Raw genomic sequence first — 114,622 nt, 5'->3', positions numbered from 1 at the left:
AGGGCACGCTCTCTCACAGGTCCCTCGATCGTGTGATGCGAAGGGACGGGTCGGGATGTAAATCGGGTGGTGGAGGGTCAAGGGAACGAATCGGAGTCCAGTCACGGTAGTCAGCGCGACCGGTGCGGTTCAAGTTGTTGTCCCCAGCCTGTGGACAAGTGTCTCCCGGCGAGCGCCGGTTTGACCGAATGGCGCAGCCGCGCGTACCGTGACCAGGTCGAGTTGTCGATGGCTGCTGCCGCCTGCCTCCGATGGGCACAGATCGCAAGTTGATCGGTCAGCGGTGCACTCGGGCGTAACGCGAGCTACTCGTGGGCGCACGGTGACAGCCAGGACGGCACCCCGCAAACACCGAATCTTTCTGGAGCCCCCGAGTGAGCAAGCGCACCTTCCAGCCGAACAACCGTCGTCGCGCCAAGACCCACGGCTTCCGGCTGCGTATGCGCACCCGTGCCGGCCGCGCGATTCTCGCGTCCCGCCGCAGCAAGGGTCGCGCCCGTCTGTCCGCCTGATCCCGATCAGGTCATGACGTCGTGCTGCCCACCGAGAACCGGCTGAGGCGGCGAGAGGACTTCGCGACCGCGGTACGACGAGGACGCCGGGCCGGGCGCCAGCACCTCGTCGTCCACCTTCGTAGCGGTGCAACGGACCCGCATGCGCCTGGGGAGAGCGCTCCCCCGACGCGTGCGGGTTTCGTCGTGAGCAAGGCCGTGGGCGGTGCGGTGGTGCGCAACAAGGTGAAGCGGAGGCTTCGCCATCTGATGCGCGAGCGAGTCGACCAGCTGCCCCCCGGTAGCCTGGTAGTGGTACGAGCGCTGCCCGCCGCGGGTGACGCCGACCATGCACAGCTGGCCCGAGACCTGGACGCCGCTCTGCAGCGGCTGCTGGGAGGGGGCGCGCGATGAAGTACCCGCTGCTGGCCCTGATCAAGCTCTACCAGTGGACGATCAGTCCACTGCTGGGCCCGGTGTGCAAGTACTACCCGTCGTGTTCCCACTACGGCTACACGGCCATTGACCGGCACGGTGCCATCAAGGGCACAGCACTCACGGCCTGGCGCATCCTGCGGTGCAATCCGTGGTCGCTCGGCGGTGTGGACCATGTCCCACCGCGCAAGCGTCCGCGGTGGCACGAAATGCTGCGTAACGCCTGGCGTGCACGCAAGGGCGGGACCTCCGCCGCCGAACCGGCCACCGAGGGACAAGCTTCTCCCACGAGTCCTACGAGTCCGTCGAGCCCGGCCGCAGAGACCTCGTCCCATGCCCAAGGAGCATGATTAGTGGACACGATTGCCAGCCTCTTCAGCTTCATCACGACACCTGTCTCCTGGGTCATCGTCCAGTTCCACAGCGTGTACGGCTCCATTTTCGGCCCGGACACGGGATGGGCCTGGGGCCTGTCCATCGTGTCCCTGGTGATTCTGATCCGCATCTGCCTGATCCCGCTCTTCGTGAAGCAGATCAAGGCGACGCGCGCGATGCAGACGCTCCAGCCGGAGATGAAGAAGATCCAGGAGCGCTACAAGAACGACAAGCAGCGCCAGTCCGAAGAGATGATGAAGCTCTACAAGGAGACGGGCACCAACCCGCTCTCCTCGTGCCTTCCCATCCTGGCGCAGTCGCCGTTCTTCTTCGCGCTGTACCACGTGCTCAACAGCATCGCCTCGAACGACACCATCGGCGTGATCAACGAGCGTCTGCTGGAGAGCGCCCAGAAGGCCCACATCTTCGGTGCCCCGCTCGCCGCGAAGTTCACGGACAGCCCGGACAAGGTCGAGGCCCTGAACTCGACCCTGCTCGACGTCCGCGTCGTCACGGCGATCATGATCGTCCTGATGTCGCTGTCGCAGTTCTACACACAGCGCCAGCTGATGACGAAGAACGTCGACACCACGGTGAAGACGCCGTTCATGCAGCAGCAGAAGATGCTGATGTACGTCTTCCCCGTCATTTTCGCCGTCTTCGGCATCAACTTCCCGGTCGGTGTCCTCGTCTACTGGCTGACCACCAACGTGTGGACCATGGGCCAGCAGATGTACGTCATCCACAACAACCCCACGCCGGGATCCAAGGCCCAGGCCGCCTACCTGGAGCGTCTCTCCAAGCACGTCGCCAAGCACGGCAAGACCCGCAACCGCCGGGAGCGGGCCATCGTCAAGGCCATCGTCGCCAAGGGCCGGGACCGCAACGAGTACGAGCGCAAGTTCATCAACGGCCTGAACAAGGCCGGTCTCGCCGCCCAGACCGACGGCAACGTCATCCGCAGCGAGAGCAGCGCCGCCGTCCAGGCCGAGGACGGTACGTCGACCGCCACCGCCACCGTTCCCAAGCGGCAGCAGCCCAAGCGGCAGTCCAAGTCCCAGCGCCAGTCCGGCACGGCTAAGGCGGCGGGTGAGCCCACCTCGCTGACGAAGGACGACGCACCCGAGGACGCCAAGCCCGCGGCCAAGAAGGGCGACGCCAAGCCCGCCGGCAACGGCAGCACCCGCAGCAAGGCCCAGTCCGGACAGCGCAAGGGCCCGCAGCGGCCCAAGTCCCCGTCCAAGAAGTAAGAAGGAGTCCATCCCGTGACGGAAGGCACCACCGCGGCCGCTGCCGAGGGCGCAGACACCCTGACCCGCCTGGAGCAGGAGGGCGACATCGCGGCGGACTACCTGGAGGGTCTGCTCGACATCGCCGATCTCGACGGCGACATCGACATGGACGTCGAGGCCGACCGCGCCTCTGTCTCGATCATCAGCGACACCGGCAGCCGTGACCTGCAGAAGCTGGTGGGCCGTGACGGCGAGGTGCTGGAGGCTCTCCAGGAGCTGACACGCCTGGCTGTCCACCGGGAGACCGGTGACCGCAGCCGCCTGATGCTCGACATCGCCGGCTACCGCGCCCGCAGGCGCACGGAGCTGGCCGACCTGGGGGCCAAGGCCGCCGCCGAGGCCAAGAGCAGCGGGCAGCCGGTGCGGCTCGACCCGATGACCCCGTTCGAGCGCAAGGTCGTGCACGACGCGATCAAGGCGGCGGGCCTGCGCAGCGAGTCCGAGGGCGAGGAGCCGCAGCGCTTCGTCGTCGTGCTTCCCGCCTGATCGGTTCCACGTTCCACCGGCCCCGTCTGTTGCGCAGGCGGGGCCGCACTCTTGTCAGCCTGATAGTTCTGGTTCTGGTGTCGGCATGTGTGCCGGCACGGTACGGAAGGACGGTCCCCCCGTGACGGAGGCAGCGGAGCTTCCCCCCGCGCCCGAGCAGGCCCGCGAGGTGTTCGGTGAGCGCTTCGCGGACGCAGTCCGGTACGCCGAGCTGCTCGCCGAGGCTGGCGTTCAGCGCGGCCTCATCGGCCCGCGTGAGGTGCCCCGCCTCTGGGAGCGGCACCTGCTGAACTGCGCGGTGCTCTCGGAGGTCGTGCCCGAAGGGGTCACCGTGTGCGATGTCGGCTCGGGGGCCGGCCTGCCGGGCATTCCCCTGGCCCTGGTCCGGGAGGACCTGAAAATTACCCTGCTGGAGCCGCTGCTCCGCCGTACCAACTTCCTGACCGAGGTCGTGGAGCTGCTCGGGCTGGACCATGTGACGGTCGTACGGGGGCGTGCCGAAGAGGTCATGGGCAAGCTGCCCCCGGTGCATGTGGTCACCGCGCGTGCCGTGGCTCCGCTGGACCGGCTGGCCACCTGGGGCATTCCCCTGCTGCGGCCGTACGGAGAGATGCTCGCACTCAAGGGCGACACCGCCGAGGAAGAGCTGAAGAGCGCGTCCACAGCACTGAGCAAGCTCGGCGCCGTGACCACCTCGGTCGTGCATGTGGGAGAGGGCGTCGTCGACCCGATGTCCACGGTGGTGAGAGTCGAGGTCGGGGAGAGTCCTGGCGGCGTGCGTTTCGCGGCCAAGCGCGCCAAGGCCGCCCGAACGGGACGCGCCCGCCGGCGACGGGGATAGGCGAGTCCAGGTCCCTCGGTGTGGAGGCCGAGAGGCCCGGCGCGATGCGACGCGCACCGGGACGACGCGCCCGGCTTGTAGGGCCGGGCGTACTCCACACAAGGTGCCATACCTGCGCATGCCGGAGTGTCGCGGCATGGCCGCCACGACCGCTGTGCATCGTGTTTCACGTGAAACGTCGCTCACTGCTGCACGGCATCATCAGTCGGGGCCGCGCTGCGGCCGAACCCCGTGACCGGAAGCCCCTCGGTGCCCTCGGAGAGAGCCCTGCCTCCGACGAGCAACCCGCCCCCTCCCGGGGTACGGAGTTGTCCACAGAGGTGGATTTCTCCACAGAACGTCAGGCCTCACTGGTTCGCGACCCCGTAGGCATGGGAGGCTCTGTTCATTGCGAGCCTGAAGTCGAGGAGAGTGAATCCTTGCGGTCCGACGCCAACATCGCGGGACCGATGACCGACCCGGTCCCCGGTCCCCGTACCGAATCGATGGGGGCGGATGTTTCACGTGAAACACCGCCTCCGATGGACGACACTCCCATCGGTCGTGCTGCCCAACTGGCGGTTGAGGCTCTGGGCCGTGCCGGTGAGGGGCTTCCGCGGCCTGAGCAGACCCGTGTCATCGTGGTCGCCAACCAGAAGGGCGGCGTCGGCAAGACGACGACCACCGTCAATCTCGCGGCCTCGCTCGCACTGCACGGATCCCGTGTCCTGGTGATCGACCTCGACCCTCAGGGCAACGCGTCCACCGCCCTGGGCATCGACCACCACGCCGAGGTGCCCTCCATCTACGACGTGCTGGTGGAGAGCAAGCCGCTGGCGCAGGTCGTCCAGCCCGTGCCGGACGTCGAGGGACTCTTCTGTGCCCCCGCCACCATTGATCTCGCCGGTGCGGAGATCGAGCTGGTGTCACTGGTGGCGCGTGAGAGCCGACTGCAGCGGGCGATCCAGGCCTATGAGCAGCCGCTGGACTACATCCTCATCGACTGCCCGCCGTCGCTCGGCCTGCTCACGGTCAACGCCCTCGTGGCGGGCCAGGAGGTGCTGATCCCGATCCAGTGCGAGTACTACGCGTTGGAAGGGCTCGGGCAGCTGCTGCGCAACGTCGACCTGGTCCGGGGGCACCTGAACCCCACCCTGCACGTCTCGACCATCCTGCTCACCATGTACGACGGCCGGACGCGGCTCGCCTCCCAGGTCGCGGAGGAGGTACGCACCCACTTCGGCGACGAAGTCCTGCGGACCAGCATCCCCCGCTCCGTCCGTATCTCCGAGGCGCCGAGCTACGGCCAGACGGTGCTGACTTACGATCCTGGATCGAGCGGTGCTCTCTCGTACTTCGAGGCGGCGCGTGAGATCGCGCTCAGGGGCGTCGGCGTCAGCTATGACGCATCGCAGGCGCACATCGGCGCACAGCAGACTGATCCGAACATGGTGGAGGGCGTGCAGTGAGTGAGCGACGGAGGGGGCTGGGTCGTGGTCTCGGAGCACTGATCCCCGCTGCCCCGGTAGAGAAGACGGTGCCACCGGCCGCAATGGGCGGGACGGCTTCCCTGTCACCCACAGCCGTTCCCATCCTGCCGAACGAGCGTGGGGTGGCGGCCGCGAAGGTGGCCGCACTGACGTCTGTTTCACGTGAAACCGAGGACACGACCGCGGCGACCCCTGCTGCCGCGCCGGCTCCGCCGGTGGGCGCTCACTTCGCCGAGATCCCCCTCGACGCCATCACGCCCAACCCCCGGCAGCCCCGTGAGGTGTTCGACGAGGACGCCCTGGCCGAGCTCATCACCTCCATCCAGGAGGTGGGCCTCCTCCAGCCCGTGGTCGTGCGGCAGGTGGGCGGCGGTCGCTACGAGCTGATCATGGGCGAGCGGCGATGGCGTGCCTGCCGCGAGGCCGGCCTGGACGCCATCCCGGCGATCGTGCGAGCCACGGACGATGAGAAGCTCCTCCTCGACGCCCTGCTGGAGAACCTGCACCGCGCCCAGCTGAACCCGCTGGAAGAGGCTGCCGCCTACGACCAGCTCCTGAAGGACTTCAACTGCACGCATGATCAGCTGGCCGACCGCATCGGCCGGTCCCGTCCACAGGTGTCCAACACCCTGCGTCTGCTGAAGCTCTCGCCGACCGTTCAGCGCCGGGTGGCCGCAGGCGTGCTGTCCGCCGGACACGCCCGCGCGTTGCTGTCCGTCGAGGACTCCGAGGAGCAGGACCGTCTCGCCCACCGCATTGTGGCCGAGGGCCTCTCCGTGCGGGCCGTCGAGGAGATCGTGACTCTCATGGGCTCCCGGCCTCAGAAGGCTCAACGGGCCAAGGGACCGCGTGCGGGCGCGCGCGTGTCGCCGGCCCTGTCCGAACTGGCGACGCGTCTCTCGGACCGCTTCGAGACGCGGGTGAAGGTCGACCTGGGGCAGAAGAAGGGCAAGATCACCGTCGAGTTCGCCTCGATGGAAGACCTGGAGCGCATCCTCGGCACCCTCGCTCCCGGGGAGGGCCCGGTGCTGCAGAACAGTCTCGGGGACGAGGACGACGCCGAGGAGATCGACGCCTGAGGAGTCGCTCGTCCCGGTCTCATGGCCGGTTAGGGCGGGTCGTGTCCGGTCGTGCCGGAACACGGTCCGCCCTTTGCCTTTTGTCGGTATCGGGGGAACTGCTTCGTGGATACGATGCGACTGGACAGGGCGCATCCACCCGGCAACACCTCTGGAAGCTAGGCAGGGGCCATGCGAATGACGAGCCGCACCGGACTCATGAGCGCGGGGTTGGGGGTGGGCGTCGTCAGCGGCTTCATCGGCAGCCTGCTCAGAGAACGGAGTGCTCTGACAGCCGCCCGTATGGCAGCGGGCGAAGGAAGCGAGGAACAGGCTTCATGGGCCGTCGGCTCGTACCGCTCACGCTGGACAACCTTCCCGACCTCCCCCAGCGCTGTCGCTCGTGCGTCTTCTGGGAGCTCGACCCCGTCAGCGGCGAGGCAGCGGTAAAGGCGGGAACGTCCACCTTGGAGAAGGAGTCCTGGATCTCGGCGGTCCTTCTCGACTGGGGCTCCTGCGGACGGGTCGTCTACGTCGACGACGTCCCCGTGGGCTACGTCCTCTACGCGCCCCCGGCCTATGTTCCGCGCTCCACCGCGTTCCCCACCAGCCCGGTGTCACCCGACGCGGTGCAGCTGATGACCGCGTTCATCCTGCCGGAGTACCAGGGGCAGGGACTCGGCAGGGTGATGGTGCAGACGGTGGCGAAGGATCTGCTGCGCCGGGACTTCAAGGCGATCGAGGCGTTCGCCGACGCGCGGTGGACGGAGCCCTCCTGTGTGCTGCCTGCGGACCATCTGCTGGCAGTCGGCTTCAAGACGGTCCGCCAGCACCCGACCTACCCGCGGCTGCGACTGGAGCTGAGGTCGACGCTCTCCTGGAAGGAAGACGTCGAGATGGCGCTCGACCGGTTGCTCGGAGCCGTGCAGAAGGAACCGGCCCTGCGGCCCCTCTGACACCATTCACACGAATGGGCCGACCCGGTCGGGTCGGCCCATTCGTGTTTCACGTGAAACATGCGCTGCCGGGGAGGCGGTCGCTCACTACTCGGCGATGAAGTCCTCGAGGTCGCGCACGATGGCGGCCTTGGGCTTGGCACCGACGATGGTCTTGGCGACCTCGCCGCCCTGGTAGACGTTCAGGGTCGGGATGGACATCACGCCGTACTTGGCGGCCGTGCCCGGGTTCTCGTCGATGTTCAGCTTGACGACCTCGATCTTGTCGCCGTACTCCGCGGCGATGGCTTCGAGGGACGGAGCGATCTGACGGCACGGACCGCACCAGGCGGCCCAGAAGTCCACCAGGACAGGCTTGTCGTTCTTGAGGACGTCCTGCTCGAAGGAGTCGTCGGTCACGTTCTTCAGGGTGCCGGCCACAGCGGGCTCCTTAACTAGTGGTGCGTGGGGCGGGTGGGTCAGACAGTGGTCTTCTCGGGCTCGGCCTTCTCCTCGTCGGCCAGAGCGGCGAGGTAGCGCTCGGCGTCAAGGGCGGCCGAGCAGCCGGTGCCGGCCGCGGTGATCGCCTGGCGGTAGGTGTGGTCCACCACGTCGCCGGCTCCGAAGACCCCCGTGACGTTGGTGCGCGTCGAGGGTGCGTCGACCTTGAGGTAGCCCTCGTCGTCCAGCTCGAGCTGGCCCTTGAAGAGCTCGGTGCGCGGGTCGTGGCCGATCGCGATGAACAGGCCCGTCACCGCCAGGTCGGAGAGTTCACCCGTCTTGACGTTGCGCAGCTTCAGGCCCGAGAGCTTCTGGTCGCCCAGAACCTCGGCGACCTCGCTGTCCCAGACGAACGAGATCTTCGGGTCGGCGAAGGCACGGTCCTGCATGGCCTTGGAGGCGCGCAGGGTGTCACGGCGGTGGACGATCGTCACCGACTTGGCGAAGCGCGAGAGGAAGGTCGCCTCCTCCATGGCGGTGTCACCGCCACCGATGACGGCGATGTCCTGGTCCTTGAAGAAGAAGCCGTCACAGGTGGCACACCACGAGACGCCGCGGCCCGAGAGGGCGTCCTCGTTCGGCAGCCCGAGCTTGCGGTGCTGCGAACCGGTGGTCACGATGACGGCCTTCGCCTTGTGGACCGTGCCGGCGGTGTCCGTGACGGTCTTGATCTCACCGGTCAGGTCGACGGCGACGACGTCGTCCGGAACCAGCTCGGCGCCGAAGCGCTCGGCCTGGGCCCGCATGTTGTCCATGAGCTCAGGGCCCATGATGCCGTCCTGGAAGCCGGGGAAGTTCTCCACGTCGGTGGTGTTCATCAGCGCACCGCCGGCGGTGACAGCGCCCTCGAACACCAGGGGCTTCAGCGACGCACGGGCGGTGTAGAGCGCCGCCGTGTAGCCGGCGGGCCCTGAGCCGATGATGATCACGTTACGGACGTCGCTCACGGCTAGATTCCTCGTCTCTGGTCTGCGTCGTTCGACCGGTGGGAGCTTCTTTCGGAACTCTCACCCCACCCAACGGATCCTAAGGGGCCCGCATTCCCGCCGTGCCCGGGCACGCGCAGACGGCGCTCCGGCGGCAGGCCGGGGCCACACACCGTACGGGATACCACGCCGAGCGCGGCTCACGCGCCCGGCCGTCAGCGGGAGTAGGAGTGCTCCAGCAGCACCTGCGCGGTGGAGGACGGAGAGGCGTTCCGCACACACGTTGCTTCGACGATGTAGGCCGTCACCCGGGTGGCGTCCGACGCGTCGGGGAGGACAACGAGCAGGGCGTCCTTGCCCTGGTAGACACCTTGCTCGGTGGCCAGCGCGGCATTGTTGCGGCCGATGCCGTCCTGGATGCATGCGGGAACCGCGGGCTTCGTCAGCACCCGGGGGTTGGCGGCACCGGAATCCGATTCCAGTCCGAAGGTGTGGGGGGAGCGAGCTCCCTCGTCCTCCTCCGGGGTGCGCGCAAGAAGGTCGGCGACCTGCTTCTCCAGCTTCCCCTCGGAGAAGGTGTCCGCAGCGGTCGTCCGCTGTCCTTCCGGCGAGCTGCCGCTGTCGTTCATCGACGACAGCACGACGGAGCCGAAACCGAGGGCGGCGACGGCGAACACCGTCCCCCATACGGCGACCCGCCGGTTCCTCCCCCGCAAACGCGGCTTGCGGCCAGGACCCGTCGTCGACGAGCGGGGGCGGCCCGAGGGCCGCTCGGAAGGCGTCGGTGTTTCACGTGAAACATGCCGCTGATCGTCGCCGCTCACGACCGGAGCTGCGGGCATGGTCTGCTCTTCGCTGTCGGGCGCGGGCGCCGTGGCCTGCAGCAGGGCCTCGGCCGCCAGCGCCGCGTCGATGCGGCCCGCAACATCGGCCGGCATGCGCGGGGGGCCAGGAAGGGTGCCGAGGAGGCCCCTGATCTCTTCGAGAGAGGCATGGACGTCGGCGCAGAGGGCGCACTGGTCCAGATGCCTGCGTACGTCGTCCCGGCGAGCCGCGGGGAGCAGCCCTTCGGTGAGGTCGGAGATCTCCGCGACGTCCGGGTGCTCCGCCTTGTCGTTCGTCGACGTCACGCTCGCCCACCTCCGCCCTTCAGTGCAGCCGGGTCGTTCGATCCTGGGTCCGGCGGGTCCGGTCGTTGTGGACCCGCTGCGGGTGGGACGGACGCGCCCCTGGTCCGGTTCCGTGACCCTCCTCTCTGCTTGCCCTCGCTGGCGCCCTCCGGACGCAGGTGGGTGAGCAAGGGCAGGAGTCTCGCCCTGCCGCGGGCGCATCGGCTTTTGATGGTGCCGGTCGGCACGTCGAGGATGCGGGCCGCCTCGGCGACCGGGTAGCCCTGCATGTCGACCAGGACGAGTGCGGCCCGTTGGTCGGGCGGAAGGGTGCCCATCGCTTCGATGAGCTGGCGGTGCAGATCGTTGCGCTCCGCTGGAGCCGAGGCGGACTCGTGCGGCTCCAGCAGCTGTTCCAGGCGCTCGGCGTCGTCGACCGGTGCGGTCTTCCGTGAGGCGGCCTTGCGTGCGCGGTCCAGGCAGGCGTTCACCGTGATGCGGTGCAGCCACGTCGTGACGGCCGACTGGCCGCGGAAGGTGTGGGCGGCTCGGTAGGCGGAGACGAGGGCGTCCTGGACGGCGTCAGCGGCTTCCTCGCGGTCCCCCAGCGTCCGGAGGGCGACGGCCCACAGCCGGTCGCGGTGCCGCCGCACGATCTCACCGAAGGCTTCGGCGTCGCCGTCGACGTGCCGGGTGAGCAGGTCCTGATCGCTCACTCCGTCGTATGCGGCGCCGTCCGCCATCGGATCCCCTCCCTCGACGCAGCCGGCCTCAGCTGGTCACCTTGGCGTCCGCGATTCGGCCGCGCCACTTCCCGTCGTCTGCCTGCGTGGGCAGCTCGGTCAGCCAGACCAGCAGGTAACGGGTCTTCACCGTCTCCTTGGGCGTGAGGGCGACGGAGGTGCCCGACCCCTCGGCGACCTTGCTGTAGGAGTCGAAGGAGGTCGGTCGCGTCCCGGCGTCGTCGGGTGCGGCACGGAGCTCGACGGACGTGCTGCCGATGAAGGTCACGTCGACCTTGCCGACCTCCTGGCTCTTGCCGAGGTCGAGGATGACACCCACACCGGGCTTCAGCCGGCCGAAGTCGGAGGTCTCGTAGTAGCTCGTCTGCCAGTAGCTGTTCGGGTCACCATCGATGATCTTGGGCACGTTCTCCGGGTACTCGGAGCCGTCCGTGCCGAAGGGGTCGAAGTCGTGCACCTCCGCGACGGTGATGGGCTTGCCACGCACCGGCTTGTCGGCGTTCTTGTCGTCCCCGTCCGTCGTCTGGGTCTTGTTGGTGTCCTCGGACTTGCCGCCCTGCTCCAGCAGGGCGTCCGCGAGCTGCCAACTACCCAGACCCAGGGCGGCGATCAGGAGGGCCGAGACGGCCCACTTCAGCGCCTTGCCCGTGCGGCTCTGCAGCGGCGGGGGCGGGGACGGGGACGGCTGGCTGACGTGGGGCGTGCCGCCGGGCGGCCGTAGGCACCCTGCTGGTACGTGGTGCGCTGATAGTCCGGCGGGGTGGTGAACGCCGGCTCCGGCGGACGGATGCGGGGCATCTCGCCGATCGCCTTCACCAGCTCTTCCGGCGTGGTGCACGGCGACTCGTGACGGGAGGCGGTGGCACCGTCGTTGGCGAGTGCGCGCATGGCCAGTTCGGAGAGGCCGCGGTGGACGCCGGCGCGGACCTGGTCGGGCGGGATGAGGCCGATGTCCTTCGGCAGGCCGGCCATGCCGTAGGCGTCGTTCTCGTACGGCCAGCGCTGCGTCAGCGCCGCGTAGAGCAGCGCGCCGACCGACTCCGTGTCCGTGCGCTGCGGGGTGTCCGAGCTGACGCCGCGCAGGGCGGCGTTGACGGCGAGACCGCGGATGCGCCACTGACCGGTCGACGTGCGCAGGACGGCGTTGGGGTTGAGACGCAGATGGGCGAGGCCCTCGCGGTGGGCCGCCGCCATGGCGCTCGAGACCTGACTGACCATCTGGTAGGCGTCGTACACCTCCAGCGGTCCGGAGGCGAGCAGGGTGGTCAGCTCGGTGGCGTCGGGCAGCCATTCGTGCACGACGTAGACGACGTCGTTCTCCTCGACGGCGTCCAGGACCTGGACGAAACGCGGGTCGCCCAGCAGGGCCGAGGAGCGGGCCGCGGCCAGCACGGACCGGGCACGCGAGTGGTCCGCGGGCAGGATGTGCACGCCGACGGCACGGCGGAGCTTCTCGTCCACGGCACGCCAACTGCTGAACCCGTCCAGGCGGGTGACGCACTCTTCCAGGCGGTAGCGCCTGGCGAGTTTGTGGCCGCTGTGCAGTTCGGGTGGCGAGGTCGTCGCGGAACCCTCGGTCCCGGTGCTCTCCTGTGCCTCGTCGCTGTCCGTGTCCCGCTCCCGGTTCTTGGCCACCCCGTCGGCCGTGGACTGGTCCGCCTCCGCGGTCAGCGACTGCTCGCCGCTGTTGTCTGCCACGTCGACGGCAGCTGTGCTCCGTTCCGCCACCGTCGTTCCCTGCCTCCCCATCCATTGCGCGTCGGCCGACATCCGTCGCGCGCAGTCCGACGCCGAACCCAATTGTGCCCACAGTCCGCCGCTATGCACGACACGCGGGGGCCGATGATGGTTGTGCGCCTACCCCTCGTCTCAGCGTCCCAGGCGTCCGCGGACCATACCGACCAACGAGTTGACCTCCTCGATCCGCATCCGGCGCGCGGCCACGTAGAAGACGCCGAGCAGCACGGCACCGCCGCCCACCAGGGCGGCGAACGATCCCAGGACCTCCTGGCCCAGCACCTTGCTGATGCCGTAGCAGGCCGCGCCGCTGAGCAGGGCGGCCGGCACGGACGCGATGCACAGCCGGGCGTAGGTCCGCAGCACCCGGGCGCCGTCCAGGTCGCCGCCCAGCCGCTTGCGCAGCCGCCGCCAGGCCACGCCGACCCCGAGGGCGTAGGCCACGCCGTACGAGGCGGCCATGCCGACCACGGCCCAGCGGGGCGGGAGCACCAGGAAGCAGATCCCCGCGGCGACCGCGTTCGCGGCGGCCACGATGACCGTGTTGTAGAAGGGGGTCCGGGTGTCCTCGTAGGCGTAGAAGGCGCGCAGGACGACGTACTGCACGGAGTAGGGGATCAGGCCGAGGCCGAAGGCCATCAGCATGAAGCCCATGTTGGTGGCCTCGCTGGTGCCCGAGGAGCCGAAGATCAGGGTGCACATCGGGATGCCGAGCGCGACGAAGCCGAAGGAGATGGGCACGATGGCGACGGCGGTGGTGCGCAGGCCCTGGGAGATGTCGTCGCGGACGGCGCCTCCGTCGTCCTCCGCCGCGGAGCGCGAGATGCGGGGCAGGAGCGCGGCCATGAGGGAGACCGTGATGATGGCCTGCGGCAGACCCCAGATCAGCTGGGCGTTGGCGTAGGCGGCGAAACCGGTGCCCTCGACGTCCGAGTCCAGACCCGCGGCGGTGGACAGCTGGGTGACGACCAGCGCACCCGCCTGGTTGGCGAGGACGAAGAGGATGGTCCACTTGGCGAGCATCGCCGCCTTGCCGAGACCGTGACCCTTCCAGTCGAAGCGCAGGCGGATGCGGAAACCGGTCTCCCGCAGGTACGGGATCATCGCCAGGGCCTGCACGACGAGACCGAGCAGCACGCCGACCCCGAGGAGCCGCATACCCTCCGCCGGGATGGTCGAGACCTGCATCTTCGAGTCCGCGGCGGTGCCGTAGACCCAGATGAACGTGCCGAGCGTGACGATGATGACGATGTTGTTCAGGACCGGGGTCCACATCATCGCGCCGAACCGGCCGCGGGCGTTCAGGATCTGACCCATCACCACATGGACGCCCATGAAGAAGATCGAGGGCAGGAAGTAGCGCGTGAAGGTGACGGCGACATCGTTGGCCGCGGGGTCCGTGGCGACGGGGTTCGACAGGGCCCGCACCAGCAGCGGGGCGCCCAGCCAGGCCAGCGCGGTGAGCAGGGCCAGCGCCACCATCACCAGCGTCAGCAGGCGGTTGGCGTAGGCCTCGCCGCCGTCCTCGTCGTCCTTCATCGACCGCACCAGCTGCGGCACGAAGACCGAGTTGAGACCGCCGCCGACGGTCAGGATGTAGATCATGGTCGGCAGCTGGTAGGCGACCTGGAAGGAGTCACCGAGCAGGCCGAGGCCCAGGGCCGACACGATCAGCGCGGACCGGATGAATCCCGTGAGGCGGGACACCATCGTGCCCGCCGCCATCACGGCACTCGACTTCAGCAGGCCACCGGCGCGGCCGCCCTTCTTCGGCGCGGGCGCGGGTTCCGGGACCGACGGCTCGGCGGCGGGCGGCGGAGTCGCTCCCCCGTAGTGGCCGGGCGTGGGGGACGTGGGTCCGGGCACCGGCGCTGCCGCGTACTGCTGCGGGTCGCCCGCGGGCTGTCCGGGGTGCGCGGCGGCCCCGGGGTACGCACCGGCCTGGGGCCGGGCGTACCCCCCGCCCTGCTGGTCCGGGAAGGCCCCGCTCTGCTGCTGGTCACGGAAGAGATGCGCGAAGGCGTCCGGTTCGTGGCGCTGCTCCCCGGCCTGGCCGACCAGGTCGTCCACGCCGACGTACTGCGTGGTGCGCGGGTCGTCGCCGTAGGGCAGGTACTGGGTCGGACCGTCCGGCTCCGGGGCGGGTGTGCGGGCCCACACCCGAGGGTCGGGCGCGTACGGGGACTGCGGCGGCTGCCCGTACAGGGGCTGCTGCGGGTGCTGGGCCGCGGGCGGGGGCGGCGGGTGCGCCGACCGGTCGTAGAGCGCCTCCGCCACCGGGTCCTGGGCGGCGATGTCCTGCGCCCGGTAAGGGTCCTGGTCGTAGGCGTCCTGGACGTACATGTCGGCGGGTGGCTGTGACGCCTGGTCGTGCCCGGGCGGCGGACCCCCGGCGGGGTCCGACTCGGGATGGCCCGAGTTGGCCGCGGCACTGCCGCGGTCACCGTCGTACGGCGCGTTCATGGTTACCCCACCTCATCGTCCCGGGCCGACCGGCCACGACATCCTCAACGGTCCACTCTCTCACCCGTGCCGGACGGGTCGGCGCTTTCCGGTGCGGTGTCCGGGGCCGGGTCACTCGGCTGCTCCGGGGCGTCCTTCCGAGGGCCCGGACGGGACTCCTGGGTGGGACGCCTCTCGGAGGCTTCGGGGTTCTTCGGGTCGTCGGCGTCCTCGTCCGCCGCCTGGTCCTGTTCCTCGGCCTCGCGGGCCGCGGCGCGCTTGCGCTGGGTGTACATCCGGAACCCGGCCAGGACGAGCAGCAGGACGCCGCCGCCGATGACCAGCATCACGGTCGCGGTGATCTCCGTGACCTTCACGTCGAACGTGACGGGCTGACCGTAGGGCCGTCCGTCCTGCGTGTACAGCTGGGCGACCACGGTGGCCCGGCCGTTGGCGTTGGCAGACGTGGTGAACTTCACCGACTGGCTGTGGCCGCCGGAGACGGTGACGGGCTGCTCCTCGTAGGCGTTGCCGTCGATCTCCAGGCGGGTGGGGTTGGTGGAGGTGAGCCGGAGCACCAGGTGCTCGACCCCCTGCACCAGGTTGTTCTGCACCGTGACGGGGATCGTGGCACTGCGCCCGGAGAGTTTCGTCTCCGACTTGTCGATCAGCCGGACCTGGCCGCTCAGCCCGTCCAGATACGCCTCGACGCCGCTGCGGTAGATGGCGGCCTCTGCGGGCCGGCCGCGCCACGAAGCCGCCATGCCCCGGTTCAGGGCCCGCCCGAACGGCGTCACCACGCGGGACTGGTCGGAGAGGATCACCTTGAACCGGTCGAGCTTGTCCTGCGTCCTGGCGATCTGCTCGAAGGCCGACTTCGGCAGTTCCTGCCTGCGCAGCGACGACGGGTATGAGGAGGCCGAGGGCACCTCGGTGCCGGCGGCCGGGTCCGGCTTGGACTTCGCGGCGGCCGTGAGGTCCTGCGGCTGCGACCAGGTGCTGTCCTGCAGAACGCTGATGGCCTCCGCCATCGTCTGGGCCTGGGCGGCGGACGGGGTGCGCTGCGGTGCGACGACGACGTTGCGCGGACGGTCGGTCTGCAGGGCGAGGGTCAGGCTCTGCGCCAGGAAGCGCTGCACCGCCTGGGTGGAGGCGGAGGCCTTGGTCATGTCGCCCCGGAAGGCGGTGGACAACCGGCCGTCGGCGACCACGGCCGTGGTCCCGCCGCCGATCGGCCGGGGCGCGGTGGGCGTGTAGGTGAGGTCGCGGCCCTCCTCGAAGGTGTCGCTGCGGGCGATCACCTTGTCGGCTCCGGCGGAGGTGGAGACCTTGATGACGGAAGGGTCGACGGCGCCCTCGACGGGCCAGGCGAAGTCCGTGGTGGGCTTCACATGGAGGATCGACTCCACCGTGCCGGCGGCGACGTCGGTGGCTTCCTTGAGGTGGCGGAGCGAACCGGTGACGGACGTGCCGCGGTGGGCGAGGGACGCCAGGTCCGGGTCGCCGAAGGGCAGCGCGACGACCTCCTTGTCCGTGACCGCCTTCTGCACCTCGGTGAGCCAGCGCTTGGCGACTGCCTGATGGCCGCCGACGACGTTGTTGTCGTCCTCGGTCTCGCCGGGGATCTCGTACCGGGTGGTCATGGCCTCGACGGAGGCCAGCAGGTCCGGGTCGATCACCCAGGTGACGTCGAGGTCCTGGCCGAGGGCCACCATCCGGTCCAGCCGGCCGCCAGGGGAGATCTCCGCGGCGAGCTCGTCGTCGTGGAAGACGGGCGTCTGCTCCTCGTCCGAGCCGGTCTCCGCCGTCATGTGGACGGTGGAGATCAGCGGCCACATGAACGTCGTCTTCGTCTTGGTGCCGGCGTCCTGGGGCTGCCACGGCAGGAACGTCCGCCGGACGCCGAGCGTGTGCTCCCAGGGCTCGTCGGAGGTCTCCCCGGCGAGGGAGACCGACAGCTCGTAGACACCGTCGTCACCGAGGTCCAGCGCGTTCGCCGGGACGGAGATGGAGTAGGGCTGGGAGACGCCCGGGGTGAGCTTGGAGAACTTCTCGGAGTACTTGTCGTCGATCTCCGCGCCGAGGGGGCTGTCGACGTCTCCGGCGTTCTTCGCCACCCTGTCGATGCTCGACCGGGTGTCCAGCAGCGGCCCGACCCGCAGGCCGACGGAGGCGTCGGTGACGGCCCGTTTGCCCTTGTTGGTCACCGTCCCGGAGACGGTGACGGTGTCGTCCTCGCTGGGAGCGGAGGGTGTGAGGGAGTCGACGGAGACAGCCACCGATCCGTCGTCGGAGGCGGCCCGCGGCGCGGCCGGTACCGCGGCTTCCGCGGGGGACGCGGCGGGCAGCTGAAGCAGCCCCGCCACGAGGGGCGCCCCGGCGAGCAGGGCACCGGTGCGCCGCAGCCAGCGGCGGGCAGGTGAGGGACTGGTCCCCTGGAAGTCTGCCGCCTCGGCCACGCGCTCGCCCGTCCCTTGTCGTCGTCAGTGGTCGTCGGAATGTGCGTCCAGGCATGGTAACGATGTGCGGGGAGGGGAAGTGCCGCGGACCGGTGTCCAAGATCGAGCGGCGCGAGCCTTGTCCATGATCGCCACAGGTGTCCGTCCCTGCGTCATTTTCGGGGCGCTCCGGGCCGTTCGGGCCACGTACTCTCTTCTGTTGTGCCGAACGCCAACGAAGCAACCAGTGCCCTGAGCCAGGTGCAGGACCGCGCCGTGAGTGAACTGCTGCGGGTCGCCCCTGTCGCCGACGACCTAGCCCGCCGTTTCCAGGAGGCGGGGTTCTCACTCGCCCTGGTCGGCGGCTCGGTGCGGGACGCACTGCTCGGCCGCCTCGGCAACGACCTGGACTTCACGACCGACGCCCGCCCGCAGGACGTCCTGAAGATCATGCGTCCCTGGGCGGACGCCGTCTGGGACGTCGGGATCGCCTTCGGGACGGTCGGAGCGCAGAAGGAGGCGCGCGTCGGGGACACCGACCGGAGCTTCCAGATCGAGGTGACCACCTATCGCTCCGAGGCGTACGACCGCACCTCCCGCAAGCCCGAGGTCTCCTACGGCGACTCCATCGAGGAAGATCTCGTGCGCCGTGACTTCACGGTGAACGCGATGGCCGTCGCCCTCCCGGAAAAGCGGTTCATCGATCCGCACGGGGGCCTCCAGGACCTCGCGGAGCAGGTGCTGCGCACGCCGGGGACGCCTGAGGAGTCCTTCTCGGACGACCCGCTGCGGATGATGCGGGCCGCGCGATTCGCCGCCCAGCTCGACTTCGAGGTGGCCCCCGAGGTCGTCACGGCGATGAAGGAGATGGCCGGGCGCATTGAGATCGTCTCCGCCGAGCGTATCCGGGACGAGCTGAACAAGCTGATCCTCTCCGAGCACCCCCGCAAGGGCCTCACCCTGCTTGTGGACACCGGGATCGCCGAGTACGTGCTGCCCGAACTCCCGGCCCTGCATCTGGAGCGGGACGAGCACCACCGGCACAAGGACGTCTACGAGCACACGCTGATCGTTCTGGAGCAGGCGATGGCCCTGGAGGAGGAAGGTCCCGACCTGACCCTCCGGCTGGCCGCCCTGCTGCACGACATCGGCAAGCCCCGTACCCGCCGCTTCGAGAAGGACGGCCGTGTCTCGTTCCATCACCACGAGGTGGTCGGGGCGAAGATGACCAAGAAGCGCATGACCGCGCTCAAGTACTCCAACGAACTGGTGAAGGACGTCTCCCAGCTCGTCGAGCTGCATCTGCGGTTCCACGGGTACGGCACGGGAGAGTGGACGGACTCCGCCGTCCGCCGCTACGTCCGTGACGCGGGGCCGCTGCTGAGCCGCCTCCACAAGCTGACCCGGTCGGACTGCACCACGCGGAACCGTCGCAAGGCCGCCGCTCTCTCCCGTGCGTACGACGGCCTGGAGGCGCGCATCGCCCAGCTCCAGGAGCAGGAGGAGCTGGACGCCATCCGCCCGGACCTCGACGGCAACCAGATCATGGAGATCCTGGAGATCAAGCCGGGGCCGGCGGTCGGGCAGGCCTACAAGCACCTGTTGGAGCTCCGGCTGGAGAACGGTCCTATGGGCCACGAAACGGCGGTCGCGGCACTCAAGGAGTGGTGGGCCGAGCAGCAGGGATGACGACAGAAACGGGGTCATGTTTCACGTGAAACATGACCCCGTCCATGAGTCGGGGGGCGGTGTTTCACGTGAAACACCGCCCCCCGGATCTCTTTCTACTTGTCCTTCAGGCAGAGCAGGAAGCTCTTGCTGCCGTTGGTCTCCGTGTACACGTACTCGAAGTCCTTGGCCTCGGCCTCGCACTTGCTCTGGGCCGTGATGCCCGAGAAGTTGCCCTCGATCTTGGCCAGCACCTTGTACTGCGCCTTCGTGTCACCGCAGTCCACGACCTCGAGGTCCGGGTCGTTGTCGTCGGTGCTGCCGCGGTGCATGCAGTCGCCCACAGCGGCCGCGCTGGCGTCGTCACGGCTCGCGATCCACCCACCGATGGCTACACCGGCGACGATCAGGACGATGACGATGTTCTTGATCGTCTTGAAGCTGATCTTGCGACCCTGCGGCTGCTGCGGCGGCACCGGCGCCCCGGGCGGGGGGAAGCCAGGCTGGCCGGCCTGCTGCGGGAAGGGGGCCTGGCCCTGGGGCTGGCCGTAGGGCTGCTGCTGGCCCTGTGCGAACGGGTTGCCCTGGGGCGGCGGAGTGGTCACTTGGGGGTCCCCCTAGAACATAGAAACGTGACGCGAAAGGCGCGCTGGTAAGACCCACGTAAGCTACCGGTCCCCACGGACAACTCTGAAGCGAGTTCAGCCACTGTGGCGCTGATGTGACACTTACTGGCGCTCAAACCGGGCCATAGTTACCGCAACCGCCCCGTAGATAACGGCGATTGTTACCACCAGTGGGACCGAGCGGCCGTCCGGAGGGAGCATCAGGGCGGCCACGGCAGCCGCGCCGACGAAGGCCACGTTGAACAGCACGTCGTACACCGAGAAGATCCGGCCGCGGAACTCGTCGTCCACGGAGGCCTGGACGATGCTGTCCGTGGCGATCTTCGCGCCCTGGGTCGTCACGCCGAGCACGAACGCCCCTGCCAGCAGAGGCCCGGAGGCGAAGGGCAGACCGAACGCCGGCTCCAGCACGGCCGCCGCCGCGGCACACGTCACGATCCAGCGGCCCGGGCCCAGCCGCCCCGCGGCCCACGGCGTCAGCACGGCCGCGGCGAAGAAGCCGGCGCCGGACACGCCCAACGCCAGCCCCAGCAGCGCGAGTCCCTCGTCCGTGGTCGACGTCAGGTGGTACCGGCAGAGCATCAGCAGCATCACGAGCATCGCGCCGTAGCAGAATCGCATGAGGAACATCCCCGTGAGCGCCCAGGCGGCGTCCCTGCGTTGAGGGGCCGCCAGGTGACGCACGCCGGCGGCCAGACTGCCGGCGGTGCCGGAGAGAGCCGCGGACAGCCGGGGGTGCACCAGGGCACGGTCCGGTCCGAGGGCTTCTTTGGCGATGCGCAAGGCCGCCAGCGCCGCGCACAGGTACAGCGCGGCACCCACCAGCACCACGGCGGCGTCGGAGTCGGCGACGACCAGCCGGACGACGAAGGCCAGACCGCCGCCCGCTGTGGCGGCGAGCGTCCCGGCCGTCGGCGAGAGGGAGTTGGCGATGACGAGCCGCTCGCCGTCCACCACACGGGGCAGCGCGGCGGACAGCCCGGCGAGGACGAACCGGTTGACGCCGGTGACGCACAGCGCGGCCACGAACAGGAGCCAGTCGGGCACCCGGGCGAGGATGAGGACAGCGGTCACCGAGGCCATCAAGGCACGCAGCAGATTGCCGTGGACGAAGACCTGACGGCGCCGCCAGCGGTCCAGCAGGACGCCTGCGAAGGGGCCGACCACGGAGTACGGCAGGAGCAGGATGGCCATCGCGGAGGCGATCGCCGCGGCCGAGGTCTGCCGCTCCGGTGAGAAGACGACGTAGGCGGCGAGCGCGACCTGGAAGACGCCGTCGGCGCCCTGGGAGAGCAGCCGGACGGCCAGCAGGCGTCGGAAGCCTTGGAAGCGCAGCAGTACGCGCAGGTCACGGACGACGGCCATGGGGCACAGCCTCACATATGAAGAGGGTCTCCGGGACACACGACCCGGAGACCCTCGACTGCCCGCAGCGGGTGAGGCCTTAGCGCTCGACCTCGCCCTTGATGAACTTCTCGACGTTCTCCCGGGCCTGGTCGTCGAAGTACTGCACCGGCGGCGACTTCATGAAGTACGAGGACGCCGAGAGGATCGGGCCGCCGATGCCCCGGTCCTTGGCGATCTTCGCGGCGCGCAGGGCGTCGATGATGACACCGGCGGAGTTCGGGGAGTCCCAGACCTCGAGCTTGTACTCCAGGTTCAGCGGGACGTCACCGAAGGCGCGGCCCTCGAGGCGGACGTAGGCCCACTTGCGGTCGTCCAGCCAGGCGACGTAGTCGGACGGGCCGATGTGGACGTTCTTCTCGCCGAGGTCCCGGTCGGGGATCTGCGAGGTGACGGCCTGCGTCTTGGAGATCTTCTTGGACTCGAGGCGGTCACGCTCGAGCATGTTCTTGAAGTCCATGTTGCCGCCGACGTTCAGCTGCATCGTGCGGTCCAGGATGACGCCCCGGTCCTCGAACAGCTTCGCCATGACGCGGTGCGTGATGGTGGCACCGACCTGCGACTTGATGTCGTCACCGACGATCGGGACGCCCGCCTCGGTGAACTTGTCCGCCCACTCCTTGGTGCCGGCGATGAAGACCGGGAGGGCGTTGACGAAGGCGACCTTGGCGTCGATGGCGCACTGGGCGTAGAACTTCGCCGCGTCCTCGGAGCCCACGGGCAGGTAGCAGACGAGGACGTCGACCTGCTTGTCCTTGAGGACCTGCACGACGTCGACCGGCTCCTCGGCGGACTCCTCGATGGTCTCCCGGTAGTACTTGCCGAGACCGTCGAGCGTGTGGCCGCGCTGGACCGTCACACCGGTGTTGGGGACGTCGCAGATCTTGATGGTGTTGTTCTCGGAGGCGCCGATGGCGTCCGCGAGGTCGAGACCGACCTTCTTGGCGTCCACGTCGAAGGCGGCGACGAACTCGACGTCGCTGACGTGGTAGTCGCCGAACTGGACGTGCATCAGGCCCGGCACCTTGGACCCGGCGTCGGCGTCCTTGTAGTACTCGACTCCCTGCACCAGCGATGCGGCGCAGTTGCCCACGCCGACGATGGCTACGCGAACCGAACCCATTCCGGTTGCTCCCTGTGTGTACGAGTGAGGCCCTTGCGGACTCTCACGTGGCGGTGTCGCCGGGCGTATCCGGCCGGGAGTCGTCCCCCGGCCGGGGCAGGTCGCCCGTCGCTCCAGATGTGGTGTCCTGCTGAGCGGGCCCCCCGGCGGCGGAACCCTTGAGGTCCCGTCCGGCCCGCTCGCTCTCGATGAGCTCGTTCAGCCAGCGCACTTCGCGCTCCACGGACTCCATCCCGTGGCGCTGGAGCTCAAGCGTGTAGTCGTCGAGGCGCTCCCGGGTCCGGACCAGGGAGGCGCGCATCTTCTCGAGGCGCTCCTCCAGCCGGCTGCGGCGGCCCTCGAGCACGCGCATCCGGACGTCGCGCGACGTCTGCCCGAAGAAGGCGAACCGCGCGGCGAACGTCTCGTCCTCGTAGGCGTCCGGTCCCGTCTGGGCGAGCAGCTGTTCGAAGTGCTCCTTGCCCTCGGCCGTCAGCCGGTAGACGATCTTGGCGCGCCGCCCCGCGAGCGGAGCGGCGAGGGCGTCCTCGGTGGTGTGCCCCGGCTCCTCGATCAACCAGCCGTTGGCGACCAGCGTCTTGAGGCAGGGGTAGAGCGTCCCGTAGCTGAACGCGCGGAACACACCCAGTGACGTATTGAGTCGTTTGCGCAGTTCGTACCCGTGCATCGGGGATTCGCGGAGCAGGCCGAGTACGGCGAACTCGAGGATTCCGGAACGCCGGCTCATCGTCGCCTCCCCTCTGCCCCGGTCGTGCCGCGATGGGCTCGTGTGCGGCGCGTGGCCGCCCTTATGTCGCGCTGATGTATCGACTCGATACATCACGACGATAGAACGACCTTCCGGGTGCGACAAGAGGGGGGAGGGTGAACGGGATCACATCACCGTTTCGTTGCGAGCAAGTTGCCTGATTTGAGGTGAACTTCTGGACCCGGTGGGTTTTGGCGGTGCGTAGTCTGTGCGCCATGCAGACCACCGGGAACCGAGTGACGACTGGGGGCGTCCCTGTCCCCGGTGCAGTACGGGTGAATGCGCCGAGCGCGGCATCCGTACTTCGGGGGGACCGGAAACCAGCCGCCGTTTCCAGGCGCGCAGAAGTGCGCCTGCCCGAGGAGTAGTCGTTCGATGAGCGAGCACCGTCGCAAACCGCCGCAGCCGCAGGGAGGCGGACGTGCCGCGGCCCGACGCGGCCAGTCCGGCTCGTCCTCCGGCCGCCGAGCGGCACCGCGAGGCGCCACCGGGTCTCCGTCCGATGCCTATGGGTCGGGTGCCCACGGCGCGGGGGATGAGGCCCGTCCGTACGGCAGCCGCGCCGAGGCGCGGCGCGCGGCACAGCGGGGAGGGGCCCGCCGCGCAGCGGGTCCCGCACGGGGACGAGGCCGCGCGGCCCCGCCCGACAAGAAGCGGATCATCGACTATCCGCGCTACGACAAGGACGGCTGGCGCCGCTGGATGCCGTCCTGGAAGCTCGTGTCCGGTCTGTGCCTCGCCTTCTTCGGCGGTCTCGTCGCCGTGGCGGGCATCGGTTACGCGATGGTGAGCGTCCCCAGTGAGGAGAACGCCGCGGCGCGGTCCGAGAACAACGTCTACTACTGGGAAGACGGCACCCAGATGGTCGCCACCGGCAGCGGCCAGAACCGTCAGAACGTCACCATCGACCGGATCCCCGAAGCCATGCGGTGGGCTGTGATCTCGGCCGAGAACAAGAGCTTCTACACCGACTCCGGCATCGACCCCATGGGTATCGCCCGAGCGCTCGGCAACATGGCGCGCGGTGGCGACACCCAGGGCGGTTCCACAATCACCCAGCAGTTCGTGAAGAACACCTACCTGACCCAGGAGCAGACGCTCTCCCGGAAGTTCAAGGAGATGTTCATCTCGATCAAGGTGGGCACCAAGCTCTCCAAGGACGAGATCCTCCAGGGCTACCTCAACACCTCGTACTACGGCCGCGGCGCCTACGGCATCCAGGCCGCCGCCCAGACCTACTACGGGAAGGACGCGGTCGACCTCACGCCCAGTGAGTGCGCCTTCCTCGCGGCCCTGCTCAAGGGCCCGACCTACTACGACCCGGCCGGCAACCAGAGCATCGACAGCTCGGCCACGCCCGAGGCCAACCGCGAGCGCTCCGAGGAACGCTGGGGCTGGATCCTCGAGCAGATGCACACCGACGAGCGCATCTCGGACGCCGAGTACAAGACAGCGGTCAAGAAGTACCCGGAGCCCCAGGGCCGCAAGGCGACCAAGGGCATGACCGGCCAGATCAGCTACCTGGTCGACACGGCCAAGCGCTACGTTCTGAAGAACTCCGAGATCACGGAGGCGCAGTTCGACCAGGGCGGCTACCAGATCTACACGACCTTCGAGAAGGACAAGGTCGAGGCGCTGGCCAAGGCCGTCAAGAAGGTCGAGAAGGAGAACATCGACCCGAAGCGCGAACTGGACCAGCACGTCCAGTTCGGCGCGGCCACGGTGAAGCCCAACGACGGCGCGATCGTCGCTCTGTACGGCGGTGCCGGATTCGAGAACGGCCACTTCAACAACAACGCGGACACCTCGGGTATCCCGGTCGGATCGACGTGGAAGCCGTTCGTGCTCGCCGCCGCGATGCAGTACGGCACCTACAAGACCGACGGCGTGGGGATCTCGCCGGCCAGTAAGTACAACGGCAACGACCGCCTGAAGATCCGGAACAACGACGGCTCCTTCGTCCTCAACAAGGACCAGTCGCCGTTCCTGCAGAAGAACGAGGGCCCGTTCCCGTGGGGCTTCATCAGCTTGCGGAAGGCGATGGAGCAGTCGGTCAACACCCCGTTCGTGCAGCTCGGCATGGACGTGGGGATGAAGAAGGTGGCGGACGTCGCGCAGAAGTCCGGCATTCTCAAGGACAGCTTCGCCGGACTGAACGCCTCCTTCGCGCTCGGTACGTCGACGCCCAGCGCGATCCGTATGGCGGACGCGTATGCGACGTTCGCGGCCTCCGGCAAGCAGGCGGACCCGTACTCGGTGACCGCTGTCAAGCACCGGGGTTCGGAGCTGCCCGGCTTCGAGAAGCCGCGGATCAAGCAGGCGATGCCCGAGAACGTGGCGAACAACGTGACCGACGTGCTCGAGAACGTCATCGAGAACGGAACCGGCTACCACGCACAGGACCTGGGTCGGCGTGCCGCCGGCAAGACGGGTACCACGGACGAGAACAAGTCGGCCTGGTTCGTCGGCTACACCCAGCAGTTGTCGACCGCGGTCGCGATGTTCCGTGAGGATCCCAAGAGCCACAAGCTGCTCTCCATGAACGGCACGGCGGGCAAGGACTCGATCCACGGTGGTGACATCCCCACCGAGGTGTGGACCGAGTTCATGAAGGCCGCGCTCAAGGGAGAGTCCGACCCAGGATTCCCCAAGGCCGAGAAGATCGGCGAGGTCGCGGACGGCATCGGCGCTCCGTCGCCGTCGCCCTCCGTCACGGAGACCGAAGAGGAGACGCCGTCGGCGCCTCCGACGCCCACCGAGACCGTGACCACCCCGCCGCCGCCCACGGAGACCGAGACCTGCGATCCGTTCGACTTCCGTTGCCGGGACGAGGACGAGGAGACCGGCGGGACCGGCCCAGGTGGCAGCGACAACGGAGGCACCGACGGAGGCGCGAGCTCGTCCCCCGATCCGACGGACTCCGAGGATCCGGGAGGCCCCCGGGGCGGCGGTAACGGCGGCTTCCTCGGAGGCGGCAGCGGCTGAGCCTTTCCTCGCCCGACTTGGGTGTTTCACGTGAAACATGGGCCGGCGTACCCCCGACGGGGTACGCCGGCCCTCGGCGTATCACCGGACTGGTACGGCAGGATGTGCGGCATGCCCAGTGGAAAAACGACGCAAGCGAGCGCCTACGAAACGGACCCGGTGCGGCCGACGGAGGAAGACCGGGTCGCGGCGTCCGGCAGCGAGCTGATCGGGGGACCGATCGGGCGCCGTGCCCTGCTCGGCAGGTCCTGGTGGACCCCGGTGCGGGTGATCGCGCTGGTGGCGATCGGCATGTTCGCCCTGGGGCTGGTGCAGAAGGCGCCCTGCTACAACGGGGCGTGGTTCTTCGGTGCCAGTTCGCAGTACACGCACGCCTGCTACTCGGACATCCCGCACCTCTACCAGGGGCGTGGTTTCGCCGACGGTCTGGTGCCGTACTTCGACCAGCTCCCCGGGGACATGCAGTACCTCGAGTACCCGGTGCTGACGGGCGTGTTCATGGAGGTCGCCTCCTGGCTCACTCCCGGCAGCGGCAGCATCCAGGACCAGGAGCAGTGGTACTGGATGGTCAACGCAGGGATGCTGATGGCCTGCGCCGCCGTCATCGCCGTGTGCGTGACGCGGACGCACGCCCGGCGGCCCTGGGACGGCCTGCTCGTCGCCCTGGCTCCGGCCTTCGCACTCACGGCCACCATCAACTGGGACCTGCTGGCGGTGGCTCTGACGGCCGCGGCGATGCTGATGTGGTCGCGGGGCCGGTCCCTCGCCTTCGGGGTCCTCCTGGGCCTCGCCACGGCCGCCAAGCTGTATCCCGTGCTGCTGCTCGGTCCTCTGCTCATGCTGTGCTGGCGCGCGGGCCGCTGGCGGCAGTTCGGTACGGCGCTCGTCGGGGCCGTCGTCGCCTGGCTCGTCGTGAATGTTCCGGTGATGCTGTTCGCCTTCGAGGGCTGGTCGAAGTTCTACACGTTCAGCCAGGAGCGCGGGGTCGACTTCGGGTCGTTCTGGCTGATCCTGGCGCAGAACTCCGACGATCCGCTCAGCACGGAGACGGTCAACACGTTCGCGACGCTGCTCATGCTGTTGTGCTGTGCGGGAGTGGCCGCTCTGGCGCTCACGGCTCCGCGCCGGCCGCGCTTCGCCCAGCTTGCCTTCCTGATCGTCGCCGCGTTCATCCTCACCAACAAGGTCTACTCGCCGCAGTACGTGCTGTGGCTCGTGCCGCTGGCGGCGCTCGCCCGGCCCAAGTGGCGGGACTTCCTGATCTGGCAGGCCTGCGAGGTGGCGTACTTCCTGGGCATCTGGATGTACCTCGCGTACACGACCAGCGGGGACGCCCACAAGGGCCTGCCCACCGACGGTTACCACTGGGCCATCGGCGTGCACCTGCTGGGGACGCTCTACCTGTGCGTCATGGTCGTCCGCGACATCCTGATGCCGGAGCGCGACCCGGTGCGCAGCTCAGGCGACGACGACCCGTCCGGCGGCGTGCTGGACGGCACCGAGGACGTGTTCGTGCTCGGTCCCGCGGCCCGCCCGGCGCGGCACGCGGCCCACTTCGAGGGCCCTCAGGTCGAGTGGGGCCGGACGGGAGCCACCGGCGGTTCGCTCTGAGCGAACAGACTCCGCGCGGGCACTCCGCCGCGTCCGTCCGGCACCCCCACCGGAACGCACGAAGGGCCGTGCACGGAACTCCGTGCACGGCCCTTCGTGTGTGTCGTCAGCGGTCGACGAGCCGGTCGAACTGCGTGGTGGTGTGCCGCAGATGGGCCACCAGCTCCTCGCCGACCCTGGGCTCCGGCGCGTCGGCCGGCACGAACAGGATGGACACCTGCATGTGCGGCGGCTCGGCGAACCAGCGCTGCTTACCGCCCCACACGAACGGCGACAGGTTCCGGTTGACCGTGGCGAGGCCCGCGCGGGCCACGCCCTTGGCGCGCGGCATGACGCCGTGCAGGGCCTTGGGGGCCTCCAGCCCGACCCCGTGGGACGTTCCGCCCGCCACGACCACCAGGTAGCCGTCGGAGGCGGCCTTCTGCTGGCGGTAACCGAACCGGTCCCCCTTGGTGACGCGCGTGACGTCCAGAACCGCGCCCCGGTACTCGGTGGCCTCGTGGTCCCCCAGCCAGAGCCGGGTACCGATCCGTGCGCGGAAACGGGTCTGCGGGAACTGCTGCTGAAGACGCGCGAGCTCGTCGGCCTTGAGGTGGCTCACGAACATCGTGTGCAGCGGCAGGCGGGCCGCCCGCAGGCGGTCCATCCAGCCGATGACCTCCTCGACGGCGTCGGAGCCGTCGGTGCGGTCCAGCGGGAGGTGGATGGCGAAACCCTCCAGCCGGACGTTCTCTATCGCGGCGTGCAGCTGGGGCAGGTCCTGCTCGCTGATGCCGTGCCGCTTCATCGACGACATGACCTCGATGACGACGCGCGCACCGACCAGGCCGTACACGCCGTCCACCGACGACACCGAGCGGATCACCCGGTCGGGCAGCGGCACCGGCTCCTCGCCGCGGCGGTACGGCGTCAGCACCAGCAGGTCACCGCCGAACCAGTCCTTGATCCGGGCGGCCTCGTACGTCGTGCCGACGGCCAGGACGTCCGAGCCCATCCGAGTGGCCTCCTCGGCGAGCCGCTCGTGGCCGAAGCCGTAGCCGTTGCCCTTGCAGACGGGGACCAGTCCCGGGAACTGCTCCTGCACGTGCTTGTGATGCGCCCGCCAGCGCGCGGTGTCGACGTAGAGCGTGAGCGCCATGGCCGGACCTGGAACCTTTCTCGTGGCTGCGGTGTATCAAAGGTATGGGAGGCGACGAAGCCGTCGGGCTACGAAGACGAAGACCGCGGAGAAGCGCGTGTCAGCGGCGCGACATGTACATGTCGAGTGCCTTGTGGAGCAGTTTGTTCAGCGGGAAGTCCCACTCGCCGAGGTACTCGGCCGCCTGGCCGCCGGTGCCCACCTTGAACTGGATCAGACCGAAGAGGTGGTCCGTCTCGTCCAGCGAGTCGGAGATGCCGCGCAGGTCGTACACGGTGGCGCCGAGCGCGTAGGCGTCGCGCAGCATCCGCCACTGCATCGCGTTCGAGGGCCGGACCTCGCGGCCGATGTTGTCGGAGGCTCCGTAGGAGTACCAGACGTGCCCGCCGACGATCAGCATCGTCGCCGCGGACAGGTTCACGCCGTTGTGCCGGGCGAAGTACAGCCTCATGCGGTTGGGGTCCTCGGTGTTGAGGGCCGTCCACATGCGCTGGAAGTACGACAGGGGGCGCGGCCGGAAGTGGTCGCGCACGGCCGTGATCTCGTACAGCCGCTGCCACTCGGCCAGGTCCTCGTAACCGCCCTGGACGACCTCGACGCCGGCCTTCTCCGCCTTCTTGATGTTGCGGCGCCACAGCTGGTTGAAGTTCTTGTGGACCTCTTCCAGCGAGCGGTTGGCCAGCGGCACCTGGTAGACGTAGCGCGGCTGGACGTCGCCGAAGCCGGCGCCGCCGTCCTCACCCTGCTGCCATCCCATACGGCGCAGCTTGTCCGCGACCTCGAAGGCGCGGGGCTCGATGAAGTCGGCCTCCAGATCACGCAGACGCTTGACGTCCTGGTCCTGGATGCCGCGCTTGATGGTGGCGGCCTCCCAGCGCCGGATGATCACCGGCGGGCCCATCTTCACGGAGAAGGCGCCCTGCTGCTTCAGGTGGGCGAGCATCGGCTCGATCCACTCCTGCAGATTCGGCGCGAACCAGTTGATGACCGGGCCCTCGGGCAGGTAGGCGAGATAGCGCTTGATCTTGGGCAGCTGACGGTAGAGGACCAGACCGGCACCGACCATCTCGCCGGTGCGGTCGTCGAACCAACCGAGGTTCTCAGCGCGCCATTCCGCCTTGACGTCTGCCCAGGCCGGGACCTGCATGTGGCTCGCCGACGGCAGGCTCTGGATGTACGCCAGATGCTGCTCGCGACTGATGGTCCTCAGGGTCAGGCTCATTCGGGGCGCTCCTCGGGCTGGTGTGTCCCCATGGGTTCAGGGGCTCCGGCTCTCGCGCGAAGCCTACTGCGCCGCGGGTGCGGCCCGGTTGGGCGCACGGGACCTTCGCCCCGGCCGGCCCTCGGCCGGGGCGTTCGACGATGTGAGATTCGGGTGGTGCCGGTGTCAGTCCACGATTCCACCGAAGAGACCACCGTGCGCCATGCCCAGGAAGAAGCCGACGCCCGCGGCGCCGAGGCCCACGATGAGCCCGAAGCGCTCACGCGTGGTCACCGAGATCCACTGACCGTACGCACCGGTGAGGATGCCCACCAGGCCGGTCCAGGAACTGAGCAGGTGCAGGTGGTGGAACTGCGCCGTGATGAAGGACGTGAGTCCCAGCACCAGGGTCACCGCGAGCAGCGTGTCCTGGAGAGGGTGGGGCTTTCCGTCCGTGGCGAAGAGTCCGCCTGCGGTGTTGGGTCGCAATGCCTGTGCCATGGGCACCTCCTGCGATGGGCGGCGCATCGTAGCGCCGTACACACCCGATGTGTACAGATTGACGGTCCCCACGGCCGGATTTCAACCGGAAGCCGCTGTGCGGGTACTCTGTACCGTCTGCACCGGTGTCTGTCCGGACAGAGCCAGGCATGAGCAGGACCGGGTCACACCCCGTCCCGTCCGGCCCGGTGACCGCCGCCCGGCTCGATTGTCAGTGGCGGCTGTTCTACTGACAGACATCGTTGCGCAACGCATCACGACCCTCCTGCCACGGAACGACCGTGGCCGCTGAGTCCAAAGGAGGTGGGTTCCACATGCGTCACTACGAGGTGATGGTCATCCTCGACCCCGATCTCGAGGAGCGCTCTGTCTCCCCGCTGATCGAGAACTTCCTCTCTGTCGTCCGTGACGGCGGCGGAAAGGTCGAGAAGGTCGACACCTGGGGCCGTCGTCGTCTCTCGTACGAGATCAAGAAGAAGCCCGAGGGCATCTACTCGGTCATCGACCTGCAGGCCGAGCCTGCGGTCGTCAAGGAGCTCGACCGCCAGATGAACCTGAACGAGTCGGTCCTCCGGACCAAGGTCCTCCGTCCCGAGACCCACTGAGCCTCTCCGCTCAGCTGATTTCGGGATCCGAGTAGCAGCACAAGCAGCCAGCAGCAAACCCGCCGAGAGGTTCCCCCATGGCAGGCGAGACCGTCATCACGGTCGTCGGCAATCTTGTCGACGACCCCGAGCTGCGCTTCACCCCGTCCGGTGCGGCCGTCGCGAAGTTCCGTGTCGCGTCGACCCCCCGCACCTTCGACCGTCAGACGAACGAGTGGAAGGACGGCGAGAGCCTGTTCCTGACCTGCTCCGTCTGGCGTCAGGCGGCGGAGAACGTCGCGGAGTCGCTCCAGCGAGGCATGCGCGTCATCGTGCAGGGCCGGCTGAAGCAGCGGTCCTACGAGGACCGTGAGGGCGTCAAGCGCACGGTCTACGAACTGGACGTCGAGGAAGTCGGCGCCAGCCTGCGTAACGCCACGGCCAAGGTCACCAAGACCACCGGCCGAGGTGGCCAGGGCGGCTACGGCGGCGGTGGCGGCGGCGGCCAGGGTGGTGGCGGCTGGGGCGGCGGCCCCGGTGGCGGCCAGCAGGGCGGCGGCGCGCCCGCCGACGACCCGTGGGCGACCGGCGGTGCTCCCGCCGGCGGCCAGCAGGGCGGTGGCGGCGGCTGGGGCGGTGGCTCCGGCGGCAGCGGCGGTGGCTACTCGGACGAGCCTCCCTTCTAGGGCGGGCCGTACCCACACTTCTTGATCACACAGGAGAAACACCATGGCGAAGCCGCCTGTGCGCAAGCCTAAGAAGAAGGTCTGCGCATTCTGCAAGGACAAGGTCACGTACGTGGACTACAAGGACACGAACATGCTGCGGAAGTTCATTTCCGACCGCGGCAAGATCCGTGCCCGCCGCGTGACCGGCAACTGCACGCAGCACCAGCGTGACGTCGCCACGGCCGTCAAGAACAGCCGTGAGATGGCGCTGCTGCCCTACACGTCCACCGCGCGATAAGGGAAGGGTGACCGACTCATGAAGATCATCCTCACCCACGAGGTCACCGGTCTCGGTGCCGCGGGCGACGTCGTCGACGTCAAGGACGGTTACGCTCGCAACTACCTGGTTCCGCGGAAGCTCGCGATCCGCTGGACCAAGGGTGGCGAGAAGGACGTCGAGCAGATCCGTCGCGCTCGCAAGATCCACGAGATCCAGACCATCGAGCAGGCCAACCAGGTGAAGGCCCAGCTCGAGGGCGTCAAGGTCCGCCTGGCCGTTCGTTCCGGCGACGCCGGTCGTCTCTTCGGTTCCGTCACCCCGGCCGACATCGCCTCGGCGATCAAGGCCGCCGGTGGTCCCGAGGTCGACAAGCGCCGCATCGAGCTCGGCTCGCCGATCAAGACGCTGGGCGCCCACGAGACGTCGGTGCGTCTGCACCCGGAGGTTGCCGCCAAGGTCAGCCTCGAGGTCGTCGCCGCCTGAGTGCAGCGCTCGCTGAAGCAGTGAGCATGGGGGCCGCATCCGTTCGGATGCGGCCCCCATGTCATGGGTGCGCTGTGACGCCGGCGCGGTGTTTCACGTGAAACGTCAGCGTGCGGCGCCGGTGACGACCCAGCGGCCGGAGCGGGAACGCAGCCACAGGGTCAGCATGCGCACGGTCATCATGAGCGTCATCGTGATCCACAGCGCGGTGAGTCCGCCGCCGAGGACGGGGACCAGCAGGGCGGCCGGAATGAACACGGCGAGGGTCACCAACATCGCCCAGGCCAGGTACCGCCCGTCTCCGGCGCCCATGAGGACGCCGTCCAGGACGAAGACGACGCCGCAGATGGGCTGGGTGACCGCCACGATCACCAGGGCGGGCAAGGCCGCGTCCTTCACCAGGGCATCGCTGGTGAACAGCGGCAGGAACAGCGGCCGGGCCAGCACGACCAGCGCACCCAGGACGACACCGACCGCCACACCCCACTCGACCATGCGACGGCAGACGTCCCGCGCGCCCTGGGCGTCACCGGCTCCCAGGTAGCGCCCGATGATGGCCTGTCCGGCGATGGCGATGGCATCCAGAGCGAACGCCAGCAGGCTCCACAGGGAGAGGATGATCTGGTGGGCCGCGATGTCGGTGTCGCCCAGGCGTGCGGCGACGGCCGTCGCGATCAGCAGGATGGCCCGCAGCGAGAGGGTCCGCACCAGGAGCGGAGCACCCGCCTGGGCCGAGGCCCTGATGCCGGCGGCGTCCGGACGCAGGGAGGCGCCGTGCCGACGTGCCCCGCGCAGGACCACGGTCAGATACACCGCGGCCATGCCCCACTGGGCGATGACGGTGCCCCAGGCGGAGCCGGCGATCCCGAGGCCGGCGCCGTAGACCAGGACGACGTTGAGGACACCGTTGGCGACGAAGCCGGCGACGGCCACATACAGCGGGGTCCGGGTGTTCTGCAGTCCGCGGAGTACACCGGTCGCCGCGAGCACGATCAACATGGCCGGGATGCCGAGCGCCGAGATGCGCAGATAGGTGGTGGCGAACGGGGCCGCGGTCTCGGAAGCGCCGAAAAGGGCCACGAGGGCCGGTGCCGTGGGGAGAACGGCGGCCATGACCAGGACGCCGAGCAGCAGGGCGAGCCAGATGCCGTCCATGCCCTGACGGATGGCGGAGGGAAGGTCGCCGGCGCCCACGCGCCGGGCGACGGCCGCCGTGGTGGCGTAGGCCAGGAAGACGAAGACGCTCACGGCGGTCATCAGGAGGGCCGACGCGACACCGAGTCCGGCGAGCTGTGCCGTGCCGAGGTGGCCGACGATGGCGCTGTCGGCCATCACGAACAGCGGCTCGGCGACGAGCGCGCCGAAGGCCGGGACAGCCAGCAGGACGATCTCCCGGTCGTGCTGTCGGCGGGCGGCTTTGGGGCGCGCGGGGGCCTGTGTCATGTGCACCAATCTAATCATCCACAGGTAAGAGATGCAATGGGACGATGACCCTTACGTCGTGGCTGAGGGTGTGGGCTTGCGTACACCTCATGAACGGATCTTGATCCCTGCGAGGAAGTTTTTTGTCTGCACAGCCGGTGGACGGTAAAAGAGCTGGTCAGAACGTTTCTCGGGCGCCCATCGCAGGCTTGTTCACAGGGCTGTCCACCGGCTCGTGCACAGGTTTCGCAGAGTTCTCCACAGCATTGGGCCGGTCGTCCACATGGCCTGTGGATAACCAGATTGGCTGACGGTGCCGACGGGCCTACGGTGGTCCGGCGCCTGCTCCGTCCACCGGTTTCGAAAAAGCCACAAATCCGGCGCGCGACAAGCGGAGTTGGCCCCCTTATTTGTCAGTGCCGTGCCGTAGAACTGAGGTGCACGGCGAGATCCGCTCCGGCGGACGGGAGGAGGTGGCTCGGTGAGCATTTCCGAGCCCTTGGACGACCCGTGGGCCGACAGCGGTCCCAGTGATCGTCTGCCCGCCTCCCGTCGCACGGGTGACCACGGCCGGGGCCGGGACGAGCAGCACGACCGCGGCCCGGACCGAGGGGTCTGGGACGGCGGGGGCTCCGCGTTCGAGAGGGTTCCGCCCCAGGACCTGGAGGCCGAGCAGTCGGTGCTGGGCGGCATGCTGCTGTCCAAGGACGCCATCGCCGACGTCGTGGAGATCCTCAAGGGGCACGACTTCTACAAGCCGGCCCACGAGACCATCTACACGGCCATCCTCGACATCTACGCCAAGGGTGAGCCGGCCGACCCGATCACGATCGCCGCGGAGCTGACCAAGCGCGGCGAGATCAACAAGGTCGGCGGCGCGTCGTACCTGCACACCCTCGTGCAGACGGTGCCCACGGCGGCCAACGCTGCCTACTACGCGGAGATCGTGCACGAGCGCGCGGTCCTGCGGCGCCTGGTAGAGGCGGGCACGCGCATCACGCAGATGGGATACGCGGCCGACGACGACGTCGACGAGATCGTCAACCGCGCGCAGGCGGAGATCTACGCCGTCACCGAGCAGCGCACCAGCGAGGACTACCTGCCGCTCGGGGACATCATGGAGGGCGCCCTCGACGAGATCGAGGCGATCGGGTCGCGCAGCGGCGAGATGACGGGCGTTCCTACCGGCTTCACCGACTTCGACTCGCTCACCAACGGTCTGCATCCCGGTCAGATGATCGTCATCGCCGCGCGTCCCGCGATGGGTAAGTCGACGCTGGCCCTGGACTTCGCGCGGGCCGCGTCCATCAAGAACAATCTGCCGAGCGTCATCTTCTCCCTCGAAATGGGCCGCAACGAGATCGCGATGCGTCTGCTGTCCGCGGAGGCCCGCGTCGCCCTGCACCACATGCGGTCCGGCACGATGACCGACGAGGACTGGACCCGTCTGGCCCGCCGGATGCCCGACGTCTCCGCGGCGCCGCTCTACATCGACGACTCACCCAACCTGTCGATGATGGAGATCCGTGCCAAGTGCCGACGCCTGAAGCAGCGCAACGACCTGAAGCTGGTCGTCATCGACTACCTCCAGCTGATGCAGTCCGGCGGCTCCAAGCGGGCCGAGAGCCGGCAGCAGGAGGTCTCGGACATGTCCCGTAACCTCAAGCTGCTCGCCAAGGAGCTGGAGATCCCGGTCATCGCGCTGTCCCAGCTGAACCGTGGTCCCGAACAGCGCACGGACAAGAAGCCGATGGTCTCCGACCTGCGTGAGTCGGGATCCATCGAGCAGGACGCCGACATGGTCATCCTGCTGCACCGTGAGGACGCCTACGAGAAGGAGTCCCCGCGCGCGGGCGAGGCCGACCTGATCGTGGCCAAGCACCGAAACGGCCCGACGGCGACGATCACGGTCGCCTTCCAGGGCCACTACTCACGCTTCGTCGACATGGCGCAGACCTGACCGGTCACCGCCCACCTCGGTGCGGACCAGGTCCCGGAAGCCCTTTCCCTGGGTTCAGGCCCCGCAGCGATCGAGTGCGGCACGGACGCGGTGGAGTCCCTCGACCCTCCAGTGACCCCGGTCGGGCATGTGGTCGTCCTGGCGCCAGCGCCAGGCCGAGAACATCGCCCAGTTCAAGGCGCGGCACCGCCGGATCAGGTCGTGGTCGGCTCCCGCGTAGTGCTCTCCCACTTCTTCGGGGGCATGGGCGAGATCCCACTCGATCGGCCCACGGCAGCATGTGGCGAGGTCCACGAGGAGCGGCCCCCGCTTCGTGTTGAGGAGGTTGCCCGGATGCGCCTCGCCGTGCAGCAGCTGGTCGCCGGCCTTGTCGCCGCTGATCGTGGAGCTCAGTCCACCGAGTGTGTCGCTGAGGAAGCTCCGGTCGGAGTCGGACAGCTCGGGGGACCGTTCTCTGTCGGTCACCTCTCTCAGCGCCGCGGCCACTCGATCGGTGAAGTGCGGCGCGTCCAGGTCGACCTGGCGCAGGGCGGCGTGGTGCCGTTCCAGCACGTCCGCGTAGGCAGCCGGCGTGATCTCCGGTCCCACAGGCGCGTAGTAGGTCCACAGCGAGACGGCGAAGTCATCACGCACATACACCCGGGGCTCGACCCGGGGATCGAGTTCGGCTACCGGTGCGCCGACGTCGGCCAGACGGCGAGCGACCTCCACTTCGAACTCGGAGTCCGTCAGATGTCCCGGGGGCGCGACCCGGACGAGAACATCACAGGGCACCAGACGCAGTGCGACGCGGTCCGAGTTGTGAATGACGACGGCATCGTCGACCTGAAAGCCCATCTCCGCAGCGGTTGCCCGTCCTGCCGCCACAGCTCGGCGCAGTTCTGCCGGCTCCAATTCGTTCCCCTTCATCCTCTGAGTGCGCCCACACGTCGGGGTCCACCCGGGGCCCCGGGTGTCTTCAGAGCCATCACTCGGAGCCCGGACCCGGTGACAAGCATCCCAAACACCCGCTCCCTGCAGCGCTGTTCGGCCGTCCTGCCTCGCCGAACGTGTGGGGAGGCGCACGTGGCCACGGTTCCTGCTGAACTGGTGGCATGACGTCACCTGAGGAAGAACTGCTGCCCGGTACCCGGCGGGCCCTGCTGCACCGGATCGCCCTCGCGCAGAGCGAAGGGCGGGCGCCGTCGCTCGTCGCGGCGGTGGTGCGGGGCGGGAAGACCGTGTGGAGCGGGGCCCGGACCTCGGTGGAGGGAGAGGTCCCGGACGGCAACGTCCAGTACCGGATCGGTTCGATCACCAAAACCTTTATCGCCGTTCTGGTGCTCCGGCTGCGGGACGAGGGGCTGCTCGACCTCGCCGATCCTCTGGAGAAGCACGTGCCGGGTACGGGTGTGGGCGAAGTGAGCGTCGCCGACCTGCTGGCGCACCGTGCCGGGCTGGCCGCCGAGACACCTGGCCTCTGGTGGGAGCGGACTCCTGGCTCGCTGCGTCCGGAACTCGCGGACATTCTGGGGGACCGTCCCCTGGTGCACCCCGTCGGTCGGCGCTTTCACTACTCGAACCCCGGATACGCCCTCCTGGGCGCGCTGGTCGCCCAGTTGCGTGGTGCGCCGTGGGAGGACGTCCTGCGGCGGGAGGTGCTCGCGCCGTTGGGCCTGCACCGCACGACCGTGCGGCCCGAAGCGCCGCACGCGGGTGGCTGGGCGGTGCACCCCTGGGCGGACGTGATGCAGCCCGAGCCGCTGGAGGACCTGGGAGTGATGGCCCCCGCCGGGCAGCTGTGGTCCACCACAGGCGACCTGGCGCGCTTCGCCGCTTTCCTGGCCGCGGGGGACGAGCGGGTGCTGAGCGCCGAGTCCGTGCGGGAGATGCGGACACCGGCGGCACCGGCCGAGGCGGCGGACGTGGCCGACGGCTACGCGTACTGCCTGGGTCTGGAGCTGCGTCATCAGCACGGCAGGGCACTTGTCGGGCACACCGGATCGCTCCCCGGGTTCCTGGCCTGCCTGACGATGGGTCTCGCGGACGACGTGAGCGCGGTGGTCCTCGCCAACTGCACGTCCGGCCCGGCGCCGTTCACGGTCGCCGCGGATCTGGTCCGGATCGTCGCCGAGGCGGAACCGCGCTTCCCGGCTCCTTGGCAACCGCTGCGGGAGGCCGATCCGGCCCTGCTCGAACTGGTGGGGCAGTGGTACTGGGGGACGTACCCCTTCGGGCTGAGGCTGTCGGCCGACGGGCTGCTGGCACTGGAGCCGCTCTCCGGAAAGGGGAGGCGCTCCCGGTTCCGCCCGGATGGAGAGGGGACCTGGGTGGGGCTCGAGGGGTACTACGCAGGGGAGCGCCTGAGGCCCGTACGGCGGCCGGACGGGACGGTCAGCCATCTCGACCTGGGGTCGTTCGTCTTCACTCGTCAGCCGTAAGAGGAAGGCGCCCCGGTGCCCGGCGGCGTGGACCCGCAGGGGTGGCAGGGCATCGGATAGGCCGGGGACAACAACCGGGACGTACACCGGCAAGGGGCCGTGTTTCACGTGAAACACGGCCCCTTCGGTCACAGGGGCAGCTTGAAGCCCACGTGGGACGCCGTGAAGCCGAGCCGCTCGTAGAAACGATGTGCATCGGTACGGGTGTGGTCGGAAGTCAGCTGGACCAGTTGGCAGCCTTCGCGGCGGGAGGTGTCGATCGCCCACTCGATCAGCTTGCTGCCCAGACCGCTGCCTCGCTCGTCCGCGTGGATACGGACCGCTTCGATGATCGATCTGGTGGAGCCGCGCCGGGACAGTCCCGGAACGATCGTGAGCTGAAGGGTCCCGACGACCCGGCCCTCCCGGACCGCGACGACCAGATGCTGGTTGGGGTCGGTCCGCAGCCGTTCCATCGCGGTCAGGTACGGCGAGAGGTCGTCCGGTGACTCGCGCTGCGCGCCCAGCGGGTCGTCCGCCAGCATGGCGACGATCGCAGGGACGTCGTCGGCGGTCGCGGCCCGTATCTCAAGGTCTTCCATGGCGGCACCCTATGCGGGCACCGGAGCCTTCAGCGTCTCCACGGCACGGACCAGCGGGGCCAGTTCGGGGTTCTTCGCCGCCTCGTCGAGGGCCTCACGCAAGGCGGTGTCGTTGGTGGGCCGTGCCTCTTCGAGGAGCTTGAGACCCGCCTCGGTGACATCGGTGTAGATACCGCGCCGGTCGGTGGGGCAGAGGTAGCGCTCCAGCAGGCCGCGGTCCTCGAGCCGGGTGACCAGGCGGGTGGTGGCGCTCTGGCTGAGCACGACCGCATCGGCGACCTGCTTCATCTGCAGGTGGCCCCCCTCACCGGCGTGCTGCCGGCTCAGTACGTCGAGCAGCGAGTACTCCCGCACGCTCAGGTCGTGCCGGGCCTGGAGGACACGCTCGATGTGGGCCTCGATCCTCCCGTGCAGCAACGAGAGGGCGCACCAACCCTGGGAGAGGGCGGTGAGTGCGGGATCCGTGGCTGTCATGGCGTGATTCCTCCGTCCACGAGCTTCTGTCACCAGGGTAGAGCACAGTCGCAATATCCCGCGCTTGCAAATATCCCGCGTCTGCAATTATTGTCGAAGCTCGCTAAGCGCTCCTGCAATCTCTGGAAGGTCTCTCCCCTCATGCCTCTCGCGCTTCTGGCCCTCGCGATCGGGGCCTTCGGGATCGGCACCACGGAGTTCGTGATCATGGGCCTGCTGCCTGAGGTCGCGGGCGACTTCGGTGTCTCGATCCCCACCGCCGGTTATCTGGTGACCGGCTACGCCCTGGGCGTCATGTTCGGCGCCCCCCTGATGACCGTGCTCGGCACAAGGATCTCCCGCAAGCGCATGCTGATGCTGCTGATGGGCCTGTTCGTCGTCGGGAACCTGCTCTCGGCGCTGGCCTCCACCTTCGGCCTGATGCTGGCCGGACGGGTGGTCTCCTCACTGGCCCACGGCGCCTTCTTCGGCATCGGCTCCGTGGTGGCCGCCGACCTGGTCGCCCCCCACAAGCGGGCCGGCGCCATCGCGATGATGTTCACCGGTCTCACCGTCGCCAACGTGGTCGGCGTCCCGCTGGGCACCTTCGTCGGCCAGTCCGTCGGCTGGCGCGTCACCTTCGGCCTGGTCGCCGCCCTCGGTGTGGTCGGCCTGGCCGGTGTCGCCAAGCTCGTCCCCGACATGCCGAAGCCGGAGGGCGTGCGGCTGCGCCACGAACTGGCCGCCCTGAAGAACGTGCAGGTCCTGCTGGCCATGGCGATGACCGTGCTCGGCTTCGGCGGCGTCTTCGCGGCCATCACCTACATCGCACCGATGATGACGCACGTCGCGGGCTTCGCCGACGGCTCCGTCACCTTGCTGCTCGTCCTGTTCGGCCTCGGCATGGTCGGCGGCAACCTCGTCGGCGGCAGGTACGCCGACCGTGCCCTGATGCCCATGCTGTACGTGTCCCTCGGCGCCCTCGCCGTCGTCCTGGCGCTGTTCACCGTGACCGCCCACAACAAGGTCGCCGCCGCCGTCACGATCGCCCTGGTCGGCGCGCTCGGATTCGCCACCGTCCCCCCGCTGCAGAAGCGGGTCCTGGACCACGCGCACGGCGCCCCCACCCTGGCGTCCGCCCTCAACATCGGCGCCTTCAACCTCGGCAACGCGCTGTCCGCCTGGCTGGGCGGGCTCGTGATCGCGGCCGGCCTCGGCTACACCGCACCCAACTGGGTCGGCGCCGTCCTCGCCGCGGCTGCCTTGGCGCTCGCCGTCCTCTCGGCCGTCCTCGAACGCCGCGGTGCCGCTGCCGGCACCCCGGCCGCCGGCCCGTCCCCTGCCGACCACCAGGCCGTCGCCACGCGCTGAACCACCGCACCTCCGGGCGCGGGGCCAGGGCCGTCCTCGCGCCCCCAGGGGCCGTCTCCCACCGATCCCCCCTCGTCCGTCATGGCACGTCCGTGACGGACGGACATCCCTCGTACCGCAAGGAGAACCACCTCATGAGCACCACCGCAGTCACCCCGCTCACCACCGCCGACGCCGAAGCCCTCGTCACCGCCGCGGTCAAGGACGCCGAAGCGGCCGGCCTCACCGTCAGCGTCACCGTCCTCGACGCCGGCGGGCACCTGCTCGCGTTCCGCCGGGACGACCGGGCCGTGCTGATCTCGGGCGAGACCAGCACCCGCAAGGCCTACACCGCACTGCAGCTGGACGCGCCCACCGCCGACCTGGTGGACGCCGTACAGCCCGGTGGCCTCTTCCACACGCTGCCCACCGCGTTGGACCGGCCTCTGTTGTTCATCGCCGGGGGCGTGCCCGTGCGGCGTGACGGCCGGCTGATCGGCTCCATCGGGGTCGGCGGCGGCTCCCCGGAGCAGGACCACGGCATCGCCACCACCGCGGTGCGGGCCCTCGCCTGACGACACGCCGCGCCACGGCACAGCAGGGCGACGCCGGCCCCGGCCCCCGGGACCGGCGTCGCCCTGTCCGCGGACCGTCAGCCCGCCGCGACCGTCACCGGGGCGAACAGCCTGCTCCAGTCCCCCGGAAGCTCAGTGATCCCGTACGTCATGACCGCGTTGAGCGCGACCGTCGACAGCCCGTGGTCCTTCGCCCAGCTCAGCAGCTCCTCGTGGCGCACGTCGATGTCGGTGCGCAGGGGCCGGTTGGTGTGGGCGGCGAGGGAGGCGATGAGCGCCTGGGCCGTCGCGGTGTCCCGGGCGATCAGCGGACCCACGACATGGGTGTCCATGTTGGGCCAGGCAGCCGCGTAACCGATCAGCCGTCCGTCGTCCTCGGCCACGCGCAGCTGGTCCGCGAAGGCGGGCAGGCGGGTCACGATGTGCGTCCGGTCCGCCCCGAAGACCTCCTCGTCGAGCCGCAGGATTCCCGGCAGGTCGTCCGCGGTGGCGGTGCGGGTCCGGATGTCCGTCCGGTCCCCGAGGACGAAGCGGCCGCGCAGCATCTCGGCCTGTCCGCCGACCTTGAACCCGAGCTCCTCGTAGAGGGGCCGGCCGAGGGGCGTGGCGTACAGGGTGAGGGGAGTGGTGCCCGCCTCCGCGACGACGTGACGCATCAGCCGGCGTCCGATGCCCTGACGGGAGTGTCGCTCCGCGACGAGGACCATGCCGATGGCCGCGAGGGAAGGCTGGTCGCGCGGTCCGTACTCCGTGACGACGCAGGCGGCCGCCAGACCACCGTCGGGAGCGTCGATGCCGTAGCCCCTCGCTGCGGCGAGGAGGAGACCCCACTTGTGCTCCTCCCGGGGCCACCCCCGGTCCTCGGACAGGTCGGCGCAGGCGCTGAGATCGCGGAGCGTCAGACGACGGATGGGCAGAGAGTCGAGAGAAGGTGTCGGCACGCAGGTCAGGCTGTCCGACGGGAGCCTTCGGCGTCCACCTGTTTCCGCAGATGCGGACGAGCTTTTGGCCATACCGTCCGGGAGGGAGATCAGCCCAGGTCGGAGGCGTGCAGGGCGCGGACGCCCTCGATGTTGCCGTCCAGGTAGTGCCGCAGGGACAGCGGCACGAGGTGGACCGAGGCGATGCCGACCCGGGTGAACGGCACCCGGACGATCTCGTACTCCCCGGCGGGTTCCTCGACCTCCGGGCCGTGCCGCAGGGACGGGTCCATGGATTCCAGGCGGCACACGAAGAAGTGCTGCACCTTCACCCCGGTGGTGTCGGCGTCCTCGCCGATGTGCTCCACGGTGTCCACGAAGCACGGGACCACGTCGGCGATCTTGGCGCCGAGTTCCTCGTACACCTCTCGGTGCAGGGCGTGGACCACGGTGGGGTCCTCCGGCTCGACCCCGCCGCCGGGGGTGACCCAGTACGGATCCACGCCGGGTTTGGTGCGCTTGATCAGGATCAGGTGATCGCCGTCCAGCAGAACGGCTCGGGCGGTGCGCTTGACCACGGGTCGGACGGTCATGGGGGAAATGTGGCCCGGCTGGTTCCACGTGAAACATCGCACGACGCGCTCGGTCCGGATCCCGGGAGGACAGGCATCCGGGGAGCCGCTCAGCACCAGCGGGTGGCGGCCCGCTCCAGCCACTCGTGGGCCCGGGCGATGTGCGGTCTCGCCAGCGTGCCGGTACGGACGGCCAGGAAATAGGTGCGCAGCGGCGGCACCGCGGGTTCGTGCAGCGCGACCACCTCACCGTGTTCCAGGGCGCCCGCGCACAGATAGCGCGGCAGCACCGCGAGACCAGCGCCCGCCACGGCGCAGGCCAGCACCGCCCGCAGGTCCGGGACGACGACCGTGCCCGGAGCGACCGGGCGGGAGTCGAACACGGAGGCCCAGTAGCGGACGACGAAGGGGAGCGACTCGTGCACCTCCACGACCGGGATGCGCTCCAGGACGGACGGATCGGACCGGCGGAGCGTGCCGGGTGCGATCTGCCCGGCCCAGCGCGGCGCGGCGACCAGGACGTGCTCCTCGTCGCAGAGCGCGGTGGCCGAGAGCAGGGCGCCGCGCGGCCGGACGGTGCTGATGGCCAGATCATGGTGCCCGGCGGAGAGCCCTTCGAGCACCTCCTCGGCGGTGCCGAAGGAGGCGCGCAGGGCGAAGCCCTGGCCGTCCTCACCGGTCAGCTCCGTGAGCGCGGGCAGCGCCCGCTCCGCGGTGAACTCGGGGGGACCGGCGAGATGCAGGGAGCGTAAGGAGGAGTCCTCCTCGAGCCCGGACTCGGCTATCTCCACCAGGGCGTCCAGATGCGGTGCCGCCTTGTGGGCGAGTTCGTCACCGATCGTCGTCGGCGTCACCCCGCGAGCCCGGCGCAGGAACAGCGGGCGGCCGACCTGCCGTTCCAGCGTTCTGATCTGCGAGGTGACGGCCGGCTGGGAAAGACCCAGCAGGGCGGCCGCGCGCGTGAAGGAACCGGCCCGGTGCACGGTCACGAAGGTCCGCAGCAAGGCCAGATCCACGGCACGTACCCCTCCCTCGTCGCCCCCGCCATAGATCGGACAGGGCCAACTATAAATATGTCGATAGGTCGCTGTCGTTACTGTGATTGGACACTGACACTCAGTCAACTAGCCTTGGTCGCGCGGTTCTTCGCGCGCAGAACCGAGGACGGTCCGAGCCACGAGGGGGGAGGCTCGGACCGTCCGCAGTCCGGTGCCGGATGTCTGCGGTCCGACGGGCCGAATGCGTCAGTCAGCGGTCTCGTCCAGCGCCCGCAGCACGTCAGCCACCAGGTCCTCCGGGTCCTCCGCACCCACGGAGAAGCGCACGAAGCCGTCCGGCACCGCGTCCCCGCCCCACCGGCCGCGCCGCTCCGCCGTGGACCGCACACCGCCGAAGCTCGTCGCGTCGTCCACGAGCCGCAGGGCGTCGAGAAAACGGTCCGCCCGCGCGCGTGAGGGCAGCGTGAAGGACACCACGCACCCGTAGCGGCGCATCTGCTGGGAGGCGATCTTGTGCGACGGGTCGTCGGGCAGCCCCGGGTAGCGCAGCCCCGTGACCTCCCGCCGCTCCCGCAGGGCCTCGGCGAGCGTCAGCGCGGTGGCGTTCTGCCGGTCGACGCGCAGCTGCAGCGTGGCGATCGAGCGGTGCGCGAGCCAGGCCTCCATGGGACCCGGGATGGCGCCGACGATCTTGCGCCACCGCCGGACCGCGGCCATCGCCTCGGCATCGCGGCCGGTGACGTACCCGAGGAGCACATCGCCGTGGCCGGTCAGCTGCTTGGTGCCGCTGGCCACCGCGAAGTCCGCGCCGAGCTCCAGCGGGCGCTGGCCGAGTGGCGTCGCCAGGGTGTTGTCGACAGCCACAAGGGCCCCCCGCGCGTGGGCCGCGTCGGCGAGCCGCCGTACGTCGCACACGTCGAGGCCGGGGTTCGAGGGCGTCTCGATCCACAGCAGCTTCGCGCCGTCGAGGACCTCCAGCTGCGCGTCGCCGCCGGTCGGCGCGGTGCGCACCTCGATGCCGTACGCCTCCAGCTGGGCGCGCGCCAGCGGCAGCGCCTGGTAGCCGTCGTCCGGCAGGACGACCGCGTCCCCGGTGCTCAGCTGGGAGAAGAGCACCGCGGAGATGGCGGCCATGCCGGAGGCGAACACCAGCGCCTCGACGTCGTCCTGCCCGGGGGCCTCCAGCTCCCCGATGGCCCGTTCCAGCAGGGTCCACGTCGGGTTCTCGTCCCGGCCGTAGGTGTACGGGCCGGTGGGGTCGCCCGGGAGGTGGAAGTGGGCGGCGAACACCGGACCGGGCAGCGTCGGCTCGTGCTTGACCGGCTCGGGCAGCCCGGCGCGCACCGCACGGGTGCCGTCACCCGGCCCGCCGGTCGTACCCCTCGTCGTGTCGCTCATGCCGCCCGTCCTTCCACACGCTCGCGTACCGCGGCGAGCAGTCCTTCGCTCGCCGCCTCCACCATCTCAAGACACTGCTCGAAACCCTCCCGGTCCCCGTAGTACGGGTCCGGTACGTCGAGGTCGTCACCGGCCCCGGGGTCGTACGACCGCAGCAGCCGCACCTTGCCCGCGTCCCGCTCCGTGGGGGCGAGACGGCGCAACGCCCTCAGGTGACCGGCGTCAAGCGCGATGACGAGGTCGAGGCCGGCGAACCACGAGGGGTCGAACTGCCGGGCCGTGTGTCCGGCCTCGTAGCCGTTGTCCCGCAGCACGCCGACGGCGCGGGGGTCCGCGCCCTCGCCCTCGTGCCAGCCGCCGGTACCGGCGCTGTCGACCTCGACCCGGTCGTCGAGCCCGGCCTCGGCGACCCGCGCGCGGAAGACGGACTCGGCCATGGGCGAGCGGCAGATGTTGCCGGTGCAGACGAAGCAGACGCGGTAGGTCATGGTGCTCAGTCCCCGTCGGGCAGGACGACGTTCAGTGCCCAGGAGACCACGGAGATGATGAGCCCGCCCAGGACGGCCGTCCAGAAGCCTTCCACGTGGAAGCTCAGGTCGAGCTGGTCGGCCAGCCAGGAGGTGAGCAGCAGCATCAGGGCGTTCACCACCAGGGTGAACAGGCCCAGGGTCAGGATGAGCAGGGGCAGGCTCAGCAGCTTGACCACCGGCTTGACCAGGAAGTTCACCACGCCGAAGATCAGCGCGACGAGGAGCAGGGTGCCTATCTCCTTGCCCGTGCTGTCCCCGGTCAGGGTGATCTTGTCGAGCAGCCAGACCGCGACGGCGAGGGCTCCCGCGTTGGCGATCGTCTTGACTAGGAAATTCTTCATGTGTCTGATCGTGGCAGACAGCATCCGGATCGGGCAGTGAGGGCAGGGGCGGGACCAGGAGATGAAGGAATTCCGGCTGGACGAACTGGAAGCGGAACGCGCCGCGAACGACGGGGCGTACCTCCAGTTCCTGTGCGAACGGAACATGTCGGTCGGTCTCTACGCCCTGGACGCCGGCGCCCAGGACCCGCAGCAGCCGCACGGTCAGGACGAGGTGTACTTCGTGGCCAGCGGCCGTGCCGCGATCACCGTGGGCACGGAGACCACTCAGGTGGCGCGCGGCAGCGTCGTGTACGTGCCGGCCGGGGTGCCGCACAAGTTCCATCACATCAGCGAGGACCTGCGGGTCCTGGTGGTCTTCTCTCCCCCGGAGAGCTGAGGCGCGGTCTCCGGGTTCCCTAGGGGACGGGTCAGGGGAGGACAAGGGATCGAGGGCCCCCGCCGGGCCCGTGTCCGCCCTAGCATCGAGTGCAGGACATCATCGACACGACCCGGAACGTGGCGGGCGGAGAGGTAAGGACGAGGGCGATGCGAGAGATCTTCACGGGACTGCCGTGGTGGGTGAAGTGGATCGCGGTGCCGGTCATCGCCCTGGTGGTGTTCGGCGGACTGATAGCGAGCGTGGTCGGCTTCGTGATCGGCCTGCTCTTCAAGGCGCTGGTGTTCGTCGCCCTGGTCGGCGGACTGATCTACGTCGTGCGGAAGTTCACGACGAGTTCCTCGTCGCGCGGCGACTGGTGATCCGGCGGTAACCGGCGGGGCGGTAACGGGAAGCGCCGGTTCCCTCGGGTGGGGGAAGTTTCCACGCAGGGCCTCCTGCGTGCGGTGACGGGCCGTTAGAGTCCGGAACTCGACGCGGGGCCGGTCCCCGCGAGCGGCGACCCCACCACCCGTGTTCCCCGCACGGGCTGCCCCCTCGCGTTTCGGGAGTGACCCTTGGCCACGACTGGCACCGCCTCCGCACAGAGGACCGCGGTCCCCGCGCAGCCCCGATCGCCGGCGCCTCCCGCGTCCCCCGGTGCCACCCTCATCGGCTCGGTCCAGCGCGCCATGCGCCTGCTGGAGACCGTCGCCGGGCACGAGCACGGGGCACCGGCCAAACAACTCGCCCGGGAGACCGGGCTGGCGCTCCCCACGACCTACCACCTGCTGCGCACCCTGGTGCACGAGGGCTATCTGCGCCGCGACCGGGGGTTGTTCTTCCTGGGGGAGGCGGCCGAGCGGCTGAGCAGCAGCGGAGCACAGCAGAAACGTCGCAGCACGGTCACCGACACCCTCGCCCGCTGGCGGGACGTGGTGGGCGTCCCCGTGTACTACGCGGTGTACCGCGACGGTGAGATCGGTGTGGTCGGCGTCGCCGACACCCCCGGCAATCCCGCGGTCGAGGAGTGGGCCGATTTCCGCGAGACCGGCCATGCCCACGCTCTCGGCCAGTGTCTGCTGGCTCAGCTCGACGAGAGGTCCCGGCGTGACCACCTCGACCGCTACCCCGTGCGGCCGGTCACCCCGTACACCGTGCGGGACTCCCACAGCCTGCTCAGGCGTCTTGAGCGGTCCCAGGACACCGATCTGGTGACCGAGCGTCAGGAGTACGCGCTGGGGACGGTGTGCGCGGCGATCCCTCTCACGATCGGGACCATGGCGGCGTCGGTGGCCATCTCCCTGCCCGCGCACCAGGCCGACCGGCTCGCCCCGGCGGTCCAGCAGTTGCGGTCCGAAATGCGCCGTCTGCTCGGGTCGCTCGCGCTGTCTATCAGTATCTGAAAACTCACTCCTTGTGATCTGCTGTGTACGTTCAGCAAGATTCCCTCTAGTGTCAGGGTCCATGCCCGGCCAGTCCGCGGCGAATGACGGGGTAGGCGATGCGCGAATCCGTACAGGCAGAGGTCATGATGAGCTTTCTCGTGTCGGAAGAGCTTTCCTTCCGCATTCCGGTGGAGCTGCGTTATGACACCTGCGATCCCTACGCGGTGCGGCTGACCTTCCATCTGCCCGGAGACGCCCCCGTGACGTGGGCCTTCGGCCGGGAGCTGCTGGTCGACGGTGTGGGCAGGCCCTGCGGCGAGGGCGATGTGCGGGTCGCGCCGGTCGACCCCGACACCCTGGGCGAGGTGCTGATCCGGCTCCAGGTCGGCAGCGACCAGGCGTTGTTCCGCTCCTCGACGGCACCGCTCGTGGCCTTCCTCGACCGCACCGACAAGCTGGTGCCGCTGGGGCAGGAAGGGGCGCTCGCCGACTTCGACGCGCACCTCGACGACGCGCTGGACCGGATCCTCGCGGAGCAGAGCGCCGGCTGAACGTTGCGCCGACCGGGTGGGCCGGTGGCGTAACGCTTCAGCGCGCGCCCGGGCCGGGTCCTCCGCCCGCGAGCGGGACGGCAGGTCAGCGTTTGCGGCGCCGGCCGCGTCCGCCGCGTGCCGCGGCCGGGCGGGGCTCCGACGCCTGTCCCACAGGCCCCTCGTGGATTCCGGCCTGCCCGGGCACCGGGACCCGGTCCGCCGGGCGGTCGGCCGAGACGACCAGCGCGGCGAGGGCCGTGGTGACGGGCACCGAGGCGACCAGGCCGATCGAGCCGATCAGGGTCCGCACGATCTCCTCCGCGACCAGTTCACTGTTGGCTACCGTCCCCATGCTGCTCTGGGCGACCGAGAACAGCAGCAGCAACGGCAGCGCGGCGCCCGCGTACGCGAGGACCAGCGTGTTGACCACGGAGGCGATGTGGTCGCGGCCGATGCGGATGCCCGCGCGGTACAGCGCGCGGCGGCCCATCGCCGGGTTGGCCTCGTGCAGCTCCCAGACCGCGGACGTCTGGGTGACGGTCACGTCGTCGAGGACACCGAGCGATCCGATGATGACGCCCGCGAGCAGCAGACCGCTCATGTCGATGCCCGGGTAGAGGCCGTGGATCAGACCGGTGTTGTCGTCGGTGTTGCCGGTCAGCGCCGACCAGCCGATGAACACCGATCCCAGAACACCGATCAGCAGCAGGGAGACGAGGGTGCCGAGCACCGCCACCGAGGTGCGGGCGGACAGCCCGTGGCAGAGGTACAGGGCGAGCAGCATGATCAGGCTCGCTCCCACCACCGCCACGACCAGCGGGTTCGAGCCCTCCAGGATGGCCGGCAGGATGAAGAAGTTGAGCACCAGAAAGCTGACGGCCAGCGCCACCAGCGCCATGACCCCCCGGAGCCGGCCCACGGCCACGACGGCGAGCGCGAAGATGCCGGCCAGCAGCGCCAGCGGGAAGCGGCGGTTCACATCGGCGACCGAGTACTGCAGGTCCTCCGGCGCCGAGGGCTCGTAGGCGACCACGACCTCCTGGCCCTCGCTCAACTGCCGCGACTGGTCCGGCTGCACGAGCTCGCTGAAGGTGCGGCCCTTGTCCTTGCCGGTGTCGACGCGGATCGTCGCCTTCTTGCAGGTGCCCTTCGCCCGCTGTTCAGCCGAGGAGCCTTCGGCTGTGGAGGTGTCACCGGTCGGGACGCCCGCCGAGGGATTGGCGGACGCGCAGTTCACCGCGACGACCTCGGTGACCGTGGCCTCGTGCGTCTGACGGTCGAAGCCGACCCCGGTGCGCTCATGGGCCGGGGCACCGCCCGGCCACAGGACGGCCAGCCCGACCAGGACGGCCCCGGCGAAGGGGATGAGGATCGCCGCGATGACCTTGCGGAGGTGCCGGGACACGGGTGCCGCCGGTCCGTGGCTGTGACTGTGCCCGTGGCCGACCGCGTGCCCGTGCGCGGCTGTCCGGGGCCCGGCCGTAGGGCCCTGCGCGCCCTCATGACCGTGGCCCGCCGTGTGGCCGTGTGCGTCCGGGCGCTGGTGCGAGCCCGTGTGTTCGTGCGCGTCCACATGCCCCTGGCCGTGCCCGTGCACGTGCCGGGAGGGAGCGTCGGCACCGTGCGGAGGCTCGGACGGCGGATACGGGGGCGGAGAGTTCGAGGTCACCGCCCGATCATCGCAAGAAGGAAGGGTGCCCTCTGTTCACCGCGCCAGAAAGGACGCTAGCGTGGAGGCACCTTTTGTACACGCGGGAGCTCGGAGCACCGGGCTGAGAGGGCGCTGACCTCCGTCCCAGCGATGTTCCACGTGAAACATCACCGATCACGAGTGATGTTTCACACGGAACGTCGGCAGACGGAATCCGCTGCGTCGACCGCCGAACCTGTTACCGGGTAATGCCGGCGTAGGGAGTAGGTCTCATGACCGACAAGGACGCACGCACGCCTGTCTCCACGCAGAACCCGACGGAGACGTCGGAGGCCACGGAGGCCGGGAAGTCCATCGGCTGGCACAAGGCGTATGTCGAGGGCAGCCGCCCCGACCTGCGGGTGCCGGTCCGTCAGGTGCACCTGACCAACGGGGAGTCCGTCACGCTGTACGACACGTCGGGCCCGTACACCGATCCGCTCGTCGACACCGACGTCCGCCGAGGACTGGCCCCAGTGCGCGAGAACTGGATCGTCACCCGCGGCGACACGGAGGAGTACGCGGGCCGTCCCGTCCGTCCCGAGGACGACGGAATCAAGCACACCTCGCCGCGCGGGGGCCTGCGCAACCTCGACGCCGTCTTCCCCGGCCGGCCGCGTCAGCCGCGCCGGGGCCGCGAGGGACGTGCGGTCACGCAGCTGGCGTACGCCCGCCGGGGCGAGATCACGCCCGAGATGGAGTTCGTGGCGATCCGGGAGAACGTCTCCCCCGAGGTGGTCCGCGAGGAGATCGCGGCGGGCCGCGCGGTGCTGCCGGCCAACGTCAACCATCCGGAGACCGAGCCGATGATCATCGGCAAGCGGTTCCTGGTGAAGGTCAACGCCAACATCGGCAACTCGGCGGTGACCTCCTCCATCGAGGAGGAGGTGGAGAAGATGACGTGGGCGACCCGCTGGGGCGCCGACACGGTCATGGACCTCTCCACCGGCCGCAACATCCACACCACCCGCGAGTGGGTGCTGCGCAACTCCCCCGTCCCCATCGGCACCGTGCCGCTCTACCAGGCGCTGGAGAAGGTCGACGGCAAGGCCGAGGAACTGACCTGGGAGATCTACAAGGACACGGTCGTCGAACAGGCCGAGCAGGGCGTGGACTACATGACGGTCCACGCGGGCGTCCGCCTGGCGTACGTGCCGCTCACCGCGAACCGCAAGACCGGCACCGTCTCGCGTGGCGGCTCGATCATGGCCGCGTGGTGCCTGGCGCACCACAAGGAGTCGTTCCTGTACGAGAACTTCGAGGAGCTCTGCGAGATCCTCGCCGCGTACGACGTCACGTACTCGCTCGGCGACGGGCTGCGGCCCGGGTCGATCGCGGACGCCAACGACGAGGCGCAGTTCGCGGAGCTGCGCACGCTCGGGGAGCTCAACAGGATCGCGAAGAGCTTCGACGTCCAGACGATGATCGAGGGCCCGGGACACGTCCCGATGCACAAGATCAAGGAGAACATCGACCTCCAGCAGGAGATCTGCGAGGAGGCCCCGTTCTACACGCTCGGCCCGCTGACGACGGATGTCGCCCCCGCGTACGACCACATCACCTCGGGCATCGGCGCGGCGATGATCGCCTGGTGGGGCACGGCCATGCTCTGCTACGTCACGCCCAAGGAACACCTGGGCCTGCCCAACCGGGACGACGTCAAGACCGGCGTGATCACGTACAAGATCGCGGCTCATGCCGCCGACCTGGCCAAGGGACACCCGGGTGCCCAGGAGTGGGACGACGCCTTGTCCGACGCCCGCTTCGAGTTCCGGTGGGAGGACCAGTTCAATCTGGCCCTCGACCCGGACACGGCGCGTGCGTTCCACGACGAGACCCTGCCGGCGGAGCCCGCGAAGACGGCCCACTTCTGCTCGATGTGCGGCCCGAAGTTCTGCTCGATGAAGATCTCCCAGGACATCCGCCGCGAACACGGCGGCAGCCGTTCCGAGGTCGAGGAGGGGATGGCGCAGAAGTCACGGGAGTTCGCGGCAGCGGGCAATCGCGTCTATCTGCCGATCGCGGACTGACCGGCACACCCCCGGTGCTCGACGGCCGGCCGACGACGGCTCCGCGCGCGTCGTCGGCCGGCCGTCTCCGCGGGATCGTCGCACCGGACACGCAGGCATGCGTCGGCGGACGGCGGGCAGGGGGACGCCGGCGTGGGGCGTCTCGTGTTCCGTGGGGGTGGATGGGCAGACTGGAGGCATGACAGCGAGGTCGATGAGCAAGGGTTCCAACATCTCCGTCGCGGCGCCCGTCGTGCGCGTCGAGCTCGCTTGGGGGGCCGGGCCGGGGGTGCCGGACATCGACGCGTCGGCCCTGCTCCTCACGGGGGCCGGGCGGGTGCGGGACGACGGGGACTTCGTCTTCTACAACCAGCCGCGTCACACCTCCGGGGCCGTACGGCACCTGGGGAAACGGAACACCGACGTGGCCGCCACCGACACCGTCGAGGCCGACCTGCGCTCGGTGGAGCCGGCCGTCGACCGGATCGTGCTTGCGGCGTCGGCCGACGGCGGGACGTTCGGGCAGGTGCCGGGGCTGGTGCTCCGGCTGCTGGACGCGGCGTCGGGCACCGAGCTGGCCCGCTTCGACATGGCGGCCGGGTCCGAGACCGCCTTCATCGGGGGTGAGCTGTACCGGCGGCAGGGGGCGTGGAAGTTCCGTGCCGTGGGCCAGGGGTATGCCTCCGGGCTGGCCGGACTGGCCACGGACTTCGGGATCACCGTCGACGAGCCCGGCCCGTCGGCCGCCGCCGCGACACCGCCGCCCTCGCCCGTCACCCCGTCGACCGCCGCCGCCGCGACACCGCACGACGCCCGGTCGGCTGCCGTGACACCCCCGCCGCCCCCGGCTGCGGCCCCGGCACCCCCTGTCCCCGCCTCACCGCCACCGTCCGGTGCCACCCGCCTCACCAAGGGTGAGGAGCGGCTGCCCGTCGACATGCGCAAGCGGCTGTCCCTGCGCAAGGAGCAGGTCGCGGTGAGCCTGCGCAAGCACGGGGCGAGTGAGGTCACCGCGCGCGTCATCCTGGTCCTCGACGCCTCCGGGTCCATGTCCTTCCTGTACACCAAGGGGGTCGTCGCCGATGTCGTCGAGCGGATGGCGGCGGTCGCCGCCCAGCTGGACGACGACGGGGAGATGCAGGCCTGGACGTTCGCCACGAACCCGGCCCGGCTGCCGGACCTGCGGCTCGGTGACCTTCCCGAGTGGCTGCGGCTGCACGTCCGGGTGGGGGAGATCAGTCTCTTCCGGCGCAAGCGGAAGAAGACTCTCGACCCGAGCCAGGTCGACATGCGGGACGTCGGCATCCAGAACGAGGAGCAGAAGGTCATCGCGGAGGTGCGCGCGTTCGTGCGGGACCACCCCAGCACCGACCCGACGCTGGTGCTGTTCTTCTCCGACGGTGGTGTCTACCGCAACGCCGACATCGAGACCCAGCTGCGTCAGGCCGTGGAGGAGCCCGTCTTCTGGCAGTTCGTGGGCCTCGGCCGCGCCAACTACGGCGTGCTGGAGCGCTTCGACACCCTGCCCGGGCGACGCGTCGACAACGTCGGCTTCTTCTCCGTCGACGACATCAGCACGGTCCCGGACGCGGAGCTGTACGACCGGCTGCTGTCCGAGTTCCCTCAGTGGATCAGGGCCGCCCGCGCGGCGGGTATCCTCTGACGCCCCGCGCCGCGGCCGTACGGCGGCCACCCGCCCCGCGCCCCCGGCGCGGAGACGTCCTGGTGCGAGGTCTCGGCGGGGAGGCGGCGCGGGCCGGTGAGGCCGTGACGGTTACTCCGGCTGGTGGTCCGGCCCTCCGAAGTCCGGGCTCGAGTAGTCCGGGCTGGAGTAGCTCGGCCGGGTGCCCCTGACCGACTTGTCCTCGGGGCTGGAGAAGCCCGGCCGGCCGTACCCGAGGTGCGGCATACGGCCGGCCGACGCGGGCGGCACCGTGTGCCGCAGTGCCGTGGCCCCCTTGGGATCGCTGAGCGCGTCGCGGAGGAACGGCACGATGCCCCGTTCCAGCAGGGCCTCGCGCCAGGCCTCCCGCGCCCGGGCCACCTCTCCGTCGAGCTCCCGGTACCGTCCGCCGAGCGCCGAGGGCTTGTTGCGCAGGGCGGTGAGCAGCAGACCCGTTCCGGCGACGACGATCGCGACGGCTGTGACCGCGCCGAACACCCAGCCGGTGGTGAGCATCGTGCGGGCGAACGCGGCCTTGGGGTCGAGAGTCCGCAGGATGAAGCCGACGAGCAGGAATATCGCTGCGGCGGTACCGGCCAGGACGGGCGCCAGGACGGCGACGACGGCCGCCGCCCCCGCCCCGGCCGTCTCGGCCACCTCGCCCACGGAGGCGGCGAGACCCGCCGCTCCGGCGGTCGGTTCGCCGCTGCCGGAGTCACGGACGGCAGGCGAGACCGACGGCGGTCGGCGGACCTCCTCGCGGACCTTCACGTAGTGCTGGTACTCGGTCGCGGCGGCCGCGGTGATGAGCGCGGTGGCGTTGAGCGCCATCGTGCGCAGTTGCTCCGAGTTGAGCCGCTGTCCCACAGCGGCCAGCTCCGGGTTGTGTGGTGCGGAGCGCAGCGCCTCATCGAGAATCCGCTCGTAGTCCTGGCGGTCCTCGCTCAGCAGGTGCTGCGGAACGCTGTTCATGTGCATCCCCCGATGCTCCGTAGGGCTTGGGGCTCGGCATGCTGACGAGCCGTCGGGCAGAAACGGAGGGGAGCCTGCTACGGATAAGCCGATGGTAGAGCGGTGACGGCGCGCGGTGACAGGGGGTTTACCGAAATTGCCGTCCCCGGCGTGCGGTCACGGGCCGCCGGAGAATGGCCCGCGCACCCCTTAAACGGGCAGCGGCAGTTGCCGGACCAGCAGTTTCCCGGCCATCGTCACGCCGCCGTCCATCGCGATGGCCAGACCGTCGGCGTACACGTGAGGTTCGGCCACCACGGGGCCGTTGTCGTCCTCGCCGTCCTCGGAGCCGACTTCGCCCAGCAGATACGGGATCGGGCTGTGGCCGTGAACGACCCGGGTGCCGCCGTACGTATCCAGCAGGGAGCGCACCGCTTCGGCGCCGCCCTCGTCACGGAAGGAGAACCGCTTGGTGAACTTGCGGAACAGGTCCCAGACCTCGTCGGCGTCGTTGCGGGTGAGGGTCTCGCGGATCGTGTCGTTGACCTCTTCGATGGATCGGCCGTAGTCGAGGTAGGCGGTGGTGTCGGAGTGCAGCAGCAGGTGACCGTCGACCTCCTCGACGGCGTCGAGGCGCGCCATCCACGCGAGGTGGTGGTCCTGGAGGCGGTCCATGTCGGTCTTCTGCCCGCCGTTGAGCAGCCAGGCCGCCTGGAAGGTGGCGGTGCCCGCGCCGGAGTTGACCGGTGTGTCGCCGAACCGCTTGGCGCCGAGCAGCAGCAGCTCGTGGTTGCCCATGAGGGCCTTGCAGTAGCCGCCGGCCGCTGCGGCCTCGGCGGACAGCCGCATCACCAGGTCGATGACGCCGATGCCGTCCGGGCCGCGGTCGGTGAAGTCGCCGAGGAACCACAGCCGCGCGGTGCCGGCGCACCACTGGCCCGCGGAGTCGATGAGGCCCTGCTCCTGCAGGGCGGCCACCAGCTCGTCCAGATAGCCGTGGACGTCACCGACCACGTACAGCGGGCCCTTGCCGTTGGCGGGCTGCGGGGCGGGAGCGGGCACGGGGTCGACGGTCACCTGGACAGTGTCACCCCGATTGATGACGGGGAGATCCCGCTGGGTGGGCGTGTACCCCTCCGGATAGGCCTCGTCGGCCGGTGGGACGACGTCGCCGGGGTGCGTGCTCTGGGCGTACGGACCGGTCTCGTGGACGTACGCGGGCACCCGGAAGTCGCGCAACGTCGCCGTCCGCTCCACCTCGGGTCCCTGACCGGCCCCCTGAGTCATCGACCCCTCCACCATCGCGCCGCATCTGCACCGCGTCGGACTGCCTGGTCGCAGCGGCCCGCGGTGTCGTGGGCCCATCATAGGAATGCGGATCGCGCTGTGTGATGACCCAGGGGTGGTGAATCAGAACAGGACTCCGGTTCGCCGTGGCTTTCGCCCCGTTTGCTCCGGTCTCCGGTCGTCCGGAGGCGGGTCCGTACCGGCGCTCGGCCCTCAGCGTGACCGCCTGATCCGGCCATCCTGTGATCATCCGATCATCCTGTTCCCGCATGCGCATGCGCATGCGCATGCGCCGGCCACCGGCCCAGGGCCCTCGACCCTCGGCCCCTCAGCTTCCGGCCGTCCCGCGACCGCCGGTGTCCCGCGACCGCCGGCTGTCCCGTGACCCGGCCTCCGCCGTCCGGCCCCCGGCGGCTCCAGCGGTCCGTGCCCGCACGATCGCCCCGTTCCGCTCCACGACGGCCCTCCGTTGCCATCCCCCGTTCCGCCTTCCGGTCGTCCTCGCCGCGCGCGTCCCCCTCTGGTGACCGGACCGCCTCCCCCTGGTGGCCTCGGTCCGTTCCTTCCCCGGGAACCCTCGGGCGGGCCGGGGGGCCGCCTCGCCTCACCCCTCCGGAAGCGGGGCTCCACCCCTGGTCACCCTCCCGTCGCGCCCCCGGGTGCTCACGCCCCCCGAGGGGACCGCGGAGGGCTGACCGTCGTACGCGGCGGCCGGCGCTGCGAGGAGGTGCGCACGATCAGCTCTGTCGGTATGACCTGCTCGACCGGCTGGTCGGAGTCGACCCCCTCGATGGCGTCGATCAGCAGTTGCACCACCGCGGTGCCGATCCGCCGAGGTTTCAGGGAGAGCGTCGTGACGGGCGGTTCGGTGTTCGCGTAGACGGTGGACTCGCTGCAGCAGACGAGGAGCAGGTCCTCCGGCACGCGCAGGCCGTAGCGCCGGGCCGCGGCGAGCAGGTCGGTGCCGTTGGGGTCGAACAGCCCGTAGACCGCGTCGGGGCGGTCGGGCCGGGCGAGCAGCCGGTCGGCGGCGACGGCGCCCGCGCAGGGGTCGTGCGCCGGGTAGGCCTCGTACACCGGGTCCTGGCCCACGCGCTCGCACCAGCGCAGGTACGCGGTGGTCGACAGGTGGGTGTACGTGTCGGTGGTGGTGCCGGTGAGCAGGCCGATGCGGCGGGCGCCGGCGTCGGCGAGGTGGTCGAGGATGCCGAGGACGGCGGCCTCGTGGTCGTTGTCGACCCAGGCCGTGACCGGCAGCGAACCGGCCGGGCGGCCGTCGGAGACGACGGGTAAGCCCTGGCGGACCAGCTCACTGACGACCGGGTCGTGGTCGGAGGGGTCGATGACGACCGTGCCGTCCAGGGCGACGTTGGACCACACGTCGTGGCGGGAGGTCGCGGGCAGGATGACGAGGGCGTAGCCGCGGGCGAGTGCGGCGGAGGTGGCGGCCCTCGCCATCTCGGCGAAGTACGCGAACTCCGTGAAGGTGAAAGGTTCATCCCCGTACGTCGTCACGGTCAGGCCGATGAGTCCTGACTTCCCGGTGCGGAGCGTACGGGCGGCGGCCGAGGGGCGGTACCCCAGTCTGTCGGCCACCTCGCGGACGTGGCGCCGGGTGGCGTCCGGGAGCCGGCCCTTGCCGTTGAGGGCGTCGGAGACGGTTGTGATGGACACTCCGGCGGCGGCGGCCACGTCCCTGATGCCCGCTCGACCCGGCCGGCTGCCTCGGCGTGAGGTTTCCGCGCGGCTCACCTGGTGCTTCCCTGCTGCTGTCATGGCGAGCCGATAGTAGGGCTCATCCGGTGGGGTAGGGCGGACGCATATGCACGCGTTGACAGGCACGTTTCTGCATGATCATTTAACCTCAATTGCCTGCGAAACAATGGGTGTTGAACGTTCCAATGCCAGTCCCTGACGTGTCTGTGCATGCGCGCCTGGCGAGGGTGCGATGTTGCGAAGAGGTCTCAACTCACCTGCACGGGTGATGCGCGCCACGGCGTGAACCACCGGCGCGTAGATATATGTGCGGCGCGCCCCTGGGCCGCACGCCGTTCGTACCCGTTCGGGGGATGTTGCCTGTGTTGTCACTGTGACGGACGGGAAAGCGGGAGCTGCCCTCTCCCCTATACGCAGCGGCGCCGAATCCTCATAAGGTGAGGAGTATTGGATGTCGGCGGCGGTCATGGGCCGCCGGTCTTCGCGAGGAGGACTGCGGTGAGCGAGACGAGCCCCAAGCTGCGCGCCGAGCTGGAGGGGATCCCCACCTACAAGCCGGGCAAGCCCGCCGCGGCCGACGGGCCGGTGGCGTACAAGCTGTCCTCCAACGAGAACCCCTACCCGCCCCTCCCCGGCGTGATGGAGACCGTGACGGCCGCGGCCGCCGTCTTCAACCGCTACCCGGACATGGCGTGCACCGCCCTGACGGCGGAGATCGCCGAGCGTTTCGCGGTGCCGGTGTCGCACGTGGCCACGGGCACCGGTTCGGTCGGCGTCGCCCAGCAGCTGCTGCAGGCCACCTCGGGCCCCGGCGACGAGGTGATCTACGCCTGGCGCTCCTTCGAGGCGTACCCGATCATCACGCAGATCAGCGGTGCCACCTCCGTGAAGGTGCCGCTGACCTCGGGTGACGTGCACGATCTGGAGGCGATGGCCGACGCGATCACCGACCGGACCCGGCTGATCTTCGTCTGCAACCCCAACAACCCGACCGGCACGGTGGTGCATCGGGCCGAGCTGGAGCGGTTCCTCGACCGGGTGCCCGGTGACGTCCTGGTGGTGCTGGACGAGGCCTACCGCGAGTTCATCCGGGACCCCGAGGTGCCGGACGGCTTGGAGATCTACCGGGAGCGGCCCAACGTCTGCGTGCTGCGGACCTTCTCCAAGGCCTACGGCCTCGCCGGGCTGCGCGTCGGTTTCGCCATCGCCCACGAGCCGGTGGCCGCCGCGCTGCGCAAGACGGCGGTGCCGTTCGGTGTCAGCCAGATCGCCCAGGACGCGGCGATCGCCTCACTGCGGGCCGAGGACGAGCTGATCGGGCGGGTCGGCTCCCTGGTCTGCGAGCGCAACCGGGTGATGGACGGGCTGCGCTCCCAGGGCTGGACGGTGCCCGAGTCCCAGGCCAACTTCGTGTGGCTGCGGCTGGGGGAGCGCACCGTGCCGTTCGCGCAGGCGTGCGAGCAGGCGGGTGTGGTGGTCCGGCCGTTCCCCGGCGAGGGCGTGCGGGTCACCGTCGGCGAGACGGAGGGGAACGACATCTTCCTCAAGGTGGCGGGGGACTTCCGCCAGGAGGGCTGAGAGTCCCTGCGGTTCCTGGGCGGCCGGCGGTCATCCACCGGCCGCCTTCGCGTGTCCGGGGCCGTCCGCCGAAGGGGGTTGACGTCACACGGCACCCCCCTTCCGGGTCGGAAAAGCAGTAGGTCATAATTGCTTGTGAATGTGAACGCGTTCACAAGCGCACCCGTTTCTCCCGAGATGACCGGGCGTGACGGAGGTCGCGCGACTGCTGCACCACGGCGAAGTAAGGAGCGACGACGTGGATCTGGCTCTGGCGCCGGAGACCCTGGCGCGATGGCAGTTCGGTATCACCACCGTCTACCACTTCCTCTTCGTTCCCCTGACGATCTCGCTCGCCGCCCTCGTCGCGGGGCTGCAGACCGCCTGGGTGCGGACGGAGAAGGAGAAGTACCTCAGGGCGACGAAGTTCTGGGGCAAGCTGTTCCTGATCAACATCGCGATGGGTGTCGTCACCGGCATCGTGCAGGAGTTCCAGTTCGGCATGAACTGGTCCGACTACTCACGGTTCGTCGGGGACGTCTTCGGTGCCCCGCTCGCATTCGAGGCGCTGATCGCCTTCTTCTTCGAGTCCACCTTCATCGGCCTGTGGATCTTCGGCTGGGACCGTCTGCCGAAGAAGATCCACCTGGCCTGCATCTGGATGGTCTCGATCGGCACGCTGCTGTCGGCGTACTTCATCCTCGCGGCCAACTCCTGGATGCAGCATCCGGTCGGCTACCGGATCAACGGGGAGAAGGGCCGCGCCGAGCTCACCGACTTCTGGCTGGTACTCACCCAGAACACCACGCTCAACCAGGTCTTCCACAGCTTCTCGGCGGCCTTCCTCACCGGCGGCGCCTTCATGGTGGGCATCGCGGCCTTCCACCTGATGCGCAAGAAGCACATCCCGGTGATGCGCACCTCGCTGCGGCTCGGCCTCGTCACCCTGGCGGTCGGCGGGCTGCTCACCGCGATCAGCGGCGACACCCTCGGCAAGGTCATGTACGAGCAGCAGCCGATGAAGATGGCCGCCGCCGAGGCCCTCTGGGACGGCGAGGAGCCGGCGCCCTTCTCCGTCTTCGCCTACGGCGACGTCGACAAGGGGCACAACGAGGTCGCCCTGGAGATTCCCGGCCTGCTGTCCTTCCTCGCCCACAGCGACTTCGAGTCGTACGTGCCCGGCATCAACGACACGAACAAGGAACTCCAGGAGAAGTTCGGACCCGGTGACTACAAGCCCATCGTGCCCGTCGCCTACTGGGGCTTCCGCTGGATGATCGGGTTCGGCATGGCCTCCTTCTCGGTGGGCCTGCTGGGGCTGTGGCTGACCCGGAAGAAGTTCCTGCTGCCGGCCGCGTACCGGACCGGGGAGAACGAGGTCCCGCACCTGGTGCTGCTGAAGAAGCCCCTGGGCTCCCGGCTCACCCGGCTCTACTGGCTGGCGGCGGTGTGGACGATGGCCTTCCCGCTGATCGCGAACGCCTGGGGCTGGATCTTCACCGAGATGGGCCGGCAGCCCTGGGTCGTCTACGGCGTGATGCGGACCGAGGACGCGGTCTCCCCCGGCGTGTCCCAGGCCGAGGTCATCACCTCGATGACCGCCTTCACCCTGCTCTACGCCGTCCTGGCCGTCATCGAGGTCAGGCTGCTCGTCAAGTACGTCAAGGCGGGGCCGCCCGAGCTCAGCGACTCCGACCTCAACCCGCCCACGAAGCTCGGCGGCGACGTCCGTGACGCCGACAAGCCGATGGCCTTCTCGTACTAGGCCGAGGGAGCTGCACTGTCATGGAACTGCACGACGTCTGGTTCGTCCTGATCGCCGTCCTGTGGACCGGCTATTTCTTCCTGGAGGGCTTCGACTTCGGGGTCGGTGTCCTGACCAGGCTGCTGGCCCGCGACCGGGCCGAGAAGCGGGTACTCATCAACACCATCGGGCCCGTGTGGGACGGCAACGAGGTCTGGCTGCTCACGGCCGGCGGCGCGACCTTCGCGGCCTTCCCCGAGTGGTACGCCACCCTCTTCTCCGGCTTCTACCTGCCGCTGCTGGTCATCCTGATCTGCCTGATCGTCCGGGGTGTCGCCTTCGAGTACCGGGCGAAGCGGCCCGAGGAGAACTGGCAGCGCAACTGGGAGACGGCGATCTTCTGGACCTCGCTGCTCCCGGCGTTCCTGTGGGGCGTCGCCTTCGGAAACATCGTGCGCGGGGTCAAGATCGACGCCGAGTTCGAGTACGTGGGCAGCGTCTGGGACCTGCTCAACCCGTACGCCCTGCTGGGCGGTCTGGTCACGCTGACCCTGTTCACCTTCCACGGCACGGTGTTCACGGCCCTCAAGACGGTCGGGGACATCCGGGAGAGGGCACGGAAGCTGGCCCTGCGCGTGGGACTCGTCACCGCCGCGCTGGCCCTGGTCTTCATGCTGTGGACGCAGGCCGACAACGGGGACGGTGCGAGCCTGATCGCCCTGGTCGTGGCGGTCGCCTCGCTGATCGCTGCCCTGGTGGCCAATCAGGCGGGACGCGAGGGATGGTCGTTCACCCTGTCCGGCGTCACCATCGTGGCCGCGGTGGCCATGCTCTTCCTGACGCTCTTCCCGAACGTCATGCCGTCCACGCTGGACGCGGAGTGGAGCCTGACCGTCACCAACGCCTCCTCCAGCCCCTACACCCTGAAGATCATGACCTGGCTTGCGGTCATCGCCACACCGCTGGTGCTGGTCTACCAGGGCTGGACCTACTGGGTCTTCCGCAAGCGGATCGGCACCCAGCACATCGCCGATCCTGTGCACTGAGGTGTGTTTCACGTGAAACCAATCGACCCTCGCCTTGTCCGGTACGCGCGTGCCACCCGGGGCTTCCTCGCCGTGGTCATCGGCCTCGGGGCCGTCGGAGCGGGGCTGGTCGTCGCCCAGGCCATGCTCATCGCCGAGATCGTGGTCGGCTCCTTCCAGGACGGCCGGTCCGTCGGTGAGCTGCGCACACCGCTGCTGCTGCTCGTCGCGGTCGCGGCCGGCCGCGGGCTGGCCGGCTGGCTGACCGAACGTGCCGCGCACCGGGCGAGCGCCGCCGTGAAGTCGGAGCTGCGGGGACGGCTGCTGGAGCGGGCCACGGCGCTGGGGCCGGGGTGGCTGGACGGGCAGCGCACCGGGTCACTGGTCACCCTGGCGACCCGGGGCGTCGACGCCCTCGACGGCTACTTCTCGCGCTACCTGCCCCAGCTGGGGCTCGCGGTGGTCGTGCCGGCGGCCGTCCTGGCGCGGATCGTCACCGAGGAGTGGGTCTCGGCGGCGATCATCGTGGGCACCCTGCCGCTCATCCCCGTCTTCATGGTGCTGATCGGCTGGGCCACGCAGAACCGGATGGACCGTCAGTGGGTGCTGTTGTCCCGCCTGTCCGGGCACTTCCTGGACGTCGTCGCCGGGCTGCCCACGCTGAAGGTGTTCGGCCGGGCCAAGGCCCAGGCCGAGTCGATCCGCAGGATCACCGACGAGTACCGGCGGGCGACCCTGCGGACACTGCGGATCGCCTTCATCTCGTCGTTCGCGCTGGAACTGCTCGCCACCCTCTCGGTGGCGCTGGTCGCCGTGACCATCGGCATGCGCCTTGTGTACGGCGAGCTGGACCTGTACACCGGTCTGCTCATCCTCATCCTGGCGCCGGAGGCGTATCTGCCGCTGCGCCAGGTCGGGGCCCAGTACCACGCGGCGGCCGAGGGGCTCGGGGCGGCCGAGGAGATCTTCACGGTGCTGGAGACACCCCTCCCTGCCGCCGGGAAGGGCGCGGTGCCGCAGGGCGCCGTCTCCTTCGAGAACGTGACGGTCCGGTACCCCGGCCGGCGCACGGACGCCGTGACGGACGTGTCCTTCACCGTCGCCCCCGGCGAGACGGTCGCCCTCGTCGGGCCGAGCGGAGCCGGCAAGTCGACCCTGCTGAACGTACTGCTGGGCTTCGTCCGCCCCGACGCGGGACGGGTGAGGGTCGGCGGCGCCGATTTCACCGGACTCGACCTCGCCGAGTGGCACCGCCACATCGCCTGGGTGCCGCAACGGCCGCATCTGTACGCCGGGACGATCGCCGAGAACGTACGGCTGGCCCGTCCCGACGCGGACGACGACGCGGTGCGGCGGGCCCTGCGGGACGCGGGCGCGCTGGACTTCGTGAACGCCCTGCCCGACGGGGCCGGCACCGTGCTGGGCGAGGACGGCACGGGACTCTCCGCCGGACAACGGCAGCGCCTCGCGCTGGCACGGGCGTTCCTCGCGGACCGGCCGGTGCTGCTGCTCGACGAGCCGACGGCCGCCCTGGACGGTGCCACGGAGGCCGAGGTCGTGGCCGCCGTGCGGAGGCTGACGGCCGGCCGGACGGTACTGCTGGTCGTGCACCGGCCGGCGCTGCTCGCGGTCGCGGACCGGGTGGTCCGGCTGACGGCACCCGATGCCGCAGAGGCTCCCGACGAGTCTGAGCCCACGACGGCCGGTGCCGTGGCGGGCACCGCCGCGGTGGGGGTCGCCATGGAGCACGCACCGGCGGGCGACGGCCGGCCGGGCGTCGACCCGGCGTCGCAGCACAGCCCCGCTCGGGCACCCCACCCGACGGGGAACGACCCCTTGCCGCAAGACGCCTCCGGGAGCCGCGTACTCACTCGGGTCCGGGCCCTGTCCGGCGCCCGGCGGGGGCGGATCACGCTCGCGCTGTTCCTCGGCACGCTCGCCCTGGGCAGCGCCGTCGGGCTCATGGCGACGTCCGGATGGCTCATCTCCCGGGCCTCGGAACAGCCGCCCGTGCTCTACCTGATGATGGCCGTCACCGCGACGCGGGCCTTCGGTATCGGCCGGGCCGTGTTTCGGTACGCCGAGCGGCTGGTGTCCCACGACGCCGTCCTGCGCATGCTGGCGGACACCCGGGTCGCGGTGTACCGGCGGCTGGAGCGGCTGGCGCCCGCCGGCCTGCGCGGTACCCGCCGGGGCGATCTGCTGACCCGGCTGGTCTCCGACGTGGACGCGCTCCAGGACTACTGGCTGCGCTGGCTGCTGCCGGCCGGTGCCGCCGTCGCGGTTTCCGCCCTGTCTGTCGGCTTCACCGCGTGGCTGCTGCCCGAGGCCGGTGCGGTGCTCGCGGCCGGGCTGCTGGCGGCGGGCGTCGGTGTCCCCTTGCTCACCGCTGCCGTCGCCCGGCACACCGAGCGCAGGCTGGCACCGGCTCGCGGCGTTCTCGCCACCCGGGTCACCGACCTGCTCACCGGCACCCCCGAGCTGACCGTCGCCGGCGCCCTGTCCGCGCGGTCCGCCGAGACCCGCGGGGCCGACGGCATCCTCACCCGCATCGCCTCGCGGTCCGCCGCCGCCACCGGGCTCGGTGACGGGCTCACCGCGCTGATCTCCGGTCTGACCGTGGCGGCCGCCGCCCTCGTCGGGGTGCAGGGCGTGGCGTCCGGCCGGCTCGACGGTGTGGCCCTGGCGGTGGTGGTCCTCACCCCGCTGGCCGCGTTCGAGGCGGTTCTCGGGATGCCGCTCGCCGTGCGGTACCGGCAGCGGGTGCGCCGCAGCGCCGAGCGCGTGTACGAGGTCCTGGACGCCCCGGCGCCGGTGCGTGAGCCCGCCACGCCCCGGCAGGCCCCCGCGTCACCGTTCCCGCTCAGTCTCAAGGGGCTCTCGGCCCGCCATCCCGGGCAGGACCGGGACGCGCTCGCGGGGCTGGACCTGACGCTGGAGCGGGGGCGCCGCGTCGCGGTGGTGGGTCCCTCCGGGTCCGGCAAGACCACGCTGGCCCAGGTGCTGCTGCGGTTCCTGGACCCGGCCGCCGGCAGCTACACGCTCGCGGGTGTGGACGCGTACGCCCTGGACGGGGACGACGTGCGGCGGCTGGTCGGTCTGTGCGCGCAGGACGCGCACCTGTTCAACAGCTCCGTCCGGGAGAACCTGCTGCTGGCCAGGAAGGGCGCGACCGAGCACGAGCTTCGCGACGCCCTCCGCCGGGCCCGGCTGCTGGAGTGGGTCGACGGGCTGCCCGACGGGCTGGACACGCTCGTCGGCGAGCACGGCGCCCGGCTCTCCGGCGGCCAGCGGCAGCGGCTCGCCCTGGCGAGGGCCCTGCTCGCCGACTTCCCCGTGCTGGTCCTGGACGAGCCCGCCGAGCACCTCGACCTGCCGACCGCCGACGCCCTCACCGCCGACCTGCTGGCCGCCACCGAGGGCCGCACGACGGTGCTCGTCACCCACCGGCTGGCCGGCCTGGAGGCGGTGGACGAGGTGATCGTGCTGGACGGCGGACGGGTGGCGCAGCGCGGGACGTACGCGGAACTCGTCTCCGCCGAGGGGCCGTTGCGAGACATGGCACTGCGGGAGGAGGCGGCGGGAGCACTGGTGGCGACGTCGTAGCCGGCGCTCGCACACGCAGGAGGGGGCCGTCCCGACGGTGCGTCGGGACGGCCCCCTCCGACACGTCAGACGAGCCAGCCCACGAGGTGGACGACACCGGCGAGCAGCTCGGTCAGAACGTTCATGGCAGATCCTCCTGTGTGTGCATCGCGTGCGTGGGACTACGCACGCTCCACGCGCCGAAGCGCGCGGGGGACATGCACAAGCCCTCGGTCTGCAGCCCGTTGCTTGCGCGCTACAAGAATCACCGAGCCACTCGGGCCTCCGCAGGCACACGGGTATCAGGCACCCGATCTGAGGAGTGTCTGACCCCCAGTTCGATTCTCAAGAGCGGTTGTCGAGGTGGCAGGTTGACGTGCCGTCAGCGACTCAGGACGCCCGGGAAGTCGTCGAAGCATCCGTCCGGGGGTGTGTCCTCCCCCATGTGTACGACGTGAACGAGCCTCTCGCCCCGGGGCGGGGCCAGGATCACAGTCATGCGTCTCACCCGCCGCCGTCCGCTGCTCGTCGCCGTGCTGTTCTGCGCGCTCGCCGTGCTCGCGGCCCGGCCCGCCGACGGTGACCACGCACCCGGACACGGATCCTCCTCCGTCAGCGGCGAGGTGGCGCGGCTGTACGAAGAGGCGGCGAAGGCCACCGAACAGTACGAGGCCGGACGGGAGGAGGCCGAGAAGCAGCGCGCCAGGGCGCAGGAACTGGAGGAGCGGCTCGACGGTGAACGACGGGAGACGGCAGCACTCCACGAGGACCTGGGCCGGATCGCCCGCTCCCAGTACCGGGACGGCGGCGGGCTGCCGCTCACCGCGCACATGCTCCTCGCGGACGACCCCGACCAGATGATGCGCGGTCAGCGCGTCGTCCAGCAGGCGGAGACGACGCTGGACCAGGCGCTCGAACGCAGCCGGAAGGCCGAGGCCGAACTGGCACGGGACGAGGCGGAGGCCGCGGCGGCGTGGAAGAAGCTGGAGGAACGCAACGAGGAACTCGCCACCTTGAAGCAGGACATCGAGCAGAAGCTGGAGACGGCGCGGTGGCGGCTCCAGGGTGAGGCGGACGCCTCCGTGGCGGCGGGCGCCTGCCGCGGCGCCGTCCGGCTCGACCAGCCGCCGACAGGGTTCACCACCCGGTGGGTGGCTCCGGTGGAGACCTACGAGCTGTCCGCCTCCTACGGCAGCGGCGGCGCGCGCTGGGCGAAGCGGCACACCGGGCAGGACTTCGCGGTGCCGATCGGGACGCCGGTGCGCGCCGTGGGCGACGGCAGGGTGGTGAAGGTGTCCTGCGGCGGCGCCTTCGGCATCGAGATCGTGGTCGAGCACGCGGGCGGCTACTACACCCAGTACGCGCATCTGGCCGCCGTCGCCGTGGACCAGGGGGACCGGGTGTCACCCGGGCAGTGGATCGGCCAGTCCGGCACCAGCGGCAACTCCACGGGCCCGCACCTGCACTTCGAGGTGCGGGTCACTCCGGAGATGGGGTCCGCCGTGGACCCCGTGCAGTGGCTGTCGGGGCGCGGGGTGCCCCTCTGAACGGCCGGCCGGGGCCGGGGTACGGTCCCGGCGCCGGCCGCTACCTCCGCTCGTTCAGCAGCTGCTCGATCACCACGGCCACGCCGTCGTCGTTGTTGGCGACGGTGCGTCCCGAGGCGGCGGCGAGCACGTCCGGGTGGGCGTTGCCCATCGCGTAGGAGCGGCCCGCCCAGGTCAGCATCTCGACGTCGTTCGGCATGTCCCCGAAGGCGACGACCTCCTCGTGCGAGATGCCGCGTTCGGCGCAGCACAGCGCGAGGGTGCTGGCCTTGGAGACGCCGGGGCCGCTGATCTCCAACAGGGCGCTGGGGCTGGAGCGGGTGACGGTGGCGCGCTCGCCGATGGCGAGCCGGGCCAGCGTGAGAAACGCGTCGGGGTCGAGCTCGGGGTGGTAGGCGAGGATCTTGAGCACCGGTTCGCCGGCGGCGGGGGCATCCGGGCCCAGCAGCTCCTCGGCGGGCGCCAGGTTGTCCGGGACCTCCATGTGCAGCTTCGGGTACGCCGGCTCCTGGTGGAAGCCGAAGGTCTGCTCGACGGCGTACACCGTGCCCGGGGCGGCATCACGCAGCAGGCGCACCGCGTCCAGCGCGTTGCCGCGGGGCAGCTCGCGCACCTTGACGAAGCGGTGCGCGCCGGGGCCGCCGTGCAGGTCGACGACGGCCGCGCCGTTGCCGCAGATGGCGAGACCGTGTCCGTGCACATGGTCGCTGACCACGTCCATCCAGCGGGCGGGGCGGCCGGTCACGAAGAAGACCTCGACGCCCGCCTCCTCGGCGGCCGCCAGCGCGGCGACGGTCCGCGGGGACACCGACTTGTCGTCGCGCAGCAAGGTGCCGTCGAGGTCGGTGGCGATGAGCCGCGGTGGGGTGGTGGCGGCCAGGGACTCGGGCTCTCGGATCGCTGAGGTCACCCGGCCATTGTCCCGCATATGCCCGCACGACCGTGCGGGACTCCGCACATCTGAGTGATTACCGACGTCACCAGCGGCTTCGCGCTCCGCATCGGACGGGCGGCACCGTCCGTCGGTCACCGCAGCTGCGCCGGAGCTTCCATGGCGATGCGTTCGAAGACCTTCTGGTCCGCGGCGAAGTCGGAGTCCGGGATGGGCCAGTGGAGCACGATCTCGTTGATGCCCAGCTCGACGTGGCGGCCCGCGAAGTCCACGAAGGCGTCCAAGGACTCCAGTGGACGCCCTCGGTCCGGCGTGAAGCCGGTGAGCAGGATCTTGTCCAGCCCGGTGACGTCGCGGCCGGTCTCGGCGCAGGCGTCGGCGAGTTTCTCCGCCTGTCCGCGAATGGCCTGAACCGACTGCTCGGGCGTGCCCTCCTCGTACAGCCTCGGGTCGCCCGTCGTCACCCACGCCTGCCCGTAGAGGGCCGCGAGCCGCAGTCCGCGCGGCCCGGTGGCCGCCACCGCGAACGGCAGCCGGGGGCGCTGGACGCAGCCGGGGATGTTGCGTGCCTCGTGCGCCGCGTAGAAGTCGCCCTCGTACGACACGGCGTCCTCGGTGAGCAGCCGGTCGAGCAGGGGGACGAACTCGCCGAAGCGGTCGGCGCGCTCGCGCGGGGTCCACGGCTCCTGGCCCAGGGCGGTGGCGTCGAAACCGGTACCGCCCGCACCGATGCCGAGGGTGACGCGGCCGCCTGAGATGTCGTCCAGGGAGATGAGCTCCTTGGCGAGGGTGACCGGGTGCCGGAAGTTGGGCGAGGTGACCAGCGTTCCCAGGCGCATGCGCTCGGTGACGCCGGCGGCGGCGGTGAGGGTCGGGACGGCGCCGAACCACGGCCCGTCGCGGAAGCTGCGCCAGGACAGGTGGTCGTACGTGTACCCCGCGTGGAAGCCCAGCTCCTCGGCCCGGACCCAGGTGGAACGGGTGCCCTCGTGCCAGCGGCGGTACGGGAGGATCACGGTGCTCAGACGCAGGCTCATGCCACCGAGCCTAAGCGGCGCGACCGGTTTCACGTGAAACGCTCCGCACCCCCGCGTGCGTCATGCACCGCGCCGCTCACGCCACCCGGGCGGCCCGCCACATCATGAGCTCGCCACGCTTCCGCGCCTCTCACGGCCCCGGGCCCACACGCCCCGTCCGGACGTCCTCACCGCACCCGTGCGCTCAGCCACGGGGTGAGGACGAGCAGGGGAATGAACTCCTTGTGCGTGCGGTCCCCCGGCAGCGGCACGACCAGGAAGTGGCCCGGCGGGAAACGGCGGGCCTTGACGTAGGCCAGACCGTCGAACAGGGACCGCAGGAAGGCGGGGACGTCGTCGCGGAGGACGTCGGGACATTCGACGCCCTCGACGTCGATCAGCGCGTCGTCGTCCGGGTAGAGACGGACCCGCACCCGGGGCAGACCGCCGAACTCGACGTACGCCTCGTGCGGCAGGGAGCCGTCGGGGTCGGTGGTCACCCCGACCCCGGCCGCGGTGCGGCGCGAGGTCTGGTCCGCCCCGATGTCGTGGGTGACCTCGATCGCGCGTCCGTACCGGTCGGCGAGGGTCCGGAGGGCGGTGACGGCGGCCTCGGTGGTCGGCAGGTGGTCCATGCCATCGATCATGGCCTACCGGCCCTCGGGGAGGCGCAGATAGCGGCTCGGCACGGCCTCCGTCAGCCAGACGCCGTTGGCGCTGACCTGGAAGACATGACCGTCGCGGTGCATGGCGCCCGCGTCGACCGTCAGCACCACCGGCCGACCCCTTCGGGCGCCGACGCGGGTCGCCGTCTCCCGGTCGGCGGAAAGGTGCACCGCGTGCCGGTTCATGGGCCGCAGTCCCTCGGCGCGGATCGCCTCCAGGTTCCGGGCGACGGTGCCGTGGTAGAGCCACGCGGGCGGAACGGCCGGCGGCAGCTGGAGGTCCACGGCGATGCTGTGCCCCTGACTGGCGCGGATCCGGGTGCCTTCGACGGCGAAGCGCCGCTTGTCGTTGGCGGCGACGACATGGTCCAGCTCCTCCCGCGAGAACGGGAAGCCGTGCGCGGAGGCCGCGGCGAGCAGGCTGTCGATCTCGACCCAGCCGGCCGCGTCGGGTGTCAGCCCGATCCGCCCCGGCTGGTGGCGCAGATGCCTGGCGATGTACTTCGACACCTGAACGGTGCGTCTTTCGTTCATCTGTTCAGACTGCCGGGAGAGACGCGCGTCACGCGATCGATTTACTTCCGAAGGTTTGATCCACAGATAACTGAGGTTATCCACAGCGGAACGGCCCCTTCTGTGGACAACTACCCGCGACGCGGTGCCTCGCTCACATGGGCGGCTTCACCCGCGCGACCCGCCGCAGCGCCCCCGGCATCCACCGCGCCAGGGCGTACGCGGTCCGCGCCTCCGGGGTCACCGGTACGACGGCCTCGTCGCGCACCACCGCCCGCAGGATCGCGGCGGCGACCTTCTCGGGCGGGTAGTTGCGCAGCCCGTACAGCCGCGCCGTCCTCCGCCGCCTGCGCCGCTCCTCCTCGGCGTCCGTCCCCGCGAAGCGCGCGGTGGAGGTGATCGCCGTGTTGACGAACCCCGGGCAGACCGCCGTCACGCCGATCCGCCGCCCGGCCAGCTCCGCGCGCAGGGACTCGCTGAGCATCAGCACCGCCGCCTTGGACGCCCCGTAGGCGGGCAGTGCCCGGGACGGCTGGAACGCGGCCGCGGAGGCGACGTTGACGATGTGACCGCCCTGCCCCCGCTCGGCCATCCGCCTGCCGAAGTACAGGCAGCCGTGGATCACGCCCCACAGGTTGACGTCGAGGACCCGCTTCCAGTCCTCCGTCGTGGTGTCGAAGAAGGAGCCGCCCAGCCCGACGCCCGCGTTGTTCACCAGCACGTCCACCACCCCGTGCTCGGCGGTGACCCGCTCGGCGAGCTTCTCCACGGCCCGCTCGTCGGACACGTCCGCCGTCTCCGCCCAGGCCGCCGCGGCGCCGCGCACGCGGGCCTCCTCGGCGGTGCGGACCGCGGCGCCGGTGTCCCGGTCGACCGCCACCACGCGCGCGCCCGCCTCGGCGAAAGCGAGCGCGGTGGCCCGCCCGATGCCGCTCCCGGCGCCCGTGACCAGCACCAGCCGCCCGGCGAACCGGTCGGCGTACCGGCCTCGGGGAGCCGCATCCGGCCGCCCGCCCTCGACGGACGTCACGAAGTCGGTGATCCAGGTGACCAGCTGGTCGGGCCGGCTGCGCGGCACCCAGTGGCCGGACGGCAGCGTGCGCCGGGTCAGCCGGGGCGCCCACTCCTCCAGGCCGTCGTGGAGCCGCTCGGAGAGGAACCGGTCCGCGAGCGGCGTGACAAGCTGCACGGGCGCGTGCGCGTAGGCGTCGGGACGCGGGTCGCGCAGCCTCGGCCGCACGTTGTCCCGGTAGAGCCAGGCGCCGTGCGCGGCGTCCGACGGCAGGGAGGAGGTGGGGTAGTCGTCGCCCGGCACCCGCTCCATGCGCCGCAGCAGCCGCGGCCAGCGCCGGCCGAGCGGGCCGCGCCAGGCCAACTCGGGGAGCACCGGCGTGTGCAGGGCGTAGACGTACCAGGACCGGGCCCCCTGGCCCAGCAGCTGGACGGCCCGGCGCGGGGTCGGCCGCGCCAGCCTGCGCCTGATCCAGTGCCCGAAGTGGTCGAGCGAGGGACCCGAGACCGAGGTGAAGGACGCGATCCGCCCCTGTGCACGGGCCACGGTGACGAACTCCCAGGCCTGCACCGACCCCCAGTCGTGCCCCACCAGGTGCACCGGGGCGTCCGGGCTGACCGCGTCCGCCACGGCCAGGAAGTCATCGGTCAGCTTCTCCAGCGTGAAACCGCCACGCAGCGGACGCGGCGCCGTGGAACAGCCGTGCCCCCGGACGTCGTAGGCCACCACGTGGAACCGCTCGGCCAGACGCGGCGCGACCCGCGACCACACCTCCTTGCTGTCCGGGTAGCCGTGCACCAGGACGACCGTGGGGCGGCCGGGATCACCCAGCTCGGCCACGCACAGCTCGACCCCGCCGGTGAGCACCCGGCGCTCCCGCGCACCCTCGATTCCCGTCACACCGGCGAATCTCGCAGCTGTTAGAGGACCCGTCAACAGCGCACCCCGAGCTGTGCATAACTCTCAGGCAGGGCGTCCCCTACGGGCGCGTACGACTCCAGGGGGACCCCAAGACGGCCCCGCGGTCTGACGACCGCAGTGGTACGGGTCACTACCGTCATGGATGTGACTGTGATCGCGACCGAAAGCCTGAGCAAGCGGTTCCCCCGGGTGACCGCTCTTGACCGGCTCTCCGTGGACGTCGGGCCCGGTGTGACCGGACTCGTCGGAGCCAATGGAGCCGGCAAGTCCACGTTGATCAAGATCCTGCTGGGTCTGTCCCCCGCCACGGAGGGCCGCGCCGCAGTGCTCGGCCTCGACGTCGCCACCGAGGGAGCCGCCATCCGGGAACGGGTCGGCTACATGCCGGAGCACGACTGCCTGCCACCGGACGTCTCGGCCACCGAGTTCGTCGTCCACATGGCGCGCATGTCCGGCCTGCCGCCCACCGCCGCGCGCGAACGCACCGCGGACACCCTGCGCCACGTCGGCCTGTACGAGGAGCGCTACCGCCCCATCGGCGGCTACTCCACCGGCATGAAGCAGCGGGTGAAGCTCGCGCAGGCCCTGGTGCACGACCCGCAGCTGGTCTTCCTGGACGAGCCCACCAACGGCCTCGACCCGGTCGGCCGCGACGAGATGCTCGGCCTGATCCGCCGCATCCACACGGACTTCGGCATCTCGGTCCTGGTCACCTCCCACCTGCTGGGCGAACTCGAACGCACCTGCGACCACGTCGTCGTCGTGGACGGCGGCAAGCTGCTGCGCTCCAGCTCCACCCGGGACTTCACCCAGACCACCACGACCCTCGCGATCGAGGTCACCGACACCGACGAGCACCCCGACGGCACCCGCGCGGTACGCGAGGCGCTCCACGCGCGCGGAGTGACCGCCCAGGACGGCGGCGGACTGCCGGGCGCCGGGCACATCCTGCTGCTCACCGCGCAGGGCGAGGACACCTACGACCTGGTCCGGGACGTGATCGCGGACCTGGGCCTCGGCCTGGTGCGCATGGAACAGCGGCGGCACCAGATCGCCGAGGTCTTCACGAACGACGCGGACGACGCGCAGCGGAAGGAGGCGGTCGGCCATGGCGGCTGAGCAGTCCTTGCAGGCACCAGTCACCCCGTCGGGTGACACCCGTATCCACAACATCGGCTACCGCTCCTACGACGGACCGCGCCTCGGCCGCTCGTACGCCAGGCTCTCGCTGTACTCGCAGTCCCTGCGCGGCGCCTACGGCCTCGGCCGCTCGGTGAAGTCCAAGGTGCTGCCGATGCTGCTGTTCGTGGTGATGTGCGTGCCCGCCGCGATCATGGTGGCCGTCGCGGTCGCCACCAAGGCGAACGACCTGCCGCTCGACTACACGCGCTACGCGATCGTCATGCAGGCCGTCATCAGCCTGTACGTCGCCTCGCAGGCACCCCAGTCGGTCTCCCGTGACCTGCGCTTCAAGACGGTGCCGCTGTACTTCTCGCGGCCCATCGAGACCGCCGACTACGTCCGCGCCAAGTACGCCGCGCTGGCCTCCGCCCTGTTCGTCCTGACCGCGGCGCCGCTGCTGGTGCTGTACGTCGGGGCGCTCCTGGCCAAGCTCGACTTCACCGACCAGACCAAGGGATTCGCACAGGGACTGGTGTCCGTGGCCCTGCTCTCACTGCTCTTCGCCGGCATCGGCCTGGTCATCGCGTCGGTCACGCCGCGCCGCGGTTTCGGCATCGCCGCCGTGATCGCCGTCCTGACCATCTCCTACGGCGCGGTCTCCACCCTCCAGGCGATCGCGGAGGTGCAGAACAGCGGCGACGGCATCGCCTGGATCGGCCTGTTCTCGCCGATCACCCTGATCGACGGGGTCCAGTCCGCCTTCCTGGGCGCGGCCTCCGCCTTCCCGGGCGGCGTGGGCCCGACCGACGCCGAGGGCGTGGTCTACCTCCTGTTCACCCTCGGCCTGATCGCCGCCAGCTACGGCCTCCTGGTGCGCCGCTACAAGAAGGTGGGGCTGTGACAACCCTCAGCATCGACCACGTCTCCCGCTGGTTCGGCAACGTGGTCGCCGTCAACGACGTCACCATGACCATCGGACCCGGCGTCACCGGCCTGCTCGGCCCCAACGGCGCCGGCAAGTCCACCCTCATCAACATGATGGGCGGCTTCCTCGCCCCCTCCACCGGCACCGTCACCCTCGACGGCGAGCAGGTGTGGCGGAACGAGAAGATCTACCGGCACATCGGCATCGTCCCCGAGCGCGAGGCGATGTACGACTTCCTCACCGGCCGCGAGTTCGTCCTCGCCAACGCCGAGCTGCACGGCCTGGGCGCCAAGGCCGCCCAGAAGGCGCTGGCCACGGTGGAGATGGAGTACGCGCAGGACCGCAAGATCGCCACCTACTCCAAGGGCATGCGGCAGCGCGTGAAGATGGCCTCCGCGCTGGTCCACGACCCCTCACTGCTCCTGCTGGACGAGCCCTTCAACGGCATGGACCCGCGTCAGCGCATGCAGCTGATGGACCTGCTGCGGCGGATGGGCGACGAGGGCCGCACCGTGCTGTTCTCCTCGCACATCCTCGAAGAGGTCGAGCAGCTCGCCTGGCACATCGAGGTCGTCGTCGCCGGCCGGCACGCGGCCAGCGGCGACTTCCGGCGGATCCGCCGCCTGATGACGGACCGCCCGCACCGCTACCTGGTGCGCTCCAGCGACGACCGCGCCCTCGCGGCCGCGCTGATCGCCGACCCGTCCACGGCCGGCATCGAGGTGGACGTCACGGAGGGTGCCCTGCGCATCCAGGCCGTCGACTTCGGCCGCTTCACCGCGCTGCTGCCGAAGGTCGCGAGGGAGCACGGCATCCGCCTGCTCACGGTCTCGCCGTCCGACGAGTCCCTCGAGTCCGTGTTCTCGTACCTGGTCGCGGCGTAGGAGGCCCTGATGTACGACCCCACAGTCGCCCGGCTCACGTACCGGGCCCTGCTCGGCCGACGCCGGGCCCTCATCCTGGGCGCACTGCCCCTGCTGCTGATCGTCATCTCGCTGGCGGTGCGAGCCCTCGCGGGCGCCGACGACCAGACCGCCGCCGACATCCTCGGCGGGCTGGCGCTCGCCACGATGGTGCCGATCATCGGAGTCATCGCGGGCACCGGGGCGATCGGCCCCGAGATCGACGACGGCTCGGTGGTGTACCTGCTGTCCAAGCCGATCAAGCGGCCCACGATCATCTACACGAAGCTGATCGTCGCCGTCGCCGTCACCATGGTGTTCTCCGCGGTGCCGACGCTGATCGCGGGCTTCATCCTGAACGGCAACGGCCAGCAGGTCGCGGTCGCCTACACGGTGGCGGCGCTGGTCGCCTCCATCGCTTACGCGGCGCTGTTCCTGCTGCTCGGCACGGTCTCGCGGCACGCCGTGGTCTTCGGACTGGTCTACGCGCTGATCTGGGAGGCGCTGTTCGGCTCCCTGGTGCCCGGCGCGCGCACGCTGAGCGTCCAGCAGTGGGCGCTGGCCGTGGCGGAGAAGGTGTCCGGCGGTGACCTGGTCACCTCGGACGTGGGCCTGACGACGGCGACGGTCGCGCTGGCCGCCGTCACCGTGCTGGCCACCTGGTACGCGGGTCAGAAGCTGCGCACGCTGACGCTCGCCGGCGAGGAGTGAGGGGCGCACGCCCCACGGTGTACGAGGGCGGTGCCGCCAGGAAGGCGGTGCCGCCCTCCGCCGTGTCCGGTGCCGGTCGTCCGGCGTTCGTCCGGTGCCGCTTTATTCGGTGGCGCTTTATTCGGTGGCGCCGGGCGGGCGCGGCCGGGCAGAGTGAGGGTGTCCGCATCGCCGGGAACGTCCGGCGACCGTGTGCCGGGAGAGGAGCGGGACGATGCCCATGCACGGCAGTACGTTCTGCTCCCGTCGGGGCAGTCCGCAGCGGACTCCGGAGTAATCCCTACTGCTCCGTCGAGTCCGCTCCGCACCGGGACCGCCCGGGGCGGCCGCTTCGAGCGCGCGCATCCGTGACGCGTGGGCCGCCCACCCGGAGGATTGGCCGAGTGGCAAGGCACCGGCTTGACCCAAGCCGTGGTCGGGTGAGAGCCCGCGCACGTTCGATCCGTGCATCCTCCGCCGAACGCCGAACGCCGAACGCCGAACGCCGAACGCCGAACGCCGAACGCCGAACGCCGAACGCCGAACGCCGAACGCCGAACGCCGAACGCCTACGTCAGCCCAGCAGGCGCTCCAGCACGACCGCGATGCCGTCCTCCTCGTTGGAGGCCGTCACCTCGTCGGCCACCGCCCGCAGCTCCCGGTGGGCGTTGGCCATGGCCACACCGTGGCCGGACCAGGCGAACATCGGGATGTCGTTGGGCATGTCGCCGAAGGCGATCGTCTCCGCCGCCTTCACGCCCAGCCGGCGCGCGGCCAGCGACAGTCCCGTCGCCTTCGACAGCCCGAGCGGCAGCAGCTCGACGATGCCCTCGCCGGCCATCACCACCGTGACGAAACCGCCCGCGGTGCGCTCCGCCGCCTCGGCCAGCTCGTCCGAGCTCAGCTCCGGATGCTGGATGTACAGCTTGTTCAGCGGGGCCGCCCACAGGTCGGAGGCGTCGGTGAACGGCGTCGCCGGCAACGAGCCGATGACGTCGTAGCCCGGCCCGACCAGCACCTCGCCGTCCAGCCCGTCCCGGCTCGCCGCCAGGTGCAGCGGACCGACCTCCGCCTCGATCTTGGCGAGCGCCACCCCGGCCAGCTGCCGGTCGAGCGTCACGGAGGTGAGCAGGCGGCCCGCCCCAGCGTCGTAGACCTGGGCGCCCTGGCCGCAGACGGCCAGGCCCTCGTAGCCGAGGTCCTCGAGGATCGGACGGGTCCAGGGCACCGCGCGCCCGGTGACGACGATGTGCGCGGCACCCGCCGCGGCGGCCGCGGCGAGTGCGCCACGGGTCCGGCCGGAGACCGTGTGGTCGTCACGCAGCAGCGTGCCGTCGAGGTCGGTCGCGACGAGCCGGTACGGGAAGGCGGACGGAGAGGCGCTCACTTGGTGACCGGCTCCAGGATCTCCCGGCCGCCCAGGTAGGGACGCAGCACCTCGGGCACGCGCACCGAGCCGTCGGCCTGCTGGTGGTTCTCAAGGATCGCCACGATGGTGCGCGGCACGGCGCACAGCGTGCCGTTGAGCGTGGCCAGCGGGCGTACCTTCTTGCCCTCACGGACCCGGATCTGCAGGCGGCGCGACTGGTACTCGGTGCAGTCCGAGGTCGAGGTCAGCTCGCGGTACTTGCCCTGCGTCGGGATCCACGCCTCGCAGTCGTACTTACGGGCGGCCGAGGAGCCGAGGTCGCCCGAGGCGACGTCGATCACGCGGAACGGCAGCTCCAGCGAGGTCAGCCACTGCTTCTCCCACTCCAGCAGCCGTCGGTGCTCCTCCTGGGAGTCCTCCGGCGTCACGTAGGAGAACATCTCCACCTTGTCGAACTGGTGGACGCGGAAGATGCCCCGGGTGTCCTTGCCGTGCGAGCCGGCCTCGCGGCGGAAGCAGGGCGAGAAGCCCGCGTAGCGCAGCGGCAGCCGGTCGGCGTCCAGGATCTCGTCCATGTGGTACGCGGCCAGGGCCACCTCGGACGTACCGACCAGGTACAGGTCGTCCTTGTCCAGGTGGTAGACGTCCTGGGCGGCCTGGCCGAGGAAGCCGGTGCCGGCCATCGACTGCGGGCGCACCAGGGCGGGGGTCAGCATCGGCGTGAAGCCGGCCGCCGTGGCCTGTGCCATGGCGGCGTTCACCAGGGCCAGCTCGAGCAGCGCGCCGACACCGGTGAGGAAGTAGAAGCGGGAGCCGGAGACCTTGGCGCCGCGCTCGACGTCGATGGCGCCGAGGAGCTGGCCGAGCTCCAGGTGGTCCTTGGGGTCGAAGCCCTCGGCGGTGAAGTCGCGGATGGTGCCGTGCGTCTCCAGGGTGGTGAAGTCCTCCTCGCCGCCGACGGGGACGTCGGGGTGGACGAGGTTGCTCAGCTTGAGCTGGAGTTCCTGGGTCTCGGCGTCGGCGGCGTCGCGCTCGGCGTCGGCGGCCTTGACGTCGGCCTTGAGCTGGTCGGCCTTCTTCAGCAGCTCGGCCCTCTCGTCGCCGGCCGCCTGGCCGATGAGCTTGCCGAGCGACTTCTGCTCGGCGCGCAGCTCGTCGAAGCGGACGCCGGACGACCTGCGCCGTTCGTCGGCGGACAGGAGAGCGTCGACGAGCGCGACGTCCTCTCCACGGGCGCGCTGCGAAGCGCGCACACGGTCAGGGTCCTCACGGAGCAGGCGAAGGTCAATCACGCGGTCAAGGCTACCGGTGCCGGACGACGGCTCACGACTGACTATTGCGGCGCCACGACACGTGTCCCTTTGCTGGTGAAATCTCCCTTGTGTTCTTCAAGGTCAATAAAGGGGACGTCATCGCTTGAAAGGGTCGGCCCCGCGGATCGCGTTGACCTGAAACCCTTGTGTGGAACGGGACTTGGAGTCCGGCTGTCCACAGTTGTCCACACGGCCGGAAAAGTTATCCACAGGCTGTGGGGAAGATCTGTGGACGCCGGAATTGATCACTCCGAAAGGCCCGGCCGAGGGCAAGGATTCCCTGGACAAACTGCCTCTACCGCCACTTTCGAGTGGAAAGACCTCCCTCCATAGGGTTGATCGCCGCAAAAGAGTGGACGAAGGGTGAGCCGCGGGCGAATGAACGTGATCATGGCTTGTAGGGCGATTTGTCGACCGAAGGGCAACTGGGTGTCGACTTGTCCCCAGGTCGAGAAGCGGACCTGTGGATAACTTCTGTGGATAACGACAATCGGCAGGTAGGACCGGTCCGGACCCGCTCGGACAGGGCCAGACTGACGGGCCGCCCATGGAGGCGAGCCCGCCCATGGAGGCGGGACGCTCAGAACCGGCCGTCCTGGCAGCGCGCCACCCAGTCGGCCGCGCCCACGAACTCCTCGTCCGACGTCCCCGGGAACGGCGGCCGCACTTCACCGGGCCGTACGTCCGCCCTCGGGTACGAGCCGAGATAGCGCACCTGCAGACAGATGCGCTTCAGACCCATCAGCGCCTCGGCCATCCGCCGGTCGGAGATGTGCCCCTCGGCGTCGACGCAGAAGCAGTAGTTGCCGATGCCGGCACCGGTCGGCCGCGACTGGAGCAGCATCAGGTTGATGCCCCGGGTGGCGAACTCCCCCAGCAGATCGCGCAGCCCACCGGGGTGGTCGTCACGCTGCCACAGCACCACGGAGGTCTTGTCGGCGCCGGTGGGCGCAGCCGGGCGGGCGGGGCGGCCCACCAGCACGAAGCGGGTCTGGGCGTTCTCCGCGTCGTGGATGCCCGTCTCCAGCGGCTCGAGGCCGTACCGGGCCGCCGCGAACTCACCGGCGAACGCGGCGTCGTACCGGCCCTCCTGGACCAGGCGCGCGCCGTCCGCGTTCGAGGCGGCCGACTCCCAGAGGGCGTCGGGGAGGTGGGCCCTGAGCCAGTTGCGCACCTGGGGCTGGGCGGCCGGGTGGGCGGTCACCGTCTTGATCTCCGACAGCTTGGTGCCCGGGCGGACGAGCAGCGCGAAGGTGATCGACAGCAGCACCTCGCGGTAGATCATCAGAGGGCTGCCCGCGACCAGTTCGTCGAGGGTGGTGGTGATCCCGCCCTCCACCGAGTTCTCGATGGGGACGAACGCGGCCTCGGCCTCGCCGGCGCGCACCGCGTCGAGCGCGGACTGCACGGACACGTACGGGACCAGCTCACGCGTGGCCGACTCGGGAAGCGTGCGCAGGGCGACTTCGGTGAAGGTGCCCTCTGGGCCGAGATACGCATAGCTCGCTGGCATGACCTCACCCTAATGGGCCCACACCGGCCGCGAATCCCGGAGTGCTCTCAGGGGTGACTCCGGGCGGTTCTCACCCCTCCAGCAGCGCCTGGCCCACATACTCGCCCTCCGCCGCGCCGCCCGGGACCGCGAACAGGCCGCTGGCCTCATGGCGGATGAACGGCGTCAGGGCGTCACCCCGGTCCAGCTTGCGCTGCACCGGCACGAAGCCGCGCAACGGATCGGCCTGCCAGCAGATGAACAGCAGACCCGCGTCCGGCACCCCGTCCGCGTCGATGCCGTCGTGGTACGAGAACGGGCGGCGCAGCATCGCCGCCCCGCCGTTCTGGTCGGGCCGGGTAATCCTGGCGTGCGCGTTGAAGGGGACGACGAGGTCCCCTTCGGCGTCCGTCTTCTCGAGGTCCATCTCGGAGGTCTCGCCGCCCCCGGTGAGCGGCGCACCGTCCGACTTGCGCCGTCCGATGACGCCCTCCTGCTCTGCGAGCGACAGCTTCTCCCAGTCGTCCAGCAGCATGCGGATCCGGCGTACGACCACATAGGAGCCGTTCGCCATCCAGGCGGGCTCACCCCTCTCCGGCACGAAGATCCGTTCATCGAAGTCGGGTTCGGCGGGCTTCGGATTGCGGGTGCCGTCGACCTGGCCCATCAGGTTGCGGGTGGTCATGGGCCGGGAGGTGGCGCCCGGTGAGCGGTTGAAGCCGTTCATCTGCCAGCGCACCCGGGCCGCCGCACCCGCGTCCTTCTGCACCGCGCGCAGGGCGTGGAACGCCACCAGGGCGTCGTGGGCGCCGATCTGCACCCACAGGTCGCCGTCGCTGCGCCCCCGGTCGAGCCGGTCCGAGGAGAAGGCGGGCAGCGGGTCCAGGGCGGCCGGGCGCTGCTTCTCCAGCCCGGTGCGCGCGAAGAAGCTGTACCCGAAGCCGAAGGTGAGCGTCAGCGAGGAAGGCCCGGCGTCACGGGCCACGTCCGTGTCGCCCTGGGCGCTGGGCTCGCCGGCCATCAGCCGACGGGCGGTGTCGGACCAGCGGCGCAGCAGCGCGGCCGCCTCCTTGCGGCCGGCGCCGGGCGCAAGGTCGAAGGTGACGAGGTGGCCGTGCGCCTGGAGCGGGTCGGTGATGCCCGGCTGGTGTTTCACGTGAAACGGCACCTGCGTGGCGCCGACCGAGGTGAGCGGGGTGGCTCCGGAGGGCGCCGCCGCGTAACCGACGGCTCCGCCGGCCGCCCCGAGCACGAGCCCGGTGGCGCCGGCCGTGCCGAGCAGGCGGCGCCGAGAGATGCCCGCACCGGAGGCGGTGCCGCCGGACTCCGTCCGGTGTCCCTCCTCGGGGGCGCGGCGGGTCTGCGACAGGGAGTGGTCAGCCATGGTGGTTCAGCCGATCTGAGCGTTCTTGGAGACGGTCACCTGGTCGATGTCGGAGGTCCGTACGGTGACCTCGACCTTCCAGTCGCCCGCCATGGGGATCTGCACTCCGCTCGCCGACCAGTGTCCGGTGGTGACGTGGTCGGGGGCGACGGGCAGCGGGCCGATGTCCTGGGCGGTGAGCGTGAGGGCGATCTTCACCTCGGGCACGTCGACGGCCCGGCCGCCCGGCCCCTCGACGTAGACGTGTATGTCGTTGTCGCCGACCCGGGCGGGATCCAGGTCGATCGAGACGACGCCCTTGCCGTTGGCGCCGCCGGTGTCGAAGGGCATGGTCAGGCTGACCGCGCCGCTGCCCTGGCCGGTGCCCGTGGAGGCGGAGGCCGAGGTCTCCGCGGCCGTTCGGGCGTCCTGCTCCGTGCGGCCCGGCTCGGTCTGCGTCAGCACGGTGGTGACGGCGAGCAGCACGACGGCGACGCCCGCCTCAGCGAGGACGGAACGGCGCAGCCCGAAGCGGTTCGGGTCGGCGTCCCGCAGCCGCTTCTGCCGTGCCGCCTCCGTCGCGGCCCGCTGCCGGGCGAGCTGCGCGGCCCGTACGGCGTCCTGCCCCGCGCCGGAGCCGGTCTTCTCCGCGTCGGACGCCTCGGCCGGTACGGCACCGGCAGGCTGCTTCTCCTGCTCGGCCTCCTCGGGTATCCGTACGTCGGCCAGCCGCTGCGTCCAGCGGCGGGAGATGAAGGCGACCGCGACCATCACCGCCACGAGCGCGATCTTGGCGAGCAGCAGCTGCCCGTACCGGGTGTCGGTGAACGCGGACCAGGAGCCCAGCTGCCGCCAGCTCTGGTAGACGCCGGTGACGGCCAGCGTCACCACGCTGCCGAAGGCGAGGCGGGAGAACCGCCGGACCGCGTCCCGGCCGACGGGTGACGTGGCCGGTGCCCGGTAGAGCGCGACGAGCAGGGCGGTGAGCCCGCCCAGCCAGACGGCGACGGCCAGCAGGTGCACCACGTCGACCGGCATGGCCACGCCCGGTTGGAGCCCCTGGGAGGCGTGCTCGGACATGGCCCAGCTCGCGGCCAGCCCGGCCGCCACGACCGTCCCTCCGACGGCCAGTCCGAAGGTCAGGTCCCCGCTGTCCGCGTTCTTGTCGTCGCCGTCCTCCTTCCCGTCGGCCGGGGCGGAGTCTCCGTCCGAGGCCGGGGCGGGATCGGAGTCGTCGTCCGGGACGCCGGCGGACGCCGTCCGCGCGTACGCCCCGAACAGCACCGCGACGAACAGCGCCGCGGCGGCGAGCAGCAGCAGCCGGGACACCAGCGCCGCGCCCGACTTGGTCTGGAGCACATCGCCGAGCAGGCTCAGGTCGAAGATGTCGCCGACCTTGCCGGAGGTCGTGTAGGAACCGCGCATCAGCAGCAGCCCCAGCGTGGCCGCGGTGAGCGCGAGCCACCCGGTGACCACCAGACGCTGGACCGGCCGCACCCGGGCACCGGGCCCCCAGCAGGCGAGCACGAAGGCGGCGCCGCCCACCATGACGACGAAGCCCGCGTAGGAGACGTACCGGCCGAAGCCGTACAGCCAGCCCACGAGGCCGTCGTCGGACCCCTGCGCGGAGACGGAGACGGTCGTCTCCGAGGGCGCCCCGATGGAGAAGGTGAAGGCGCCGGCCACGGGGTGGCTGTCGGCGGACACCACCTGGTAGGCCACCGTGTACGTGCCGTCGGGCAGCCCGCTCAGCAGCCGCACGCTGAACGTGGTGCCGCTGGGGTTGGCCGGGGCGCCCTTGTCCACCCGCTCACCCTTGGGATCGAGCACCCGCACGGAGTCGTCGCTCACCGCGATCGGTTCCGAGAAGGTGAGCGAGACCTGGGCCGGCGCGGTGTCGACCACCGCCCCCTGCGCGGGGTCGCTGCCGGTCAGCGCGGCGTGCGCGGAGGCGGGAGCGGCCCCGGCGAGGAGGGCGCCGGTGACGGCCAGGAGCAGCAGCACCAGGGTCCGCACGCGGGGGGCGATGGTCTGGGTCACAGGGGTGTCTCCCTCAGTGTCCGGTCGTCGGGCGGTAGGTGGCCGGCTTCACCGGGAGCTCGACCGTGACGGGGTCGGAGTGGGCGAAGCGCAGCTCGACGGCCACCTTCTGACCTTGCGTCGGCTTGCGCTTCAGCTGTTCGAACATCAGATGGTTGCCAGCGCTCTCCAGCACGAGGCTGCCGTGGGCCGGGATGTCGAGGGACTCGACCTCCCGCATGGACCCGTCGACGGTCTCGTGCACGGTGACCTGGCCGGCGACGTCACTGCTGACCGAGGTCAGCCGGTCCGCGGCCTCGCCCTCGTTGGTGATGGTGAGGAAGCCCGCGGCCAGGTCGGAGACCGGCTGCGGCATGTACGCGGACGCGACCGACAGCCGCGCCGTGCCGTCGTCCGAACCGCCGCACCCGGTCAGCGCCAGCGCCAGTGCCAGCGCCCCGGCCACGGCCGGCACGGTGGCCTTGCGGTGCCTCACGGGTTCTCCCCCTTGATGATCTTGGGGAGGTCCTTGGTGTAGTCCTCGACGGTGGCGTCCTCGCCGTAGAGGACGTAACCGCCGTCCGTCTTCGGGGAGAAGGCGATGACCTGGGTGCCGTGGTCGGAGACGGTCTTGCCGTTGTCGTCCTTGCGCGGCGGGTCGATGGAGATGCCGAGGGTGCGGGCCCCGGCCTGGATGGTGGGGAAGTCACCGGTCAGGCCGACGACCTGGGTGTCGATGCCCTTGAGCCACGTGCCGAGTTCGGCGGGGGTGTCCCGCTCGGGGTCGGTGGTGACGAACACGATCCGCAGCTGGTCCTGCTGGTCCTTCGGCAGCTGCTTCTTGGCCACCGCGATGTTGTTCATCGTCAGCGGGCAGACGTCGGGGCAGTGCGTGTAGCCGAAGTAGATCAGCGTGGGCCGGCCCGCGGTCTCCTTGCGGAGGTCGAACTGCTTGCCCTGCGTGTCCGTGAGGACGAGGTCCGGCTTCTCGAAGGGCTTGTCGAGGACGGTGGCCGCCTGGCGGGCGCCGGTCTCCTCGGAGACCACGGCGACCGGGTCGCCGCTGTCCCCGTCACCGCCGCCGCAGGCGGTGAGGGTCAGGGAGGCGACGGCGAGCAGAGCCGCCGCCGCGTAGGTCTTCTTGCGCATGGAATGGTCCTGAAAGGTGGGTGCTGCGGCGCGCACCGGGAGGCCGCGGGTCCGCGGCCGGCTCCGGTGCGCGCCGTGGAGAGGGGAGACTCAGGCGGTGCGCCGGCGCCCGGCGAGGACGCCGTAGGCGACGCCCGCGGCGCCGACCACGATGCCGACGACGCCCAGGACGCGGGCGGTGGTGTCGGTGCCGCCGGAGCCGTCGTCGTCCGACGCGGCGGAGGTCTGCGCGGAGGCCTTCTCGGCGTCGCCGGACGCCTTGTCGTCGGCAGCGGCGCCGTGACCGTGACCGTCCTCGGCGGGCGCGGACAGGGCGAGCACGGGAGCCGGGTTGTCGGGCTCCTCCTGACCGTCCTGCGGCACCTCGATCCAGCGGACGACCTCCTTGTTGGAGTACGTCTGCAGGGCCTTGAAGACGAGCTCGTCGGTGTCCTCGGGCAGGGTGCCCACGGACACCGGGAACTTCTGGAAGAAGCCCGGCTGGATGCCGTCGCCCTTGGCGGTCCAGGTGACCTTGGAGACGGCCTCGTCGATCTTCTTGCCGTGCATCTCGAGCGGCTTGGCCAGGCGCGACTTGGTGACCTTGATGTCCCAGCCGTCGACGGGCTGCGGCATCACGGACGCCAGGGGGTGGTCCGTGGGGAAGGTGACCTCGACCTTGGTGGTCGAGGCGTTGTCCCGCTCGTTGGGGACCTTGAAGCCGACGACCGCGTAGCCGCCCTTCGCGGCCTCACCCTCGGGCTGCACGCTGACGTGCGCGAAGCAGGGGGTGGACACGGCGAGGACGGCGGCACCGGCGACGGCGCCGGCGGCGGCGATACGGGAAGCCTTCATGGCAGAAGTTGCTCCGCTTCGTTGAGGTTTCACTGACGGTGAGGGATACGCGGCGCGGACGGCCGGTCGGCCCCTTCGGCGGGACGACGGCCGGGCGCACACGGGAGACCGGCGCACGCGCGTGCCGCACGGGACGTCCTTCACCGCGGCCCGGAAACCCCGGCCGGTGGGTCGCCCCGCGTCAGGCGGCGAGAGCGAGTGCGGAGGTGGCGGCCGGCGGGCCCCGCCGGATCACCGTGTGATGCAGGGCGGCGCACGGCGGCGGAAGCGGCGCGAGCAGCGCGGTGCGCGGGGTGACCGGACCCGCCTCGGGCGCGCCGGGGAGCCCGGCGCGCAGGGTCCGCACCAGGGCCAGCGCCGCGCGCAGGGACCGCACGAGGGCGCCTTCGGCGACGCCGTGCGCGGACAGTTCGGCCAGGCGCAGCAGGGCCAGGTCACCCCGGCGCAGCAGCCATCCCGCGGCCAGGGCTGCGAGGACGTGCCCGAGCAGCATCGGCAGCGACGGCAGCAGCGCTCCCGCCGGTCCCGCCGCAACGGCGTCCGCAGCGTGGGCGCCGGGACCGTGCGGTGCGATCCGGGCGTCGGCGAGGACCCGCTCGGCCTCGGCCGGGCTGATCGCGCCAGGCCCGCACAGCAGACGCGCGGCCTGGGCGATCAGGGCGGCGTCGGAGGACGCGGAGCCCTCGGAGGGCGCGCCGTGCTGTCCGAGCCCGAAGAGCGTGTGCAGCGCGGTCTGCCCGCAGGCCAGCAGCGCCGCGATCACCGGCAGCGGGCGGGTGCGTCCGGCGAGCGGCGCGGCGACCGCGACGGCCGCGAGGAATCCCGCGCCCAGCGTCCACAGCGGGACGGTGTCGCAGGAGGCGAGCGAGTGGCCCGCCCCGGCCAGCACGACGCAGACCGCGGCGAACACCGCGGCCCGCAGAATCCGGAGTCCTCGTCCGGAGCGCATCGTGCGCCGGTGGGGGGCAGACATGGCGGCCTCATCATCGCACCAGCACCCCCGGCGCCGTACGGCAGGTCCACAAGATGAGGTACGACCGTAAGATCACCTGTGCGGTGCGGCGTCCCACATACACCGATCGGCTCCCCCGTACACCCGCCATATGGGCGGTGTCACGTCAACTTTGCGCTTACGGACGGGCACACAGGGCAATACGTAACGGTATGTCGAGCCGCAGCCAGGAGGCTGGAGCATGAGCATCTGGTGGTCACTCCATCTGCGGCGCGATGCCGCCAGCGTGCCGCTCGCCCGGCGCCTGCTGCTCGGCACCATGGAGACCGCGGGGGTGGACCCGGAGATCTCCTACGACCTGTCCGTCGCCCTCAGCGAGGCCTGCGCGAACGCCGTGGAGCACGGCGGCGACACCGCGCGGGAGGGCATCTCGGAGGCGTTCCGGGTGACCGCCTACCTGGACGGCGAGAAGTGCCGCATCGAGGTCGCCGACGCGGGACCCGGCTTCCCCGCCGTCACGGCCGGCCGCACCCGGCCACCCGCCAGACCCGCACCCTCCGAGGCGGAGCACGGCCGGGGTCTCTGTCTCATCCAGGAGCTGGCCGACCACGTCCACATCGGCAACAAGCCGGGCCGGGGCGGTGCCGTGGTGAGCTTCGACAAGATCCTCAAATGGCGTGAGGACGCGCCGCTGACGGCCGTGTAGCGAACACGCGAAGGGCCCCTCCCGCTGGCGGGAGGGGCCCTGACGCGTTTCTCGCCGTCGGCGTCAGCCCTTCAGGCCCGCCATCCACGCCTCGACCTCGTCCGAACGGCGGGGCAGCGCCGCGGACAGGTTCCGGTTGCCGTCCTCGGTGACGAGGATGTCGTCCTCGATGCGCACGCCGATGCCCCGGTACTCCTCGGGGACCGTCAGGTCGTCGGCCTGGAAGTACAGGCCCGGCTCCACGGTGAGGACCATGCCCGGCTCCAGGGTGCCGTCGACGTAGGTCTCGGTCCGCGCGGCGGCGCAGTCGTGGACGTCCATGCCGAGCATGTGCCCGGTGCCGTGCAGCGTCCAGCGGCGCTGCAGGCCCAGCTCCAGCACCCGCTCCACCGGGCCCTCGACCAGACCCCACTCGACCAGCCGCTCGGCCAGCACACGCTGCGCGGCGTCGTGGAAGTCGCGGTACTTCGCGCCCGGCTTCACGGCCGCGATGCCGGCCTCCTGGGCGTCGTACACGGCGTCGTAGATCTTCTTCTGCAGCTCGGTGTAGCGGCCGTCGATCGGCAGGGTGCGCGTGACGTCGGCCGTGTAGTACGTGTGCGTCTCCACACCGGCGTCGAGCAGCAGCAGGTCGCCGGAGCGGACCGGGCCGTCGTTGCGCACCCAGTGCAGGGTGCAGGCGTGCGGGCCGGCGGCGCAGATGGAGCCGTAGCCGACGTCGTTGCCCTCGACGCGGGCGCGCAGGAAGAACGTTCCCTCGATGTAGCGCTCGCTGGTCGCCTCGGCCTTGTCGAGGACCTTCACCACGTCCTCGAAGCCGCGCACCGTGGAGTCGACGGCCTTCTGCAGCTCGCCGACCTCGAACTCGTCCTTGACGAGCCGCATCTCGGAGAGGAAGACCCGCAGTTCCTCGTCGCGCTCGGCGGTGACCTTGTCGGCCAGCGCCGCTTCGATGCCGGCGTCGAAACCGCGCACCACGCGGACCGGGCCGGTGGCCTCGCGCAGCGCGCCTGCCAGCTCGCGGACGTCGGAGGCGGGGATGCCGTACAGCTTTTCGGCCTCGGTCAGGGAGTGGCGGCGGCCGACCCACAGCTCACCCTGCCCGTCCAGCCAGAACTCGCCGTTCTCACGGTTGGAGCGCGGCAGGAGGTAGATCGTCTCCTGGTGGCCCTCGGCCGTCGGCTCCATGACGAGGACGCCGTCCTCCGTCTGGTTGCCGGTGAGGTACGCGTACTCGACGGACGCGCGGAAGGGGTACTCCGTGTCGTTCGACCGGGTCTTCAGATTGCCCGCGGGGATCACCAGGCGCTCGCCGGGGAAGCGGACCGACAGCGCCGCACGGCGGGCGGCCGTCTCGGCGGCCTGCGCGATCGGCTCCAGGTCATGCAGCTCGGTGTCGGCCCAGCCGCTCTGCATGTTCGCGGCCAGCTCGTCGGACACGCCCGGGTACAGGCCGTTCTTCCGCTGCTTGACGGGCTCCTCGTCGGCAGTCTCCGGGGTCTCCGGCAGCTCCTCCGCCACGGTCATCCTCCTCGATACGGCACTGGACCACCCCCCATCGTACGGTCGGGCGGAAACGGACGAACCGGGGAAGGGCCTGTTACCGGCAGGCGCACGCGCGGTGAGGGGCGCGGGGCGGCGCCGGTTAGTCGAAGCGGGCCGCGAGGAGCACCACGTCCTCCGAGGAGTCCTCGGCGTCCGCGCCCTCCGGCAGCACCGCCCGCAGCACGTGGTCGGCGACGGCACCGGGGTCGCGGCGAATCGCCCGGGGCACCCCGGCCGCGGCGGCGTGCAGCCGGGCGAAGGCACGGTCGGTCGGATCGCCGGTGCGGTGCAGCAGGCCGTCGGTGTACAGCAGTACCGTCTCGCCCGCCTCCGCCTGGACCTCCACGCTCGGCGCCTCCCAGCAGGCGAGCATGCCGAGGGGCGCCGAGACGGACGTCTCCACGAACTCGGTGCGACGCTCGCCGACCAGCAGCGGCGGACTGTGGCCCGCCCCCGCCAGGGTGATCCGGCGCAGCGCCGGTTCGCAGTAGCCGAACAGGGCGGTGGCCGAACGGGCCGGCTCGGTCAGCCGCAGCAGCAGCTCCAGGTCGGAGAGCACCGCGACCGGGTCCTCGCCCTCCATCACGGCGTACGCGCGCAGTGAGGCCCGCAGCCGTCCCATCGCGGCGACCGCGCTGGGGCCGGAACCGGTGACCGAACCGACGGCGAGGCCGAGCGCGGCGTCCGGCAGCGGCAGCGCGTCGTACCAGTCGCCGCCTCCGCTCGGGCAGGTGCGGTGCCGCGCGGCCAGCTGCACGCCGGCCACCCGGGGCAGGCGGGAGGGCAGCAGCTCCTCGGTCATCGTGGCCATGCACGCGCGCGTGTGCTCCAGTTCGAGGAGTTGGGCGAGGTGCTCCGCGGCCTGACGGACGTACAGGCCGACGAGGTGGCGCTGCCGCTCCGCGGGCTCGGCGGGTTCGTCGTAGAGCCAGACGACCGCGCCCAGGCGTCCGGCGGGCCCGGTGGCGAGGGGGAGGCTGTAGCTGGCGGCGTAGCCGAGGCGGGCGGCGACCTCGCGGTGCCGGGGGTCGAGGCCCTTCTCGGCGAACAGGTCGGGCTCGGCGACGCCGTCGTCCCCGCCGGGCAGCCCGTCGAGCATCCGGCCGTACGGCAGGGAGCCGCGCGGCACCGTCTCGATGTGGCCGAGGTCCGCGCGGCCGAGGCCGAGCCCCACCGTGGCGGCCTGGCCCCGGCCGTCGGCGGGTTCCAGGGAGACGAGACCGCGCCGGGCGCCGACCAGCGCGGCACCCGCGCGCAGCAGCTCCTTCAGCGCTTCGTCGAGCGTGCCGGCGCGCACCAGCCGCTCGGTGAGTTCGTGCAGCGTCGTGAGGTCCGAGACCCAGCCGGCGAGGCGGTCCTGGAGCAGCGCACCCGGGGCGTTCTGGGGGTTTGCCGCGGAGGGCGGAGAGGTACTCGTGGCGGGCGCGACAGTGTGTGCCGGGGCGGGAACCGTTGAATCGATTCCGGCCACTTTCGGAGGGTGCGGGGCGTTCATGGCGTCCGGCTTTCCGACCGGTACGTACTGCTCAAAAGCATCGCAAACCCCCATGTCATTCTGCGTCGCCGGCAGTGTCTCCACATGTACACGTACTCGTGAGGAGATGTCCAGCATTGTCCTGCTGGGATTCCTGGTGTCCGTGAGACGGGAGGGAACTCCCGTCGGACCTCTTGCCGAAATTCGAAGTTGGCTTGAAACTGCCTCAGGGGGAGGCTCACTGCGGTCGACTGGCCTTGCTCGACGGAGCGTCACAGCGGTCGTGATGGGTACGTACTCGGAGAAGGCCAGGGGTGGTTGGGAACCGCTCGGGAACCTGGCGACGGACCCGGGCGTCTTAACCACCGACGACCGTGCCCCATCCTCCCGTGGCGGAGGCGGAGAGAAACACGCGCGACGGCAAACGCCAGACTTCGCCACCCCACGCCGTACCCGTACTTCTGATAGACGCTGTATGGGTGGAACGGCCGCGGAGGCAGCCCATGCCCGGCCCATAGGGGTTCCCCCTGCCCGGCGCGGGGGTGTGATGCGCCAACAGGTACGCACAGTGAAGTGATCGACACATGACGTGATGTGGTCCACGGTGTTGCCAGGCGTGCAACGGAAAGGAACGAGCGCTCATGCGCGAGATCCTCGGAAGGCGACGCAGGCTCCTGTCCCGGCGCGGTGACGGAGGGCCCGATCTGATCGGTGCGGCCCTGACCTTCGCCGCGCAGTGGCAGTGGCCCGTACTCCCCGGTGTGGCGGCCGACCCGCAGAACGGGTCCCGCTGCGCCTGCCCCGACCCGGAGTGCACGGTCCCGGGCGCCCACCCGTTCGACCCCGGCCTCCTCGCCGCCACCACCGACCCGCGCATGGTGCGCTGGTGGTGGACCAACCGGCCGACGGCGCCCGTCGTGCTCGCCACCGGCGGCAAGGCCCCGTGCGCTGTGTCCCTGCCCGCCCTGCCGGCTGCCAGCGCGCTCACCGCGCTGGAACGCCGGGGGATGCGGCTCGGCCCGGTCGTCGCCTCGCCGGCCCGCTGGGCGATCCTCGTGAAGCCCTACTCCCTGGAGCAGCTGGGCGAACTGCTGTACGCCAAGGACTTCGTCCCCGGCTCGCTCCGCTTCCACGGCGAGGGCGGCTACCTCGCCCTGCCGCCGTCCACCACCGCGCAGGGCGATATCCGCTGGGAGCGGGCGCCGCTGCCCGGCTCGGTGGCGCCCTGGGTGCCCGATGTCGAGGCCGTGGTGGACGCCGTGGTCGACGCCCTCACCCGTACGGGTGTGAGCGCGCCCGAGATGTAGGGGCTGCCGTCGCGCGCCGCGCCCGGCGGCCCGTGCCGGACCGCTATCTTCCCGGGGCATGCCGCGTCATGCCGGGAGCCGTGTCCGGACGTCCCGTAGAACCCGTCTGACGGCCCTCGCGGGCGTCGCGGCGGCCTGCGCCGTCGTGCTGCCGCTCGCGGTGGCGTCCGCGGGCCAGGACGCCGGGCGCCAGGCCGCGGCCGGTCCGGACGTCCCGCGTGAGACCCCGGTGCGCCCGGCCTCCGCCGGTCCGGACGCCCCGCGCCGGGCCGCCGTCCGTCCGGACGTCCCCGGCCCGTCCTCCGTACCCGGGGTGTCCGGGAGGCCCGCGGCTGCCGCACCACCCGCCGGCACGACGGCGCGCGCGTCGACGGCGGAGTCCGTGCCGCCCGGCGGGCATCTGTCCACCGCCCTGCGCTGCGGCCCCGAGCTGTCCTCGCCCGAGGGGGTGGAGGCGCAGACCTGTGTGGTGGTGCGCGGGGAGGACGTCTGGGCGCGGACCTACCACCGCAATCTCACCGGCAGGACCCTGGACGCCGCGCTGGCCCTCCTCGGCCCGGACGGGCGCAGCGTGCGGAGCCGGTGCGCGGTGTCCGCCGGGGACGACCCGTCCCTGTGCGAGACCCCGCCCGTACGAATTGCCGGCGCGCCGGCGGAGTACACGGCGGTCGCGGAGTTCGCGCGGTACACCGCGTCCGCGGACGGCACGGGGGACGGGCTGCTGCTGCGATCGGGGAGCAACTCCGCGGCCGGAGAAGGCCGGTGATCGAACGCGTCGGGACGGGACCGCCGACCGGCGACCGGTGAGCCCGTCCGAGGGGCGGCGACGGACCCCGGAGGGTCTGTCCGCAGTACCGGCGACGGGCACGCAAAGACCCGGTTGCTGGCGACGGGGGATGCACCAGCAACCGGGCTACTGGAACGGTAACAAGAGATCGGCGGTTCGCAAATTCGAACTCGGCGTTTCCGGTCACCGACTGGCTTGTCCCTACCGGGAGTTGCGCAAGGGTCGGGTGGTGCGTCCCGGGCGGTTCGGCCGCCCGGGCCACGGGGGGAGCGCCACGTACGGCGGCCCCTCAGCTCAACGTGACCTGGCGGTTCGTCAGACCGCCACGGGCCCGGCGCTCGTCGGCGGTGAGGGGCGCGTCGGCGGCCAGCGCGGTGGCGAGCCGCTCGGCGAACTCGGCCGCCGGCTTCTCCACGTCCTCGGCACCGACCCCGCTGGGCAGGTCCCACACCGGCACGGTGAGCCCGTGGGCACGGAAGGAACCCACCAGGCGCGTCCCCTCACCGAGGGACGACTGCCCGGCCGCGTGCAGCCGCGCGAGAGCGTCCAGAAGCTGCTCCTCGGGGTGCGGCATGACCCACCGCAGGTGGTTCTTCTCCGGCGTCTCGCACCAGTACGCCGAGTCCACGCCCGTCAGCTTGACCGTCGGGATGGCCGCCGCGTTGGCCCGCTCCAGGGAGGCGGTGACGTCCGGCGTGGCGTTCTCCGGGTCCGGCACCCAGAACTCGAAGCCGTCGTGCACCACCGGCTCGAAAGGTCCCTCGGGGGCGAGCAGGTCCTGCAGCCGGGGGCCGTCGGCCGGAGCGCGCCGCGCCTGCACCGGGGTGCCCGGGTCGGCGGTGAGCGCACGCTGCAGCGTGTCGGCCAGGTCGCGGCTGATGTCGCCGGAGGAGGTGTCGTTCTGCAGGCCGAGCAGCACCGAGCCGTCGTCGCGGCGCAGCGCCGGCCAGGCCATCGGCAGCACCGTGGCCAGGGTGACCGAGGGGACGCCCTCGGGCAGGCCGTCCTTCAGGGTCAGCTCGACGGTGGCGGCCGGCACCAGCTCGCGCAGCGCCACCCAGTCGCACTCGCCCGGCAGGCCCTCGAAGGGGCGGCGCACCAGCTCCGTCACCGCCTGCGCGGCGGCGCGGCCGTGGCACGCCTTGTAGCGGCGGCCGCTGCCGCAGGGGCAGGGTTCGCGGGCGCCGACGACCGGGATCTGCCCGTCCGTGAGCTGCGGGCGCTTGGCCTTCGTCTGAGGTCGCTTCTTGGCCATCGTGGGTGTCTCCCGGTTACGGCTCGTCTCGTACGGGCGCGAGCCTAGCCGTTCGCGCCCCGGCCGACGGGAACCTGTGGACGACGTGCCGACCTGTGGACAACCGGGCGAGTGTGTCGGTGCCGACCTGTGGACGACCGGGGGCGAGCGTGTCAGCGCCGCCCCGTGGACGACCGGGGCGAGCGGGCGCCCGCCGTCCCGTCGTCCTCGGCCCGTGCCCGCCTCAGTCCAGGTCGTCGAAGACGTCCGCGAAGTCCAGGCCGGCGATGTGCGAGACGGGCGGGGCGGTCACCCGCGCGGCGAAGTCCTCGCGGCGGTGACAGCTCCTGGCGTCCGGGTCGTGCACGTCGTCGTGGACGACGACCCACACCGTGACCTCCCCGGGAACCTCGTCCCGTACGCCCCAGTCGTCGGACAGCGCGGTGATGATGTTCAGCCCGCGGCCGCCGTGCGCCGTGACCGACGGGGTGGCCGGTGCGGGGCGGGTCGGGCCGCCGCCGTCCGTGACCTCCACGACGAGCCGGCCGCGCGGATCCACCCGCCAGGCCGCCCGCACGTCGCCGTCCCCGGCGAGAGCGTCGCCCAGGGGCCGGCCGTGTTTGCACGCGTTGCTCAACAGCTCGGAAAGGATCAGTACGGCATCGTCGACGACCGATTCCGGAACGCCTCCGTCGCGCAGCTGCGCGCGCATCCGGCGCCTCGCCTTCCCCACGCCCGCAGGGCCATGGGGCACGGCCATGCTCGACGACGTGGGCACCTCCTGTGCCACCACCAACGCCACCCCCGAGACCTCCTTCGCCCCACGCCACGGTGTGGATGCCCCATCGGCCTGAACCGGAAACCGGCCGATCCGTGCGCGGTGACGCACTTGGAACGAGCGAACACGTACCGAACGCGCCGGAGCACTCCCCGTAGTCATGTGGCTGGATTTCGTCGGTGTGGCCGAGATAAGAGGATGTGTGCGGCAGGTCCCGTGGGTCAAGGGGTGTGCGGGAGTTCTGAGACGTATGGGGCGGACGGGGCGCCTCCGGCACCGCCGCGACAACCGCGCCGGCACCTCTCGGTCGTCTCGCCGCCTGGGTCCGTGTCCGGTTCGTGCCTGGTCAGCGGCCCAGCCGGTCGAGCACCGCGCGCGGGCGGTTGGTGATGATGGCGTCCACGCCGAGGTCGACGCAGAGGTCCACGTCCCGCGCGTCGTTCACCGTCCAGACGTGCACCTGACGGCCGGATCGCTTCAGTCGCTCGATGTACGTGGGGTGACTGCGCAGGATGCGGATCGACGGACCGGCGATGTCCACACCGACGGGCAGCCGCCCGTCGCGCAGCCTCGGTGTGACGAACTGCATCAGGTAGACCGTCGGAAGCGTCGGGGCGGCGGCCCGCACGCGGTGCAGGGACCGCGCGGAGAAGCTCATCACGCGCACCGGTGAGTCCTCCCGGTCGGCGGGCGCGTCCAGCCCGAAGCGTTTGAGCAGGACCAGCAGCCGCTCCTCCACCTGTCCCGCCCACCGCGTGGGGTGCTTGGTCTCGATCGCCAGCTCCACCCGGCGCCCGGAGTCCGAGACGAGCTCCAGCAGCCGCTCCAGGGTGAGGACGGAGGTCGCCTCGCGGTCCTCCGGGCGGTGCTCCCAGTCGGGCTCCTCGACGCGAGGTCCGCCGGCCGCGTCCCGGCTCTTCCAGGAGCCGAAGTCGAGGGCGGCGAGATCGGAGAGCTCGAGCGCCGAGACCGCACCGCGCCCGTTCGACGTACGGTTGACGCGACGGTCGTGTACGCAGACCAGGTGGCCGTCGGCGGTGAGGCGTACGTCGCATTCCAGTGCGTCCGCGCCGTCCTCGATCGCCTTGCGGTACGCGGCCAGGGTGTGCTCAGGGGCGTCCTCGGAGGCTCCGCGGTGCGCGACGACTCGGGTCAGGTGCTGTCGTGCGTGGGTCACCGCGTCATGGTGCCACCGCTCGCCGGCCGACGTGCGGGCGGTGTGACGTGAACGGCACGGCCGTCCGGTCGGAGCCATCGGGTGGCGCGCCCTACGTGAGTAATGCCCTATATAAAGAATGGCCCCGGACCCACAGGAACGGCTTACGGTGCCCTGACGGCGTGTGGGAAAAGCTGACGTCATACAAAGGAGACGTGCACAGCTGCATCCGCGTCGCGCCGGACGCCCAGGCGCGCGTGCGTTGCGAGCACCCGTGCGACCGACAACGTCAGCCGTTACGACCGAGAACGACAGCCGTGGATCGAGGAGAGAAGCTGTGAGCACCGAGAACGAGGGCAGCGCGGTACCCCCGGCCCCGTCCGCTCCGCCGCCCCCGCCGGCGGATGCTCCCGCTGCCTCCGCTCCCCAGGGCGCGCACGCGGGGGCGGCTCCGGCGGCCGGCGACCCCTACGGCGCCCAGGGCTCCCCCGCACACCAGGACCCCGGCCCCTACGGCGGCGCCCCGGCCGGCCCTCCCCCCGGCGGGTCCTCCTCCGCCCCTGACGCCTCCTGGCCCCCGCCCCCGCCGCCGTCCACCCCGTCGTACGGCGGTGACGGCGGTGCGGGGCACGGTGCCGCGGGCCACGGCGGTGGCTGGGGCAGCGGCTGGGGCACCCCGTACCAGCAGCCCGCCCCGAAGAGCGGCGGCGGGCGCGGACGCGTCGTCGCCGCGGTCCTGGTCGCCGCGCTGGTCGCGGGTGGTCTGGGCGGCGGCCTCGGCTACACGCTCGCCCGGGAGAACGACAGCGGCGGCTCGACGACCGTCTCGTCGTCCACCAGCGGCGGCAACGTCAAGCGCGACCCGGGCACGGTCGCCGCCGTCGCCGCGGCGGCGCTGCCCAGCACGGTCACCATCGAGGCCGCGAGCAGCAACGGCGAGGGCGGCACCGGCACCGGCTTCGTCTTCGACAAGCAGGGCCACATCGTCACCAACAACCACGTCGTGGCGGACGCCGTCGACGGGGGCAAGCTGTCCGCGACCTTCCCCGACGGCAAGAAGTACGACGCCGAGGTCGTCGGCAACGCGCAGGGGTACGACGTCGCCGTCATCAAGCTGAAGAACGCGCCGTCGGACCTCAAGCCGCTCACCCTGGGCAACTCCGACGAGGTGGCCGTCGGCGACTCGACCATCGCGATCGGCGCGCCCTTCGGTCTGTCCAACACGGTGACCACCGGCATCATCAGCGCGAAGAACCGTCCGGTGGCGTCCAGCGACGGCAGCGGCAGCCAGGCCTCCTACATGAGCGCCCTGCAGACCGACGCGTCCATCAACCCGGGCAACTCCGGAGGCCCGCTGCTGGACGCGCAGGGCAACGTGATCGGCATCAACTCCGCGATCCAGTCGACCGGCAACGGCGGCTTCGGAACGGGGCAGGCCGGCTCGATCGGCCTGGGCTTCGCCATCCCGATCAACCAGGCCAAGTACGTCGCCCAGGAACTGATCAGGACGGGCAAGCCGGTGTACGCCAAGATCGGCGCGTCCGTCTCCCTGGAGGACACGGCGAGCGGCGCGAAGATCACCGAGCAGGGTGTGGGCGGCACGGAACCCGTCGACCCGGGCGGCCCCGCCGACAAGGCCGGCCTGCGTCCCGGTGACGTCATCACCAAGCTCGACGACCGGGTCATCGACTCCGGCCCCACCCTGATCGGCGAGATCTGGACCCACAAGCCCGGCGACGAGGTCACGCTCACCTACGAACGCGGCGGCAAGGAGCGCACCACGGAACTCACGCTGGGCTCCCGCGTGGGCGACAGCTGACCCCACCCGCGTCCGTCGAACCCGTTACCCTTGTCCCCGCGCCGCCGATCACCGGCCGGCGCGGGGAGGTGTGCCCGAGCGGCCTAAGGGAACGGTCTTGAAAACCGTCGTGGCAGCGATGTCACCGTGGGTTCAAATCCCACCGCCTCCGCGCGAGGAGCAGTGAGAGCGGCCCCTGACCAGGTAGATCGGTCAGGGGCCGTTCTCGTGAGCGTCGTCCCGCCAGCGACTGCCGTTCCCCGCCGCTCCCCGACCGGACGGGCACGCAAGGGGCATGCCTCCAGCTTTTCACGCGGCCCGGTTAACCTGCGCGAGTGCGCGCCGCAGAGATCTTCACCTGGGCCGTGGACCGCGATGCCTTGATCAGCACAGTCGAGCTTGCCGCGGCGTTCGACGCCTATCTCTGCACGCTCCCTTGGGCGGGGCAAGGCATCGACTGGCGGGATCTATCGTGCCGGTCCCTCTCACTCAACGGCGTCTCGGACGATGAGGCAGTGTGTTGGGCGCGAGCGACCCCGATGGGAACTCATGACCACGTCCTAGTGATCGACTCTGCAACCGAGCCCGGTGTCATCTGCTCTTTCGACGATGCCTTGCGTGACTTCGAGCTCCTGTCGAATCGCCCAGAGCTCTGCATGTGCGGCCTGGACCTGTCCGGCGAATCCCCCAAGCCGACGTTTGAGCAGTTCATCGAGCGTCGCTCGTTCATGACCCTCAACGCGAAACTGTGAGGTACGGAGGAAGCGGCAGGCACTCTTGCGTCTGGTTGGCTCCTGGCCGGCCACAGGACTTGACCTTGTGACCCGGTCGGTCAACCGGCTTTAGCCCCCGGATGGTAGTCCGCCAAAGTTCGGCGCCAACCGTTCAGTTCGCGCCTGTTGGTGTCAGGTGGTGGTGTCAGCTGCCAGCAGCGGACTTACCGCGGCGAATGAGTCGGACTGAGACCGATCGGGGTACGCCTCTTGCGGAGATCGACCCGCCTTCGTTGCCGATTACCTCACGTCCACGAAGTCACCACTGGCATTGGTCGCCGGCGTTGTCGAGGTGCCCGCGAAGGAGTAGCGGTAGTACCCGTCGACCGAAGCCCTCACCGTGGTCTTCAGCGTGCCAGTGCTGCTTGTCGTGATGGTCTTGATCGTGCTGTATGTGGTGCTGCCCTTCTTCCGGAACTGAAGCTTGACGGGCTGGCCCGTGTAGCCCGCGTACTTGCGGGTGTCCCAGTTGGCGCGCGACAGCTTTCCCGTGACCGTGATGGTCTTTCCCTTCGTCACGGGCTCCGGCGTGGCATTGACGGTGAGCTGGGACGCGCGCTGCACCTTGACAGTGAGGTATGAATCATCCCACGACTGGACCCGGTTGCCGGAGAAGGCGCCCACGCTGACATGCCAGGTGCCAGCGAATGCGTTGGTCACCTCGTTGGTGATAGCCCGGGCATTGGCTTTGACCTGGAAGGAGCTTGTGCAGGTCGTGGTGGTGGAACTTGATGCGGTGCACTTGAGCACGCCAGCCCGGGCGATCGCGCCGTCATGGTCGTCATAGGAGCCGCCGCCATGCCGGAGGTCGAGCCAGGTCTCCTTCACGCCGGAGGGGTCGGAGGCGGTCACCGACGCGGTGAAGTACGTGACGGCGGTGGGGCCCACCACGATGTTCTTGCCGCCGTTGACGACCACCCTGGTGATCCTCGGCCCGTCGCCGGTCGCACTGGCGTCGGGGGCCATGAGCCCGCCCAAAGCCAGGGAACCGCAGATCGCCACCACCGTGGACTTGACCTGTCTATGCATGTGCTTCCTCAAGAGTGATGAGGGCCCGCAGCGCTATCTCCACGCCGGACCGAGCGATTCGATCAACCTTTTGACTGCGTGATCAGACGAACCTCACGGCAGGATGGTTGTACGGCGGGGTAGATGCGAGATTAAGCGGCCGGGCTTGGGGGTGACCCGGCGCTGCGTACCCCCACCGCCTCCGCGCTGAGCGCAGTAAGAACGGCCCCCGGCCTGACCGGTCGGGGGCCGTTCTTGTGGGTGTGCCCGGGGGTCAGACCCAGCTCGTCCAGCCGAAGGTGACCTTGTAAGCGGTGCGCACGGCGTTCCGCCCTCGCCTGCCGGTCAGGCGTCCCACGGTCAGGGCGACGGTGAACAGTGCGGCGAAGACGCCGGCCACGATCATCGCTGCGGCCGGTGACCAGGCCACTCCCGCGAGGACGCAGGCGAAGACCGTGACGGCGGCGCCCAGGTGTGCTGCCGGCATGTCCGTGCGGAAGAAGTCACGCACCGAACGGCGGGACTCCCTCACGCCTGCGTTGTACCGGGCTCTCGCCGCGTCCGGATCGGCGTGCGGTCCTTCCGGCCACCGCTGGTGCACGGCCACCCTCCCCTCGTTCGCCGGCCGGGAGCTCAGTGAGCGGGCGGGCGCGCGCCCGGTCCAGGGCGAGCAGGCTCCGCGGCGGCCGGCCGACGGTCCCGTCGGCTGAGGTGTCCACGGTCATGACGCCGCCCGGATCAGGCGGAGCTGACCGATCTCCGCGATGTTCTTCATCAGTTCGGCGTTCACCCAGGCGATCATGTCGGCCTTGGTGCGGGCCGGGTCGTGCGGCCAGGGGAAGGGCGCCGTGGCGTCCAGGTCCGCGTCGGTCACGCCGTCCAGGTACGCGAGCCATTCCGCGCGCAGCGCGCGGAGCCCGTCGACGGTCGCGGCTCCCTCACCCGGCCAGGTGATCTCGGTCCGCTCCCGGGGGCGGACCCCGCGCGCGTGGTCCAGGGTGACGCTCCACCACCAGCCGATGTGCCAGCTCACCCAGGCGATGGTGGGCACCGGGACGGGGTCCGGCTCGGTCTCCGCCCAGTCGGGGACCCAGGTGCCGTCGGCGGCGCGGCGCACGGTCCAGCAGTGCGGGGCCGGCTCCCAGAGGAAGTCCTCCGGCTCCAGACGCTCCAGGTGGTACTCGAACAGGGACCAGGTCAGGTCGAACTGCCGGCGCAGCAGACCGGTGCGCGAGGCGGCGGGGGAAGCGGCGGGGGAAGATGCGGTCACAGTTCCTCGTCGGTGGCGAGTCGCTCCCAGTCCACGTCCAGCAGGGCCGACTCCGCGTCACGGCCCGAGGGGATGCGCGACGTCGGCTGGAACCAGACCACGGTGAGACGGGAGCGGTACAGGGCGCGGTCGTGGTCCGGGTCGAGCGCCTCGGAGCGGAAGCTGCCGACGCAGGTCACGGCGGGCAGCACCTCCACCGGACCGAAGCCGCCCGCGTACTGGTCGGGGTACTCACGCTTCGGCGGGATCAGATGCACCGGGCCGCCGTGGCGGGTGTGTTCGGCGGACCGGAGCAGCCCGGCGATCGTGAGGTCGTTCAGCGGCTTGCAGGGGTATCCCTCGAGCACTTCCCCGTACGTCGACGACAGGCGCAGCTCGGTGAGGTCGACCGGGCGGCCCGAGGCGAGGACGACGCGGGAGAGTGCCATGGTCGGCACTTTATGGCGCTGGTGCATGTGGGGCTTTCGATTTTTCCGGGCGGGAGCGGGGGCGTGGGAGAGGGCGAGGCGGTCCGGCGGGGTGGGGAGCGGCGGCGTCAGTGGCCGGTCATGCGGGCGGCCGAGGCGATCGTCGCGCGGGCCTCGCGCTCGGACAGACCCGTGGCGCGGGCCGCGTCGACCAGGGGGTCCAGCAGGGCCGGACCGATGCCGTCCTCGTAGGCGCGGCAGGCCGCCCAGAACAGCCGGGTGTTGCGCTGGCCCTCGTGCGCCCCGAGGACGAACTGCACCAGGCCCTGGCCGTGCCCGCCCGCGGACGGTGGTGTCGGATGGTGCGCGCGGGGCGGCGGCAGGAGCAGGCGCAGCAGGGCGGGCGGGCAGGCTGCGGGGGCGAGGTGCGCGGTGCCGGGGGCGGCCGTGTATGTGCCGTGTTCCGTACGGGAGCCGGGGCCGACGAGGTAGCCGCCGGCGCCCCGGATGTCGATGCCGGGGGCGAGGCGCCCGGCGGAGTTGGGGACGACGACGTCGGGCGGCCCGCTCAGCCAGAGGTGGCGGCCGCCGCTCGGGGTGAGGACGACGACCGTGGGCGGGACGGTGAAGCGGTGGCGGGAGGCGAGTGCGCGCAGGGCGGCGGCGGGGTCCGTGCCGTTCTTCGTGTCCAGGTCCACGCCGACGAGGTGGTGCGGGGGCAGGCCGCAGGCGATGCCGTAGCCGGTGGCGCGGGGCGCGGCGGCGAACAGGGCGCGGATCCGGGTGGGGTCGGTGGACGCGTCGTACACGCCGTGGCCGAAGCGGCCGCACTCGCCGTGGCAGCGCGGCCGCGCCGTGCCGGGTCGTCGCGGTGGGGGAACGCAGGGCCGGGAGCTTGGTGCGGGAGAGGGGGAGGACGGCCAGTCCGCGCTCGGCGGCTGACAGGGCGTGTGCGAGGGCCAGCGTCGTGGCCTGCCGGTCGGTGGTGGCCATGGACCTATTTTCGTACATGCGTTCGAAGAAGGGAAGGGGGTGCCGTGCGGCGCGCCCGGAGAGGACGGGGTGTCGGCGGGGTGCCGGAACGCTTCCTCCCTTGGGGTGCCGGGGCCGGCACCGCCTGATGGTCGACGGCTCGTGAATCGGGGTCGAGTAGGGGTTTATCGGCGAGTTCTCACGCTTGCGTGCGAATCAGGGCTTCCGGGGTGGTTCGGCGCGGTCCGGTGGGCAATCCTGATCTTGCGACGTCGTGCACAGCACCAGGGCGGGGGGACAACTTCCCTGGTGAAAGCCGTAGTTCACGCATGGTCGGCCACGAGCCGGTGCGTTCTTGGTTCTGGAGGGAACACAACATGGCAAGCATCCGTACCGCCCGCGTCATCGCCGCCGTCTCCGCGCTCCCGCTCGCTGCCGCTCTGTTCGCCGGGGTCGCGACGGCGGACAACGGCGCCCTCGGTACCGGAGTCGGCGGAGACAACTTCGGCAACTCCGCCACGACCCAGCAGCAGGCAACGGGCTGGGGCGCCGAGAACGAGAGCAATACCGCCCAGGTCAACGGCTCCGCGTTCACGAACGTCAACCAGGGAGAGGACAACGTGGCCATCAGCTTCGCCCCCTTCTGGTGGCCCGCGATCTGACGGAGAGGGGGGTCTCCGACGGAGAAGGGGGAGTACGAACCGGGGGGAGCACGACCGGGGGGAGGACGTCCGTGCGGCGGCGCCACGGTGCCGCCGCGCAGGCGTGGCCGGGGGGCGTCTGCGCCGCCCGCGGCCGGTCGCGCGCCGGGCACGGCCTTCAGGGGCGACCCGCAGGACCCCTCATCCGCTCGTCCACCTCCAGTAGGTGGGGCGGGCCCCACCCCTACAACCTGAGGGGGATCCGGCTTCGGGACCTGCGGGCGATCCGCCGGGCGGGACCCGCTCATAGCGTGGACGACATGACCACACCCGTCTGCACCAGAGCTTCGAACGCCGCTGCTCCGGCGACGCAGACCCTCCCGTACGCGTCCTTCTCGTCGTATATGAGGGCCCGCCAGCCGGTGCTCCTGCGGACCGCCCGGTCGCTGACCGGAAACCCCAGCGACGCGGAGGACCTGCTGCAGACCGCGCTCGCCAAGACCTACGTCGCCTGGGAGCGGATAGAGGACCACCGGGCGCTCGACGGCTATGTGCGCCGCGCGCTGGTGAACACGCGCACCTCGCAGTGGCGCAAGCGCAAGGTCGACGAGTTCGCCTGCGACGAGCTGCCCGAGCCCGACCCGGTGCCCGGCGGCGACGACCCCGCCGAGCAGCAGGCGCTGCGCGACGCGATGTGGCGGGCGATCATGCGCCTGCCGGCACGGCAGCGGGCGATGGTCGTGCTCCGGTACTACGAGGATCTCAGCGAGGCGCAGACGGCCGAGGTGCTCGGCGTCTCGGTCGGGACGGTGAAGTCCGCCGTGTCGAGGGCGCTCGGCAAGCTGCGTGAGGACGCTGAGCTGGGGCTTGTTCGGAAGTGAGGGGGAACATGAGCGGAACCTGACGGAAAACGTCGTCCGGCGGAGCGTGATCGATCATCCGCTCCCCTAGTGACATACCGCGCGGTATGTGCGCACAATCAGCGCAACCCGTACCGACGCCAGGCAATGTCGCCCAGGAGGACGCCGTGCTGAGCACCATGCAGGACGTACCGCTGCTGATCTCGAGGATCCTGACCCACGGGTCGTCGATCCACGGCACTTCGCAGGTGATCACCTGGACCGGCGAGGGAGCCCCGCAGCGTCGTTCCTACGCGGAGATCGGCGCCCGCGCTGCCCAGCTGGCGCACGCCCTGCGCGAGGACCTCGGTGTCACGGGCGACGAACGGGTCGCCACCCTGATGTGGAACAACGCCGAGCACGTCGAGGCGTACTTCGCGATTCCGTCCATGGGCGCCGTGCTCCACACCCTGAACCTGCGCCTTCCGGCCGAGCAGCTCGCGTGGATCGTCAACCACGCCGCCGACCGGGTGGTCATCGTCAACGGCTCGCTGATCCCCCTGATCGCCCCGCTGCTGCCGCACCTCAAGACCCTGGAGCACGTGGTCGTCTCCGGCCCCGGCGACCGCTCCGCCCTGGCCGCCGCCGACGTACGGGTGCACGAGTACGAGGACCTGCTCGCCGGCCGGCCCGTCGCCTACGACTGGCCGGAGCTGGACGAGCGGGCCGCCGCCGCCATGTGCTACACCTCCGGGACGACCGGCGACCCCAAGGGCGTGGTCTACAGCCACCGTTCGATCTACCTGCACTCGATGCAGGTGAACATGACCCAGTCGATGGGGCTGACCGACCAGGACACCTCCCTGGTCGTCGTCCCGCAGTTCCACGTCAACGCCTGGGGCCTGCCGCACGCCACCTTCATGTCCGGCGTCAACATGCTGATGCCGGACCGCTTCCTGCAGCCCGCCCCGCTCGCCGAGATGATCGAGAGCGAGAAGCCGACCCACGCCGCCGCCGTGCCCACCATCTGGCAGGGCCTGCTCGCGGAGCTCACCGCCCGCCCGCGCAACGTCTCCGCCCTCACCCAGGTGACCATCGGCGGCTCCGCCTGTCCGCCCTCCCTGATGGAGGCGTTCGACAAGCTGGGCATGCGGGTCTGCCACGCCTGGGGCATGACGGAGACCTCCCCGCTCGGCACCGTCGCCCGCCCGCCGGCCCACGCCGTCGGCACCGACGAGGAGTTCGCCTACCGGCTGACCCAGGGCCGCTTCCCGGCCGGCGTCGAGGCCCGCCTCACCGGCCCCGGCGGCGAACGCCTCCCCTGGGACGGCGAGTCCGCCGGCGAGCTGGAGGTCCGCGGCCCGTGGATCGCGGGCGCCTACTACAACGGCCCCGACGCCGAACCTCTGCGCCCGGCCGACAAGTTCAGCGAGGACGGCTGGCTCAAGACCGGTGACGTCGGCACCATCAGCGCGGACGGCTTCCTCACCCTGACCGACCGTGCCAAGGACGTCATCAAGTCGGGCGGCGAGTGGATCTCCTCGGTGGAGCTGGAGAACGCGCTGATGGCGCACCCGGACGTCGCCGAGGCCGCCGTGGTCGCCGTACCCGACGACAAGTGGGGCGAGCGCCCGCTGGCCACCGTCGTCCTCAAGGAGGGCGCCACCGCCGACTTCACCACCCTGCGCGCCTTCCTCCAGGAGGAGCGCCGGGTCGCCAAGTGGCAGCTCCCGGAGCGCTGGACGGTGATCGAGGCGGTGCCGAAGACCAGCGTGGGCAAGTTCGACAAGAAGGTGCTGCGCCGGCAGTACGCGGAGGGGACGCTGGACGTCACGCAGATCTGACCGGAGCGGGTGAGGGACCGGACGTGCGCCGGGCGATGAGCGCGGGAAGCGCCCACCGCCCGGCGCGGTTCTGTCAGGGCCTGCGCCCGGGGAGCCCAGGTGGTCCGGCGGACGGGCAGGTGGTGCCCGGCGGCAGGTGCCAGTGGTTCCGCTGCCCGGCGGCAGGTTGCGGTGCCCGGAGCCCGGAGTTCGGTGGCGAACGGTCAGTTGGTCCCGGTGTCCGCGTGTGGCCAGGCGCTCAGCGTCCGACGGACATCCGGTGCCGGCACCGGCGTACGGCCGGTTGAAACCGCGTCCGGCGGACGGTCGTCGACCCCGTAGTCCCGGAGCCCCGTAGTCCCGGAGTCCCGGAGTCCCGGAGTCCCGGAGTCCCGGAGTCCCGGAGTCCCGCGTCCCTGCGGACGTCAGTTCGTCCCGATGCGGGAGAGCAGGTCGACGATGCGATCCTGCACCGCGTCGCTGGTGGACCGCTCCGCGAGGAACAGCACCGTCTCGCCGGAGGCCAGCCGGGGCAGGTCGGCCGCGTCGACGGCGGCCGTGTAGACGACCAGCGGGGTGCGGGTGAGCTGTCCGTTCGCCCGCAGCCAGTCGATGATCCCGGCCTGACCGGCCTGCCGGTGCACCTGCATCAGGTCCATCACGACCAGGTTGGGCCGGAACTGACCCGCCAGCGCCACCGCGTCGGCGTCGCTCGCGGCCCGTGCGACCTGCATGCCACGCCGTTCCAGCGTGCTCGTCAGGGCCAGCGCGATCTCCGCGTGCTCCTCGACCAGCAGCACGCGCGGCGGGTGCTGCTCGCTGTCCCGAGGGGCGAGCGCCTTCAGCAGCACGGCGGGGTCGGCGCCGTACGCGGCGTCGCGGGATGCCTGTCCGAGTCCGGCCGTGACGAGCACCGGCACCTCTGCGGCCACCGCCGCCTGACGCAGCGACTGCAGCGCGGTCCGGGTGATCGGTCCGGTCAGCGGGTCGACGAACAGAGCCGCCGGGAAGGCCGCGATCTGTGCGTCGACCTCCTCGCGCGAGTGCACGATCACCGGCCGGTAGCCGCGGTCGCTCAGCGCCTGCTGCGTCGACACGTCCGGCGCGGGCCACACCAGCAGCCGGCGCGGGTTGTCCAGCGGCTCCGGCGGCAGTTCGTCGTCCATCGGCTGCGGACGCGGCGGGTCCGCCACCTCCACGGCCCCGCCCGGACCGTCCAGCGGCTCGGGTCCCTCGGCGGCGTCCGCGTCGGGCGCCCCTATCGCGTACGAACGTCCGGTGCCCTCGGCGGACGGCGCGAGCCGGGACTGACCGGCCGGCGTCGGCTGCGGCTGTGCCGGGGGCTGGGCGAGGGCGGTGGCCGGCGTGCGGTCGGGCTGCGCGGGCTCGGCCGCCGGGTGCGGACGGGCGCCCTGCGCACCGGGCGCCTGCGGACCGGCGGACGTCTGGCCGGTCGCGGCGGCAGCCGCGTCGGGACGCGTGCCGAGCTTGCGACGGCGTCCGGAGCCGCCCGGCTGGTGCGGGGGAGGCGTGGCCGACGCCGACGGCTGCTGGACCTGGGCGGCCTGCCGGTTGAACGGCACGCCCTGCCCCAGCGTCCGCACGCTGATCGCCCGGCCCTGCGTCGAGTTGGGGTCCGTCGGCGCGGCGGCCTCGGCGGGCAGCGGCTGGGCGGCGGCCCGCCGGTCCGGCGCCGGAGCGCCCTCGGGCGGCAGCGGCGTACCGCCGGACGGCGTGGGCTGCGCGGCGTTCGGCACGGGCGTTCCGGCGCCGGAGGTGTCACCGGCGGCGGGCCACTGCTGAGGGACCGGGGTGCCGGCGGACGGGGTGCCCTGCGCGGGCGGGGCCTCGGCGGGCAGCGGCTGGGCCGGCGGGAGCGGGGCTGCCGCCGCGGCGGGGTTCCGCGCCGGTGCCTGGGCCACGGCGTCGGCCGGGGCGGGCGCACCCTGCGGGGGCACCGCCCCCCACTGCTCGGGGGTGGCGGGAGCGGGGACGCCGGGCACCTGACCCGCCTCGGCGGGAGGAGCGACCGCGCGCCGGCGGCGGCCCGTCGGCGCGCTGGTGGGATGCGGCTGCGGCGGGGTGTGGTCCTCGGCCTGGTCGTGCGGCACGGCGTCGTGACGCCCGGCGTCGGGCACGGGAGCCCCTGGGGCAACCGGGTGCGCGGGCTGCCCCGCGACCTGCGGCGCCGAGGCGGCGGCCTGCGGCGGCTGACCGACAGCCTGCGGTGCCTGAGCGGCCGCTGCCTGCTGTGAGGTCGGCGGAACGGGTTGCGGAGCCTGCGGGTTCGCGACGACGGGCTGCAGATGCGGCGCGACCGGCTGGGCCGCGGACCCGGGAACCTGCGGATGGGGCGGCACGGGCTGCGCCGCCGAAGTGACGGGCTGGGGCGCCCGAGACATCTGCGGAGCCTGGGCTGCCTGCGGGGCCTGAGGCATCTGCGGAGCGTGCGCCTGAGGAGCCGCCTGCCCGTCCGGCAGGGCGCCCGGCATCACCGGCCCGCCCGCCTGAACCCCCTGAACGTCCTGTCCGCCCGCGACCTGACCCGGCGCCACGGGAACCTGCGCGCCCCCGGCAACCTGTCCCGGCGCCACGGGAACCTGCACAGCCCCCGCACCTTGCACAGCCCCCGCCGCCTGACCCGGAACCCCCGCCGCCTGCGCCGGAACCGTCGCCTGCGGAGCCGGCCCGGCACCCTGCTGTCCCGGAAGAACCCCGGCCTGCGGCGCCTGTCCCACCACCTCGGCCTGTCCGGCCGGTGCCGTCGGCTCGTCCTGGTCCGCCCCGGCCGGCGGCAGCGCGAACACCGTGCGCGGCGCCGCCTCCTGGGCAGCCGCCCGCTCGTTCGCGGCGGCCAGCGCCCGCCGGCGTCGTCCCGTCGGCTCCGTCTGCTGCTGGCCCGGGCCCTGCGCCGGGACGTGCACCGCGACCCCGGCCTGCGGCGCGCCGTCGGTCCCGCCGGCCGCGGGCAGTGCCGGTGCCAGCGCGGGCTGGTCACCGGCCGCGCGCCGGGCACGTCGGCCGGACGGTGCGGGCACCCCCTGCGGCGGTACGGTCCCGCCCAGCCCCGTGTTGGACGCCGCGGCGCCCGCGGCATGCTCGGCGGCGGTGACGACGGCGCCCTCGGACACCCCCGCCCCTCCCGCTCCGGCGAGTTCGACCTCGGCGCGCACCGCGGCCGGCGCGGCCTCGGCGGGCCGGCCCCGACGCCGCCCGGTGCCGCCGGATCCGCTCGTGTCCTCACCGGACGCCTGGGCCGGAAGCTGAGGCTGCGCGGGTTCCGCGGCGGCCGCCCGGCGCCTGCGCCGCCCGGTGGGCTGCGCGGCGTCCGTGGCGGGGGCGTCGTCACCGCCCGGGGTGTCGCTCGCCAGGAAGGCGTCGACGGACGCACGTCGCGCCCGGCGCCGTCCGCCGCTCGACGCCGGCTCGGCGGGAGCGGCGCCCTCCTCGGCGGGCACCGCCGCGTCCCGCCGCGGGGCCGGCACGACGCCCGCCCCGCCGCCGATCGGCACCTCGAGGACGAACGCGCTGCCGCTCATCCCCGGCACCTCGTGCGTCTGCAGGACACCGCCGTGCGCCCGGACGATGCCGCGCACGACCGGCTCGTGCACCGGGTCGCCGCCGCCGTACGGGCCGCGCACCTCGATGCGGACGACCTCGCCGCGCTGGGCCGCCGCGACCACGACCGTGTTGTCCAGGTATCCGCCCGCCGACAGGGGCGTGTTGCCGGTCGCGTCGACGCCGGCGACGTCGGCGACCAGGTGGGCGAGGGCGGTCGCGAGCAGACGCGGGTCCACCTCGGCCTCGATGGGCGGGGCGTGGACGGCGAACTGCACCCGGCCGGGGCCGATCAGCTCCACGGCCCCGTCGACACCTGCCGCGACGACGGCGTCGAGCATCACCTTGGTCCGGGCGATCTGCTCGGTGCCGGCGTCCAGCCGCTGGTAGCCGAGGACGTTGTCGATGAGGGTGGTGATCCGGGAGTAACCGGCCGAGAGGTGGTGGAGGACCTGGTTGGCCTCGGGCCACAGCTGTCCCGCGTCGTCGGCGGCCAGCGCGGCCAGTTCGCGGCGCAGTTCGTCCAGCGGGCCGCGCAGGGATCCGCCGAGGAGGGTGAGCAGCTGGTCGTGCCGGGCGGCGAGGGCCTCGTAGCGGTCCTTCTCGCGCTCGCCGAGGGCGGCGTACCGCTCCTCGTACGCGGCGAGTTCCTCCGCGTGCTTCTCCTGGAGTTCCTCCACCTCGGTGACATGGCTCTGGCGCAGGGCGGTCAGCTCGGAGCCGTGCTCCTCGGCGAGCCGCTCCAGTTCCTCGGCGTGGGCCCGCTCGGCGTCCTCCTTCTCCTGGAGCAGCGCGTCGTAGGGGCGGCGGTCGAGGAAGGTCATGACCGCGCCGACGAGCTGGTCGCCGTCGCGCACCGGCGCGGTGGTCAGGTCGACCGGCAGTTTGTCGCCGTTCTTGGCATAGAGGACCTGGCCGCGGACCCGGTGCTTGCGCCCGGAGCGCAGGGTGTCGGCGAGCGGGGACTCGGAGTACGGGAAGGGGGAGCCGTCGGCGCGCGAGTGCAGGACGAGCGTGTGCAGCTCGCGGCCGCCGAGCTCACCGGCCCGGTAGCCGAGGATCTGGGCGGCGGCCGGGTTGACCAGGACGATCCGCCCGTCGGTGTCGGTGCCGACGACGCCCTCGGAGGCGGCCCGCAGGATCATCTCCGTCTGCCGCTGCGAACGGGCCAGCTCGGCCTCGGTGTCGACGGTGCCGGAAAGGTCGCGGACGACGAGCATCAGCAGCTCGTCGCCGCTGTAGCCGTAACTGTCGTACGTGTGCTGGGTGTTCTCCAGATTCGCACTGGTGACCTCGACCGGGAACTCGGTCCCGTCGGTCCGCCGGGCGATCATCCGGGTCGGCTTGGTGCGTCCACGGGGGTCGATGTGGTCGGGCCGCCGCATGGAGCCGGGGATGAGTTTGCTGTCGAACTCCGGCAGCAGATCCAGCAGGCCCCGCCCCACCAGAGCGGTGCCCGGCGCCTCGAAGGCCTCCAGCGCGATGGTGTTGGCGTTGACGACGGTCCCGTTGGCGTTGACCAGCACCAGGGCGTCGGGAAGCGCGTCCAGTATGGCTGCGAGGCGAGCAGCGCCTCGGGATGGCCTGCTGCTCACGAGACGCTTCCTCCCTGTTACCGCGACGTGCCGACCGCTCGGGCCATCTTGCCAACCTGCCCGCAACGTGTCACGCGAGGGAGTCTAAGGGCTGGGGTTGCGCCCGCGACGCCGGATGGGACGGACGTCGCACCGTGAGGTGACGGCGATGTGACGCCCGGTACGCCCGGCACCCGCGACTGCCTGCGCCGACGCCCCGCGAACCTTCGCGGGACCTTTACGCCCCCTGTGCACCGACTGTCCGCCCCGGCTCGGGCAGCAGCGGCACCATCCGGTCCCAGCGGGCGATCGCGCACCCGTTCGTACGGTCGTACGTCGCGTCGACGGGGCGGCCGGCCCAGGTGCCGGTGATCCGGGCGGTGGCGGGCCCGCCGTACTGCATGGTGCACACGGCGTCCCGCGGCTGCGGGGCGAAGGCGTCCTCCCCCCACCGCGTCTGCCGCTGTACGGCCGCGCAGGCCCCGTTGGGGTCGGGGTGGCTGCCGCCGCTGGGCCGGCACCGCACCTCGTAGGTCCCGTCCGCCCCTTCGCCCGCGTCGCGCACGGTGACGGTGAGACGGTCACCGGGCGGATCCGACGGCCGGGGGAGGGCGCGGCGGCGAGCGAGGCGACGACCGCGACGAGGGCGGCGCCCGCGGCGGCGAACCGGCGCTTCGGCGACCGGACGGTGCCCGGGGTCGGGGCGGGGGACAGGGCGTGCTCTGCGAAGGGAGTCATGCCGTGATCAACGCGCCGGCGCGCGGGACGTTGCGCCACGACGGCGTGCCGGTCGGAAGGGCTTTGCCCTGCGGGCTCCCCGCCTAGTACCGTGGGGGGCGATTGGTGACACCCCAAGCGGTTGTGTCATCATCGGCACGCACCACCCACTCGCGCCCGCGCGCAGCAGGTTGTGCATGGAGGCGTCGCCTAGTCCGGTCTATGGCGCCGCACTGCTAATGCGGTTTGGGTCTTAAAGCCCATCGAGGGTTCAAATCCCTCCGCCTCCGCCCCGATGACGAAGCCCCGGCCCCAGCGGCCGGGGCTTCGTCGTTGCCGCCCCCGGAAGCCCACGTTTGTGCAGGTCACAAGGGGTAGGGCTAACGGATTTCACATGGCGGCGGCAGTCATGTAATGTTCTTCCTGTCGCCGCGAGCGGGCCGAAAGGGCCGGGACGCGGCGGTAAAACTGAAGAGACAAGCACTCGTAGCTTAACGGATAGAGCATCTGACTACGGATCAGAAGGTTGCAGGTTCGAATCCTGCCGAGTGCACACAGATCGAAGGCCCCGGAGAAATCCGGGGCCTTCGGCGTTTCCGGGTCCGGCCGGTTCTCGGGCCGGACGGCGGTGAGGTGGGGCGGTCGCGTCAGCCTGCCGCCCGTGGCGGCGCCGGGGTGTTCTCGTTCGGGTCGTCGTCCGGCAGGCGGGTGACGGCGAGGGCCGCGGCGTCGTCCTCGAGGTCCTTGGTGTGCCGGAACAGGGCGGTGAGCATCGTGTCCAGGACGGCACCGGGGTCCGCGGGCAACGGGCCGGTGAGCGGCGGGACCGGGTCGAAGAAGACACCGTCGCGGTCGCGGGCCTCGATGATGCCGTCGGTGAACATCACCAGCGTGGCACCGGGAGGCAGTTCGCACCGGTCCACCGGGACGGCGGGGCCGGCCAGGTCCCCCAGCCCCAGGGGCAGTGACGGCTCCTCCGGTTCCAGTACGGTCACCTCGCCCGCGTGGACCAGCAGCGGCGCCGGATGTCCCCGGTTCGCCATGCGGAGCGCGGAACGGTCGGGGAGGATCTCGACGAAGACGGCGGTGACGAAGTCCTCGTAGGGGGCGTCGTCCTGGCGCGCCTTGACGTCCTGCACCTGCGCCTCCACGGCCTGGACGACGGAGGGCAGGTCCGGCAGCCGGAGGGCCACCGCGTGGAAGGCGCCCAGCAGCGTGTTGACCAGTCTGACCGCCTGCATGCCCTTGCCACGCACGTCACCGATCACCATGCGCAGGCCGTGGGGTGTGTCGTGGACCGCGTACAGGTCGCCGCCGATCAGGGCCTCCTCCTGCGCCGCCTGGTACCGGGTGGCCACGGCCAGCCCGCGGACCCGGTCGGGCGTCGTCGGCAGCACCGCGCGCTGGACCGCCTCCGCGACCTGGCGGGAGGTCCGCAGCTGCTCCCGTTCGCGGGCGAACATCCGGTTGAGGAACCCCGCGACGACGGTGAGGGTGATGAGGGTCGTGAAGCCGATGACGTTCGCCCTGGTGAGTACCTCCTGGCTCTCCCGGAACGACAGCAGCCAGCCGACCAGGCAGGCGATGGCGCCACTGCCGACCGTCCAGGCCAGGGAGAACATCGGCGCCGCGATCAAGGAGACGGTCGCCAGGAGGGGAAAGGTGTTGAACGGGGGCCAGACGAGGTCGGTGAGGAGCGCGACGAGGAGCACGGCGGCGGGCAGGCAACGCGCCCACGGCAGTTTCCGGGAGCCGCCCTCGTGCTGGTATCGCTCCATCCGCGCGGCCCTCGGTCGTTCCGTCCCGTCCCGCGCCCCAGTCTCCGGCACGCCCTCCTCCGCGACCACCGGGCGCGTCCGTTCGCGTCCCGGCCGGGACGGGGACGCTCACGTGGTCGACGGAGGGATGTTCTGGTTGGCGTGGAAGAGGTTGTCGGGGTCGTAGGCGCGCTTGACCTCGGTGAGGCGGGCGTAGTTGTCGCGGTAGGTGGAGCGGACGCGCTCCGGGCCCTCGGCCTCGCCGATGAAGTTGACGTAGGAGCCGCCCATGGAGTGCGGGTGGAGGTCGGTCCAGTAGTCGACGCACCACTGGCGGACCAGGTCGGCGTTGGCCGGGTCCGGGTCGATGCCGGCGACCACGCCGGACCAGACGGCGTCCCGGTAGGCCCAGGCCGTCTCGCCCGGGGCGACGTCGTGGGCGGCACCGTCCACGGGGTACAGATGCATGGTCGACAGGGCGGTGGGCAGCGCCCGGCCGTACCGCTCGTGCACCGCGACCGCCTCGTCGGAGATCGCGTCGAAGAAGTCGCCCCGCCAGTACCACTGCAGACCCTTGGGGACCAGCTCGTCGAACATGGTCTGCAGGGCGGGGTACGACATCGGCGTGGCGAAGTGGAAGGCGGGCGGGGCCGGCTCGTCGACCACGGAGAGCACGTCCTCCAGGCGTCCGCCGTCCAGGTCGCCGGTGTAGCACCAGATGACGGCGCACATCTTCCGCCCGTGCAGCGGTTCCGGGAAGGGCGGGCCGGGCGGGACGGACATCACGGCGAAGAAGCCGTTGAGGTCCTCCGGCGCGGCGGGCAGGAACTCCCGGTACCAGCGCAGCACGTCCGCCGTCCGCTCGACCGGCCACACGGTCACCGCCACGCCGACCGTGTCCACCGGGTGCAGCCTGAAGGTGAACGAGGTGACGACGCCGAAGTTGCCGCCGCCGCCGCGCAGCGCCCACAGCAGGTCCGGGTGCTCCTTCTCCGTGGTGGTGACGACGCTGCCGTCGGCCAGCACCACGTCCGCGCCGATCAGGCTGTCGACCGTCAGGCCGTACTTGCGGGTCAGGTGGCCGTGGCCGCCGCCCAGAGTGAGACCGCCGACGCCGGTGGTCGAGTTGATGCCGGCCGGCACGCCGCGTCCGAAGGCGTGCGTCTCGTGGTCGAGGTCGCCGAGCTGGCTGCCGCCGCCGACCTGGGCCGTGCCGTTCTCCGGGTCGACCCGGACCCAGCGCATCGGGGACAGGTCGAGCGTGAGCCCGCCGTCGACCAGGCACAGGCCGGGGCCGCTGTGCCCGCCGCCGCGCACGGCGAGGTCGACACCCGTCTGCCGGGCGAAGGCGACCGTGGCCCGTACGTCCGCCGTGCCCGTGCAGCGGGCGATGGCGGCGGGACGGCGGTCGATCATGGCGTTGTAGATGCTGCGGGTCTCGTCGTACCCGGCGTCCTGCGGTGTGACGACAGGGCCTCGCAGGGCCTCGCGCAGATTGTCGAGAGCAGTTGCGTCCATGCCGCTCATGAGCCGACACCCCTTGGAGCAGTGCGGAACCGGAAGCGGGCCGCGTCGGACGGAACCGGCGGGACGGCAGGTCGCGGATCGCGGGACCCGCGAGCGGTGGTCGAGGCGCCGGGGGTCGGTGGGCCCGCCGGTGTCCGTCCGGGGTCCGGGGGAGAGCGGGTCCCCGGTTGTTCGGGGAGCGCGGTCCCCGCTCTTTAAGTGTGACGCCAGTCACAGTCATGCGCGACGCAGGGGGGCGGTGGTCAGGGCGGAGTGCCCGGTCCCCCGTGATGGCGCAGCACGTTGCGCAGGTGGTTGGTCAGGGCGGTGGCCGCGGCCGTGAGGAAGATGAAGCTGTAGAGGATCTGCAGGATGGCCACCAGGCGGGCGGACTGTCCGCGGGGCGTGATGTCGCCGTAGCCGACGGTGGCGAGGGTGACCAGGGTGAAGTAGAGCGCGTCGAGGCGTGTGGCGATGCCGTGCATCTCGCCGGGGTGCTGGGCGAGGCCCTGGTAGGCGGTCGCGAACACCAGCACGGACAGGCACATCAGCGGGGGGATGACCAGCCCCGGACGGACGCCCGGGACGGCCAGCAGCACCCGCGCTACCTGTACCAGCAGCAGGACGGCGATCAGGGCCAGGGCGAGACCGAAGAGCACCCAGCTGAGCACCGGGCGGCGTGGCCCCAGCCGGTCCAGCGGCAGCAGGAAGTACGCGGTGACCATCGCGGTCACCCCGGCCGCCTGCGCCACCCAGGGCCACGCGCCGCTCCGGCCGGCGGACGCCCCCTCTACGCCTGGGACTCGCGACGGGGTGCGCACAGGGCCCAGATGATGAAGCCGTCGATGACGATGAGGACGATCGACCACACCGGCTGGTAGGGCAGCCACACGAAGTTGGCGATCATGCTCAGTCCGGCCAGCGTGACACCCACCACCCGAGCCCAGGCGGCGCCCGTGAACAACGCCATGC

Annotated in this window: 98 protein-coding genes, 4 tRNA genes and 3 pseudogenes (1 of these 105 only partly in view); 47 read left to right on the top strand and 58 right to left on the bottom strand. The window is 70.9% G+C overall.

The window, feature by feature from the left end; all coding sequences use genetic code 11:
- Positions 1–374 precede the first annotated feature (374 nt).
- The 9 genes from rpmH to F3L20_RS31625 all read left to right on the top strand — a co-directional run bounded on the left by rpmH (position 375) and on the right by F3L20_RS31625 (position 7,403).
- Positions 375–512 carry a 50S ribosomal protein L34 gene (gene rpmH, locus F3L20_RS31665; RefSeq protein WP_003956500.1) on the top strand — a complete coding sequence of 46 codons (138 nt, stop codon included), beginning with the start codon at positions 375–377 and terminating at the stop codon, positions 510–512.
- A gap of 21 nt (positions 513–533) precedes the next feature.
- Complete coding sequence (gene rnpA / locus F3L20_RS31660) at positions 534–905, top strand: ribonuclease P protein component (RefSeq protein WP_078541040.1); 372 nt, start codon at positions 534–536, stop codon at positions 903–905.
- Positions 902–1,276 carry a membrane protein insertion efficiency factor YidD gene (yidD, locus tag F3L20_RS31655; RefSeq protein WP_150157159.1) on the top strand — a complete coding sequence of 125 codons (375 nt, stop codon included), beginning with the start codon at positions 902–904 and terminating at the stop codon, positions 1,274–1,276. The genes rnpA and yidD overlap by 4 nt, the downstream gene beginning before the upstream one ends.
- 3 nt (positions 1,277–1,279) lie before the next feature.
- Positions 1,280–2,551, top strand: coding sequence for a membrane protein insertase YidC (gene yidC / locus F3L20_RS31650; protein WP_150157158.1), 1,272 nt, complete (start codon positions 1,280–1,282; stop codon positions 2,549–2,551).
- Between the two features lie 15 nt (positions 2,552–2,566).
- Entirely contained in the window at positions 2,567–3,079 is a 513-nt protein-coding gene (locus tag F3L20_RS31645; protein ID WP_150157157.1) for a protein jag, read from the top strand.
- Positions 3,080–3,200: 121 nt separating this feature from the next.
- A complete protein-coding gene (gene rsmG / locus F3L20_RS31640; RefSeq protein WP_145829440.1) occupies positions 3,201–3,920 on the top strand; it encodes a 16S rRNA (guanine(527)-N(7))-methyltransferase RsmG in 720 nt (239 codons plus the stop codon).
- A 371-nt stretch (positions 3,921–4,291) separates the two neighbouring features.
- Entirely contained in the window at positions 4,292–5,368 is a 1,077-nt protein-coding gene (locus F3L20_RS31635; protein ID WP_150157156.1) for a ParA family protein, read from the top strand.
- Positions 5,365–6,468, top strand: coding sequence for a ParB/RepB/Spo0J family partition protein (locus F3L20_RS31630; RefSeq protein WP_150157155.1), 1,104 nt, complete (start codon positions 5,365–5,367; stop codon positions 6,466–6,468). Before F3L20_RS31635 ends, F3L20_RS31630 begins: the two co-directional genes overlap by 4 nt.
- Positions 6,469–6,785: 317 nt before the next feature.
- Entirely contained in the window at positions 6,786–7,403 is a 618-nt protein-coding gene (locus tag F3L20_RS31625) for a GNAT family N-acetyltransferase (RefSeq protein WP_150157154.1), read from the top strand.
- Positions 7,404–7,490: 87 nt separating this feature from the next.
- Here F3L20_RS31625 and trxA read toward each other — a convergent pair whose 3' ends face one another.
- The 7 genes and pseudogenes from trxA to F3L20_RS31590 all read right to left on the bottom strand — a co-directional run bounded on the left by trxA (position 7,491) and on the right by F3L20_RS31590 (position 17,299).
- Positions 7,491–7,823, bottom strand: a complete 333-nt coding sequence (gene trxA / locus F3L20_RS31620) for a thioredoxin (protein WP_033273254.1) — start codon at positions 7,821–7,823, stop codon at positions 7,491–7,493.
- A gap of 38 nt (positions 7,824–7,861) precedes the next feature.
- Complete coding sequence (trxB, locus tag F3L20_RS31615; RefSeq protein WP_150157153.1) at positions 7,862–8,830, bottom strand: thioredoxin-disulfide reductase; 969 nt, start codon at positions 8,828–8,830, stop codon at positions 7,862–7,864.
- A 194-nt stretch (positions 8,831–9,024) separates the two neighbouring features.
- Positions 9,025–9,939, bottom strand: coding sequence for an anti-sigma factor family protein (locus F3L20_RS31610; protein WP_150157152.1), 915 nt, complete (start codon positions 9,937–9,939; stop codon positions 9,025–9,027).
- Positions 9,936–10,661 (bottom strand): RNA polymerase sigma factor SigM, encoded by a 726-nt coding sequence (gene sigM / locus F3L20_RS31605; protein ID WP_150157151.1) that lies wholly within the window; start codon positions 10,659–10,661, stop codon positions 9,936–9,938. The genes F3L20_RS31610 and sigM overlap by 4 nt, the downstream gene beginning before the upstream one ends.
- Before the next feature lie 28 nt (positions 10,662–10,689).
- A pseudogene (locus tag F3L20_RS31600) lies at positions 10,690–12,389 on the bottom strand (serine/threonine protein kinase).
- A gap of 141 nt (positions 12,390–12,530) precedes the next feature.
- Positions 12,531–14,861 (bottom strand): murein biosynthesis integral membrane protein MurJ, encoded by a 2,331-nt coding sequence (murJ, locus tag F3L20_RS31595; protein ID WP_150157150.1) that lies wholly within the window; start codon positions 14,859–14,861, stop codon positions 12,531–12,533.
- Positions 14,862–14,905: 44 nt separating this feature from the next.
- Entirely contained in the window at positions 14,906–17,299 is a 2,394-nt protein-coding gene (locus F3L20_RS31590; RefSeq protein ID WP_150157149.1) for a DUF6049 family protein, read from the bottom strand.
- Between the two features lie 201 nt (positions 17,300–17,500).
- Between F3L20_RS31590 and F3L20_RS31585 the strand changes: the two genes are divergently transcribed.
- On the top strand, positions 17,501–18,967 hold the full coding sequence (locus F3L20_RS31585) for a CCA tRNA nucleotidyltransferase (RefSeq protein WP_167534648.1): 1,467 nt from the start codon (positions 17,501–17,503) through the stop codon (positions 18,965–18,967).
- Positions 18,968–19,062: 95 nt separating this feature from the next.
- On the opposite strand, the gene F3L20_RS31580 is transcribed toward F3L20_RS31585, so the two are convergent.
- From F3L20_RS31580 to F3L20_RS31565, 4 genes are all read right to left on the bottom strand, one after another.
- Entirely contained in the window at positions 19,063–19,551 is a 489-nt protein-coding gene (locus F3L20_RS31580) for an LppU/SCO3897 family protein (protein WP_145829449.1), read from the bottom strand.
- A gap of 123 nt (positions 19,552–19,674) precedes the next feature.
- Complete coding sequence (locus tag F3L20_RS31575; RefSeq protein ID WP_150157148.1) at positions 19,675–20,937, bottom strand: MFS transporter; 1,263 nt, start codon at positions 20,935–20,937, stop codon at positions 19,675–19,677.
- Positions 20,938–21,016: 79 nt separating this feature from the next.
- Positions 21,017–22,099, bottom strand: a complete 1,083-nt coding sequence (locus tag F3L20_RS31570) for an inositol-3-phosphate synthase (protein WP_150157147.1) — start codon at positions 22,097–22,099, stop codon at positions 21,017–21,019.
- Positions 22,100–22,142: 43 nt separating this feature from the next.
- Entirely contained in the window at positions 22,143–22,826 is a 684-nt protein-coding gene (locus tag F3L20_RS31565) for a PadR family transcriptional regulator (protein WP_150157146.1), read from the bottom strand.
- A 396-nt stretch (positions 22,827–23,222) separates the two neighbouring features.
- Here F3L20_RS31565 and F3L20_RS31560 point away from each other — a divergent pair, with 396 nt between their 5' ends.
- Both F3L20_RS31560 and F3L20_RS31555 read left to right on the top strand, forming a co-directional pair.
- Positions 23,223–25,832: a transglycosylase domain-containing protein gene (locus F3L20_RS31560; protein WP_382687378.1), complete on the top strand. Its 2,610-nt coding sequence runs from the start codon at positions 23,223–23,225 to the stop codon at positions 25,830–25,832.
- Positions 25,833–25,934: 102 nt separating this feature from the next.
- Positions 25,935–27,443, top strand: a complete 1,509-nt coding sequence (locus tag F3L20_RS31555) for a glycosyltransferase family 87 protein (RefSeq protein ID WP_150157145.1) — start codon at positions 25,935–25,937, stop codon at positions 27,441–27,443.
- A gap of 106 nt (positions 27,444–27,549) precedes the next feature.
- Here F3L20_RS31555 and F3L20_RS31550 read toward each other — a convergent pair whose 3' ends face one another.
- The 3 genes from F3L20_RS31550 to F3L20_RS31540 all read right to left on the bottom strand — a co-directional run bounded on the left by F3L20_RS31550 (position 27,550) and on the right by F3L20_RS31540 (position 30,283).
- Positions 27,550–28,581, bottom strand: a complete 1,032-nt coding sequence (locus F3L20_RS31550; RefSeq protein WP_024886248.1) for an alanine racemase — start codon at positions 28,579–28,581, stop codon at positions 27,550–27,552.
- Positions 28,582–28,681: 100 nt separating this feature from the next.
- Positions 28,682–29,803: a peptidoglycan bridge formation glycyltransferase FemX gene (femX, locus tag F3L20_RS31545; protein WP_145829454.1), complete on the bottom strand. Its 1,122-nt coding sequence runs from the start codon at positions 29,801–29,803 to the stop codon at positions 28,682–28,684.
- A 165-nt stretch (positions 29,804–29,968) separates the two neighbouring features.
- A complete protein-coding gene (locus F3L20_RS31540; RefSeq protein WP_145829455.1) occupies positions 29,969–30,283 on the bottom strand; it encodes a hypothetical protein in 315 nt (104 codons plus the stop codon).
- 314 nt (positions 30,284–30,597) lie between these two features.
- Between F3L20_RS31540 and rpsF the strand changes: the two genes are divergently transcribed.
- The 4 genes from rpsF (at position 30,598) to rplI (ending at position 32,298) form a co-directional block, all read left to right on the top strand.
- Entirely contained in the window at positions 30,598–30,888 is a 291-nt protein-coding gene (gene rpsF / locus F3L20_RS31535) for a 30S ribosomal protein S6 (RefSeq protein ID WP_019324683.1), read from the top strand.
- A gap of 77 nt (positions 30,889–30,965) precedes the next feature.
- A complete protein-coding gene (locus F3L20_RS31530) occupies positions 30,966–31,553 on the top strand; it encodes a single-stranded DNA-binding protein (protein WP_145829456.1) in 588 nt (195 codons plus the stop codon).
- 43 nt (positions 31,554–31,596) lie between these two features.
- On the top strand, positions 31,597–31,833 hold the full coding sequence (gene rpsR / locus F3L20_RS31525; protein ID WP_003949403.1) for a 30S ribosomal protein S18: 237 nt from the start codon (positions 31,597–31,599) through the stop codon (positions 31,831–31,833).
- 18 nt (positions 31,834–31,851) lie between these two features.
- Positions 31,852–32,298 carry a 50S ribosomal protein L9 gene (gene rplI, locus F3L20_RS31520; protein WP_150157144.1) on the top strand — a complete coding sequence of 149 codons (447 nt, stop codon included), beginning with the start codon at positions 31,852–31,854 and terminating at the stop codon, positions 32,296–32,298.
- A 105-nt stretch (positions 32,299–32,403) separates the two neighbouring features.
- Here rplI and F3L20_RS31515 read toward each other — a convergent pair whose 3' ends face one another.
- Positions 32,404–33,741: an MATE family efflux transporter gene (locus tag F3L20_RS31515; protein ID WP_150157143.1), complete on the bottom strand. Its 1,338-nt coding sequence runs from the start codon at positions 33,739–33,741 to the stop codon at positions 32,404–32,406.
- A 460-nt stretch (positions 33,742–34,201) separates the two neighbouring features.
- On the opposite strand from F3L20_RS31515, the gene dnaB reads away from it, so the two are divergent.
- Positions 34,202–35,680, top strand: a complete 1,479-nt coding sequence (gene dnaB, locus F3L20_RS31510) for a replicative DNA helicase (protein WP_150157142.1) — start codon at positions 34,202–34,204, stop codon at positions 35,678–35,680.
- A gap of 54 nt (positions 35,681–35,734) precedes the next feature.
- Here the strand turns inward: dnaB and F3L20_RS31505 are convergent, their stop codons facing one another.
- Positions 35,735–36,574: a phosphotransferase gene (locus F3L20_RS31505; protein WP_150157565.1), complete on the bottom strand. Its 840-nt coding sequence runs from the start codon at positions 36,572–36,574 to the stop codon at positions 35,735–35,737.
- 200 nt (positions 36,575–36,774) lie between these two features.
- Here F3L20_RS31505 and F3L20_RS31500 point away from each other — a divergent pair, with 200 nt between their 5' ends.
- A complete protein-coding gene (locus F3L20_RS31500; protein WP_150157141.1) occupies positions 36,775–38,100 on the top strand; it encodes a serine hydrolase domain-containing protein in 1,326 nt (441 codons plus the stop codon).
- Positions 38,101–38,228: 128 nt separating this feature from the next.
- Here the strand turns inward: F3L20_RS31500 and F3L20_RS31495 are convergent, their stop codons facing one another.
- Together F3L20_RS31495 and F3L20_RS31490 are read right to left on the bottom strand one after the other, a co-directional pair.
- The gene (locus tag F3L20_RS31495; protein ID WP_150157140.1) at positions 38,229–38,681 is read right to left on the bottom strand and encodes a GNAT family N-acetyltransferase; all 453 of its coding nucleotides are present in this window, start codon (positions 38,679–38,681) and stop codon (positions 38,229–38,231) included.
- Between the two features lie 9 nt (positions 38,682–38,690).
- Entirely contained in the window at positions 38,691–39,155 is a 465-nt protein-coding gene (locus F3L20_RS31490) for a MarR family winged helix-turn-helix transcriptional regulator (protein ID WP_145829461.1), read from the bottom strand.
- 141 nt (positions 39,156–39,296) lie between these two features.
- On the opposite strand from F3L20_RS31490, the gene F3L20_RS31485 reads away from it, so the two are divergent.
- Together F3L20_RS31485 and F3L20_RS31480 are read left to right on the top strand one after the other, a co-directional pair.
- Entirely contained in the window at positions 39,297–40,505 is a 1,209-nt protein-coding gene (locus F3L20_RS31485) for an MFS transporter (RefSeq protein ID WP_150157139.1), read from the top strand.
- Between the two features lie 134 nt (positions 40,506–40,639).
- Positions 40,640–41,059 carry a GlcG/HbpS family heme-binding protein gene (locus tag F3L20_RS31480; protein ID WP_150157138.1) on the top strand — a complete coding sequence of 140 codons (420 nt, stop codon included), beginning with the start codon at positions 40,640–40,642 and terminating at the stop codon, positions 41,057–41,059.
- A gap of 77 nt (positions 41,060–41,136) precedes the next feature.
- Here F3L20_RS31480 and F3L20_RS31475 read toward each other — a convergent pair whose 3' ends face one another.
- The 6 genes from F3L20_RS31475 to F3L20_RS31450 form a co-directional block, all read right to left on the bottom strand.
- Positions 41,137–42,000: a GNAT family N-acetyltransferase gene (locus tag F3L20_RS31475; protein ID WP_150157137.1), complete on the bottom strand. Its 864-nt coding sequence runs from the start codon at positions 41,998–42,000 to the stop codon at positions 41,137–41,139.
- A gap of 89 nt (positions 42,001–42,089) precedes the next feature.
- Positions 42,090–42,572: an NUDIX domain-containing protein gene (locus F3L20_RS31470; protein WP_145829465.1), complete on the bottom strand. Its 483-nt coding sequence runs from the start codon at positions 42,570–42,572 to the stop codon at positions 42,090–42,092.
- 89 nt (positions 42,573–42,661) lie between these two features.
- On the bottom strand, positions 42,662–43,567 hold the full coding sequence (locus F3L20_RS31465) for a LysR family transcriptional regulator (protein WP_150157136.1): 906 nt from the start codon (positions 43,565–43,567) through the stop codon (positions 42,662–42,664).
- Positions 43,568–43,795: 228 nt separating this feature from the next.
- On the bottom strand, positions 43,796–44,947 hold the full coding sequence (locus F3L20_RS31460) for a cystathionine gamma-lyase (RefSeq protein WP_150157135.1): 1,152 nt from the start codon (positions 44,945–44,947) through the stop codon (positions 43,796–43,798).
- Entirely contained in the window at positions 44,944–45,435 is a 492-nt protein-coding gene (locus F3L20_RS31455; protein WP_150157134.1) for a low molecular weight protein-tyrosine-phosphatase, read from the bottom strand. The genes F3L20_RS31460 and F3L20_RS31455 overlap by 4 nt, the downstream gene beginning before the upstream one ends.
- A gap of 5 nt (positions 45,436–45,440) precedes the next feature.
- A complete protein-coding gene (locus F3L20_RS31450; RefSeq protein ID WP_024886231.1) occupies positions 45,441–45,818 on the bottom strand; it encodes a phage holin family protein in 378 nt (125 codons plus the stop codon).
- 61 nt (positions 45,819–45,879) lie between these two features.
- Here F3L20_RS31450 and F3L20_RS31445 point away from each other — a divergent pair, with 61 nt between their 5' ends.
- From F3L20_RS31445 to F3L20_RS31430, 4 genes are all read left to right on the top strand, one after another.
- Positions 45,880–46,197, top strand: a complete 318-nt coding sequence (locus tag F3L20_RS31445) for a cupin domain-containing protein (RefSeq protein ID WP_150157133.1) — start codon at positions 45,880–45,882, stop codon at positions 46,195–46,197.
- 149 nt (positions 46,198–46,346) lie between these two features.
- Positions 46,347–46,559 (top strand): DUF5326 family protein, encoded by a 213-nt coding sequence (locus tag F3L20_RS31440; protein ID WP_145829470.1) that lies wholly within the window; start codon positions 46,347–46,349, stop codon positions 46,557–46,559.
- A 195-nt stretch (positions 46,560–46,754) separates the two neighbouring features.
- Positions 46,755–47,582 (top strand): IclR family transcriptional regulator, encoded by an 828-nt coding sequence (locus F3L20_RS31435; RefSeq protein WP_240810799.1) that lies wholly within the window; start codon positions 46,755–46,757, stop codon positions 47,580–47,582.
- A gap of 98 nt (positions 47,583–47,680) precedes the next feature.
- On the top strand, positions 47,681–48,115 hold the full coding sequence (locus F3L20_RS31430) for an SsgA family sporulation/cell division regulator (protein ID WP_019525340.1): 435 nt from the start codon (positions 47,681–47,683) through the stop codon (positions 48,113–48,115).
- Positions 48,116–48,200: 85 nt separating this feature from the next.
- On the opposite strand, the gene F3L20_RS31425 is transcribed toward F3L20_RS31430, so the two are convergent.
- Positions 48,201–49,766: a YibE/F family protein gene (locus tag F3L20_RS31425; RefSeq protein WP_150157132.1), complete on the bottom strand. Its 1,566-nt coding sequence runs from the start codon at positions 49,764–49,766 to the stop codon at positions 48,201–48,203.
- A 254-nt stretch (positions 49,767–50,020) separates the two neighbouring features.
- Between F3L20_RS31425 and thiC the strand changes: the two genes are divergently transcribed.
- The gene (thiC, locus tag F3L20_RS31420) at positions 50,021–51,817 is read left to right on the top strand and encodes a phosphomethylpyrimidine synthase ThiC (RefSeq protein ID WP_150157131.1); all 1,797 of its coding nucleotides are present in this window, start codon (positions 50,021–50,023) and stop codon (positions 51,815–51,817) included.
- Between the two features lie 178 nt (positions 51,818–51,995).
- On the top strand, positions 51,996–53,459 hold the full coding sequence (locus tag F3L20_RS31415) for a VWA domain-containing protein (RefSeq protein ID WP_150157130.1): 1,464 nt from the start codon (positions 51,996–51,998) through the stop codon (positions 53,457–53,459).
- Positions 53,460–53,570: 111 nt separating this feature from the next.
- On the opposite strand, the gene F3L20_RS31410 is transcribed toward F3L20_RS31415, so the two are convergent.
- The 3 genes from F3L20_RS31410 to F3L20_RS31400 form a co-directional block, all read right to left on the bottom strand.
- Entirely contained in the window at positions 53,571–54,437 is an 867-nt protein-coding gene (locus tag F3L20_RS31410; protein WP_145829474.1) for a hypothetical protein, read from the bottom strand.
- Positions 54,438–54,620: 183 nt separating this feature from the next.
- Positions 54,621–55,712 (bottom strand): metallophosphoesterase, encoded by a 1,092-nt coding sequence (locus F3L20_RS31405; protein WP_150157129.1) that lies wholly within the window; start codon positions 55,710–55,712, stop codon positions 54,621–54,623.
- A gap of 648 nt (positions 55,713–56,360) precedes the next feature.
- Positions 56,361–57,473: a LacI family DNA-binding transcriptional regulator gene (locus tag F3L20_RS31400; RefSeq protein WP_145829476.1), complete on the bottom strand. Its 1,113-nt coding sequence runs from the start codon at positions 57,471–57,473 to the stop codon at positions 56,361–56,363.
- A gap of 438 nt (positions 57,474–57,911) precedes the next feature.
- Here F3L20_RS31400 and hisC point away from each other — a divergent pair, with 438 nt between their 5' ends.
- From hisC to F3L20_RS31375, 5 genes are all read left to right on the top strand, one after another.
- Positions 57,912–58,991 (top strand): histidinol-phosphate transaminase, encoded by a 1,080-nt coding sequence (hisC, locus tag F3L20_RS31395; RefSeq protein WP_150157128.1) that lies wholly within the window; start codon positions 57,912–57,914, stop codon positions 58,989–58,991.
- Between the two features lie 238 nt (positions 58,992–59,229).
- Positions 59,230–60,735, top strand: a complete 1,506-nt coding sequence (locus F3L20_RS31390) for a cytochrome ubiquinol oxidase subunit I (protein ID WP_150157127.1) — start codon at positions 59,230–59,232, stop codon at positions 60,733–60,735.
- A gap of 20 nt (positions 60,736–60,755) precedes the next feature.
- On the top strand, positions 60,756–61,760 hold the full coding sequence (gene cydB / locus F3L20_RS31385) for a cytochrome d ubiquinol oxidase subunit II (RefSeq protein WP_150157126.1): 1,005 nt from the start codon (positions 60,756–60,758) through the stop codon (positions 61,758–61,760).
- A 12-nt stretch (positions 61,761–61,772) separates the two neighbouring features.
- The gene (gene cydD / locus F3L20_RS31380) at positions 61,773–65,345 is read left to right on the top strand and encodes a thiol reductant ABC exporter subunit CydD (protein ID WP_150157125.1); all 3,573 of its coding nucleotides are present in this window, start codon (positions 61,773–61,775) and stop codon (positions 65,343–65,345) included.
- Between the two features lie 476 nt (positions 65,346–65,821).
- Positions 65,822–66,871: a M23 family metallopeptidase gene (locus F3L20_RS31375; RefSeq protein ID WP_150157124.1), complete on the top strand. Its 1,050-nt coding sequence runs from the start codon at positions 65,822–65,824 to the stop codon at positions 66,869–66,871.
- Between the two features lie 40 nt (positions 66,872–66,911).
- On the opposite strand, the gene F3L20_RS31370 is transcribed toward F3L20_RS31375, so the two are convergent.
- The 5 genes from F3L20_RS31370 to F3L20_RS31350 form a co-directional block, all read right to left on the bottom strand.
- A complete protein-coding gene (locus tag F3L20_RS31370; RefSeq protein WP_167534646.1) occupies positions 66,912–67,799 on the bottom strand; it encodes an HAD hydrolase family protein in 888 nt (295 codons plus the stop codon).
- 98 nt (positions 67,800–67,897) lie between these two features.
- Positions 67,898–68,800 carry an LLM class flavin-dependent oxidoreductase gene (locus tag F3L20_RS31365; RefSeq protein WP_150157122.1) on the bottom strand — a complete coding sequence of 301 codons (903 nt, stop codon included), beginning with the start codon at positions 68,798–68,800 and terminating at the stop codon, positions 67,898–67,900.
- A gap of 167 nt (positions 68,801–68,967) precedes the next feature.
- Entirely contained in the window at positions 68,968–69,414 is a 447-nt protein-coding gene (locus tag F3L20_RS31360) for a hypothetical protein (RefSeq protein WP_382687343.1), read from the bottom strand.
- 15 nt (positions 69,415–69,429) lie between these two features.
- Positions 69,430–69,978, bottom strand: a complete 549-nt coding sequence (locus F3L20_RS31355; RefSeq protein WP_150157120.1) for an RNA 2'-phosphotransferase — start codon at positions 69,976–69,978, stop codon at positions 69,430–69,432.
- Positions 69,979–70,111: 133 nt separating this feature from the next.
- Positions 70,112–71,869 (bottom strand): SDR family oxidoreductase, encoded by a 1,758-nt coding sequence (locus F3L20_RS31350; protein WP_150157119.1) that lies wholly within the window; start codon positions 71,867–71,869, stop codon positions 70,112–70,114.
- A 171-nt stretch (positions 71,870–72,040) separates the two neighbouring features.
- On the opposite strand from F3L20_RS31350, the gene F3L20_RS31345 reads away from it, so the two are divergent.
- The 5 genes from F3L20_RS31345 (at position 72,041) to F3L20_RS31325 (ending at position 76,006) form a co-directional block, all read left to right on the top strand.
- Complete coding sequence (locus F3L20_RS31345) at positions 72,041–73,009, top strand: ABC transporter ATP-binding protein (RefSeq protein WP_024886210.1); 969 nt, start codon at positions 72,041–72,043, stop codon at positions 73,007–73,009.
- The gene (locus tag F3L20_RS31340; RefSeq protein WP_150157118.1) at positions 72,999–73,913 is read left to right on the top strand and encodes an ABC transporter permease; all 915 of its coding nucleotides are present in this window, start codon (positions 72,999–73,001) and stop codon (positions 73,911–73,913) included. Before F3L20_RS31345 ends, F3L20_RS31340 begins: the two co-directional genes overlap by 11 nt.
- Positions 73,910–74,821 carry an ABC transporter ATP-binding protein gene (locus F3L20_RS31335; RefSeq protein ID WP_024886208.1) on the top strand — a complete coding sequence of 304 codons (912 nt, stop codon included), beginning with the start codon at positions 73,910–73,912 and terminating at the stop codon, positions 74,819–74,821. The genes F3L20_RS31340 and F3L20_RS31335 overlap by 4 nt, the downstream gene beginning before the upstream one ends.
- Before the next feature lie 9 nt (positions 74,822–74,830).
- Positions 74,831–75,550 carry an ABC transporter permease subunit gene (locus tag F3L20_RS31330; RefSeq protein ID WP_145829489.1) on the top strand — a complete coding sequence of 240 codons (720 nt, stop codon included), beginning with the start codon at positions 74,831–74,833 and terminating at the stop codon, positions 75,548–75,550.
- A 369-nt stretch (positions 75,551–75,919) separates the two neighbouring features.
- Positions 75,920–76,006: transfer RNA gene (locus F3L20_RS31325), tRNA-Val, on the top strand.
- A 97-nt stretch (positions 76,007–76,103) separates the two neighbouring features.
- On the opposite strand, the gene F3L20_RS31320 is transcribed toward F3L20_RS31325, so the two are convergent.
- From F3L20_RS31320 to F3L20_RS31280, 9 genes are all read right to left on the bottom strand, one after another.
- Positions 76,104–76,916 (bottom strand): HAD family hydrolase, encoded by an 813-nt coding sequence (locus F3L20_RS31320; protein ID WP_150157117.1) that lies wholly within the window; start codon positions 76,914–76,916, stop codon positions 76,104–76,106.
- A complete protein-coding gene (gene serS / locus F3L20_RS31315; protein ID WP_150157116.1) occupies positions 76,913–78,190 on the bottom strand; it encodes a serine--tRNA ligase in 1,278 nt (425 codons plus the stop codon). The genes F3L20_RS31320 and serS overlap by 4 nt, the downstream gene beginning before the upstream one ends.
- A gap of 601 nt (positions 78,191–78,791) precedes the next feature.
- Entirely contained in the window at positions 78,792–79,724 is a 933-nt protein-coding gene (gene pheA / locus F3L20_RS31310; protein ID WP_145829492.1) for a prephenate dehydratase, read from the bottom strand.
- Between the two features lie 70 nt (positions 79,725–79,794).
- Positions 79,795–81,087, bottom strand: coding sequence for an iron uptake transporter deferrochelatase/peroxidase subunit (gene efeB, locus F3L20_RS31305; protein ID WP_150157115.1), 1,293 nt, complete (start codon positions 81,085–81,087; stop codon positions 79,795–79,797).
- Between the two features lie 6 nt (positions 81,088–81,093).
- Positions 81,094–83,106: a copper resistance CopC/CopD family protein gene (locus tag F3L20_RS31300; RefSeq protein ID WP_150157114.1), complete on the bottom strand. Its 2,013-nt coding sequence runs from the start codon at positions 83,104–83,106 to the stop codon at positions 81,094–81,096.
- Positions 83,107–83,119: 13 nt separating this feature from the next.
- Positions 83,120–83,581 carry a copper chaperone PCu(A)C gene (locus F3L20_RS31295; RefSeq protein ID WP_150157113.1) on the bottom strand — a complete coding sequence of 154 codons (462 nt, stop codon included), beginning with the start codon at positions 83,579–83,581 and terminating at the stop codon, positions 83,120–83,122.
- Positions 83,578–84,234, bottom strand: coding sequence for an SCO family protein (locus tag F3L20_RS31290; RefSeq protein WP_150157112.1), 657 nt, complete (start codon positions 84,232–84,234; stop codon positions 83,578–83,580). The genes F3L20_RS31295 and F3L20_RS31290 overlap by 4 nt, the downstream gene beginning before the upstream one ends.
- Before the next feature lie 90 nt (positions 84,235–84,324).
- A complete protein-coding gene (locus tag F3L20_RS31285) occupies positions 84,325–85,068 on the bottom strand; it encodes a YcnI family copper-binding membrane protein (protein ID WP_145829497.1) in 744 nt (247 codons plus the stop codon).
- Between the two features lie 181 nt (positions 85,069–85,249).
- Entirely contained in the window at positions 85,250–86,041 is a 792-nt protein-coding gene (locus F3L20_RS31280) for a hypothetical protein (protein ID WP_150157111.1), read from the bottom strand.
- A gap of 220 nt (positions 86,042–86,261) precedes the next feature.
- Here F3L20_RS31280 and F3L20_RS31275 point away from each other — a divergent pair, with 220 nt between their 5' ends.
- A complete protein-coding gene (locus tag F3L20_RS31275; RefSeq protein ID WP_150157110.1) occupies positions 86,262–86,726 on the top strand; it encodes an ATP-binding protein in 465 nt (154 codons plus the stop codon).
- Between the two features lie 63 nt (positions 86,727–86,789).
- Here F3L20_RS31275 and F3L20_RS31270 read toward each other — a convergent pair whose 3' ends face one another.
- Positions 86,790–88,253, bottom strand: coding sequence for an aminopeptidase P family protein (locus F3L20_RS31270; protein ID WP_150157109.1), 1,464 nt, complete (start codon positions 88,251–88,253; stop codon positions 86,790–86,792).
- Between the two features lie 118 nt (positions 88,254–88,371).
- On the bottom strand, positions 88,372–89,883 hold the full coding sequence (locus F3L20_RS31265) for a PP2C family protein-serine/threonine phosphatase (RefSeq protein ID WP_150157108.1): 1,512 nt from the start codon (positions 89,881–89,883) through the stop codon (positions 88,372–88,374).
- A gap of 503 nt (positions 89,884–90,386) precedes the next feature.
- Here F3L20_RS31265 and F3L20_RS31260 point away from each other — a divergent pair.
- The gene (locus tag F3L20_RS31260; protein WP_150157107.1) at positions 90,387–91,052 is read left to right on the top strand and encodes a bifunctional DNA primase/polymerase; all 666 of its coding nucleotides are present in this window, start codon (positions 90,387–90,389) and stop codon (positions 91,050–91,052) included.
- A gap of 145 nt (positions 91,053–91,197) precedes the next feature.
- Positions 91,198–91,818 carry a hypothetical protein gene (locus F3L20_RS31255; RefSeq protein ID WP_346768043.1) on the top strand — a complete coding sequence of 207 codons (621 nt, stop codon included), beginning with the start codon at positions 91,198–91,200 and terminating at the stop codon, positions 91,816–91,818.
- A gap of 310 nt (positions 91,819–92,128) precedes the next feature.
- Here the strand turns inward: F3L20_RS31255 and F3L20_RS31250 are convergent, their stop codons facing one another.
- The 3 genes from F3L20_RS31250 to F3L20_RS31240 form a co-directional block, all read right to left on the bottom strand.
- A complete protein-coding gene (locus tag F3L20_RS31250; protein WP_150157105.1) occupies positions 92,129–93,094 on the bottom strand; it encodes a DUF5926 family protein in 966 nt (321 codons plus the stop codon).
- Positions 93,095–93,317: 223 nt separating this feature from the next.
- On the bottom strand, positions 93,318–93,962 hold the full coding sequence (locus tag F3L20_RS31245; protein WP_150157104.1) for an ATP-binding protein: 645 nt from the start codon (positions 93,960–93,962) through the stop codon (positions 93,318–93,320).
- A 235-nt stretch (positions 93,963–94,197) separates the two neighbouring features.
- Positions 94,198–95,028 (bottom strand): glycerophosphodiester phosphodiesterase, encoded by an 831-nt coding sequence (locus F3L20_RS31240; protein ID WP_150157103.1) that lies wholly within the window; start codon positions 95,026–95,028, stop codon positions 94,198–94,200.
- 316 nt (positions 95,029–95,344) lie between these two features.
- Between F3L20_RS31240 and F3L20_RS31230 the strand changes: the two genes are divergently transcribed.
- The 3 genes from F3L20_RS31230 (at position 95,345) to F3L20_RS31220 (ending at position 97,557) form a co-directional block, all read left to right on the top strand.
- Positions 95,345–96,826, top strand: a complete 1,482-nt coding sequence (locus tag F3L20_RS31230; RefSeq protein ID WP_150157102.1) for a S1C family serine protease — start codon at positions 95,345–95,347, stop codon at positions 96,824–96,826.
- 64 nt (positions 96,827–96,890) lie between these two features.
- Positions 96,891–96,977: transfer RNA gene (locus F3L20_RS31225), tRNA-Ser, on the top strand.
- 163 nt (positions 96,978–97,140) lie between these two features.
- A complete protein-coding gene (locus tag F3L20_RS31220) occupies positions 97,141–97,557 on the top strand; it encodes a hypothetical protein (protein WP_150157101.1) in 417 nt (138 codons plus the stop codon).
- Between the two features lie 261 nt (positions 97,558–97,818).
- Here the strand turns inward: F3L20_RS31220 and F3L20_RS31215 are convergent, their stop codons facing one another.
- The 5 genes and pseudogenes from F3L20_RS31215 to F3L20_RS31195 all read right to left on the bottom strand — a co-directional run bounded on the left by F3L20_RS31215 (position 97,819) and on the right by F3L20_RS31195 (position 101,256).
- Positions 97,819–98,607, bottom strand: coding sequence for a calcium-binding protein (locus F3L20_RS31215; protein ID WP_150157100.1), 789 nt, complete (start codon positions 98,605–98,607; stop codon positions 97,819–97,821).
- Between the two features lie 253 nt (positions 98,608–98,860).
- Positions 98,861–99,118, bottom strand: coding sequence for a hypothetical protein (locus F3L20_RS31210; RefSeq protein ID WP_240810798.1), 258 nt, complete (start codon positions 99,116–99,118; stop codon positions 98,861–98,863).
- Between the two features lie 189 nt (positions 99,119–99,307).
- The gene (locus F3L20_RS31205) at positions 99,308–99,856 is read right to left on the bottom strand and encodes a DinB family protein (protein ID WP_150157098.1); all 549 of its coding nucleotides are present in this window, start codon (positions 99,854–99,856) and stop codon (positions 99,308–99,310) included.
- Complete coding sequence (locus F3L20_RS31200; RefSeq protein ID WP_150157097.1) at positions 99,853–100,284, bottom strand: hypothetical protein; 432 nt, start codon at positions 100,282–100,284, stop codon at positions 99,853–99,855. Before F3L20_RS31200 ends, F3L20_RS31205 begins: the two co-directional genes overlap by 4 nt.
- Before the next feature lie 107 nt (positions 100,285–100,391).
- Positions 100,392–101,256, bottom strand: a pseudogene (locus F3L20_RS31195) (bifunctional DNA primase/polymerase).
- 356 nt (positions 101,257–101,612) lie between these two features.
- Here F3L20_RS31195 and F3L20_RS31190 point away from each other — a divergent pair.
- From F3L20_RS31190 to F3L20_RS31180, 3 genes are all read left to right on the top strand, one after another.
- The gene (locus F3L20_RS31190; RefSeq protein ID WP_024886183.1) at positions 101,613–101,897 is read left to right on the top strand and encodes a hypothetical protein; all 285 of its coding nucleotides are present in this window, start codon (positions 101,613–101,615) and stop codon (positions 101,895–101,897) included.
- Between the two features lie 299 nt (positions 101,898–102,196).
- Positions 102,197–102,757, top strand: coding sequence for a SigE family RNA polymerase sigma factor (locus F3L20_RS31185; protein WP_024886182.1), 561 nt, complete (start codon positions 102,197–102,199; stop codon positions 102,755–102,757).
- A gap of 86 nt (positions 102,758–102,843) precedes the next feature.
- The gene (locus F3L20_RS31180; RefSeq protein WP_150157096.1) at positions 102,844–104,559 is read left to right on the top strand and encodes a long-chain fatty acid--CoA ligase; all 1,716 of its coding nucleotides are present in this window, start codon (positions 102,844–102,846) and stop codon (positions 104,557–104,559) included.
- Between the two features lie 404 nt (positions 104,560–104,963).
- On the opposite strand, the gene F3L20_RS31175 is transcribed toward F3L20_RS31180, so the two are convergent.
- Both F3L20_RS31175 and F3L20_RS31170 read right to left on the bottom strand, forming a co-directional pair.
- Positions 104,964–109,691 (bottom strand): response regulator, encoded by a 4,728-nt coding sequence (locus F3L20_RS31175; protein ID WP_150157095.1) that lies wholly within the window; start codon positions 109,689–109,691, stop codon positions 104,964–104,966.
- A 217-nt stretch (positions 109,692–109,908) separates the two neighbouring features.
- A pseudogene (locus F3L20_RS31170) lies at positions 109,909–110,408 on the bottom strand (SSI family serine proteinase inhibitor).
- Positions 110,409–110,586: 178 nt separating this feature from the next.
- On the opposite strand from F3L20_RS31170, the gene F3L20_RS31165 reads away from it, so the two are divergent.
- Positions 110,587–110,677, top strand: a tRNA-Ser gene (locus tag F3L20_RS31165).
- Positions 110,678–110,867: 190 nt separating this feature from the next.
- Positions 110,868–110,940, top strand: a tRNA-Arg gene (locus tag F3L20_RS31160).
- A 94-nt stretch (positions 110,941–111,034) separates the two neighbouring features.
- On the opposite strand, the gene F3L20_RS31155 is transcribed toward F3L20_RS31160, so the two are convergent.
- The 4 genes from F3L20_RS31155 to F3L20_RS31140 all read right to left on the bottom strand — a co-directional run.
- A complete protein-coding gene (locus F3L20_RS31155; protein ID WP_150157094.1) occupies positions 111,035–112,165 on the bottom strand; it encodes a PP2C family protein-serine/threonine phosphatase in 1,131 nt (376 codons plus the stop codon).
- A gap of 108 nt (positions 112,166–112,273) precedes the next feature.
- Positions 112,274–113,662, bottom strand: a complete 1,389-nt coding sequence (locus F3L20_RS31150; protein WP_150157564.1) for an FAD-binding oxidoreductase — start codon at positions 113,660–113,662, stop codon at positions 112,274–112,276.
- A 251-nt stretch (positions 113,663–113,913) separates the two neighbouring features.
- Positions 113,914–114,375, bottom strand: a complete 462-nt coding sequence (locus tag F3L20_RS31145; protein ID WP_240810974.1) for a potassium channel family protein — start codon at positions 114,373–114,375, stop codon at positions 113,914–113,916.
- A gap of 65 nt (positions 114,376–114,440) precedes the next feature.
- Positions 114,441–114,622, bottom strand: the 3' portion of a protein-coding gene (locus F3L20_RS31140) for a DUF7144 family membrane protein (protein WP_145829521.1). It continues 250 nt past the right edge of the window; the window shows 182 of its 432 coding nt (coding positions 251–432); its start codon lies beyond the right edge, outside the window; the stop codon is at positions 114,441–114,443.

The sequence above is a fragment of the Streptomyces tendae genome (assembly GCF_008632955.1).
In the GTDB taxonomy this organism is placed as follows: Bacteria; Actinomycetota; Actinomycetes; order Streptomycetales; family Streptomycetaceae; genus Streptomyces.
The sequence above is the reverse complement of the archived record's forward strand: the minus strand, read 5'-3'. Positions and strand labels throughout refer to the sequence as shown.

What these genes read in the sequence shown, in the direction of transcription:
- F3L20_RS31445 (WP_150157133.1), top strand. Translation starts at nt 45,880, where the DNA reads ATGAAGGAATTCCGGCTGGACGAACTGGAAGCGGAACGCGCCGCGAAC.
- F3L20_RS31550 (WP_024886248.1), bottom strand. Translation starts at nt 28,581, where the DNA reads ATGGCGCTCACGCTCTACGTCGACACCGCGCGCTGGCGGGCGCATCAC.
- F3L20_RS31330 (WP_145829489.1), top strand. Translation starts at nt 74,831, where the DNA reads ATGTACGACCCCACAGTCGCCCGGCTCACGTACCGGGCCCTGCTCGGC.
- F3L20_RS31200 (WP_150157097.1), bottom strand. Translation starts at nt 100,284, where the DNA reads ATGGCACTCTCCCGCGTCGTCCTCGCCTCGGGCCGCCCGGTCGACCTC.
- F3L20_RS31490 (WP_145829461.1), bottom strand. Translation starts at nt 39,155, where the DNA reads ATGACAGCCACGGATCCCGCACTCACCGCCCTCTCCCAGGGTTGGTGC.
- F3L20_RS31190 (WP_024886183.1), top strand. Translation starts at nt 101,613, where the DNA reads ATGGCAAGCATCCGTACCGCCCGCGTCATCGCCGCCGTCTCCGCGCTC.
- F3L20_RS31215 (WP_150157100.1), bottom strand. Translation starts at nt 98,607, where the DNA reads ATGCATAGACAGGTCAAGTCCACGGTGGTGGCGATCTGCGGTTCCCTG.
- pheA (WP_145829492.1), bottom strand. Translation starts at nt 79,724, where the DNA reads ATGCCAGCGAGCTATGCGTATCTCGGCCCAGAGGGCACCTTCACCGAA.
- sigM (WP_150157151.1), bottom strand. Translation starts at nt 10,661, where the DNA reads ATGGCGGACGGCGCCGCATACGACGGAGTGAGCGATCAGGACCTGCTC.
- F3L20_RS31470 (WP_145829465.1), bottom strand. Translation starts at nt 42,572, where the DNA reads ATGACCGTCCGACCCGTGGTCAAGCGCACCGCCCGAGCCGTTCTGCTG.
- F3L20_RS31365 (WP_150157122.1), bottom strand. Translation starts at nt 68,800, where the DNA reads ATGAGCCTGCGTCTGAGCACCGTGATCCTCCCGTACCGCCGCTGGCAC.
- rplI (WP_150157144.1), top strand. Translation starts at nt 31,852, where the DNA reads ATGAAGATCATCCTCACCCACGAGGTCACCGGTCTCGGTGCCGCGGGC.
- F3L20_RS31575 (WP_150157148.1), bottom strand. Translation starts at nt 20,937, where the DNA reads ATGGCCGTCGTCCGTGACCTGCGCGTACTGCTGCGCTTCCAAGGCTTC.
- F3L20_RS31625 (WP_150157154.1), top strand. Translation starts at nt 6,786, where the DNA reads ATGGGCCGTCGGCTCGTACCGCTCACGCTGGACAACCTTCCCGACCTC.
- F3L20_RS31265 (WP_150157108.1), bottom strand. Translation starts at nt 89,883, where the DNA reads ATGCTGGACATCTCCTCACGAGTACGTGTACATGTGGAGACACTGCCG.
- murJ (WP_150157150.1), bottom strand. Translation starts at nt 14,861, where the DNA reads ATGAACGCGCCGTACGACGGTGACCGCGGCAGTGCCGCGGCCAACTCG.
- F3L20_RS31290 (WP_150157112.1), bottom strand. Translation starts at nt 84,234, where the DNA reads ATGCGCAAGAAGACCTACGCGGCGGCGGCTCTGCTCGCCGTCGCCTCC.
- F3L20_RS31155 (WP_150157094.1), bottom strand. Translation starts at nt 112,165, where the DNA reads ATGGAGCGATACCAGCACGAGGGCGGCTCCCGGAAACTGCCGTGGGCG.
- F3L20_RS31400 (WP_145829476.1), bottom strand. Translation starts at nt 57,473, where the DNA reads ATGACAGCAGCAGGGAAGCACCAGGTGAGCCGCGCGGAAACCTCACGC.
- F3L20_RS31280 (WP_150157111.1), bottom strand. Translation starts at nt 86,041, where the DNA reads ATGTCTGCCCCCCACCGGCGCACGATGCGCTCCGGACGAGGACTCCGG.
- F3L20_RS31500 (WP_150157141.1), top strand. Translation starts at nt 36,775, where the DNA reads ATGACGTCACCTGAGGAAGAACTGCTGCCCGGTACCCGGCGGGCCCTG.
- F3L20_RS31440 (WP_145829470.1), top strand. Translation starts at nt 46,347, where the DNA reads ATGCGAGAGATCTTCACGGGACTGCCGTGGTGGGTGAAGTGGATCGCG.
- F3L20_RS31530 (WP_145829456.1), top strand. Translation starts at nt 30,966, where the DNA reads ATGGCAGGCGAGACCGTCATCACGGTCGTCGGCAATCTTGTCGACGAC.
- F3L20_RS31150 (WP_150157564.1), bottom strand. Translation starts at nt 113,662, where the DNA reads ATGGACGCAACTGCTCTCGACAATCTGCGCGAGGCCCTGCGAGGCCCT.
- F3L20_RS31415 (WP_150157130.1), top strand. Translation starts at nt 51,996, where the DNA reads ATGACAGCGAGGTCGATGAGCAAGGGTTCCAACATCTCCGTCGCGGCG.
- F3L20_RS31450 (WP_024886231.1), bottom strand. Translation starts at nt 45,818, where the DNA reads ATGAAGAATTTCCTAGTCAAGACGATCGCCAACGCGGGAGCCCTCGCC.
- F3L20_RS31555 (WP_150157145.1), top strand. Translation starts at nt 25,935, where the DNA reads ATGTGCGGCATGCCCAGTGGAAAAACGACGCAAGCGAGCGCCTACGAA.
- F3L20_RS31340 (WP_150157118.1), top strand. Translation starts at nt 72,999, where the DNA reads ATGGCGGCTGAGCAGTCCTTGCAGGCACCAGTCACCCCGTCGGGTGAC.
- F3L20_RS31375 (WP_150157124.1), top strand. Translation starts at nt 65,822, where the DNA reads ATGCGTCTCACCCGCCGCCGTCCGCTGCTCGTCGCCGTGCTGTTCTGC.
- rpsF (WP_019324683.1), top strand. Translation starts at nt 30,598, where the DNA reads ATGCGTCACTACGAGGTGATGGTCATCCTCGACCCCGATCTCGAGGAG.
- F3L20_RS31250 (WP_150157105.1), bottom strand. Translation starts at nt 93,094, where the DNA reads ATGGCCAAGAAGCGACCTCAGACGAAGGCCAAGCGCCCGCAGCTCACG.
- F3L20_RS31480 (WP_150157138.1), top strand. Translation starts at nt 40,640, where the DNA reads ATGAGCACCACCGCAGTCACCCCGCTCACCACCGCCGACGCCGAAGCC.
- thiC (WP_150157131.1), top strand. Translation starts at nt 50,021, where the DNA reads ATGACCGACAAGGACGCACGCACGCCTGTCTCCACGCAGAACCCGACG.
- rpsR (WP_003949403.1), top strand. Translation starts at nt 31,597, where the DNA reads ATGGCGAAGCCGCCTGTGCGCAAGCCTAAGAAGAAGGTCTGCGCATTC.
- F3L20_RS31560 (WP_382687378.1), top strand. Translation starts at nt 23,223, where the DNA reads ATGAGCGAGCACCGTCGCAAACCGCCGCAGCCGCAGGGAGGCGGACGT.
- F3L20_RS31495 (WP_150157140.1), bottom strand. Translation starts at nt 38,681, where the DNA reads ATGGAAGACCTTGAGATACGGGCCGCGACCGCCGACGACGTCCCTGCG.
- F3L20_RS31260 (WP_150157107.1), top strand. Translation starts at nt 90,387, where the DNA reads ATGCGCGAGATCCTCGGAAGGCGACGCAGGCTCCTGTCCCGGCGCGGT.
- F3L20_RS31370 (WP_167534646.1), bottom strand. Translation starts at nt 67,799, where the DNA reads ATGCGGGACAATGGCCGGGTGACCTCAGCGATCCGAGAGCCCGAGTCC.
- F3L20_RS31410 (WP_145829474.1), bottom strand. Translation starts at nt 54,437, where the DNA reads ATGCACATGAACAGCGTTCCGCAGCACCTGCTGAGCGAGGACCGCCAG.
- F3L20_RS31145 (WP_240810974.1), bottom strand. Translation starts at nt 114,375, where the DNA reads ATGGTCACCGCGTACTTCCTGCTGCCGCTGGACCGGCTGGGGCCACGC.
- yidD (WP_150157159.1), top strand. Translation starts at nt 902, where the DNA reads ATGAAGTACCCGCTGCTGGCCCTGATCAAGCTCTACCAGTGGACGATC.
- F3L20_RS31455 (WP_150157134.1), bottom strand. Translation starts at nt 45,435, where the DNA reads ATGACCTACCGCGTCTGCTTCGTCTGCACCGGCAACATCTGCCGCTCG.
- F3L20_RS31270 (WP_150157109.1), bottom strand. Translation starts at nt 88,253, where the DNA reads ATGACCGTGGCGGAGGAGCTGCCGGAGACCCCGGAGACTGCCGACGAG.
- F3L20_RS31285 (WP_145829497.1), bottom strand. Translation starts at nt 85,068, where the DNA reads ATGAAGGCTTCCCGTATCGCCGCCGCCGGCGCCGTCGCCGGTGCCGCC.
- cydB (WP_150157126.1), top strand. Translation starts at nt 60,756, where the DNA reads ATGGAACTGCACGACGTCTGGTTCGTCCTGATCGCCGTCCTGTGGACC.
- F3L20_RS31635 (WP_150157156.1), top strand. Translation starts at nt 4,292, where the DNA reads ATGGGAGGCTCTGTTCATTGCGAGCCTGAAGTCGAGGAGAGTGAATCC.
- F3L20_RS31485 (WP_150157139.1), top strand. Translation starts at nt 39,297, where the DNA reads ATGCCTCTCGCGCTTCTGGCCCTCGCGATCGGGGCCTTCGGGATCGGC.
- F3L20_RS31430 (WP_019525340.1), top strand. Translation starts at nt 47,681, where the DNA reads ATGCGCGAATCCGTACAGGCAGAGGTCATGATGAGCTTTCTCGTGTCG.
- F3L20_RS31540 (WP_145829455.1), bottom strand. Translation starts at nt 30,283, where the DNA reads ATGGCACAGGCATTGCGACCCAACACCGCAGGCGGACTCTTCGCCACG.
- F3L20_RS31460 (WP_150157135.1), bottom strand. Translation starts at nt 44,947, where the DNA reads ATGAGCGACACGACGAGGGGTACGACCGGCGGGCCGGGTGACGGCACC.
- F3L20_RS31405 (WP_150157129.1), bottom strand. Translation starts at nt 55,712, where the DNA reads ATGGTGGAGGGGTCGATGACTCAGGGGGCCGGTCAGGGACCCGAGGTG.
- F3L20_RS31360 (WP_382687343.1), bottom strand. Translation starts at nt 69,414, where the DNA reads ATGGACCACCTGCCGACCACCGAGGCCGCCGTCACCGCCCTCCGGACC.
- F3L20_RS31180 (WP_150157096.1), top strand. Translation starts at nt 102,844, where the DNA reads ATGTGCGCACAATCAGCGCAACCCGTACCGACGCCAGGCAATGTCGCC.
- F3L20_RS31515 (WP_150157143.1), bottom strand. Translation starts at nt 33,741, where the DNA reads ATGACACAGGCCCCCGCGCGCCCCAAAGCCGCCCGCCGACAGCACGAC.
- F3L20_RS31185 (WP_024886182.1), top strand. Translation starts at nt 102,197, where the DNA reads ATGACCACACCCGTCTGCACCAGAGCTTCGAACGCCGCTGCTCCGGCG.
- efeB (WP_150157115.1), bottom strand. Translation starts at nt 81,087, where the DNA reads ATGGCTGACCACTCCCTGTCGCAGACCCGCCGCGCCCCCGAGGAGGGA.
- F3L20_RS31565 (WP_150157146.1), bottom strand. Translation starts at nt 22,826, where the DNA reads ATGAGCCGGCGTTCCGGAATCCTCGAGTTCGCCGTACTCGGCCTGCTC.
- femX (WP_145829454.1), bottom strand. Translation starts at nt 29,803, where the DNA reads ATGAGCCTGACCCTGAGGACCATCAGTCGCGAGCAGCATCTGGCGTAC.
- F3L20_RS31570 (WP_150157147.1), bottom strand. Translation starts at nt 22,099, where the DNA reads ATGGGTTCGGTTCGCGTAGCCATCGTCGGCGTGGGCAACTGCGCCGCA.
- F3L20_RS31355 (WP_150157120.1), bottom strand. Translation starts at nt 69,978, where the DNA reads ATGAACGAAAGACGCACCGTTCAGGTGTCGAAGTACATCGCCAGGCAT.
- F3L20_RS31275 (WP_150157110.1), top strand. Translation starts at nt 86,262, where the DNA reads ATGAGCATCTGGTGGTCACTCCATCTGCGGCGCGATGCCGCCAGCGTG.